The sequence below is a fragment of the Pantoea sp. MBLJ3 genome, assembly GCF_000816655.1.
Taxonomy (GTDB): Bacteria; Pseudomonadota; Gammaproteobacteria; order Enterobacterales; family Enterobacteriaceae; genus Pantoea; species Pantoea eucalypti.
On the sequence record NZ_JSUT01000005.1, the window covers coordinates 974,841 to 1,090,183 of the forward strand.

Sequence of the window (115,343 nt, forward strand, 5' to 3'; positions counted from 1 at the left end):
CTGGATAAAGACAGCACCATCGTACCGGTTTACTACTACGTAAATACGCGTCTGGTGAAGCCTTATGTCGGCGGTTATACCGGTAAAGATCCACTGGATAAAACCCTGGATAAAGACTTCTACATTATCAAACACTAATAGCATTCAGGCTATCAGCAGTGGCGGCGCGTCTGGCGCCGCCTTTTTTACTTATTTATATGTTGTGATGCAACAGCCTGGTAGGTACGGCAATGTTAAAATTCATCCTGCGTCGCTTGCTTGAAGCGCTTCCGACGCTGTTCGTCCTGATCACCATCTCCTTCTTTATGATGCGCCTGGCACCCGGCAGCCCGTTTACCGGCGAGCGCACCCTGGCCCCGGAAGTGATGGCCAATATTGAGGCGAAATATCACCTCAACGATCCCATCGGTAAGCAGTATGTTGATTACCTGCTGCAGCTGGCGCACGGCGATTTCGGCCCTTCGTTTAAATACAAAGATTATTCGGTCAACTATCTGGTCGCGCACGCGTTCCCGGTCTCAGCCAAACTCGGCCTGGCCGCGTTCCTGCTGGCGGTGATACTGGGCGTCACGGCGGGTGTGATCGCCGCGCTTAAACAGAACAGTATATGGGACTTCGTGGTGATGGGGGTGGCAATGACCGGCGTGGTGATACCGAGTTTCGTGGTCGCGCCGCTGCTGGTTCTGCTCTTCGCCATCACCCTGAAATGGCTGCCCGGCGGTGGCTGGAACGGTGGTCAGTGGAACTACATGCTGTTGCCGATGGTGGCGCTGTCGCTGGCGTATATCGCCAGTATTGCGCGTATCACTCGTGGTTCAATGATTGAAGTGATGCACTCCAATTTTATCCGCACCGCGCGCGCCAAAGGCTTGCCGCTGCGCCGCATTGTGTTGCGTCATGCGCTCAAGCCCGCATTGCTGCCCGTGATTTCCTACATGGGACCGGCGTTTGTCGGCATCATCACCGGTTCGATGGTGATTGAGTCGATCTACGGTCTGCCGGGTATCGGTCAGCTGTTTGTGAACGGCGCGCTGAACCGTGACTACTCTCTGGTGATGAGCCTGACCATCCTGGTCGGTTTGCTGACCATTCTGTTTAACGCGATTGTTGACGTGCTCTATGCCGTTATCGATCCCAAAATTCGTTACTGATTGCGGAGTTCGCCATGATGTTAAGTAAGAAAAACAGCGAAGCTCTTGATGCGTTCAGTGAAAAGCTGGAAGTAGAAGGGCGCAGTCTCTGGCAGGACGCGCGTCGTCGTTTTATCCATAACCGGGCAGCCTTAATCAGTCTGCTGGTGTTGTTAGTAATCACGCTGTTCGTGATTTTTGCGCCGATGCTGGCGCATTTCACCTACGACGATACCGACTGGTCCATGATGTCCTCACCGCCCGATACGACATCCGGTCACTGGTTTGGCACCGATTCATCGGGACGTGACATACTGGTCCGTGTGGCCATCGGTGGTCGTATCTCACTGATGGTGGGCGTAGCGTCTGCGCTGATTGCGGTGATCGTCGGCACGCTGTATGGCTCAATAGCCGGTTACCTGGGCGGCAAAACCGACTCGGTGATGATGCGTATTCTGGAAATTCTCAACTCCTTCCCGTTTATGTTCTTCGTGATCCTGCTGGTGACCTTCTTTGGTCGTAATATCCTGCTGATTTTTGCCGCTATCGGCATGGTTTCATGGCTGGATATGGCGCGTATTGTGCGCGGCCAGACGCTGAGCCTGAAGCGCAAAGAGTTCATCGAAGCGGCGCATGTCGGTGGGGTATCAACCTGGAAAATCGTGGTACGTCACATCGTGCCAAACGTGCTGGGCGTGGTGGTGGTTTACGCTTCGCTGCTGGTACCGAGCATGATCCTGTTTGAATCCTTCCTGAGCTTCCTGGGTCTGGGGACACAGGAGCCGCTGAGTAGCTGGGGCGCGCTGCTGAGCGACGGGGCTAACTCAATGGAGGTGTCGCCGTGGCTGTTGCTCTATCCGGCGGGCTTCCTGGTGGTCACGCTGTTCTGTTTCAACTTTATTGGCGATGGCCTGCGTGATGCCCTCGACCCGAAAGATCGTTAAGGAGTTTCCCGATGACTATTCATGAATTCCAGCCAGCGATGGCGGCCCGCGCGGGAAGCGAACAGCTACTTACGGTCAAAGATTTACGCGTGACCTTTGGCACGCACGATGGGGATGTTACCGCCGTCAACGACCTGAACTTCTCGCTGCGCGCCGGTGAAACGCTGGGCATTGTTGGCGAGTCTGGTTCTGGCAAGTCACAAACCGCCTTTGCCCTGATGGGGCTGCTGGCAAAAAATGGCCGCATTGGCGGCTCAGCAATGTTCAACGGTAAAGAGATCCTGAATCTGCCTGAGAACCAGCTCAATAAACTCCGCGCCGAACAGATTGCGATGATCTTCCAGGATCCGATGACCTCACTGAACCCCTATATGCGGGTAGGCGAGCAGCTGATGGAAGTGCTTAAGCTGCACAAAGGGATGAATAGCGCCCAGGCATTCGAAGAGTCCGTAAGGATGCTGGATGCGGTGAAAATGCCGGAAGCACGCAAACGCATGAAAATGTACCCGCATGAATTCTCCGGCGGAATGCGTCAGCGTGTGATGATCGCCATGGCGCTGCTGTGCCGCCCAAAATTGCTGATTGCCGATGAGCCAACTACCGCGCTGGATGTGACGGTGCAGGCGCAGATTATGACGCTGCTCAACGACCTGAAACGCGAGTTCAACACCGCCATTATCATGATCACCCATGATCTCGGCGTGGTGGCAGGCATCTGCGACAAAGTGCTGGTGATGTATGCCGGACGCACTATGGAGTATGGCAGCGCCCGTGATGTCTTCTACCAGCCAGCCCATCCTTACTCAATTGGCCTGCTTAATGCGGTGCCACGTCTGGATGCGATTGAAGGCGAAACCCTGGCCACCATTCCGGGCAATCCACCGAACCTGCTGCGTCTGCCGCAGGGCTGCCCGTTCCAGCCGCGTTGTCCGCACGCGATGGATATCTGCACCCAGGCACCGCCGCTGGAACCGTTTGGCAATGGCCGTCTGCGTGCCTGCTTTAAGCCGGTGGAGGAGTTAGTATGAGCACCGTAGCTGAAAAAAGAGTGTTACTGGAAATCGCCGATCTCAAGGTGCATTTCGACATTAAAGATGGCAAACAGTGGTTCTGGCAGCCATCAAAAACCCTGAAAGCGGTGGATGGTGTCAGCCTGCGTCTGTATGAAGGTGAAACCCTGGGCGTGGTGGGCGAGTCGGGTTGCGGTAAATCGACGCTGGCGCGCGCCATTATCGGCCTGGTTAAGGCAACCGAAGGTCGTGTCGCCTGGTTAGGCCGCGATCTGCTGGGTCAGAGCGAAGAGGAGTGGCGCAAAGCCCGCAGCGATATCCAGATGATATTCCAGGATCCCCTGGCGTCCCTGAACCCGCGCATGACCATCGGCGATATCATCGCAGAGCCGCTTCGTACTTATCATCCAAAAATGGCGCGTCAGGAAGTCAAAGACCGTGTCAAAAATATGATGATGAAAGTCGGGCTTCTGCCAAACCTGATTAACCGCTACCCGCATGAGTTCTCGGGTGGGCAGTGTCAGCGTATCGGTATCGCACGTGCGCTGATTCTGGAGCCGAAGCTGATTATCTGTGACGAGCCGGTGTCTGCACTGGATGTCTCGATTCAGGCGCAGGTGGTGAACCTGCTGCAGCAGTTGCAGCGGGAAATGGGCTTGTCGCTGATTTTCATTGCGCACGATCTGGCGGTGGTGAAACACATCTCTGACCGGGTGCTGGTGATGTATCTGGGGCATGCGGTGGAGCTGGGGACTTACAAAGAGGTCTACACCAATCCGCAGCATCCATACACCCGTGCGCTGATGTCTGCTGTACCGATTCCCGATCCGGATAAAGAGAAGAACAAGGAGATTCAGCTACTGGAAGGGGAGCTGCCGTCGCCGATTAATCCGCCATCCGGCTGCGTATTCCGCACCCGTTGTCCGATTGCCGGTCCGGAATGTGCGAAAACCCGTCCGCTTCTGGAAGGCAGTTTCCACCATGCGGTATCCTGTCTGAAAGTCGACCCGCTATAATGCAAAACGCCGGGCACTTGCCCGGCGTTTTCTTATCTGCTTTGACGCTTATTCACGCCACAGGATATGACAGAGCTTGTGGTCTTTTTCGCGACACAACAACACGCGAGCAAAGACGTCGGTAATCGGTTCACCGTCCGCTTCACCCAACCCAATCACCACCTCGGCGAAAAAGTCAGGGTTCAGATCGAAATCGACATGATCTTTCCAGTCTTCAGACGGATCAAACAGCTCTGCGCCACCGCGCTCTTCGAACTGCAGATTGAAGAGAATGACGTCTGCCGGGTCAAGATTGTCGACAGCCAGCTCAAGAAAGATATCGTAGGCTTGTTCCAGCGTTTCATCTTCGGTAAGGCGATTATTTAAATCCATAGTCTGTCCTGTCGGCCTGCGGCCATTTACACAATCTGGCTCGTTTTACAGTAAAGGGCTGAAGAAGTAAAACAGTCGTTCGACGATGCGCTGCCACCACGCACGTTTTGCCCAGCGCTTGCCATCCAGTAGGCGGGAACGGGCGATATAATCATCCTGCACACAGGCGAGATCGCTGCCAAAACCGGCATCATCGACCACCAGCGTCACTTCAAAATTGAGCCATAAACTGCGCATATCCAGGTTCACGGTGCCCACCAGGCTCAGCTGTCCATCGACCAGCACGCTTTTAGTGTGCAGCAGACCATCTTCAAACTGATAGATTTTCACGCCCGCTTCCAGCATCTCGCTGAAGAAGGAGCGGCTGGCCCAGCCGACCAGCAGCGAGTCGTTGTGACGCGGCACAATCACGCTGACATTAACGCCACGCTGTGCGGCCGTACAGATAGCATGCAGCAGGTCGTCGCTCGGCACTAAGTAAGGAGTCGTCATGATCAGCTGCTCACGCGCTGAATAGACCGCGGTCAGCAGCGCCTGATGAATCATATCTTCCGGGAAGCCAGGACCGGAGGCGATGACCTGCACCGTGTGGCCGCTCTCCTGTTCAAACGGCATGATGTTGCGATCGGGCGGCGGCGGCAGAATGCGCTTACCGGTCTCAATCTCCCAGTCGCAGCTGAAAACAATGCCCATCGCGGTCGCTACCGGACCTTCCATACGCGCCATCAGGTCAATCCACTGGCCTACGCCCGCGCTTTGTTTAAAGAAGCGCGGATCGACCAGGTTCATGCTGCCGGTATAGGCGATGTAATTATCAATCAGAACGATTTTACGATGCTGGCGGAGATCCATTCGTCGCAGGAAGACGCGCAGCAGGCTAACCTGCAACGCCTCTACGACATCGATCCCGGCATTGCGCATCATGCCCACCCAGGGACTGCGGAAAAAGTCGACGCTGCCCGCTGAGTCGAGCAGCAGTCGGCAGTGAACGCCACGGCGCGAGGCCGCCATCAGCGATTCTGCGACTTCATCTGCCAGCCCACCGGGATGCCAGATATAAAAAACCATCTCTATGTTGTGGCGTGCCAGTTGAATATCACGAATCAGCGCCTGCATAACATCGTCAGAGCTGGTAAGCAGCTGAAGCTGGTTTCCCTTGACCCCGGCAATGCCCTGGCGATGGTAACAAAGCTCGAAGAGCGAGCGAGCAACGTCACTGTGTTCAGTGGCAAAAATTTCACGGCACTGTTTCAGGTCACTGAGCCAGCGGGCGGTAGACGGCCACATGGTGCGCGCACGCTCCGCACGACGTTTACCCAGATGCAGTTCGCCAAACGAAAGATAAGCGATTATGCCTACCAGTGGCAGAATATAGATAACCAGAAGCCATGCCATGGCGGATGTTACCGCACGTCTTTTCATTAATACGCGCAGCGTCACCCCGGCGATGAGCAGCCAGTAACCAAATACCAGTAACCAGCTGATCAGGGTGTAAAAAGTGGTCATAAAGTGGACGTCCCGTTCGCGCTTTCGTCCGGCAAGTTTACGTGCAGAAGCCGGTTAACGAAACCCTTAATCCAGGACATCATCGATGAAGGATCCGATTTGGCATTGCCGCAAAGATCTCTATAATGCCCCGGCATAGATGACGTCAGTGAGGAAGTGATGAAACGAAGCAGAAATGAAGTGGCGCGCTGGAGAATGTTACGTCAGGTGCATCGCCGTCGTTCACGCTGGCTGGAAGGGCAGTCGCGACGCTATAAACGCATCCACTGCATCCGCCATCAACTGGCCCAGCAGCAGCGTCGCTCGATTCTGTTTATTACGCAGATAATATAATCAGGCTTCCAGAAACCCTAATTCATCCATCACTCGTCGCGCCATGGAATGTTCCTGTCGTGACGCTCCCCGATCGGTGACTTCACGCATCAGACAATCCACTACGCTGCCCAGCGATGTGGGTCTGCGATAACCCACACGGTCATACCATTCAAAAGACCATTTATCAGACTTACGCTGATAATAAACGGTCAGCCACGCTGAGCAGTTGGCCGGATAACCACTCAGAACTTCAATTTTTGGATCGGCAATAGCCTGAATCCGTGATAACAGCGGATCAAACAGCGTAATAGTCTGGCGAGTGTAGGTTTTATTCATAATGAGCCCGCGACGATACTGCGCATCCCTTCGAGGTCAGAGGTGTAATCAATCAGTAATAAATGTAGACAGCCCTTCTGAATAATTCCTCTTTAAAGCTAAAAAAATGATGTTCAGATCATAATTAGCCGAACAACAGCGCGTAGCGGTCAGGATACCAGAACAGGAGGTGATGAATGACAGGAAACCTGTACAACTTTACATTTAGTCAAACTACTGAAATTTATGATTTTATTTTTTTAAATGTACAAATCAGCGATTTTTTAACCTAAATACCTGTACAACTAAGGCCTGGTTGTATAGCTTTACCGCATCGGTTAGTAACTTTTAATGAATCCTATGAGGGCCAACCATGCAGACTAACGTTCGTATTCCCGCTTCAGTATCTGATATCTCAGCTTATTTGCACAGTGCTGCGCAGCCTTCCCAGCAGGCCATTCTTGGATCTGTTGTGACAGAAATTATCAGTTCTGGCCGTAGCCTGAATCGTAAAGCTATCTGCTCAAAACTTATCAGCCGTTTACAACATGTCGACAACCCGGAAGAAGAGCAGCACTACCATGCATTAATTGGCCTGATCCTGGACCGGAGTTAATCGCGCGCCGATATTGTGTCAGCAAGAGATGTGTAAAGCAGAGTGCAGGCGAATCTCACTACGCGATCGAATTCAGTCAGTCAGGGGCAACGCCTTTATTAATTGTGGTCCTGCATAAACGCCACGGTATTAAATTGGGTTGCCTTATGATTATCTCGCAACACAGTTAAGGTTAAAGCGTTAATCAATTATTCTGTGAACCAGATGCATTGCTAAGTGAACATTATCCCGGAAGACGCTGCGCCGTCATCATCAGCGTAACGTTGACCAGTTGCAGGGCGGCCGCCAGCACAATCAGCATGACAATCCACTGTTTTTTATTACGCCACCCCTGGGTGCGCCAGAGATAAACTGCACCGCCAATCAGCAGCGTGATAATTGCCAGCAGTCCCATAATGATCATCTGCATCTTTCCTCCTTCAATGATAAAAACAAAAATGGCTTCTGTGCCAGGCACAGAAGCCATTTTGACTGCATGTTCTCTATCAGAAGACGCGTTTGAATGGTTTAACCGAGACCTGTTTGTAGACGCCTGCGGCAAAATAAGGGTCATCCTGCGCCCAGGATTGTGCGGCTTCTAATGATGGAAACTCAGCAATCACCGTTGAGCCGGTAAAGCCCGCCACGCCCGGATCGTTACTGTCAACTGCAGGCATCGGCCCTGCAATGATCAGGCGTCCCTCTTCCTGCAGCAGTTTAAGCCGCGCCAGATGGGCGGGGCGAACGGCGTTACGTTTTTCCAGTGACTCTGCAGTATCTTCTGCATAAATGACGTAAAGCACTAAGGAACTCCTGATTATCCGAATTTTGCAACACGTTAAGGGATTGACGATTAGAGTGCAAACGAAACCTGTAGAGGGTGAATCGCTCAGCATAAAGGGCTAAAAAGCGCTTTTCTTCAGAGAGGATGGCGGGAGTTATTGAAACTGATTGCTATTTGCATTTAAAATCGCTGCTTCATTCAATCGCCGCGACTGTTATGACCACGCTGACTATGCCATTACCTAAACGCACGCCTGTCTCCATGTTGTTGTCTGTAGCTTTGCATGGCGCTGTGATTGCCGGAATTCTGTATATGTCATTCCAGCAGGTGAGTGAGGTGCCTAAGGCGTCGCAGCCTATCAGCGTGACGATGGTCGCGCCGGAGGTCCAGCCCGAGCCTGCACCGGCCATCGTGCAGCCGCCTGCGCCGCAGCCAGAACCCCAGCCAGAACCCGAACCGCAGCCTGTACCGGAGCCGCCGAAAGCAGAGCCGGTGCCGATCCCCAAACCTGAACCAAAGCCCAAACCTAAACCCAAACCGGAGCACAAGCGGGAGCAGCCCAAACGCGAGGTGAAGCCGCGTCGGGAGACCAAACCGCAGGCTGACCCCTTTAAGCAGGATGTTCCGGCGACCCAGAACAAACCTGCTGCAGCGCCAAAAGCAACGCCGTCACCCACGGCATCGGCCTCAACCGGTCCCAAAGCCCTGGCCGTTACCAAGCCAGGTTATCCGCCGCGTGCTCTGGCACTGCGGATAGAAGGGCGCGTTCGGGTAAAATTCGATGTGGACAGCGACGGACGGGTGGATAATATCCAGATCCTCTCTGCACAGCCGAGCAATATGTTTGAGCGGACCGTCAAACAGGCGATGAAAAACTGGCGCTACGAGAAAGAGAAGCCAGGACAGGGGCTGACGATGAATATCGTTTTCAAAATCAATGGCGGTGCCAGTATTGAGTAAGGCGCCGGGTCAGGCTCAGATTGCCTGACCCGTCAGTTATCCTGCAGGCTGCTGATTGGCGCGGCCGGCTGGCAGAGGACGTGAATTCCCCTCATTGTCGACTGCCACATAGATAAATACCGCTTCCGTTGCACAGTAGGTTTGACCAATCGGCTCAGATGACACTTTTTTGATCCACACTTCCACGTTAATCGTCATGGAACTGTTACCGGTACGGAGACAGCTCGCATGGCAACTCACCACATCGCCCACCGCGACAGGCTTCATGAATGACATACCGTCAACGCGCACGGTAACCACACGTCCTTCAGCGATCTCTTTTGCCAGGATAGCGCCGCCCATATCCATCTGTGACATCAGCCAGCCACCAAAAATATCGCCGTTGGCGTTGGTGTCTGCCGGCATGGCGAGCGTTCGCAGCACCATTTCGCCTTGCGGTAATTTATGTTTTTCGCCCATTGCTTCCACTTTTTATGCAGGTAAATGCTAAAAAAATGCCCGGCGAGCCGGGCAGATGATTATTTTTGTTCCTGCTGCGGCATCTGTCGCCAGATGTAAAGCCCGCTAAGCAGGGTAAACAGTAAGGTCAGACCCGAGAGACCGAACACTTTAAAGTTAACCCAAAACGCCTGAGATAACCAAAAGGCAACATAGATGTTGACCAGGCCGCAGATCAGGAAGAACAGCGCCCAGGCGATATTGAGCCTGCGCCAGACCGCATCAGGCAGTTGCAGTTCTTTACCCAGCATGCGCTGAATCAGCGTCTGCTCCATAAACCACTGACTGTAGAGCAGGGCGGCGGCAAACAGGCTGTAGATCACCGTGACTTTCCACTTAATGAACTCATCGTTGTGGAACACCAGCGTCAGGGTGCCAAAAACGGCCACCAGCACAAAGGTGAAAATCGTCATCTTTTCCAGCTTGCGATAAAGCACCCAGCTGACCACCAGGGCCAGACCGGTTGCCACAATCAGGGCGCCCGAGGCGACAAAAATGTCATAAAGCTTATAAAAGATGAAAAAGACCACCAGGGGGAGAAAGTCGAGTAGCTGCTTCATAGTTTTTCCATTCAGAGTTGGCTTCAAATGCGCCCGAAGGCACACCGTCAATCAACGTAACAGCATATAGAGCCGATAGAGGTAGATAATCAACATTGCTGAAACCACATTGCCTGCTGCAGTGAAAATCACCGAGGAAACATTCAGCGGGAGTACCGTCAGCGAAGAGAAAAACAGCATCACGATCACTTTGGCCAGCAGCCAGAGCAGTATTGCGGGGGCAATCAGCTTCACATTCTTCCAGGCCATCCGCATACTGGCGCGCATCGCGGCAAAGACACCCATCTTCTCACTGGCGACCATCACGGGCGCCAGCGACAGCAGAATCGTCAGCAGAATGCCTGGCACCACCAGCACCATAAAGCCCAGTTGCGCCACCAGCGTCATCAGGAAGGTCAGGAGCAGCAGCTTTGGCAACAGCGGCGCTGACGCACCAATCGCCCGCAGCGCACTGACACGCTGGCCTGAGGAGACCATCGGGATCAGATAGAGCATGCCGCCAAGCAGCAGCGTATTCCCCATCAGCGCCGCAAAGGTGCTGGCCGCCGAGGCACGCAGCAGCACCTGCTGCTGTTCCGGTGACATATTCTGCACCATCTCAAACAACGAACTGGCACTGTCATCGCCCTGTTGCAGGATGGCCATCTGATCGGCACCGGGTGTCAGCACATGCACCAGCATGACAGTGACAAAAGCGGCCAGCAGCGACATCAACAACACTGTAGAGAGTTGATGCCGCGCAAAATTTCCTGTGTCACGGTATAACGAGCTTGCCGTGATAGACATGTACACTCCTTGAAGGAACCGGGTTAATTAACCCGGCGATTGTACATGTTCTGGCAGCTCCGGGGCACCCGGCAGGGCATAACTTTCTGTCATAACAGGTAAAGATGGCGAAAAAAGGGCAGGAAGACCATAACGGGCGCGGGCACGATCGCAGGCTTCATTATGAATACCTCCTTCACCGGACAAAGTGAACTCCCGACAGGGCGCAGGACGCTGTTCATAGATGCCGCAAGAGACACAGCCGCCAATTTCGCCCTGTAAAGCAACGCAGCGGGGTGCTGCACGGTTAGTGCCACGCATATTACGCATGAACAGGTTAAGCGGTTCGGTTAATTCGGTCGGCACCAGGCCGCCCGCATCATCGGCTTCAGCCCAGTAAAATGAGACACGGAAATGGGCGCAGCAGGCGCCACAGCTGACACAAGGGTTGGAAAGCTCACTCATTTGATCATCCGCCCCTCCCAGGGCATCGAACCAAAATCAACAATGAAGATAAGCAACATAGAGCGGGCAAAATTATTCAGCAAGGGGAATTTGGCTGTGGCCGCCGCAGTTGAAATTGATCTAAATCAATCCATTGTTTTTTAAACACTTTATCTGAATGTTACAGAGTGCAATTTTCTCTGAATCACGTTAAATAATTGCAGCTAAAAAGCGATGACAGTCGCTACATTCACATTAAGCAAAGGAGTGATGATGAAACTGGCAAAATGCGCGATGCTGCTGGCGCTGGCTCTTCCCCAGCTGGCAATGGCACATGAAGCGGGCGACTTCTTTATGCGGGCCGGCAGTGCCACCGTCCGTCCTACCGAAGGTTCCGATAATGTGTTGGGGATGGGGTCTTTCAGCGCTTCCAACGACACCCAACTGGGTCTGACCTTTACCTATATGGCAACGGATAACATTGGCGTCGAGCTACTGGCGGCCACGCCATTCCGCCATAAAGTGGGTCTTGGTCCGACCGGCACGCTGGCTACCGTGCGCCAGTTACCCCCCACGCTGATGGCGCAGTACTACTTTTTTGACAGCAAAAGTAAAGTGCGTCCTTATATCGGCGTAGGTATCAACTACACCACCTTCTACGATGCCGATTTCAATCAGACGGGCCGCGATGCGGGACTGACCGATCTCAGCGTAAAAGATTCCTGGGGTATGGCAGGTCAGGTTGGTCTGGATTATCAGATTAACCGTGACTGGATGCTGAACGCGTCGTTGTGGTACATGGATATTGATACGGAAGTGAAGTTTAAAGCCGGTGGCGAACAGCAGAACATCAATATGCGCATCGATCCCTGGGTCTTCTTCTTCGGAGCGGGTTACCGTTTCTGATGAGAAAAAGGCCGCTGAATCAGCGGCCTTTTTGTGTCTGTTAAGACGTTATTTGATCTGCATGTTGTTGACGACTGACTTCACGCCCGGCACGCTGCGCGTGACCTGTACGGCACGATTAGCCATCTGTGGTGATGAAACAAAGCCGCTCAGCTGAACTTTACCTTTAAAGGTTTCTACGTTGATTTCAGTTGATTTCAGCGAATCATCTTTCAGCAGCTCACCTTTAACTTTCGTGGTCACCACGGTGTCATCAATATAGCCACCGGTTCCCTCTTTGGTTGCGGTTGGCGCACAGGCGCTCAGTGTCAGCGCAACCACGCCCGCCAGTACAGCACCTGTCAGCAGTTTAACGAATTTCATTGCCTTCTCTCCCTGTCACAAAATGGATGCGACGTTACCGTAACGGCGCATTGTCATTGTGGTGCAGATTTTGCAAAAAGGGCAAATAGCGAGATGAAAAAAAGGAAACAAATCATGCCTTATCGTGGGATAAGGCATGCTGGCAGGATTAACGGCTGGCGGCTTTGAGGCGGCTGACGAAATTTTTCAGTTCGCTCAGCATCACTTCAGGTTCTGCATGATGCTTTTCAATGATTTTGACAATCGCAGAACCGGAGATCGCACCTGCGGCGCCGGAAGCAATCGCTTCTTTCACCTGTTCAGGCTCTGAAATCCCAAAGCCCTGCAGCGGTGGCGCCGCGTGGTATTCGCGCAGCTTGTCGATAAGATGCTTCAGCGGCAGGCTGGCGCGATTTTCCGCCCCCGTGACACCTGCGCGTGATAACAGGTAGGTATAACCCCGACCGTGCGACGCAATCTCGCGCAGCAGGTCATCGCTGGCGTTAGGCGGACAAATAAAGATAGGGGCAACGCCGTGACGCAGAGCCGCCTGGCGGAAAGGCGCTGACTCTTCAACCGGGACATCCGCCACCAGAACCGAATCGACACCCGCTTCAGCACAACGGGCATAAAACGCATCCACGCCGTTAGTGAAGACCAGATTGGCGTACATGAGTAATCCAATCGGCAAATCCGGGTATTTCCGGCGGATAGTCGCCAGCATTTCAAAACACTGGCTGGTGTTGGTGCCCGCCGCAAAGGCGCGCAATGTTGCGTTCTGAATGGTCGGCCCATCCGCCAGCGGATCGGAGAAGGGTATGCCCAGCTCCAGCGCATCCGCGCCACCTTCAACGAGGGTGTCAATCACGCGCAGTGAAAGCTCAGGAGAAGGGTCGCCCAGCGTCACAAAAGGAACGAAAGCCCCTTCGTTGTTCGCTGACAGACGGGTAAAAAGTTGATTGTAACGTTCCATCAGATTTCTCCCTGCGCTGTCAAAATATCATGAACGGTGAAAATATCTTTGTCGCCACGGCCAGAGAGGTTAACGACAATCAACTGCTCTTTTTCCGGTTCGGCGTGAATCATCTTCATAGCGTGCGCCAGGGCGTGAGAGGATTCCAGCGCCGGAATGATACCTTCCGCACGACACAGCTGTTTAAACGCGTCCATTGCTTCGTTATCGGTAATGGAGACATATTCTGCACGACCGATGCTGTTCAGGTGCGCATGCTGCGGACCAACTGAAGGGAAGTCGAGACCGGCAGAAATCGAGTAAGACTCTTCAATCTGGCCATCATGCGTTTGCATCATCGGTGATTTCATTCCGAAGTAGATACCGACGCGGCCGTGCTTAAGCGGTGCGCCATGCTCGCCGGTCTCAATGCCGTGGCCGGCAGGCTCAACGCCAATCAGCTTCACGCCGGGTTCGTCGATAAAGTCGGCAAACATCCCGATAGCGTTGGAGCCGCCACCCACACAGGCGAGGATGGCGTCTGGCAGACGGCCCTCTCTTTCCAGAATCTGCTTTTTAGTCTCTTCGCCGATCATGCGCTGGAACTCACGCACAATGGTCGGGAAGGGATGCGGACCCGCCGCGGTGCCGAGCATGTAGTGAGAGGTCTCGTAGCTGCCAGACCAGTCGCGCAGCGCTTCGTTACAGGCATCTTTGAGCGTGGCGGAGCCGCTGTGAACCGGGATCACTTCTGCGCCCATCAGACGCATACGGAACACGTTAGGTGACTGACGCTCGACATCTTTCGCACCCATATAGATGCGGCATTTCATGCCCAGCAGCGCACAGGCTAGCGCGGAAGCCACGCCGTGCTGACCGGCCCCGGTTTCGGCAATGATTTCGTTTTTGCCCATGCGTTTGGCTAACAGCGCCTGACCCAGCACCTGGTTGGTTTTGTGCGCGCCACCATGCAGCAGATCTTCACGCTTCAGGTAGAGGCGGGTTTTCGTGCCTTTTGTCAGGTTTTTGCACAGCGTCAGGGCAGTAGGACGACCCGCATAGTTCTTTAGCAGGTCGGTAAATTCGGCCTGAAACTCAGGATCTTTCTGGGCGTCGACAAACGCCTGTTCCAGCTGCTGCAGAGCGGGCATCAGGATCTGCGGAACATACATTCCGCCAAACTCGCCAAAATAGGGATTCAGTAACGTCATTTTTATCTTCCTTTCTCGGGCCCGCTGTGGAGCAGGCCAGGCAAATCAGTAGGCACGCAGTGTCTGAAACACAGCGGCAATTTTACGGGCATCTTTGATGCCAGGCGCACTTTCCACGCCAGAGTTGAAGTCCAGTCCGGCACAGCCCAGCTGCGCGGCTTCAACACAGTTATCTGCGCTCAGGCCACCGGCCAGCAGCACATCGTTCAGCGTCTGACCCTGCAACAGCGACCAGTCGAAACGCTGTCCGGTGCCGCCATCGCCATTATCAAAGACATAGCGGTCAACATGGGGCCAGTCGCGCGCCGGTAACGTGCCTTCAATGCGCAGCGCCTTCCAGATCTGAATCTCTGCGGGCAGCACCGCACGCAGTTCGGCCACAAATTCCGGTGTCTCATTGCCATGTAACTGCACTGCGGACAGTGAAAGTTCGGTGGTATGCGTGACAATGTCACTAACTGAGTTGTTGCGGAATACGCCGACATAGCGCAGCGGCGCGGCAGCAATCACGGTATGTGCAGTGGCGGTGTCGATCTGGCGCGGTGAACCTTCAGCGAAAATCAGACCACCGTAGATCGCGCCAGCTTCATACGCAGCACGTGCATCTTCGTCACGGGTTAAGCCGCACACTTTATTGCTGCCCAGCGTGACGCGACGCACCGCGCCCGTCAGGTCAGCTTCTTCCATCAGGGCTGAGCCAATCAGGAAGCCATTCGCAAAGTGACTCAGCTCGCGAATATCAGCGTAGCTGTTAATACCCGATTCACTGATGACCGTAACGCCGTGCGACAGGCGTGGCGCCAGTTGGCGGGTACGGTTGAGATCAATAGAGAGGTCACGCAGATCGCGGTTATTAATTCCCACGACTTTAGCCTGCAGCGCGATAGCCCGCTCAAGCTCCTCTTCATTACTCACTTCCGTCAGAATGCCCATCTTCAGGCTGTGCGCCACGGCGGCCAGTTGACGATACTGCTCATCGTCAAGTACCGACAGCATCAGCAGGATCGCATCCGCCTGGTAGTAGCGGGCAAGATAGATCTGATAAGGGTCGATGATAAAATCTTTGCACAGCACAGGCTGGGTGATGGCAGCGCTGACAATCGGCAGAAAGGCGAAGTCGCCCTGAAAATATTTCTCATCAGTCAGCACGGACACCGCGGAAGCGTAATGGCGGTAAACCCCGGCAATGGCGGCCGGATCGAAATCCTCGCGAATCACGCCTTTTGAGGGTGACGCTTTTTTACACTCCAGGATAAACGCGGTTCTTGCGCCCTGCAGCGCGTCGTAGAAATGACGGCTGGCAGGTTCAATGCTGTTCTGAAAGGTGGAAAGAGGCTGCTGCTGCTGGCGGGCTTCAACCCAAATCGCTTTGTCCTGAACAATTTTTTCTAACACGGTGCCTTTCATGATTATCCTCTTGCTGCCAGTGCGACGACACGCTCATAAGCCTGTCCGCTGCGGATGGCGTTAAGCGCCTGCTGTGCGTTTTCACGCAGATCTTCCTGACCAAATACTTTAAGCAACATCGCCACGTTGACGGCGACCGCCTCCTCATGGGCCTGCTGGCCATTACCCTGGAGTAAAGCCGTCAGAATGTCACGATTTTCTTCCGGCGTGCCGCCCGCCAGCGCTTCTTTGGGATGGAAGCCAAAACCAAAGTCTTCTGGCGAAAGCTGATAGCGGGTGATTTCCCCTTCACGGAGTTCAGCCACGTGTGTCACATCGTGCAGCGCCACTTCATCCATGCCGCCACCGTGAACCACTGCGGCGCGCTGATAACCCAGCACTTTCAGCGTCTGGGCAATCGGCATCACCAGGTCCGGGCTATAAACACCGATTACTGCCAGTGGAGGGCGCGCCGGGTTGATCAGCGGACCTAACACATTAAATAGCGTACGGGTCTTCAGCTGCTGACGGACCGGCATCGCGTGGCGAAAGCCGGTGTGGTACTGGGGCGCAAACAGGAAGCAGACGTTCAGATCGTCCAGCGCCTGGCGCGCACGGTCAGCGGGCATATCAAGATTAATACCAAAAGCGGCCAGCAGATCCGACGAACCCGATTTACTGGAGACGCTGCGGTTGCCGTGCTTCGCGACTTTCAGACCGCAGGTCGCGGCCACAAAGGCGCTGGCTGTCGAGATATTAATGCTGTTACTGCCATCTCCACCGGTGCCCACGATATCGGCAAACGCGTAATCCGGGCGGGGAAACGGTTTGGCATCTTCCAGCAGCGCCGTGGCGGCTCCGGCGATCTCTTCCGGCGTTTCACCGCGTACTTTCATGGCAACCAGCGCGGCAGCAAGCTGCGTGGGCTCCAGCTGTCCGGTAATAATGGCGCTGAAAAGCGCATGACTTTCAGCCTGATTCAGCGTCTGCGCCTGGTAAAGTTTTTCCAGTGTCTGTTGCATCGTTATTCTCCCTGTTACTTCGCCAGCGCCCAGGCCAGCGTCTGTTCAAGCAGACGCGCGCCCTGAGAAGTCAAAATCGATTCTGGATGGAACTGGAAACCGCAGACGCGATCGGCTTCATGGCGAACGGCCATGACCATCCCGTTGTAACTGGCGTTGACCGTCAGCTCATCCGGCGTGTTGCTGCCCACCAGCGAGTGATAGCGCGCCACCGGCAGTGGATTACTCAGGCCGTTAAACATGGCTTCGCCGTCATGCACGATGGAAGAGGCTTTGCCGTGCAGGATCTCGCCTGCCTGACCCACATGGCCGCCATAGGCTTCGACAATTGCCTGATGTCCCAGACAGATACCGATAATTGGCAGACGACCGCGCAGCACCCGCAGCAGCGCCGGCATACAGCCAGCATCTTTTGGTGCACCGGGGCCGGGGGAGAGCATCAGCACCGGATTTTCCATCCGCTGCAGCTGTTCAATTAACAGTTCAGCGGGAAGATTGTTGCGATAAATCACCACGTTGTGACCAAAGGTCCGCAGCTGATCAACCAGGTTATAGGTAAATGAGTCGATGTTATCGAGCAGCAGAATATCGGCCATCAGAAGATCTCCTTGCAGTGATGGGCAGTTGCAATAGCGCGCAGTACGGCGCGGGCTTTATTGCGGCTTTCATCCGCTTCAGCCTGCGGATTAGAGTCCAGCACCACACCGGCGCCCGCCTGCACGGTGGCAACGCCGTCTTCGACATAGGCCGAACGAATAACGATACAGGTATCGAGATCGCCCTGGGCAGTGAAGTAACCCACCGCGCCGCCATAGCTGCCGCGACGCGTGCGTTCAGCACCGGCAATCAGCTGCATGGCACGAACCTTCGGTGCACCACTTAGCGTGCCCATGTTCATACAGGCGCGATAGGCATGCAGGACGTCGAGGTCGGCGCGCAGCGTGCCCACGACGCGGGAAACCAGATGCATCACAAAGGAATAGCGGTCGACTTTGGTCAGATCAGCGACATAACGGCTGCCGGGCACGCAGATACGCGCCAGATCGTTACGCGCCAGATCCACCAGCATCAGATGTTCAGCCAGCTCTTTATGGTCGGTGCGCATCTCCAGTTCAATGCGGCTGTCGAGATCGCGGTCCAGTGAACCATCTGCATGGCGGCCACGTGGACGGGTACCGGCAATCGGGTAGATCTCAATCTGACGCGAGGTGGCGTCATACTTCAGCGAGCTTTCAGGCGACGCGCCAAACAGGGAGAAATCCTGATCCTGCATGAAAAACATGTACGGGCTTGGGTTGCTGTTTTTCAGCGTGTCGTAGGCGGCCAGCGGTGACGGGCACGGCAGCGAGAAGCGGCGCGACGGCACGACCTGGAAAATTTCGCCGATGCGAATCGCCTGCTGCATGGTGCGAACCACGTCGCAGTACTCTTCATCACTCTGGCTGGTTGTCAGCGACATCTGCTCTACCGTCTGAACCGGCAGGGCCGGAGCAGGCTGCAGCATCTGACCATGGAGCTGCTCAATGCGACGTTGCAGGCGCTGGAATTCGCTGGTGGACGGGCAGAACAGGCTGGCCTGCAGACGCGCGCTGCGGGTCTGGTGATCGATCACCAGTAAGGTCTCTGCCAGGTAAAAACAGTAGTCGGGGCAGCGTTGCTGATTATCCAGCTCCGGCAGGGTTTCAAAACCTGCCACCAGATCATAAGCGAACAAGCCTCCCAGCAGCACGGCTTCACGTTCGTCGGCAGAGGAGTTAACCAGCTGTGGAATCAGACGCAGTGCATCAAACACCGACAGGGCCTTAAGGCGGGAATCTTCATCCTGCTGATGATCGGTGCTCTGCGGGAAAGTCAGCTCGCGTCCATCGGGACGGACCTGATTGCTGACGGAGGCGGGCAGCGCCTCATCCAGCAGTGGCAGCACGGCGCGGCCATTTTCTGACAGCGCCTGAACAGTAACCGTATTACCCATGGCGCTGATACGCAGCGCGCTGTCGACAATCAGCAGGCTTTTCAAATTGCGCTTGCTGTCGATGTCAGCAGATTCGAGCAGCAGGGTTGCCGGACGTGCGCCGCACAGCTGATGAAACACTGCGGCCGGATCTTCGCGGTAGGGCGCGTTGCCGGTAATCAACTTCACTGTAGGTTTCGCATTTGGCATGATGATTTCTCTGAATTTAGCTCAAAAAAAAGCCCGCTCGGTGGCGGGCTCAGGTATTAGCACAGCGTTTACGCAAAGTGTGCACGACCCAGTCGCCCGTATTCGGGAACATCGCGCCAACCGTTTAAATGCGTGATTACAACAGCCATGATTCAATACCCGTTACGTGTGAACTTGTGTACTAGTTAACGGGTTCAGCGCGGAAAAGTCAATAGCCTTTTTCACTGAGCATTAAAATCGTTATCATGCTGGCCGGTTTAGTATTAGCAGGAGTTCTTTTGAGCGATATCGCCCGTTTCCCGGTTTACGATTTACACAGTCACACGCGTGCCTCCGATGGCTTTCTGACGCCAGCTGCGCTGGTGCAGCGAGCTGTAGAGATGCGCGTCGGCGTACTGGCGATCACCGATCACGACAGCGTTGCAGGTGTAGAAGAAGCGCAGCAAACGGCACTCGACCAGGATTTACCGATAAAGGTGCTGGCAGGTGCAGAGATCTCCACACTCTGGGAGAACCATGAGATTCACATCGTGGGCCTGAACATTGATATCCACCATCCGGCGATGGTGACCTTTCTGGCCGGACAACATGCGTGCCGTCGGATACGGGCCGAAGAGATCGGTGAACGACTGGCCAGGGCGCGTATTCCGGATGCGCTGGCGGGAGCGATGCGACTGGCAGATGGCGGCATCATTACCCGTGGTCACTTTGCCCGCTTCCTGATTGAGCAGGGTAAAGCTGAGAACATGGTGCAGGTGTTCAAAAATTATCTGGCGCGTGGCAAAACCGGCTACGTGCCGCCACAATGGTGTACAATTAAACAAGCTATTGATGCGATTCATCATTCTGGTGGTTGTGCCGTGCTGGCGCATCCTGGCCGTTACGGTTTATCGGCAAAGTGGCTTAAACGACTGGTCGCCCATTTCCGCGAAGCGGGCGGCGATGCGATGGAAGTCGCACAGTGCCAGCAGCCACCTAATGAGCGCACGACACTGGCGCAATACGCCAGAGATAATGAACTGGCCGCATCACAAGGTTCTGATTTTCATCAACCCTGCCCGTGGATTGAGTTGGGCCGCAAACTTTGGCTGCCCGCGGCGGTTGAGCCGGTCTGGGAACGCTTCCCGGATCTCGCTCCCAGCCTGGCAATCACGGAAAGGTGACACGAGGTTTTTATGAGTCAATTGTTTCACATTCATCCGGATAACCCACAGCCGCGCCTGATTAATCAGGCGGTCGACTACCTGAACAAAGGCAGCGTCATCGTCTATCCGACCGATTCCGGCTATGCGCTGGGCTGTCGGCTGGAAGAGAAGGGCGCGATGGAGCGCATTTGCCGTATCCGTCAGCTCGATGGGCACCACAACTTCACCCTGATGTGCCGGGACCTCTCAGAACTGTCGGTTTATTCGCAGGTGGGCAACTCCGCCTTTCGTCTGCTGAAAAACAACACGCCGGGTAACTACACCTTTATTCTTAAGGCGACCAAAGAAGTGCCGCGTCGCCTGATGAATGAGAAGCGTAAGACCATTGGTCTGCGCGTGCCTTCCAATCCAGTCGCACTGGCGCTGCTGGAAGCCCTGAATCAGCCGATGATGTCGACCTCATTAATCCTGCCGGGCAACGATTTCACCGAGTCCGATCCGGAAGAGATTCAGCACAGCATTGGTAAGCTGGTCGATCTGATCATTGACGGCGGCACGCTGGGACAGCAGCCGACCACGGTGGTCGATCTGACCACCGATGCACCGGAAATTGTGCGTGAAGGGGTGGGCGATACCCGCCCGTTCCTGTAATTAAGTCGGGCTTCAGACACCGCGGGTCGGTGTCTGAGCCAGATTCGACTCTAGCCAGCTCTTAAACTGGCCGTAAGGAATATAAAGTGACACATCTTTCAGGATCACTTTGTTATTACGACCATTCTTAATCGAATCAGAATAGCCAACAATAACGCCGCTTAGCGTATCATCACGGTTGTAAACGCCGCCGCCCGACATTCCCTGAACCACGCCTGCGTTAGACGCCATGGCGATACAGGGGCTTTTATTCCAGTTATTCCTGATAGCCGTGCGGGCTAAATTAACCCCTGTCGATTCAACGGGCATCGCGGAAATAAAGCTGTAGCCATACATTTTAACGGGATCGCCGATGTCACCGCTGCGGAATTTAGCCAGCGTGTTAGCATCATTCTTGTGATAAATAATCGCAAGGTCGCAATAAGGGTGATATGACTTCACGCGCTGTACGGCAGTTTTAGCAACGTGCGCAGCGGTGAGGCTATATTCAGGCGTCAGAGGTATGCTGGTGCCCAGTGTGCCGAGACCGAGGATCGTCGGAATGCCCGTCACGCTCATATCTACGTGCTGCATCGCCGTGCGACTGTACTCAGTATGGCCCACAGAGCAACCGCTCAGGACCAGTGCAGCAAGCACCGGGCACAGAAACAGGTTTCTCATAATGGTTTTCTTTATTCAGGCATGTCGGAAAATCCCTGGTGAAGATTTGTGACATGCAAGCAAGGTTCATCACTGAACCGTATTAACGCAACAACTCCGTATGCGCCGGTTTATTGGATTAATTAAAAAACGCTATTTTTATTAACGTATGGCATAACCACACGCTGATGTTGCAAAAACGCTTTATCGCGTTTTTATGTTTTTTTATTGTACTGCTGAGATTAAGTGTACCATCTTAATAGTATCGTACAATTTATTAAAGTTAATAAAAAACAAATATCACGGAAAATAAGGTTTTAAATAAATCTCCCTTAGGAATCAACTGCCTTTTTTATATCGACCGATCGCTTGTTATGGATAAAATCAAACAGGCAGTTTTTTACACTAGCACTGGCGCTTTTTGCAGAGCATCAAAAGCACGAGCCCAGCAAAAGAAGCTTAAGGTAGTGTTAAGGTTTTTATCATCAGAACATGGTTTTGCCTGGAAATGAATGCTTAAGAAATTTAATTACGCTCAGCTATAAAGTTTTTGATGTCTGCGTTTTATTAAACATATTTTCTTATGATAAAGGGTGATGTTATTTAAATGTAAATTAAAGATTATCAGATATAAAACAATCAGAAACCAAACTATTATTAAGCCATTGCTCTGCTCATAAAGCACGTTACATCAGCGTTAAATGCCTGTATAATGGGGCCAACCTGCTAAGTTAACCTGTTGATTTAGAAAGGATTATCACCCAATCATGACGCCTGGGAAGGCGACAAAGAGGAAGCTCAATGAGCGAAAAGTTACAGAAAGTCTTAGCGCGTGCCGGTCATGGCTCGCGTCGTGAAATCGAATCAATGATAGCTGCTGGCCGTGTCAGCGTTGACGGCAAGATCGCCACACTGGGCGACCGCGTCGAAAGCAGCAAATCCCTGAAAATCCGTATTGATGGCCATCTGGTATCGATTGCTGAATCCGCAACCGAAGTATGCCGTGTGCTGGCTTACTACAAACCGGAAGGCGAACTCTGTACCCGCAGCGATCCTGAAGGCCGCCCAACGGTGTTTGACCGCCTGCCTCGTCTGCGTGGTTCACGCTGGATTGCCGTTGGCCGTCTGGATGTGAACACCTGTGGTCTGATGCTCTTCACCACCGACGGTGAACTGGCGAACCGCCTGATGCATCCGAGCCGTGAAGTGGAACGTGAATATGCAGTGCGCGTCTTTGGCCAGGTCGACGATGATAAAATTCGTCAGTTGAGTAAAGGTGTTCAGCTGGAAGATGGCCCGGCTGCGTTTAAAACGCTTAAGTTTGGCGGCGGGGAAGGGATCAACCAGTGGTATAACGTCACCCTCACCGAAGGACGTAATCGTGAAGTACGTCGTTTGTGGGAAGCGGTCGGCGTGCAGGTCAGTCGTCTGATGCGTGTCCGCTACGGCGATATCACCTTACCAAAAGGCCTGCCACGTGGTGGCTGGACTGAACTGGATCTGCCAGCGGTAAACTACCTGCGTAACCTGGTTGAGCTGGATGATGAAACCGTCACTAAGCTGGTGGTCGAAAAAGATCGTCGTCGTACCAAGGCGAACCAGATTCGTCGTGCCGTGAAACGGCACACTAAAGTGAGCAGCACACCTCGTGCGCCACGCCGCAATCCGGGCAGCAAACGTAACTCCGGTTAATAGCGTTGCCTGAATGCTAAAAACGCAGCCCCGTGGCTGCGTTTTCTTTTTCTGTTACCAGTCAATTCCCTGCTGAGCCTGTATACCGGCATCAAATGCGTGTTTCACTGGCCGCATCTCCGTTACCGTATCTGCCATCTCCGTCAGGCTGCGATGACAGCCTCGTCCGGTAATAATCACGCTCTGATGTGCCGGGCGCTGTTGCAGGGTGGTGATCAGATCGTCCAGCGGCAGATAATCCATGCTGACCATATAGGTGATTTCATCGAGCACCACCAGATCGATCTGCTCATCGGCCAGCATCCGCTTTGCATGCTGCCACACAGCCAGACAGGCGGCGGTATCCGTTTCGCGGTTCTGCGTGTCCCACGTAAACCCGGTTGCCATCACCTGAAACTCCACACCGTGCTGTTCCAGCAGGTTTCGCTCGCCATTCGGCCAGTCACCTTTAATAAACTGGATCGCTGCTGCTCGCTTGCCATGTCCGGTGGCGCGAAGTGCTGTGCCAAAGGCTGCCGTGGTTTTGCCTTTGCCATTGCCGGTGAACACCATCAGGATGCCACGAACCTCGGTGGCCGCTGCAATGCGCGCATCGACCTGCTCTTTTAAACGTTGCTGACGTTGTTGATGACGATCGTCAGCCATTATTCCGCGGCTCCCGGTTTTCTGCCCGGCTGTGCATCAAAGCTGATACCGGTTTTGCGTCGGCTGTCATCACCCATCAGATAAAGGTAGAGCGGCATCAGATCGGCAGGGGTTTTCAGCTTATTAGCATCTTCCTGCGGGAAAGCACTGGCGCGCATTTTGGTGCGCGTGCCGCCCGGGTTGATACAGTTTACCCGCAGCGAGTGCGTCTTATATTCATCAGCCAGTACCTGCATCATCCCTTCGGTAGCAAATTTAGAGACGGCATAAGCGCCCCAGCCCGCGCGACCCGTACGGCCAACGCTGGAGGTGGTAAAGACCAGTGAACCGGCATCCGATTTTAACAGCAGCGGTAACAGTGCCTGGGTCAGGAAGAAGGTCGCATCCAGATTGATATTCATCACCTCCTGCCAGATCTGTGGGTCCAGTTCCGCCAGCGGCACAATCTCACCCAGGATACCGGCGTTGTGCAGCACGCCGTCAAGACGCGGAAACTGCTGAGCCAGTTGCTCTCCAATCTGATGGCAACGTTCCGGCGTCGCATCGGCCAGATCGAACACCACAGTGTGAGCAGGGCATTGATTAAGTTGATTGATAGCCTGTGCGACCTGCTGAAGCTTATCAGCGTTACGGCCCATCAGGATCACTTCAGCGCCATAACGGGCGTAAGTCAGCGCCGCCTCCCGGCCAATACCATCGGAAGCACCCGTGACCAGGATAATACGGTGATTGAGCAGGTCGCTTTTCGGTTGATAGTGCACAGCGGGATCCTCCAGCGAAAACAGCATGATTCCGCTTTATGCCTGAATTTACGAATGGGCGCAATCGCCAACCTGCGCATTCTGTGCCGGCTGCTGGCATTTCAGGCGACGGAGCAGGGCAAAACGGCTAAACTGGCGAACTGTTTTTGATTCTCTGTAACTAAGGCGACCTGATGGATTTTATTTCAACGTATGGACTGTTTTTAGCGAAAGCGGTGACACTGGTGGTTGCCGTCGCCGCGATCGTCATGATTATTATGAATGCTGCGCTGCGCAAGCGGGCACAAAATGGTCAGCTTCGCCTGACGCATCTGGGTGATGACTATCAGCAGATGAAAGAGGATTTGCAGCTGGCAAAAATGAAACCCCAGGCGCAAAAAGTCTGGCTGAAAAACCATAAAAAAAGCGAAAAGCTGAAAGCGAAAGCGGAAAAACAGGCGGCGAAGCAGGGGCAGACTGACAGCGTCAAACCCACCCTTTATGTGCTCGATTTTAAAGGCAGCATGGATGCCGGTGAGGTGACCTCACTGCGTGAAGAGATATCAGCAGTACTGGCCGTAAAACAGCCCGGCGATGAAGTGCTGTTGCGTCTTGAAAGTCCGGGCGGCGTGGTACATGGCTATGGCCTGGCGGCTTCGCAGCTGCAGCGTCTGCGCGATCAGGGACTGCGTATTACGGCAGCCGTGGATAAAGTGGCGGCCTCCGGCGGATACATGATGGCCTGCGTAGCTGACCGCATCGTGGCAGCACCGTTCTCAATCATTGGCTCAATTGGTGTGGTTGCGCAAATTCCTAACTTCAACCGCCTGCTGAAACGTAACGATATCGATGTTGAGCTGCATACCGCCGGACAATATAAGCGTACGCTGACGCTCTTCGGTGAAAACACCGAAGAAGGGCGTGAGAAGTTCCAGGAAGATCTTGACGAAACACACCTGTTATTTAAACAGTTCGTTCACCAGATGCGCCCGTCACTCGATATCAATAAGGTTGCAACCGGTGAACACTGGTATGGCCGTCAGGCGCTGAATCTGGGGCTGATTGACGAAATTGGCACCAGCGATGATTTGATCATTCGTCAGATGGATCAGTTCAACGTTCTTGGCGTGCATTATGCCCGTCGCCGTAAAATGATGGACCGCTTTACCCAGAGTGCCGGTTCGGTGGCCGAGCGGCTGTTGCTGAAACTCTGGCAGCGTGGTGAAAAGCCATTGCTCTGATGCGAAACCCGGCCTGTGCCGGGTTTTTTATTTCAGGTGCGGGTGTTTTATTCCAGGTGATAGCGCGGCGACAGCACCACTGCAAGGTGTTTAAAGACGTTAAACACGGCGGTGGTTTTCGCGGTCGGCAGTCCGTCCGCGTCAAGAAAAAACGGTCCGCGAAAGACCAGTACATCGGCCTGCTGAGTCACCTCGTCCGCCTGCATGCCTGCTAAATAATCGTCATGCTCTTTGATCAGCGTATTGGCCTTTTCCAGCAACGCCTGGCGGGAAATAGCCTGTGTCGTTCTCTCCATTTATTCGTTCCTTTTTGACAGCACCCAAATCCTTTCTATATTACTGGCGTGCCAGACGGTATGACAAATCGGTCTGAACGATGAAATCTGGCGTAAGTTCAGGCTGAGTGCTAATTAGGTTGCGTAACAGATTTTATCAGGTAGAGTGTGGGCGATTCCGATTTCAGGGATTTTGCACCGGGATGTGTGAAGAGTTCAGATGGAAAAAGTATGCCTTATCATGCAGTTGCATTACACCGCATCATCTGTTCTGAGATTGACCCCTCCGCCTTGAAATGTTAAACAGGCGCAGCAATATTGAACCCGATGGGTTTTTGGGCATCCAATCCTCTCCCGTTAAGCAGGATGTTTTCATTAGGTAAAGGTAAATATGGGTAAAGCGCTCGTTATTGTTGAGTCCCCGGCAAAGGCTAAAACAATCAATAAATATCTGGGCAATGACTACGTGGTTAAATCCAGCGTCGGTCATATCCGGGATCTGCCGACCAGTGGTTCAACCGCAAAGAAGAGTGCTGACGCCTCGACTGAAAAGAAAGCCAAAGACGCTGCGACTGACAAGAAAGTCAAAAAAGTAAAAAAAGATGAGAAAGCCGCACTCGTCAGCCGCATGGGTGTTGACCCCTATCACGGCTGGGAAGCGGATTATCAGATTCTGCCCGGCAAAGAGAAAGTGGTTGCGGAACTGAAGGCATTAGCCGCCAATGCTGACCACATCTATCTCGCAACCGACCTTGACCGCGAAGGGGAAGCTATTGCCTGGCACCTGCGGGAAGTGATCGGGGGTGATGACTCACGCTTTAGCCGCGTGGTATTTAACGAAATTACGAAGAATGCGATTCGTCAGGCGTTTGAAAAGCCGGGCGAACTGAATATTGACAGGGTTAATGCTCAACAGGCGCGTCGTTTCATGGACCGCGTGGTGGGTTATATGGTCTCACCACTGCTGTGGAAAAAGATCGCCCGTGGTCTTTCTGCCGGACGTGTTCAATCCGTTGCCGTGCGTCTGGTCGTGGAGCGTGAGCGAGAAATTAAAGCCTTTGTGCCTGAAGAGTACTGGGAAGTTAATGCCGCGCTAAGCACGCCGAAAGGTGATGAGCTGTCGATGGATGTGACGCACAAAGGCGATAAAGCCTTCCGTCCGGTCAATCGCGATGAAACCTACGCCGCCGTCGCGCTGCTCGAAAAAGCGCGTTATGAGATCGTCGATCGTGAAGATAAGCCGACCAGCAGTAAGCCGGGCGCGCCCTATATCACCTCAACGCTGCAGCAGGCTGCCAGTACCCGTCTTGGCTTTGGTGTTAAGAAAACCATGATGATGGCCCAGCGCCTGTACGAAGCGGGTCACATTACTTACATGCGTACCGATTCAACCAACCTGAGTCAGGATGCGGTCGCCATGGCACGGGGTTATATCGAAAGCAATTTCGGTAAAAAATATCTGCCTGACAATCCTGTGACTTACGCCAGCAAAGAAAACTCCCAGGAAGCGCATGAAGCGATTCGTCCTTCTGATGTGGACGTGGTGGCGGAACAGCTGAAAGATATGGAAGCGGATGCACAGAAACTCTATCAGCTTATCTGGCGTCAGTTTGTTGCCTGTCAGATGACACCGGCAAAATATGATTCCAGCACCATCACCGCCGCCGCGGGTGAGTTCAGACTCAAAGCAAAAGGGCGTATTCTGCGTTTCGACGGCTGGACCAAAGTGATGCCAGCGCTGCGCAAGAATGATGAAGATCGTACGTTGCCTGCGGTCAGTGTGGGGGATGTTCTGGACCTTAAAGCACTGCAGCCGGGTCAACACTTCACCAAGCCACCGGCGCGCTTCAGCGAAGCATCCCTGGTGCGCGAGCTTGAGAAACGCGGAATTGGCCGTCCATCAACCTACGCAGCCATTACCTCGACCATTCAGGATCGTGGCTATGTGAGGGTGGAAAATCGCCGTTTCTATGCGGAAAAAATGGGTGAAATCGTTACCGATCGTCTGGAAGAGAACTTCCGCGAACTGATGAATTACGATTTCACCGCCCGCATGGAGAGCAACCTTGACCAGGTTGCCAATAACGAGGCGCAATGGAAAGCGGTGCTCGACCACTTCTTCAGCGACTTTACTCAGCAGCTTGAACTGGCTGAGAAAGATCCTGAAGAGGGTGGCATGCAGCCAAACCAGATGGTGCTGACCTCAATCGAGTGTCCGACCTGTAGCCGTCAGATGGGAATTCGCACCGCCAGTACCGGCGTCTTCCTGGGCTGTTCTGGCTACGCGCTGCCGCCTAAAGAACGCTGCAAACAGACCATCAACCTGATTCCGGAAAATGAAGTTCTCAATATTCTGGAAGGGGATGATGCTGAAACCAACGCACTGCGTGCCCGTCGCCGCTGCCAGAAGTGTGGCACAGCCATGGACAGCTATCTGATCGATAACGAACGTAAACTGCATGTCTGTGGTAATAACCCGGAGTGTGATGGTTACGAAATCGAGAAGGGTGAGTTCCGCATCAAAGGCTATGACGGCCCGATAGTGGAGTGTGAGAAGTGTGGTTCTGAGATGCACCTGAAGATGGGACGCTTTGGGAAGTACATGGCGTGTACCAATGAAGAGTGCAAAAACACCCGTAAGATTTTGCGTAGTGGTGAGGTTGCTCCACCGAAAGAAGATCCGGTTCCACTGCCAGAGCTGGCGTGTGAGAAGTCCGATGCTTACTTCGTGTTGCGAGACGGCGCAGCGGGCGTTTTCCTTGCAGCCAACACCTTCCCGAAATCACGCGAAACGCGTGCGCCGCTGGTGGAAGAGCTTCAGCGCTTTAAAGATCGTCTGCCTGAAAAGCTGAAATATCTGGCCGACGCGCCAGCAGCCGATCCGGAAGGTAACAAAGCGATGGTGCGCTTTAGCCGTAAAACCAAACAGCAGTATGTTTCCTCTGAAAAAGAGGGCAAAGCAACAGGCTGGTCCGCCTTCTATATAGACGGTAAATGGCAGGTCGCGAAGAAGTAATCCACTCAGGCCAGCGCTCGCTGGCCTTTTTCTGAGCCTTATATCAATCCGTTCTACTCTTTAACGTAAACTGATATAGTTGTTATAGCATTTCCGACCTTTCCTGATGCATAGCATTTTCTACCCTAGCGACTATACGTCAACCGGGGATGCGACTCTGTAACTTACCGGACGGAACAGATATGAAATTACAGCAGTTGCGCTATATCGTCGAAGTGGTAAACCATAATCTCAATGTCTCTTCGACAGCGGAAGGCCTCTACACCTCTCAGCCTGGCATCAGCAAACAGGTTCGCATGCTGGAAGATGAACTGGGCGTGCAAATCTTTGCCCGCAGCGGGAAACATCTCACCCAGGTCACGCCGGCAGGTGAAGAGATCATTCGTATAGCGCGTGAAGTGCTCTCAAAAGTGGATGCGATCAAATCGGTGGCGGGTGAGCATACCTGGCCGGATAAAGGCTCGCTCTATGTGGCGACCACGCACACTCAGGCTCGCTATGCGCTGCCTGGCGTGATCAAAGGCTTTATTGAGCGTTATCCGCGTGTCTCACTCCACATGCATCAGGGTTCCCCGACTCAGATTGCCGAAGCGGTCTCCAAGGGCAATGCGGATTTTGCGATTGCCACCGAGGCACTGCATCTCTATGACGACTTAATCATGCTGCCTTGCTACCACTGGAACCGGGCGATTGTCGTCACCGCTGACCATCCGCTGGCGGGGAAAGGCCAGGTGACCATTGAGGAGCTGGCTGAGTATCCTCTGGTCACTTACACCTTCGGCTTTACCGGGCGTTCTGAACTGGATACGGCCTTTAATCGCGCAGGATTAACGCCACGCATTGTTTTCACCGCCACTGACGCAGACGTCATCAAAACTTATGTTCGCCTGGGCCTGGGCGTAGGGGTTATTGCCAGCATGGCGGTAGACCCGGTGGCCGATCCTGACCTTATTCGTATTGAAGCCGCTGACATCTTTACCAACAGCACCACAAAAATTGGCTTCCGCCGAAGTACCTTCCTGCGTAGTTATATGTATGATTTTATACAACGTTTTGCGCCACATTTGACGCGCGACGTGGTGGACACAGCGGTAGCCTTACGCTCAAACGAGGATATTGAGGCGATGTTTAAAGATATCAAACTGCCGTTTAAATAGAGTTTACGCGCTTCACTTAAACTTAAGGCTGCCAGGTGCAGCCTTTTTTGTTTCCAGGCTTTAGCGCCAAATGAGAATCAAAATTTTTATGATTTTTTTGTAAATGAAACATTGATCACATGTTTTCCCATCGGGCTTTCTTAAATGCGAATTACCACACATTTTTAACTATGTCACTTTGCGACTTGCCAGGATTATTCCCATACTCCAGTTAAGAGTTAATGCAGGAAGCCAGTAAACATAAGGGTCTTTAGCGATCTCTTTAGTTTTAAATGGACCTGTTTTTAAATTAACTCAAATTTATTAGCTCTCTGTTTAATTAAATATTTGTTCCGAAGTTAATGGTTTCTTACGTTACTGGCTCCTATTGATTAATACCGTTAATCGTTTTACTCAATAAAAATAACTGGATTTTTGGCCTTAACGCGTTTAGGATTCCTCCTAAATCTTAATCGATGTTATCAATCATTTTGTTGAGAGTGATTATCAAAAACTATGAATACACGACTGACTGTACAACCGGGTTTCCCGGCAAAAAGCACCAAGGTTGAGCGTACCGGCAACACCCGTCGCAACGCCTGGTTAACCGTATTCGCTGCCTCTGCGCTGTTCTGGGTGGTAGTAGCGTTAATGATTTGGCGTATCTGGGGCTAAAGCCATGTGGGCAAACACACTCAGCCATAAACGTTCCCTGACTTCACGTCAGCACAAGCCGGTTGCCTGCAAAGGAAAAGAACCACTTGCAAAGGACGAGAAAGTGTCTATCCCCGAATCGTGGGATTTGAGTGATAACCAGAGACTTTTTATTGAGTCATTCCTGGACCCTAAGAGTAAATAACGTTTTCAGACCATTTATTAGTCGCAGTTTTTATTACCGGAGTTTCCGGCGGGCTTGTTAATTGCCCTTTACCACATTGCGTACGACCAAAGGGTGTCGCCTTGATGAGGTGACCGCAAAAACTTTTACGCCAGATTCCGGCGAAGGAGTGAACCAAATGAATATGATTAAAATGTCCTGGCTCAGCGCGTATGCCTTCTCCTTTGCGTTCTGGTCTGCGGCGGTGTGGATAACGCTGTAATTTGAATTAAATCACCTTTTTTATGATGCCTCGTGATCTCACGGGGCATTTTCGTTTGTGAGCGATTGTGGCAATTTGTGTTGTAATCAAATCGTTAACGAATTTTGGTCTATCTTTAACATAAACCTTTGTCTCTCTAAGGTTTAAGACCATGAATGAAAAAGGAGGAGCTATGTCGTCTACCCTACGCGAGCAGAGTCAGGAAATACTGCAGGTCGACACCAAAAAATATCACATCTTCAGTCTTCCCCGCGCTGCTCAACATCTCGGCAATATAGACAGTCTGCCCAAATCTCTGAAGGTCCTGCTGGAAAATTTACTGCGCTGGCAGGATGGTGATTCTGTTACGGCAGAAGATATTCAGGCGCTGGTTGACTGGCAAAAAGATGCCCACGCCGATCGTGAAATCGCCTATCGTCCCGCCCGTGTATTAATGCAGGACTTTACCGGCGTACCTGCCGTAGTTGACCTGGCGGCGATGCGCGAAGCGGTAAATCGCCTGGGTGGCGATGTGGCGAAAGTGAATCCGTTATCGCCAGTGGATCTGGTCATTGACCACTCAGTTACAGTGGATCACTTTGGCGATGATGACGCTTTCGAAGAGAACGTCCGGCTGGAGATGGAGCGCAACCATGAGCGTTATGTCTTCCTGCGCTGGGGACAGAAAGCATTTGATAAGTTCCGGGTTGTACCGCCGGGCACCGGTATCTGCCATCAGGTGAACCTGGAGTATCTGGGTAAGGCGATCTGGCATGAAACGCTCAACGGCGAAGAGTATGCCTGGCCCGATACACTGGTCGGCACTGACTCCCACACCACCATGATCAACGCGCTGGGCGTGCTGGGATGGGGAGTAGGGGGAATCGAGGCAGAAGCTGCCATGCTTGGCCAGCCCGTCTCCATGCTGATTCCGGATGTAGTGGGTTTCAAACTCACCGGCAAACTCAAGCCAGGCATCACCGCGACTGACCTGGTGCTTACCGTTACCCAAATGCTTCGTAAGCATGGCGTCGTGGGCAAATTTGTCGAGTTTTACGGTGATGGTCTGGCCGATCTGCCGCTGGCTGATCGCGCCACTATTGCCAACATGGCCCCGGAATATGGCGCGACCTGCGGTTTCTTCCCGGTCGATGATGTCACGCTCAGTTACATGACGCTCACCGGACGCGATGCCGACCAGGTCGCCCTGGTGGAAGCTTATGCCAAAGCGCAGGGCCTGTGGCGTAACGCCGGCGATGAGCCGCGCTTTACCAGCACCCTGTCACTGGACATGAACGAAGTGGAATCGAGCCTTGCCGGACCAAAACGTCCGCAGGATCGGGTTTCGCTGGGTGATGTGCCTGCCGCGTTTGACGCCAGCAACGAGCTGGAAGTGAATCAGGCACAGAAACCGCATAAAAATGTCGAATACACCGACAGTGACACCGGCCTGACGCATACACTGACCGACGGTGCCGTTGTAATCAGTGCGATTACCTCCTGTACTAACACCTCTAATCCCAGCGTGCTGATGGCGGCTGGCTTACTGGCGAAGAAAGCGGTCGAGCGTGGCCTGAAACGTCAGCCGTGGGTTAAAGCTTCACTGGCACCCGGTTCTAAAGTGGTTTCAGACTATCTCGCCGTCGCGCAACTCACCCCTTATCTTGATGAGCTGGGCTTTAATCTGGTCGGTTATGGCTGCACCACCTGTATCGGTAACTCTGGTCCGCTAAAAGATGAGATTGAGTCTGCCATCAAAGCGGGCGATCTGACGGTCGGTGCAGTGCTGTCCGGCAACCGCAATTTTGAAGGTCGTATTCATCCGCTGATTAAAACCAACTGGCTCGCGTCGCCACCGCTGGTGGTAGCCTATGCGCTGGCGGGTAATATGAAAATCAACCTGCAGACTGAGCCACTGGGCCACGATCGTCAGGGCCAGCCGGTCTATCTGAAAGATATCTGGCCAACGCCGGAAGAGATCGCCACAGCCGTGCAGCAGGTTACCAGCGACATGTTCCATAAAGAGTACGCTGAAGTCTTCGACGGCACGCCCGAGTGGCAGGAGATCAAGGTCAGTGAAGCGGCGACGTATGACTGGGATGAAGGCTCGACCTATATTCGTCTGTCGCCGTTCTTTGATGATATGGAGAAAGAGCCTAAGCCGGTGCAGGATATTCGCGGTGCGCGGGTCCTTGCTATGCTGGGCGACTCCGTTACCACGGACCATATCTCACCGGCGGGCAGCATTAAAGCTGAGAGTCCGGCCGGACGCTATCTGCTGTCGCACGGCGTTGAGCGAACCGACTTTAACTCCTACGGTTCCCGTCGCGGTAACCATGAAGTGATGATGCGCGGCACGTTCGCCAACATCCGAATCCGCAATGAGATGGTGCCAGGCGTGGAGGGCGGTTATACCCGTCATTATCCGAGTGGCGAGCAGTTGGCTATCTATGACGCGGCGATGAAATATCAGGCGGAAGGTATACCGCTGGCCGTGATTGCCGGCCTTGAGTATGGATCCGGTTCAAGCCGCGACTGGGCGGCGAAAGGCCCACGTTTGCAGGGTGTGAGAGTTGTCATTGCTGAATCTTTTGAGCGTATTCACCGCTCAAACCTGATCGGCATGGGCATTCTGCCGCTGGAATTCCCGCAGGGCGTGACCCGCAAAACCCTGGGCCTGACCGGTGAGGAGCGTATTGACGTGGAGAATCTTCAGGCACTGACGCCAGGCTGCAGCGTGAAAGTGACGCTGACCCGTGCTGACGGCAGTAAAGAGGAGCTGGACACCCGCTGTCGCATTGATACCGGTAATGAGCTGACCTATTACCGTAACGACGGCATCCTGCACTACGTTATCCGCAATATGCTGGACTGACAAAAAAAGCCGGGGCGACCCGGCTTTTTCATTCAGGATTTCGGCAGCAGATGCCCCATCTTCGCCGCTTTGGTATCCAGATAGTGCGCATTCTTCGGGTTACGTCCCACGACCAGCGGCACACGCTCAACGATGTTGATCCCGGCTTCGCTGAGGATCTCAACTTTACGCGGGTTATTGGTCAGCAGGCGCACTTCATTTACGCCCAGCAGTTTGAACATATCGGCGCACAGGGTGAAGTCGCGTTCATCAGCGGCAAAGCCTAGCTGATGGTTCGCTTCTACGGTGTCATAGCCTTTGTCCTGCAACGCATAGGCGCGGATCTTATTCAGCAGACCGATATTACGGCCTTCCTGGCGGTGATACAGCAGCACACCACGACCTTCTTCTGCGATGGCATTAAGGGCGGCTTCAAGCTGAAAGCCGCAGTCGCAACGCAGGCTGAAGAGCGCATCGCCGGTCAGGCATTCGGAGTGAACGCGCGCCAGTACCGGCTCGTTATCATTAATATCGCCAAAGACCAGTGCAACGTGGTCATGTCCGGTTGCCAGTTCTTCAAAACCAACCATCAGGAAATCTCCCCATGGCGTGGGCAGTTTGGCTTCTGCCACCCGTTTAAGCTGCATGTGACTCTCCAGAACCTTCAGAGGATGCACTATCATCATGATAGTGCACAGGCCAGTGTGGCCCGACAAACGTGCAATATTGTGCCACAACCCGCAAGCGGGCTGGTAATCTCTGATACCAATTGCAGTGATAAAGCACAATTATCCAATCGGCAACGGTTATGTTATTCTTTTTTAAGCTAAAGTTATGCAATTGTTGTCTTTTAACACCGGGATAAGGGAAGAGGATGTTTAAGATTTCGCGTCGAACCACCTTCGGTATGCTGCTGCTGTTGATCATGCCGGTTGCCGTCTGGCTTACCGGCTGGCGCTGGCAGCCAGGTGAAAGCAATGCGGTGCTGAAAGGTCTGTTCTGGATGACCGAAACCGTTACCAATCCGTGGGGCATTGTCACCAGCGTGCTGCTGAGTGCATGGATGCTTTGGTGCCTGCGCTTTCGCCTGAAGCCCGCCATTCTGCTTCTGTTGATCATGAACGCGACGATTCTGGCCGGGCAATACACCAAATCCTTTATTAAAGAGCAGATACAGGAGCCGCGTCCCTATGTGATCTGGCTGGAACAGCATCATGGTCTGGACGAAAAGACCTTTTACGAACTTAAACGTAAACAGCGTGGGGAGATGGTGACCTCGCTGATAGCCGATGAGACGCAGATCCCGGGCTGGCTGAAACGTCACTGGGCGTTTGAAACCGGTTTCGCTTTTCCCTCTGGTCACACCATGTTTGCCGCCAGCTGGGCGCTACTGGCATTGGGCCTGCTCTGGCCGCGTCGTCACTATAAAACCGTGGTGGTGATCTTCCTGTGGGCCACGGGCGTGATGGCGAGCCGTCTGTTGCTGGGCATGCACTGGCCGCGCGATCTGGCAATGGCAACGGTACTTTCCTGGATACTGGTCACCGTTGCTACCTGGCTGGCACAGCGATTCTGTGGACCACTGACGCTGCCGCCGGAAGAGCAAAAAGAGGTGGCGCAGCGGGAGCCCTGATTGTAATTCACCCTTAAGACCCCATATTATTAGTCCGGCCTGCGCAAAAGTGACCTGGCCGATGCTGCTGGGAGCAGCATTTTTGCTGGAGTTTTGGCATAATTCTACCCGACAACCTCACAACAGGATGCACTGTGAAATATTTGCTGATTTTTTTAGTGGTACTGGTCATTTTTATTATTTCCGTCACTTTGGGTGCGCATAACGATCAGGTCATTACTTTTAACTATCTGCTGGCGCAGGGTGAGTTCAGCATCTCGACCTTACTGGCATCGCTGTTTGGCGCAGGTTTCGTGCTTGGCTGGATTATCTGTGGGCTGTTCTGGTTACGGACCCGCGTCGCACTGGCAAATGCCAACCGGAAAATCAAGCGTATGCAGACGCAAATCGAGCAGAGTACTGCTCTGGCGACCACGCCAGCTTCGCCGGCTGGCCGGGAATAATCCCCGATGCATGAATTGCTGTTTCTGTTACTGCCGGTGGCGGCTGCGTATGGCTGGTATATGGGCCGCCGCAGTGCACATCAGGACAAGCAACAGGAAGCCAACCGACTGTCGCGTGAATATGTCGCTGGCGTAAACTTTCTGCTCTCAAATCAGCAGGACAAAGCGGTCGATCTGTTCCTTGATATGCTCAAAGAGGACAGCGGCACGGTAGAAGCCCACCTGACGCTGGGTAATCTCTTCCGATCGCGTGGCGAAGTTGATCGCGCTATCCGTATTCATCAGGCTCTCATGGAAAGCGCTTCCCTGAGCTACGAGCAGCGTCTGCTCGCCGTTCAGCAACTGGGGCGTGATTATATGGCGGCGGGCTTTTATGACCGCGCTGAAGATATGTTTAAGCAGCTCACCGATGAAACGGACTTCCGGGTGGGCGCGCTGCAGCAGCTGCTGCTGATCCATCAGGCAACCAGCGACTGGCAGCAGGCGATTGAGGTGGCAGAACGTCTGGTTAAGCTCGGTAAAGATAAGCAGAAGGGCGAAATTGCCCACTTCTACTGTGAACTGGCGTTACAGGCCATGAGCAGCGACGACCTGGATCGCGCAATGAGCCTGCTGAAGAAAGGGGAGGCGGCCGATCGCAACAGCGCGCGCATCTCTATCATGATGGGCCGTATTTTCATGGAGAAAGAGGATTTCACCAAAGCGGTGGGCCATCTGCAGCGGGTGCTGGATCAGGATAAAGAGCTGGTCAGTGAAACGCTGGGGATGCTGGAGACCTGTTTCCAGCGGCTTAATCAGCCCGAAGCCTGGGCTGATTTCCTGCAGCGTTGTGTGGAAGAGAATACGGGAGCCGCAGCGGAACTCTATCTCTCGGATATCCTGGAGCAGCAGCAGGGTGCTGAAGCGGCGCAAAACTACATCAGTCGACAGCTGCAACGCCATCCAACAATGCGTGTGTTCCATCGCCTGATGGATTTGAACCTGCATGAGGCGGAAGATGGCCGTGCCAAAGAAAGCCTGATGGTGCTGCGTGACATGGTGGGCGAACAGATTCGCACCAAGCCGCGCTATCGCTGCCAGAAGTGTGGTTTCACCGCGCATGCACTTTACTGGCACTGCCCATCCTGCCGTACCTGGTCTTCCGTTAAACCTATTCGTGGGCTCGACGGCCAGTAAAACTGGCCGCCGTGAACAGAACACGCCTTATTGTAGTTACAACATACTATTGGGTTGTCACCTCCCTGTCTTCCGCCATCGTGCATAAAACGCCGGGCAGAGGGGCAAAGGCGATTGTGATGATCAGATACCGCAGGTAGAATGCTTGCCGTTTGTCTAATGCGCCTGCGGGCGCCTGTTGCAGAGGAAATGCCATGCCTTCACCCCACAATGTGACCGCTTCGCCGATTCTGGTCGCGCTGGATTACCATGACCTCGACAGCGCGCTGCGTTTCGTAGACCAGATTGATCCCCGCAGTTGCCGACTGAAAGTGGGCAAAGAGATGTTTACGCTGTTCGGACCCTCGCTGGTTAACACCCTGCAGCAGCGCGGTTTTGAGCTCTTTCTCGATCTGAAATTCCACGATATTCCTAACACCACTGCCCATGCCGTGGCTGCTGCTGCCGATCTCGGCGTCTGGATGGTCAACGTCCATGCCAGCGGTGGCGCGCGGATGATGAACGCAGCGCGCGAGGCGCTGCTTCCTTTTGGCAAAGATGCGCCTCTGCTAATTGCGGTGACCGTACTGACCAGCATGGATGCAGACGATCTTAAAGAGCTGGGCATTACACTTTCGCCTGCCGAACAGGCAGAGCGACTGGCGAAGCTGACGCAATCATGCGGGCTGGATGGCGTGGTCTGTTCTGCACATGAAGCGGTTCGCTTCAAACAGGTTCTGGGTCAGGATTTTGCGCTGATCACGCCGGGGATTCGCCCGGCAGGCAGCGATGCAGGCGATCAGCGTCGCATCATGACACCCCAGCAGGCGAAGCAGGCGGGCGCAGACTACATGGTGATAGGGCGTCCGATCACCCAATCCGCCGATCCCGCCGCCACCCTGCAGGCGATCCTGCACAGTCTGGAGACACCATAATGGCAGATGATAATCGACTGGTTTACTCCACCGACAGCGGGCGCATTACCCAGCCTGAGACTAAAGCAGAGCGGCCAAAAGGGGATGGCATTGTACGCATCCAGCGCCAGACCAGCGGACGCAAAGGCAAAGGCGTCTGTCTGATCACCGGCATTGATCTGGATGATGCAGCACTGACGCTGCTGGCCGCTGAACTGAAAAAGAAGTGTGGCTGTGGTGGATCGGTAAAAGAGGGTGTTATCGAGATTCAGGGTGACAAACGCGATTTACTGAAAAGCCTGCTGGAAGCTAAAGGGATGAAAGTCAAACTGGCGGGCGGCTGAATTAAAAAAATCGGGCTACCGAAGTAGCCCGATGGTCATGTAGATGCTTAGCGTAGCCGTTTATTCTTTTAATAAGGTCCTTAGTGGACCTGATGACCGATAATACCACCAACTGCGGCGCCACCGACTGTGCCGAGCGCGCTACCATTGGTCAATACTGAACCCCCAATCGCACCTGCGCCCGCGCCAATGGCGGTGTTGCGGTCACGCTTAGACCAGTTAGAACAGCCGCTCAGGGCAACAGCTAACGTGGTAGCCAGTACAACGGCAGTGATTCGTTTCATTGTTGTAGTCATACACTTCTCCTTTGATGTGCTCACAGAGGCAACACTCTTAGTATAGCTCCGATATTTCCTCAGCCCGCTTGTGTCGCATTATTGCCTCATCCCTGACGGCATAGAAATGTGATCACCATGGACAAACCGTTTGTAGCGGGTGAGTCACAATGCGACAGGCCAACAGGTCCACGCATTGTCTGAGAGGATTCTAAGCGTTCTGCAATAATTCCGAAGATGGAAAATTCTGAAATCACGACACATTTTTTCATTCACAGCCATTCCTTCTGCGTTTATAGCCATTTGCTCCATAACTCTTTCGCGTCCGACTCCGCAAAATTCAGGGACGATTGTCAGCAGGAGAAAAGAGATGCTGGAACACCTTAAACAACAGGTTCTGGAAGCGAATCTGGATCTACCCAAATACAACCTGGTGACCTTTACCTGGGGGAATGTCAGCGCGATTGATCGCGAGCAGGGTTTGCTGGTGATTAAACCTTCCGGCGTGCGCTATGAAGTGATGAAGCGCGACGACATGGTTGTGGTCGATCTGGCGAGTGGCAATGTAGTAGAAGGGGATAAACGCCCTTCATCGGACACGGCGACGCATCGTGCGCTCTATCTCGCCTGGCCGGAAGTCGGTGGCATTGTCCATACGCATTCGCGTCATGCGACCATCTGGGCGCAGGCAGGACGACCCATTCCGGCCTGGGGAACAACCCACGCCGACGATTTCTATGGCGAGATCCCCTGCACCCGCGCGATGCGTAACGAAGAGATTCAGCACGAGTACGAGTGGAACACGGGCGAAGTGATTATTGAGACGTTCGCGCAGCGCGGATTATCGCCTTCGGCGATCCCGGGGGTACTGGTCAACTCCCACGGCCCATTTGCCTGGGGTAAAGACGCCCATGCCGCTGTACACAGCGCGGTTGTCCTGGAGGAGGTGGCCTATATGGGGCTCTTTAGCCAGCAGCTTACTGCTAACCTGCCGCCCATTAATCAGACGCTGCTCGATCTGCACTACCTGCGGAAGCACGGTGAGAATGCCTGGTACGGGCAAAAATAACGAACGGGACGCGACGGCGTCCCTTTTTTTTTGTCGCCATTGCCGCTGGTATGGCGATCTCCATCATAGTTATCAAAACATCCATCCTGAAAAAATAAAACAGCGTTTCATTTATATCGGGGCGATCACTGTTTTAATAACCTCAAATCACTACTTTGCTTTCATCGCCTTCGGGCACTTCCTGCTCCAACACTGGCAAAGCAAAGGTGAAACCTGTATGCACATCAAACGGGCAATAGACAAAATTCCGGGCGGCATGATGCTTATTCCGCTGTTTATCGGCGCACTCTGCCATACATTCTCTCCCGGCGCCGGGAAATACTTCGGCTCTTTCACCAACGGTCTGATGACGGGGACGGTGCCGATTCTGGCCGTCTGGTTCTTCTGTATGGGAGCATCGATAAAGCTCAGCGCTACCGGCACGGTACTGCGTAAATCAGGCACGCTGGTGTTAACGAAAATTGCCGTTGCCTGGGTTGTGGCGGCTATCGCCTCACGCGTGATGCCGGAGAATGGGGTAGAAGTGGGGATGTTCGCGGGCTTATCCACGCTGGCGCTGGTGGCTGCAATGGACATGACGAATGGCGGCCTTTATGCCTCGATCATGCAGCAATACGGTTCCAAAGAGGAGGCTGGCGCGTTTGTGCTGATGTCACTGGAGTCCGGGCCATTAATGACCATGGTTATTCTGGGTACTGCGGGTATCGCCTCATTCGAGCCACACGTGTTTGTGGGCGCTGTCCTGCCGTTTGTGGTCGGATTTGCATTAGGAAATCTTGATCCGGAGTTGCGTGACTTCTTCGGAAAAGCGGTACATACGCTGATTCCTTTTTTCGCTTTTGCGCTGGGTAACACCATTAACCTGGGCGTGATTGCGGAAACCGGGCTGCTGGGCATCATGCTGGGCATCGCCGTGATCATCATTACAGGTATCCCGCTTATTCTGGCCGACCGGCTGATTGGCGGCGGGGATGGCACGGCCGGTATAGCCGCATCCAGTACGGCAGGCGCCGCAGTGGCGACACCCGTACTGATTGCCGAGATGTTGCCGCAGTTTAAACCGGTTGCGCCTGCCGCAACGGCGCTGGTTGCTACATCTGTCATTGTGACCTCAGTGCTGGTGCCCATTATCACCGCTATCTATTCAAAACGCCTTAAGCGTCTCCATGTTGCCGTCGGGCAGCGTGCCGCTATTAAGTAACCTGCCTAATCAATCCCCGGCGCGCCAGTCGGGGATCACTCTGGATTTTGTGTTGTAAATCAATCTCTCATTTGGTCTGGCCTCACTCTGCATTACGCTGATGTGGCGTATTTAACGCATCAAAATATAAACAGAGGATGAGACAATGACAGTTATTAACCAAGCAACGTGCAGATTATTTACCGAAGTCGGCAATACCACGCAGTTAGTCGCCTATTACGAAGAAGGGCGTCGTACCATGTGGATGATGCTGCGTGCACAGCCCCGTCCGAGTTTCAACCATGAACTGATTGAAGAGATCATGAACCTGAGCTACGCCGCTCAGCGTTCCGGCCTGCCAATCGATTTCTGGGTCACCGGGTCACTGGTTCCGCAAATGTTCAACGCCGGTGGCGATCTGCGCTTCTTTGTTGAGTGCATTCGCAACAACCGCCGCGAGGCGCTCCGGGCTTATGCGCGTGCCTGCGTGGACTGCATCCATTCTGCAGCACGCGGTTTTGATACAGGCGCGGTGACGCTGGCGATGATTGAGGGCAGTGCGTTAGGCGGCGGATTCGAAGCGGCGCTGGCGCATCACTTCATTCTGGCGCAAAACAATGCGCGGATGGGCTTCCCGGAAATTGCTTTTAACCTGTTCCCAGGTATGGGCGGCTACTCACTGGTGGCGCGTCGTTCCGGCATGAAACTGGCCGAAGAGCTTATTTGTGAAGGGGAGTCTCACAGCGCTGAGTGGTATGAGACGCGTGGACTGGTCGATAAGGTCTTCCAGCCAGGCGACAGCTATCGTGCCACCCGAACCTTTATCGACACGTTACGGCCTAAACTCAATGGCGTGCGGGCGATGCTGAAAGCGCGCCAGCGCGTGCTGCAATTGTCACGCGCTGAGCTCATGGATATCACAGAAGATTGGGTCGATTACGCGTTTACTATCGAACCTAAAGATATTGCTTACATGGAACGCCTGGTACAGTTACAAAACCGCCACAGCGCATCACTGCGTAAAGCGGGTTAATCCGGACCAGCATTAAACGCGGGCAGGATGCTTAGCCAGCCAATGCCCAAATTGTTCCGCGGGCATTGGTTTTGCGTAATAGTAACCCTGACGCCCATCAACACCACTTTTAAGCACGAACTTCTCTTCATCCGGCGTCTCAATACCTTCTGCAATCACCTGCAAATCAAGCGCCTTCGCGACGGCGACGATTGCACGCACCAGCGATTGTGATACCGGCTGTTTATTGATGTCGCGGATAAAGCTTTGATCGAGCTTAATCGCATTGATCGGCACACGTGCGAGCTGAGAAAGCGAAGAGTAACCGGTGCCAAAATCATCCAGATGAACCTGTGCGCCCAGCTCCTGAAACTGTTTCATCAGCTTCAGCGCTTCAGTTTCATTCTCAATCAGACAACTTTCTGTGAGCTCAATATCAATCGGACAATCAGTGATATTCGCCTCATGCAGTGCCTGTTTTAGATCGGTGTAGATACTTTGGTCGAGCAGCTGACGGGCAGACACATTGACAGCGATGCGCAGGAAAATACCCTGTTGACGCCAGACGATAATCTGCTGAAGCACGTTGAGCATTACCCAGCGTCCCAGCGGCACAATCAGCCCTGACTCTTCGGCATAGGGAATAAAATCTGCGGGCGAAACCATACCACGCTCTGGTGAGTTCCAGCGTACTAATGCCTCGGCGCTGCGAACCTGTCCATCGCTATCAATCTTAGGCTGGTAATGTACCAGCAGATGATCGAGTTCAAGCGCCTTGCGCAGGTTGGTGTCCAGCCACAGATACTCAAAGACCCGCTGGTTCATCTCGGCGGCAAAGACACAGAACTTGCCGCGACCATTCTCTTTAGCGTGATACATCGCGGTGTCCGCGTTACGAATCAGGCTCTCTCTATCTTCGCCATGCAGCGGTGCGAAAGCGATACCGATGGAACAGCCACTGTAAACTTCAATCAGTCCGATACGGAAAGGCTGTCGCAGGCGCTCAAGAATGCGGGAGGACATCGCCTCCAGCGCAGCCTGGCTGGTGTGTTCAGCCAGCACCACAAACTCATCGCCACCCAGACGACCCAGCGTCTGGTCCTTACCCAGACAGCTAAGAATCGCGAGAGAGACTGCCTGCAGTAATTGATCGCCGAACATATGACCGTAGGCGTCGTTCACTTTTTTGAAATTATCGAGATCGAGATAGACGACACCGGTCTCATCATGCCCGGCGCGCTCCAGCGCCAGGCTAATCTGCTGATGAATGGCGTTGCGATTAGGTAAACCGGTGACCGTATCGGTGTTTGCCAGCACCCGGAGGCGTTCCTGGGCACGTCGCTCCTCGGTAATGTCTGTACCAGAACAGATGAGGAAAATTTCATTTTTGCCGCTGCCGCTGTGAACAAACTTATTACGAAACAGAAACAGTCGCTGGCCCTTTTTGGTTTTGACCCAGCGCTCCACCTCGTACGAGTTACCGTCACGGAAGAAGCCTGCAATGTTGCGCCGCGACTGTGAGGCTTCCTGCCGGGTCATAAACAACTGAAAGACATTTCGACCTATAACTTCATGTTCATTCAGACCGGTATATTCTTCACTCAGGCGGTTAAAACGCTGAATATTGCCCCGCTGATCGAGGATAACAATCACTGAATTAGCTTCAGAAACCACTTGTTCGGCGAATGAAAGGCCCAGGGTCAGGTCACGGGCGACCGCAGACGTATCTCCCCAGGCAGAAGCGGTTCCGGCCCAGGAGGCCTGGTTCACTTTACGTCCGACAAAATGCATTGGCACATCAATGCCTTGCAGGGACATGGTCAGATTGATACTTGAAGTAATGACGGGCATTGCGCGGATCATTGCAGCCTGGCCGGGTGTCAGCGGCAGGGCGATATTAGTTTGTGACGACTCATCTTCGGCAAAATGCAATGCATCGCTGTCCGCGGTCAGACGCCAATGAGGGCTGGTTGTACCAAAAAGGGTGTACAACAACGTTTGCCCTTGTTCATCGGTCATGGAAACTTCCTCCGGGAAGTGCTCTGCAGGCGTTATCTCATTATTTTAGCAACAGTATTCATCATCTGAGGCAAGCACAAGGTGCAAACCAAATATATTTTCCCATCCAGATAAGAATGGCACAAAAAAGCCCCGACGGTGCGGGGCTATTCAGTGCATTCAGCAGGGACATTTGCCCAGTTTACCGGCCTGGCTGGGGAAGCGGGCATCCAGGCAATAACGGTGAAAATCGCGCTCGCTCATCGGCGCCTGTCCGGGATGATGCCGTCGCATATGCTGCAGATATTTTTGATAATCCTGCACCCCGACCATTAAGCGAAAACATTGTTGCAGGCCGCGCCAGAATCCCCGCCAGCTAAACCTCTGCGGCGGAGAAGCAGCAATCACATTACAGTGCAGAATCTGCCAGTCACCGTGTGGACGGTGGACCTGATGAATAGCATCAGACATGGCGCACCTCCTTGTTGCGCATTGCTACCGGCGTCTCGCGGGTGGTCGGCACCGAGCTGTTCAGTGCACGACGAATGACAAAGAATGCCGAGATCAGCATGGTGACCGCCACCAGCATAAAGAAAGCACACAGCGCGGCGTTAATCTGATTGCTGAACACGATGGTCTGCATATCCGCCACGCTTTTTGCTGGCGCGATGATCACGCCTTCATCCAGCCCTTTGCGGAATTTATTCGCCTGCGCCAGGAAACCGATAGAAGGTTTCTCATGGAAGATTTTCTGCCAGCCCGCGGTCATTGAGGTGATAAACAACCAGACGGTCGGCAGAATCGTCACCCAGGCGTAACGCTGCTTTTTCATTTTGAAGAGCACCACAGTACCGAGAATCAGCGCCATCGAGGCCAGCATCTGATTGCCGATACCAAAAAGTGGCCACAGGGTATTAATGCCGCCCAGCGGGTCGACCACGCCCTGATAAACAAAGAAACCCCAGCCTGCAACGGCGACTGTCGTGCCCGCCATATTACCCAGCCAGGAACGGTTGTTCGCCATAGAAGGCACCACTGTTCCCACCAGATCCTGCACCATAAAGCGGCAGGCGCGGGTACCGGCATCGACCGCGGTCAGGATAAATAGCGCTTCAAACAGAATGGCGAAGTGATACCAGAATGCCATCATCGCCCGACTGTTGAAGATCTCGGTAATAATATGGGCCATTCCCACTGCGAAGGTAGGTGCGCCGCCTGCGCGAGAGAGAATGGAACCTTCACCGACATCGCGGGCGATGCCACTCAGCATTTCTGGCGTGACCACAAAGCCCCAGCCATTAATGACCTGAGAGGCGCTCTCAACGGTGGTACCAATCAGCGCGGCAGGGGAGTTCATGGCAAAATAGACGCCGGGATCCAGCACCGAAGCACAAATCAGCGCCATGATCGCCACAAAAGACTCCATCAGCATCGCGCCATAGCCAATAAAGCGGATATGACTCTCCCTCTCCACCAGTTTTGGTGTAGTGCCGCTGGAGACCAGCGCATGGAAGCCTGAGATTGCTCCGCAGGCAATGGTAATGAACAGGAACGGGAACATCGCGCCGGAGAATACCGGACCGGTACCGTCGATAAATTTGGTCACTGCTGGCATTTTCATCTCTGGCATGGCAAAGACGATGCCCACCGCCAGGCCGACAATCACGCCAATTTTAAGAAAAGTGGAGAGGTAGTCGCGCGGTGCCAGCAGTAGCCAGACCGGCAGCACAGAAGCAATAAAGCCATAGATGACGAGAACCCAGGTCAGCGAGGTGCCTTTCAGGGTAAAGAAGGGGCCCCAGAACGGATGTTGTGCCACGTCGCCGCCATAAATAATCGCCGCCATCATCAGCACAAAGCCAATCAATGACACTTCGGCGATTTTACCGGGGCGGATAAAGCGCATGTAGACGCCCATAAACAGCGCAATCGGAATGGTGGCCGCGATAGTGAACAACCCCCACGGGCTGTTCGCCAGTGCCTTCACGACGACCAGCGCCAGCGCCGACAGGATGATGATCATCACGCCCAGCGCGCCGAGCATTGTCACGACACCGGCGAATGCGCCCAGCTCCTGCCGCGCCATTTCACCCAGCGAACGGCCATCACGGCGGGTCGAGATAAACAGGATCAGGAAATCCTGAACCGCGCCTGCCAGCATCACCCCGACCAGAATCCAGATAGTGCCCGGCAGAAACCCCATCTGCGCGGCCAGAATCGGACCGACCAGAGGACCGGCGCCCGCAATGGCCGCGAAATGGTGGCCAAACAGCACCCATTTATTGGTGGGAACATAATCAAGCCCGTCGCTCAGCCGCTCGGCAGGCGTCATCCGGCGGTCGTCCAGTTCAAAAATATTGCGGGCGATAAACAGGCTGTAGAAGCGGTAAGCGATGCTGTAACAGGCGACAGCGGCGATCACCAGCCAGACTGCATTGACGTGTTCGCCGCGGCTGAGGGCCAGCATGGCGAAAGCGCCCGCGCCGATTAACGCCACCACTAACCAGATCACACTGGTTTTGACGTTCTTCATGACTAACTCCTTGTGAGGACCGAGAGGAAAGCGATCGAAAACAACGAGTTAAACTTAATGTAATGGAATGTAAGTGAAAGTTAATCAGTGGAGAAGTGTGAAGCGGGGTACAAATTTAACTTTTTTGCAATCAGAACGGGGCGGGAAAGGGCGGGATAACCAGCGTTATCCCGCTTGTGTCAGCGCTTAAATACGCGACATTCAGACGGCGGGCCGGGCCACGACGCTGCGAGTTTCCATGCGGACTTCGGCGATGGTGACATCAATCACGTCGGTCACACGGTAAACCACGTCACCTTTGATCTGTACGCTGCCATTCTCCTGACTTAAGACCAGCTCATCACGCACCGCGTGAATGAACGGTGCCGGGATAAAGGCAACCGCACCAAACTCGACCAGGCGAACACGCATGCCGCCACGCGACACGTCGATAATCTCGGCGCTGAAACGACGATCGGTAGCCGCAAAGGGTGCAAGATAACGGGCGTAGAGCCAGTCACCAACGTCACGTTCCGCCATCCGGTTCAGGCGACGGCGTTCACTCATCGTTACCGTCACCGCATCATCCGGACGTGCGATCGACTCACCGCGAATAATTGCTTTAAGCAGACGATGGTTGATCATGTCGCCGAACTTACGAATCGGTGAGGTCCAGGTGGCGTAAGCCTCCAGACCCAGACCGAAGTGCGGGCCGGGCTCGGTGCTGATCTCAGCGAAAGTCTGGAAACGACGGATACGGCTATCAAGAAACTGGGTCGGCAGGGCGTCCAGCTCACGACGCAGCACACGGAAACCTTCCAGTGTGGTGATCGCCTGTGCATCCACGTTAATACCATGATTCGCCAGTACCGCCGCAGCCTGTTCAGCATTGGTGGCATCGAAACCGGCATGCACGTTGTAAATACCAAAGCCCAGACGATCACGCAGCACTTTTGCCGCGCAGACGTTGGCCAGAATCATGGACTCTTCAACGATACGGTTAGCGATGCGGCGAGGTTCAGCCACAATTTCCAGCACTTCGCCTTTATCACCGAGCAGGAAGCGGTAATCCGGGCGGTCCTTAAACACCAGCGCGTGGGTCTGACGCCACTCGCTGCGCGCCAGGCAAAGGCGGTGCAACAAACGAATCTGTTCAGCAATCGCCTCGCTTTCTGGCTGCCAGGTGCCGCTGTTTTCCAGCCAGTCAGAGACATCGTCATAAGCCAGCTTGGCTTTAGACTCGATCCAGGCCGCAAAGAACTCGACGTCATCACCCAGGGTGCCATCGGCAGCTACCGTGACGCGGCAGGCCAGCGCCGGACGACGCACATTCGGACGCAGCGAGCAGACATCATCAGAGAGTTCGCGCGGCAGCATCGGGATATTAAAGCCCGGCAGGTAGTTGGTAAACGCACGCTGTGCCGCCAGCTTATCAAGCTGACTGCCCTCTGCCACATAGGCGGTCGGATCGGCGATAGCGATAGTCAGACGCAGGGTGCCGTCGTCCTGTGCTTCTGCATAGAGCGCATCATCCATATCCTGGGTGCTGGCGCTGTCGATGGTGACGAAATCCAGCGCGGTCAGATCTTCACGCGTCAGGTTTTCATCCATCATCTCGCCAAAGCTGACATCAGGTGCTTCACGCTCAAGGTTGTGACGCGACAGCGTCACCCACCACGGAGCAAGATGATCATCAGCTTTGACAATAAAATCGGTAAGTTCGGCATAGAAGCCGCGATCGCCTTTTAACGGATGGCGACGCATTTCTGCTACTGCCCAGTCGCCATTCTCAAACTCATGGCTGACATCGCGTGCGGGGCGACACTGAATCGCATCTTTCAGCAGGGGATGGTCCGGCACAATCGACAGGCGCTCGTCTTTCTTCTGCACCCGACCAACAAAGCGGGTCAGGAACGGCTCAACCAGCGTTTCCGGCTCAGCGCTTTCGCGATCTTTCTCGCTATGGATCACAGCGGTAATACGGTCGCCATGCATCACTTTCTTCATCTGCGGGGGCGGAATGAAGTAACTTTTCTGCGCATCGACTTCCAGAAAGCCGAAGCCTTTTTCGGTGCCTTTAACGACGCCTTCAGCTCGAGGCGTTTGCGAATGGAGCTTCTGTTTCAGCTGCGCGAGCAGCGGGTTATCCTGGAACATAATTTTTACGTTTCGTGGCCTGATTGCGGCTGACAGTTTTACGCGATTCGGCGGCGCGCGGCAAGGCAAAAAGCCGGACGAACCGGCTTTTCAGAGAGGAGTGAAAGGGAGGTCAGGCAATGCGCTGTTCAGGCAGTGCCGCTGACAGTTCCAGCTTCACCGGCACCGACTTAGAGGTCGGTGTGCCACTGCCATCACCAAAGCTGTTCAGCGGCACCAGCGGGTTGGTTTCCGGGTAATAAGCCGCCAGATTACCGCGCGGAATATTATAGGGAACCAGTTTGAAGCCGCTGACGCGACGGGTAATGCCATCATTCCAGAGTGTCTCGATATCGACATTCTGACCTTCGGTGAAACCAAGGTCTGTCATATCATCCGGGTTGATGAACACCACTTCGCGCTGACCAAACACGCCACGGTAACGGTCATCAAGGCCGTAAATCGTGGTGTTGTACTGGTCATGTGAACGCAGCGTCTGAAGAGTGAAAGGGACCTCTTGATCCAGATTCGGGAACAGCGAGGTCGGCAGCGCCGCGGCATTGAACTCTGCTTTCTGGCTCGGCGTATTGAAGCGCAACTCGGCAGCGGCATTACCCAGGTAGAAACCGCCGGGGATATCACATTTCGCATTGAAGTCGGCAAAGCCCGGAATCGTTGCCGCGATATGCTCACGAATCAGGTTGTAATCACCGGCCAGCTCGCGCCATTTCACTTTCTCATCACCCAGCACCGCCTGCGCGATACCGGCAACAATCCAGGTCTCAGAACGCTGTGTTTCCGCCAGCGGAATACCAATCCCTTCAGAGGCGTGCACCATGCTAAAGGAGTCTTCCACGGTAATAAACTGATTGCCGGTCGCCTGCAGATCGCGTTCGGTGCGGCCCAGCGTCGGCAGAATCAGCCCTTCATGACCCGGCACCAGATGGCTGCGATTCAGTTTGGTACTGATATGCACAGTCAGACCACAGCGTGACATCGCTTCTTCGGTGCGCGGTGAATCTGGTGCAGCCGCAGCCAGGTTGCCACCCAGCGCGATCAGCACTTTGACTTCATCACGCAGCATCGCGTTCAGCGCTTCAACGGTGTTATGGCCCGCGGCACGCGGTGGCTCGAAATTGAAATGATTACCCAGCGCGTCCAGGAACGCTTTAGCCGGTTTCTCATCAATCCCCATGGTGCGGTTACCCTGCACGTTGCTGTGACCGCGAACCGGGCAGAGGCCTGCGCCTTTTTTGCCCAGTTGACCAAACAGCAACTGCAGGTTGGTGATTTCGCGAACCGTGTCTACCGAGTGTTTGTGCTGGGTGATGCCCATTGCCCAGGTACAAATCACCCGGTCAGCGCTCTGGTAAATCGCCGCCGCTTCACGGATCTGCGCCTGCGTCAGGCCAGACTGCGCCACAATCTGCATCCAGCTGGTGTTATCCACCGCATCCAGATAGGCCTCAATGCCATTGGTTTTAGCATTGATAAAGGTCTGGTCAAACAGGCCACTTTCACCGGCTGCCAGACGCGCGCGATGGGTCTCCAGCAGGGATTTCACCATGCCGCGCACCGCCGCCATATCACCACCCAGATTGGGCTGATAATAAGACGAGCTGATGTTACCCGCTTTTGAGGTGACGACTTCCAGCGGCTTCTGCGGATCTGCAAAACGTTCCAGACCGCGCTCGCGCAGGGTATTAAAGGTGACGATTTTCGCACCATGATCGGCAGCATGACGCAGGCTGTGCAGCATACGCGGATGGTTGGTGCCGGGATTCTGACCGAAGACGAAAATCGCATCGGCGTGATCGAAATCATCCAGACGAATCGTGCCTTTACCGACGCCAATACTGCGCTTCAGACCGGTGCCGCTGGCTTCGTGGCACATATTCGAGCAGTCAGGGAAGTTATTGGTTCCCATCAGGCGACCAAACAGCTGATAGAGCCAGGAGGCTTCGTTGCTGGCGCGACCGGAGGTGTAAAGCTCCATCTGATTCGGATGATCCATCGCCTTGATGTGCTGCGCGATCAGCGCAAACGCATCTTCCCAGCTGATCGGCTCATAGTGGTCAGTTTCCGCGTTATAGCGCAGCGGATGAGTCAGACGCCCCTGATACTCCAAGAAGTAATCACTCTGGGTATAGAGCGTGGTTACGCTGTGTTTAGCAAAAAAGTCGGTGTCGACCATGCGGCGCGTCGCTTCCCAGGTGACCGCTTTGGCCCCGTTTTCGCAGAAGCTGAAGGTACTTTTGTTGTCATCACCCCAGGCGCAGCCCGGACAGTCAAAACCGCGTGCTTTATTCATGCGCATCAGGTTGCGCATATTTTTCAGGGCCGCTTTGCTGTCAAGCACGAAACGCGTGGTGGCTTCCAGAGAACCCCAGCCGCCCGCAGCCGCGCGATAGGGTTTGATTTGGCGTTTAAATTTCATAGTGAGTGCAGGCTTTTATAGTAGGCATTATTGTTTGGTGTTTGTTATCAGGTTATAGCCTGATGGTGAAAGGAAGTCTGCAGCTATCGTTATACCTTGTCTAATTGATTGACATAATGGTGCGATAGCTGGCGTTTATCGTGCACAGGCCTGAAATGTGATGGTGCTCAGATTTTACCCGCCTTAAACCGGCTGATAACGGGAGTTCTCCTCACAACAGGCTAATACTTGCTGTTCACTATCAGAGAGAGCGTGACGCCATGAAACAGCTGACCAGCCAGATCCATGCGTTTGGCAAAGCGTTGATGATGCCCATCTCAGTCATCGCGGCCGCCGGTATTTTTCTCGGTCTGGCGGCAGCGATGCAGAACCCTGCGGTGACCGGCGATGCTTTTGCGCAGATGCAGGTGCCCCAGATAATCATTGGCTTTATTCGCAAAGTGGCGGGCGCGCTCTTTGCTAATCTGCCCGTCTTCTTTGCGGTAGCAAGTGCCATCGGTCTGGCAAAAGCAGAAAAACCCACGGCCGCCTTTGCCGCAGTGATTGGCTACATCGTGATGAATGTCGGCATCAGCGCCACGCTGGCGGCGAAAGGGATTACGGCGGCGACGACCACACCGGCAGCCCTGCAGCAGGCGGGAATGGATCAGACCACCGCCATGATGACCTCGGCGGAGTACATCAACATGCTGGGTGTCTTCACTTACAACATGAGCGTGCTGGGTGGGGTCATTGCCGGACTGATCACGGTGGCGCTGCACAATCGTTTTTACACGCAGCAACTGCCCACGGCGATCAGCTTTTTTGGCGGACGGCGTTTTGTGCCGATCATTACCGTGGTCTGTCTGCCGCTGATTGGCGTGTTACTGGCGCTGATCTGGCCGACCATTGGCAATGGCATCGCCTGGATTGGACAGATGATTGGTAAAAGCGGCCAGTATGGTGCTTTTCTGTTGGGGGCTTTTGAGCGCATCCTGATCCCCACCGGCCTGCATCATATTCTCAATGAAACCGTGCGCTTTACACCCATTGGCGGCATGGCCGTGGTCGATGGCCAGACGGTTGTCGGCGCGCTGAACATTTTCAACGCCTCGCTGACCCTTCCGGGGTCGATCCCCGATGAGACGTTGCGCACCGCCACGCAGTTTCTGGCGCAGGGCAAGATTCCGGTCATGATGTTTGGCCTGCCCGCGGCGGCGTTGGCGATCTATCACACCGCGCGGCCTGAACATAAACAGCGGGTCAAAGCGCTGGTGATGGCGGGTGCACTGACTTCTTTCACCACCGGCATTACGGAACCGCTGGAGTTCTGCTTTATCTTTGTCTCGCCAGTGCTCTACCTGCTGCATGCTTTCCTGACCGGCCTGTCGTTTATGCTGATGTCGATGCTGCATCTGATGATCGGCAACGTGCAGGGCGGCGTCATCGACCTGGTGGTGTTCGGCATGCTGGGCGGGGCGAAAACCCACTGGTGGTGGACGCTGGCGCTGGGCGTAATCTATGCGCCGATCTACTACTACGCTTTCCGGCTGGTGATTACCCGAATGAATGTGGAAACACCGGGCCGGGAGTCGGAGGATGAAAAACCGCAACAGGTGACCGCGGATGAACGCACGCAGGTGATTATTAGCGGACTGGGTGGGCAGGCCAACATTGAGGATGTCGATTGCTGCTTTACCCGTCTGCGGGTTCGGGTTAAAGAGATGAATCAGGTGGTCGATCAGACGCTGATGAGCACCGGTGCGAACGGTGTTAATCGTGTCAGCGAGCACGATATTCAGGTGATCTATGGCCCGCAGGTTGAGAAGATCGCAAATGAGGTGAAAATGGCGTTGGGTGTTGCATAACCCCAGCCCATTTCAGGCGTGAGCATCACGTTATCCGCCCGGTGCAGCGGGCGGTTTGCACCGTTCCTGGTGGAGACACTGATCACTGCCCACCCGCCTATTGTAACTAAAAAAATCCATTACCCTAATGGGGCACCTCTTTTTGCCGATATAGCGATTAATCCCCTCATTACTGGAACACCGCAATGTCGTTAAAAAAATCTTCCCTGATGATATTTTCCTTCCTGCTGGCCTTGTTTCTGACCAGCGTGGCAATCAGTACCTGGCTCCTGATTCAGAGCAATCACTCCCTGAATGCGGTTAACAAAGAGATCCGTGTGGTGCTCTCAGTGATTGACCCGATCAACCACAGCCGAACGCTGCGTGTCCGTCTGATGGAATATATGAAGGAGATTGAGGGCAGCGACGCAAACAATCCCGCCACGCTGGACAGTGTGCGGACCGTAGCCGGTAAAGCGGATGCCGCATTTCAGGCCTACATGAATGCGCCGCGTCTGCCGGGCGAAGAAGCCGAAGCTGACGCCTATAGTCAGGCTTATCTGGCCTATCGTCAGCAGGGACTACAACCCTTAATTGATGCCGCTGAGGCGCATGATCAGGTGCGCTTTAAAAGTCAGATCCCTAACGTGGTTCGCCTTGATCGCCAGTACGAAATCATTCTGGATCGGGTGCTGGCCCAGCATGAAACGTATGCTAAAAAGCTGAACAGCGATGCCCAGAGTCACTTCACCGCCGGCATTACGCTGCTTGGGCTGTTTGGCGTCCTGTTTTTTGCCATTATTATTGCCATTTACATCTTCATGAAGCGCTACGTACTTTCACCGCTTAATGACGCGCAGGAACACTGCAAACTGATTGCGGCGGGTGTGCTGGATACCACGGTACCGGCCAGGTCAGGTTCACGCAGCGAAATTCAGCTGCTGATGGGCTCACTGGAGCAGATGCGCAGTGCGCTGACCACCATTATTCTGCAGGTGCGTGATTCAACCCGCTCCGTTTCCACCGCCTCGCAGGAGATTGCAGCGGGTAACATCGATCTTGCCTCGCGTACCGAACAGCAGGCCGCCGCACTGACTGAAACGGCGGCCAGCATGGAGCAACTGGGCGCCACGGTGAAACAGAATACCGAAAACGTCTTTGAAGCCTGCCGTCTGACCAGTGAAGCGGTGAAGAATGCGGAGAGCGGTGAAAAAGTCTCGCAGGAAGTGGTGACATCAATGGCGTTGATTAATGCCAGCTCGAAGAAGATTGAAGAGATCACGACCGTTATCGACAGCATCGCTTTCCAGACCAATATTCTGGCGCTGAACGCAGCCGTTGAAGCCGCCCGTGCAGGTGAGCAGGGACGTGGCTTTGCGGTAGTGGCAGGGGAAGTGCGTAATCTTGCCCAGCGCAGCGCCACCGCTGCCAAAGAGATTGAAGGGCTGATTGCCGAATCGGTTTCGATCATTCATGCCGGTTCTGATCAGGTCAGCCGGACCGGTGATGCCATGAGCGCGATTATCTCCTCGGTCAGCCGCGTCAATCTGCTGATGGAGCATATCTCCACGGCCTCTGATGAACAGAGTCGCGGCATCGGTCAGATTGAGCAGGCCGTCACCGAGATGGATAGCGTTACTCAGCAGAACTCGGCGCTGGTGCAGGAGTCTGCGGCGGCCTCTGCCTCGCTGGAAGAGCAGGTGCAGTACCTGACGCAGTCGGTCTCCACCTTCCGGCTGGCAACGCATTAATCAGCCCACTCTGCGCTGAGTGTATGCAGCGCAGCGTGCTAAGCAAAGCATGGCAGAGAGGCGCGAGTTTGACGCAGCGCCTTGTCGCGGGCAGAGATTCGGCGGATTATAAGGCTTTCCATTGAACACAGGGTCGTCATGCTAACCAGCACCCATGGCCGCAGCAATAGCGCCGATACCCGACTCGCCTGCACGCTTGCCGCTGCTGCAGGCGCGCTGAATACCGCAGCCTTTGAGATCGTCGGTTTTTTTTCAGCCAACATGACAGGGAATGTCTCGCTGTTGTCCGATCATCTGGCAAAAGCGAATCTGGGGCCCGGCCTGTTTTTTCTGTCGATCGTCCTGTTATTTATTGTCGGTTCCCTGTTTTCGACCCTCGTCATTAATGCCGGGCACCGCAGAAACATCCGCACTATCTATGCGTTTGTCATCCTGCTGGAGGGCACCGCGCTGATTGCGCTGGGCGTGATCGAGAATCACTTTCCGCCGCTGTCACCTGGCGTGGTGTTAATCATGAGCCTGAGCTTCCTGATGGGGTTGCAAAATGCGGTTGTTACGCGGATCTCTAATGCACGTGTTCGTACAACCCATATTTCTGGCACAGCGACCGACATCGGCATTGAAATGGCGATGCTGTTTGAGGTGCTGCGGCGTAAAACCTCGCCGAAAGATGCGCCGCTTTATCTGGACCGGCTGCGACTACACACGCTGACATTGCTGGCTTTCCTCGCAGGAGGAATAGCCGGAATCGGGCTTTACCGGGTGCTAGGCTACGATTTTTTGCTACCGGTGGGGTTCGGCTTAATCTGTCTGGCGCTGAATGCCATATTCACTAAACCCGCGAAAACAGCGGTCGTGAAGATGTAGAGGGGCATACGCTCTGCCGCTTTTTCAGGGCACATCGGTTGCTGATTCATCGTTCCCCTTGCGCCAATGAACCGTGCGGTTAAAACCGCCATGGTTAAGCAGGGTAACATCTCACTCTTAACTCGGGTTGACTCTGACAGCGAGACAGTGACGAAAACACGCTTTAACCTGCAGATGGATAAATAACATCGACATTAAACAACTGATCTACCTATGTAATCTGGAGCGTGAACGCCATTTCGGGCGGGCCGCGGAAGCCAGTTTTGTTACACAGCCAACCCTCTCAATGCGCCTGAAAAACCTGGAGCGCGAGCTGGGCCTGCCGCTGATTAACCGCAGCAATAACTTTGCCGGATTTACGCCAGAGGGCGATCGCGTGCTGGCCTGGGCGCGGGAAATCGTGTCGGTGTATCAGGGGCTGAAGCTGGAAGTTGAATCACTGAAACATGGGGTAAACGGCACGCTGCGGGTTGGCGTGGTGCCGCAGTGCAGCATGGCGCTGCCGTTGCTGCTGAAAGCGGTGCAGGCGCGTTATCCTCAGCTTGATTACCGCATTGCGGTGCTGAGTGCTGATCAGCTGCTGGAAGCGCTCAATAGCCACACCGTGGATGTCGGTATCGGTTTTTTTGAGATGGCGACGCTACGGGAACTCCATTTTCAGACCGAGATGCTGGCAGACCGGGGCGCTGAAGCTGTATTCCATCCCGACCATTTCCCCGAGCTGGTGGGGGAAACCCCGCTGACGCTGGATGAACTGGCTCAACAGCCACTTTGTCTGGCGGAGCCCACGCGCTATTTCCGCCGCTACATTGATATGGCGTTTCGCGAGGCGGCACTGGTGCCGCGAGTGATCGTTGAGAGTGCCTCTATTATGCAACTGATGCAGTGTGCGCAGGTCGGGCTGGGGTTGCTGGTGTCGCCGGTTGGTCACCTGCTGCCCGCTTCACTGCAGGGACTGCAGCAGCGCGCCATTACGCTGCCGCCGATGGCACGTCAGGCGGCACTGGTGATAGCCGAACCTGGCCGTGCCACACCGCTGGCACAGCACTTTTTCGACGAAGCGCGTGGTCTGCTGCCGGTATAACGCAGTTACTTCGCCTCGCCCAGCGCGTAAAACAGGCGGCTGTTCCAGTTGCCTAGCGCAACACGCTGTATTAGCGCGAACAACGCTTCAGCCTCCCAGCCTGCCTCCATCAGCGGTTGCAGGTGGGCGGCGCTGAATCGCTCAGGTGACCGGGTCAGCTGTACCGACAGCGCAATAATCAGCTGTTCTTCACCTTTTGAAGCCGTCTCCTCCACACCCTCAATCAGGATGTCGTTCCCGTCCAGCAGCCGGAACGCCCAGCGACTGCCCAGAATACGCGCGGCGGTTGCCTCGGCCAGCGTATCCTCCTGAGAAAGATGCTGACACAGCTGCGCCCAGCCATAGAGCGCCGAGGGATCATGGGCCAGCAGCCATACCGCCTCCTGCATGCCGGGCAGAGACTGACAGCGGGTAACGGCAGCGAGCTGCTCAGCACTGGCATAGCGCAACTCCAGCGGTTTCAGCACGGGCTGCCAGCGGGCAGGCTGGTCAAAACCGGTGGAATCAGCATCAGGGGGCAGGGAGCTGCCCGGCAGCCAGCGTACCGGCTGACCCTGCAGCGCCTGCAATCCGGCAACCACGCGTGCCTGGTAACTGACAAACCCGATCACCTGATTCAGCGTGACAATATCGGGTTCAGTCAGGCCGACCGCATCGAGGGCGGTGATCGCGCTCGCGTTGATGAGCTCAGGCTGCATCGCCAGCTGGCGGGCATACTGTGTGATCTGGGTCAGGCGATTATTACTCTCGCGTGAGGAGTCGGGCCCGGGCAATGGATTTAATCGGGCAGAGTAGTGATTACACAACCGCTGCACGCCCGCGACCTGCGCGACGGTTAGCGCAGTGCTGAGGCGATCGTAGAGCGTTAGTGTATGGGTGAGTGAGTTGTTAACGCGATCAGGAAAAAGCAGTTGTGCCAGATCGCGCGCGGCCAGCAGGGCCGGCTGATGCGTGCTCAGCAGTGACTGCACTACGGTGTTATCGGCGTAGCATCCCAGCAGAAAACGGTCATCAATGTGGGCAGCCTCTGGCACCAGCGGTGCGGCCTGAGCAATACGTGGACTGGTCTGGCTTTCATAAAACCAGTGGTTATGGCCCGGATAGCGGCGTTGTTCCATGATCAATCCTTTTGCAAAATCGGGTTCGGCATGCAGGCGGCAAAATCTGAAAATGTGCATAAACCGAAGGTCAGGCTTATCGTCGCTGATGGGCAGGCCGGGGCAAAAGAATGATCGGTGATAATTAATAGCGTTACGGTATAACGGGAGTGAAATCAGGCAGGAAGAGCGAGGCGGGGATAAAGAGAAGGGCGAGCCAGGCTCGCCCTTGCAGAACTTATTTCAGTTCCAGCTCGTTCATTGCAGCGATGCTAAAGCCGCCATCAACGTGTACCACTTCACCGGTGATGCCGCCAGCCAGATCAGAGCAGAGGAATGCTGCTGAGTTGCCGACATCTTCAATGGTGACAGTACGGCGAATCGGGGTGACCGCTTCGCAATGCGCCAGCATCTTACGGAAATCTTTGATGCCTGAAGCTGCCAGGGTGCGGATTGGACCCGCAGAAACGGCGTTAACACGCACGCCTTCCGGCCCCATGGCGTTCGCCATATAACGCACGTTAGCTTCCAGCGACGCTTTCGCCAGACCCATCACGTTGTAGTTCGGGATTGCGCGCTCAGCACCCAGGTATGAGAGGGTCAGCAGCGCAGACTGTGGATTCAGCATCTCGCGGCACTCTTTGGCCATCGCGACGAAGCTGTAAGCACTGATATCATGCGCGATTTTAAAGCCTTCACGAGTCACGGCGTTCACGTAGTCGCCTACCAGCTGGTCGCCAGGCGCGAAACCGATAGAGTGAACGAAACCGTCAAATTTTGGCCAGGTTTTTGCCAGTTCAGTGAACAGAAATTTGATGCTCTCATCTTCAGCTACGTCACATGGCAGCACGATGTCTGAACCCAACTCTTTGGCAAACTCTTCCACACGACCTTTTAACTTGTCGTTCTGGTAGGTGAAAGCCAGTTCTGCGCCCTGTTTGTGCATCGCCTGTGCAATACCGTAGGCGATGGAAAGTTTACTGGCAACGCCAGTAATCAGAATGCGCTTACCGGAAAGAAAACCCATAGCTGTAATCCTTATGGTCATTGTAGTTGGCGGCCGCATGATTAAAAAGTAAGCGACCGACGTTAATCGACGTGCGGATTCTAGCACGTCTCTCATAAATCAGGTAAATCGCCCCGCAATTTCCGCGATATGCAGCAAAAATCAGCGCTCACGCCGCCAGGCTTCGGCACTCAGTGCTTCGCCAAAGTGGCTGCTGATCAGCCGTCGTGTCAGATCATGCAGCGGGGAGGCCAGCACGTCCGCCGTGCCGCCGCGCTCGACCACTTCGCCCTGATGCATCACCAGCACTTTATCGCTGATGTGCTTCATCATGCCCAGATGCTGCGTGACATAAATGTAGGCGATCCCGTGCTTCTCCTGCAGTTCCAGCATCAGATTCACCAGCTGAGATCGCATAGTCATATCCAGCGAGGCCAGCGCTTCGTCGGCCACAATGACTTTAGGCTGGAGGATCAATGCACGCGCCAGACCCAGACGCTGTTTCTGACCGGGCGCCAGCATGTGAGGATAGTACCCGGCATGATCGCGCAGTAAGCCAACCTGACGTAGCGTAGCAATGATGCGTTTCTCGCGCTCCTCCGCATTCAGCTCGGTATTGAGCCGCAATGGAAACTCCAGGATCTGACTGATGCGCTGTCGCGGATTCAGTGAGGTTGAGGGATCCTGAAAAATCATGCGTATGCGCTGACTGCGATAGCCATAATCGCCGAAGGTCAGCGGATGATCGTCAATCAGAATCTCACCTTCAGTGGGGGCGACCATGCCGCTGAGCATCTTCGCCAGGGTGGATTTACCCGAGCCGTTTTCGCCGATAATCGCCAGCGTCTGTTTCTCACGCAGGGTAAAGCTTACCGATTTCACTGCTTCAACGTGCTGACGGCGAAACAGGCCCGTACGGTAGCGAAAGGTTTTGCTCAGGTTGCGCACTTCCAGCAGGGTCTCCATGCTACTGGCCCTCCATATTCAGCGGGAAATGACAGGCGTAGAGATGAGTTTTGCTGCCGGTGAGCCGTGGCGTTTCGATACATTTACGCTGGGCATAGGGACAGCGAGGCCCCAGACGACAGCCAATCGGTAAACTCTCCAGCGACGGAATCGCGCCCGACAGGGTATTAAGACGGCTTTTGTGCGGCAGGGCGCGCCCAAAATCGGGCATGGCCCGAATCAGCGCCTGGGTATAAGGGTGATGCGGCGTACTCATCAAATCTTCGCTCTGGGCGGTTTCCACCGTCTGACCGCAGTACATCACGTTGATTCGATCTGCCCACTGACTCATTGTGCGCAGGTCATGGCTGATCAGCAGAATAGTGGTGTTGTTATTCTGGTTGAGACGGCTCAGCAGGCGGAAAATCTGCGCCTGGGTGGTCGGTTCCATGGCATTTGTTGGTTCATCCGCAATCAGCAGGCGCGGCTGGTTAGCCAGCGCAATGGCGATCATCACTTTCTGGCACTCACCTTCAGTCAGCTCATAAGGGAAGCTGCGCATAATATCTTTGTGATCTTTGATGCCGACGCGATGCAGCAGTTCGATAGCGCGGGTTTTGCGCCAGAACCAGAAGCGTTTCAGCCATGGCCCTTTGTACGTCCAGCGCGGGATCACCTGCATCAACTGGCGACCAATGCTCTCTGAGGGATCCAGACAGGATTGCGGCTCCTGAAAAATCATTGAGACGTTGTGTCCGATAATGCGACGACGCTCGCGCGGCGATAAGCGTAGCAGGTCCACATCATCAAACACCATGCGGTCAGCGGTAACACGCCAGTTATCGTTGGTGACGCCGCAGATAGCTTTGGCGACCAGACTCTTGCCGGAGCCGGATTCTCCGACCAGTCCCCGGACTTCGCCTTCGCCCAGCGTCAGATTAACGCGGTCAACGGCTTTGACCGGCCCGTCAGCGGTCATAAATTCAATGGTGAGATTACGGATATCGAGTAACGGCATTTATTCCACTCCCGCTTCGACGGCGCGACGGATGCCGTCACCGAGCAGGTTAACAATTAATACGCTCACCATCAGCGCCACGCCGGGCAGCATAACGGTCCAGGGTGCGACGTAGATCAGCTCCAGTGAATCGCCGAGCATCGCGCCCCATTCCGGCGAAGGCAACTGCGCGCCAAGGTCGAGAAAGCCAAGTGCGGCAATGTCCAGAATGGCCATCGACAGCGCGCGGGTTATTTCGGTAATCAGCAGCGGCAGAATATTGGGCAATATGGCATAGCGCAGAATGTTGCGACCGCGAGCGCCATCAAGGCGAGCAGCCACCACATACTCCTTTTCCAGCTCATCATGCACGGCGCTGTATATTTCGCGGACCAGACGTGGCATCAATGCCAGCCAGACGGCCAGCAGCGCATGTTCGAGTCGTGGCCCGAGAAACGCCACCACGATAATCGCCAGCAACAGCGACGGAATCGAGAGCAGGGTGTCCAGGACATGGTTCATGACGGCCGAGCGGATACCGTGCGTCATGCCCGCCAGCACGCCCAACACCAGCGCCCCGAGGGTGGCGGAGAGCGTCACAAGAATCGCAGAACCCACTGTGGGGCCTGCGCCACTCAGCAGGCGGCTCAGTACGTCGCGACCCAGATCGTCAGTCCCGAGAAAGAACGAGACATCGCCATAGCGTGACCAGGAGGGCGGCAGCAGCTGATAGCCCAGGAACTGCTGGTCAATACCGTAGGGTGCTATCAGACCGCCAAACAGGCAGAGCAATAATAGTGCGCCAAAGCCATACAGTCCGACCATTGAAATCGGGTTGCCGTAGAAATGATGCCAGCTTTGACGAAATGCGCTGGGCAGGCGTTTTTCGGCGTAGATATTATCGGACGGCATACCATTCCTTATGTTTCAGCGGATTCATGGCCGCGCCAATAATGTCAGAAATCACATTCACCAGGATCACCAGTCCGCCAATAACCATGACACCGGCTGAGATCGCCGCATAATCCTGCTGGCGAATCGCGTTAATCAGCCAGCGTCCAAGACCCGGCCAGTTAAAGACCATCTCCGTAATCATCGCCAGCGTCAGCATGGTGGAAAATTGCAAGCCAAGACGTGGGATCACCGGCGGCAGGGCGTTATGCAGCACGTGGCGGCGGATGACGGTAAAGCGTGAAAGACCGCGCGTGGCGGCCGCTTTGACATAATTTTTGTCCATCACGTCGCTGGTGCTGTTGCGCAGCAGACGTATCACCTCTGTTGTCGGTGCCATCGCCAGCACCAGCACCGGCAAAATAAGGTGCGAGAGGACACTAATAATCATCTCATGTCGCCACGGCGAACGACTCAGCCAGGCGTCAATCAGCGCAAAACCAGAGACGTTCTGAACCGGATAAAGCAGATCGTGGCGACCTGACACCGGCAGCCAGCCCAACGTCAGCGAGAAAAAGAGCGTCAGAATCAGCGCCAGCCAGAAGATCGGCGCAGAAAAGCCAATCAGCGCCAGCGCACTGATGGTTTTATCCTGCCATTTGTTGCGCATCACACCGGCACAGATTCCCAGCGGAATGCCCACCAGCAGCGCAAACAGAAACGCCAGGATACAGAGCTCCATGGTGGCCGGGAACACCTCGCGCAGCTGTAAACCAATCTCCTGACCGTTAGTGCTGGAGACGCCGAAATCAAACTGCAGCATCCCTTTAAACCAGAACCACCAGGCGTCCGAGAGTGCAGCGCCTTCCAGCGGCGCATTAGGGGTAAAATAGCTCAGGCTGAAGCTGACCAGCGACAGCAGAAACAGGGTGATGAGCAGCAGTAGCAGGCGCCGCAAAATATAGATAATCATTTACTCCCCTCATCAGCTTCACGATAAACCCCGGCAAACGAGGCGTTGCCAAACGGACTCAGCACCAGCCCCTTGATATCATGACGAAACGCCTGGAGCCGCAGAGAGGATGCCAGCGGCAGTACCGGTAACTCCTTTGCCAGAATCTGTTGCGCTTTGTCATAGCTGTCGATGCGGCCCGAAAGTTGTTGTGATAACAGGGCGTTCTGCAGTGTTTCGTCAAAGGCCGGCGAGCACCAGTGCGCGTAATTGGTCTGTGAGCGAATCGCCGCACAGCTGAGCAGAGGACGGAAGAAGCTGTCAGGATCGTTACTGTCAGTGGCCCAGCCTGACAGCGTCAGATCATGATTCATCGCCATCAGCTGCGCCTCCTGGAAACGGCCTTCTACCGGTACAATCGTCAGCCGCACACCAACCTGTGCCAGATCTGCCTGTAACAATTCGGCGGTTTTAAGCGGGCTGGGATTCCAGGACTGCGATGCCACTGGCACCACCAGTCGCAGATGCAAATCGCTGATGCCCAATGCCGCCAGCGCGGCCCGGGATTTATCCGGATCATAGCTGGTAATACGCGCATCATTGTCATAGGCCCAGGACGCGCGCGGTAATATGGAGGCAGCCGTTTCGGCGGTGCCGTAATAAATCGACTCCATCAGCCGCTCATTGTTGATTGCCAGCGCCAGCGCGTGACGCACTTCAGGACGGTCGAGCGGCGGCTTGCGGGTATTAAAAGCCAGATAGGCGATATTCATGCCGGGACGCAGGGTCATCCGCAGGCGCGGATCATCGCGCAGAATGCTGAGCTGGCTGGCCGCTGGATAGGCCAGTACATCGCATTCGCCGGTTAACAGTTTGGAGAGCCGTCCGGTACCGCCAGACCCCAGATCGATTACCGCCTGTTGCAGACGCGGAACACCCTTCCAGTAGTGAGGATTGCGCGCCAGACGGATGTACTGACCGGTGCGATATTCGCTGAGCAGATAAGGGCCGGTGCCAACGGGTTGCCTGTCCATCTCTTCCTGGCGTCCCTGCGCCGTCAGCTGGTCGGCATACTCCTTCGACAGCACCGGCGCATAGTGGGTCGCCATGTGCCACAGGAACGACGCATCCGGGCTGTTGAGTCTGAACTCAACCGTCCTGCTGTCGATTTTCTTCACGCTCTGCACTGAGTCGGAAAATTGCAGGCTATCAAAATAGGGATAATTACCGCCGTTGACGTTATGCCAGGGGTGATTACGGTCAAACATCCGCTCGAAGCTGAAAACAACGTCGTCTGCGTTCAGCGGTCGGGTAGGGTGGAACTGATTGGTCTGCTGAAACTGCACGCCGCTCCGCAGATGAAAGCGATACGTTGCGCCGTTGTCGCGCACTTCCCAGCTGGACGCAAGATCGGGTTTGAGACGATAAGTGTAGGGATCAACATCCAGCAGGCGGTCATAAAGTTGTGCCGCCAGGGTATCGACAGTCAGCCCGCTGCTGGCCATCTGCGGGTTAAAGGTATTCAGCGTGCCGCTGACGCAATAGACAAAGCCGGTCTGGCGGATATCACCCGCAGGCGCTGACCACGCAGGGGTACTCAACACGCTGAGGCTGAGCAACAGCGAACATAGTAGTTTTGACATAGAACTCAACGATTTTGAGGCATTAGGCAGAGTGTATCTCAAAGCGGGCATTGTCCCAAAACCTGCAGCGGCTACCAGGCTGTTTTTCATCCTGCATCAGGAAAAAGAGCGCACAGAAGGTGTGGTAATGAGAAAAATTCTCAACGGGTGCTTTACAAATGATAATAGGAATGATTATTATTCATATGCACTTCGACGGTGGCTCTGCCGAAGAAGAGCACGACATTGCTCACATTGCTTCCAGTATTGTTGCCCGCCTCATGGCGGGCTTTTTTTTGTCGGGTGCATAGCTCTGAAGAGCAGGATCACCGCTGACTGAACAGGTGCACTGATTGCGGTTTTGCATGAAAGCATGGGGATGGAAAAAGAGTAAAACAGAATGATATCTGTAATGGCCTGGCATTTACCTGAGCAAGACCGGCTTAAAACCGGACTTAACTATTACAGAAACGCCGTTACTATAAGCACAACCTCTGCCCAACCAACGCCGGACAATGACTAAATTCCAGAAAAGCGCTCAGGCTTTCCACTATCCCTCCTTTCGTTATCTGTTTTTCGGACGTTTGTTTACCGTGCTGGGCAATGGAATCGCGCCCATCGCGCTGGCCTTTGCAGTTCTGGATATGGATGGATCTGCCTCTGATTTAGGCGTCGTGGTGGCATCCCGCTCCCTGTTCAACGTGCTGTTTCTGCTGGTGGGCGGTGTGGTTGCCGACCGTTACTCACGTAGTCGGGTATTAGTTGTATCGGCGCTGATAGCTGCTGTTTCTCAGGCTTTCGTTGCGTGGACTGTGCTTGAGGGTTCAGCCACAGTAATCAGCCTCACCTTGCTGGGCGCGCTGAATGGCGCGGCATCGGGGATTGCTCTGCCAGCTTCCTCTGCGCTGGTTCCGCAGGTCGTGCCTGCACAGCACCTGCGTCAGGCCAATGCTTTCATTCAGCTCAGTGTTTATGGCGGCACGGTACTGGGAGCGTCGCTGGGAGGCGTGATGACCAGTGCTGTCGGGCCGGGCTGGGGGCTGGCGATAGATGCGCTGGGATTTGCGGTCTCCGCGCCGCTTTATTTCCTTATGCGTGTGAGCCCGAATAAGGGCGGGACGATGCAAGGCAATATCCTGCGCGATATTAAAGAAGGCTGGGCAGAATTTGCCGGGCGAAGCTGGATTTGGTCGATAGTCCTTCAGTTCGCCATTATCAACGTCGCGTTTAATGGCATTGTAGAAGTCTATGGCCCGATAATTGCTGACGCCTCTTTCGGGCGGGCGCAGTGGGGGATGATTGTGGCCGCCCAGAGCGCAGGTTTAATTGCTGGATCATTTCTGGCTATGAAATGGCATCCACGTCGTGATCTGCTGATTGGCGCTATGCTGGCAGGTCTCTGTGCACTCCCGATAATGATGCTAGGCCTGAATGCATCAGCAGCATGGCTGATTGCAGGGTTCTTTATCGCTGGCGTTTCATTAGGCCTGTTTGGCGTAACCTGGGCGCATTCATTACAGACTCATATCCCAGCCGATAAACTGGCTCGCGTGTACGCGTATGATGCGATGGGTTCCTTTATCTCCATTCCTATTGGTCAACTGGTTGCGGGGCCGCTGGCGGCACAATATGGCACAGACAATGTTTTGCTGATGTCAGCACTGGCCGTGGTCATGGTGACAGCTGCTGTCCTGCTGGTTCCGACCCTCAGGCAACCTGACAAAATGGGCACTAAGCCGCATAACACGTAATTGCTGTTTTTGTTCCTGCTAAAGCAGCCAGGACGTTACCAGACAGTTTTGACAGCGATTAACCAGAAAACAAAACGAAGAGACAAAGATGTCATCGTCGACCTGTTTAGTTTTCGGCTTTTATGTCGTGCTTTTTCATCATCGCGCGCAGCTGATGATAGGTAACACCTAGCAACCCGGCGGCGCGACGCTGGTTATAGCGTGCCTGTTGCAGGCTGGCTTCAACCAGATTCCGCTCCTGTTGATTCTGCCACTGGCGCAGATCCAGCGGCAGGGCGGGCAGGTCGTTACTCTCCGCGTTCTGACTGGCACGGATGAGCGCAACCGGTTCAGGACGTGAAGCAAACGGGTTGATAATGACGTTATCCAGCAACTGCTCGCTGCTGTTATGGCGATAGACTGAGCGTTCCACGACGTTCTTAAGCTCACGGACGTTGCCGGGCCAGTGGTAATCAAGCAGAGCCTGCTGCGCCTGAGCGGTAAAACCAGGAAAAAGTAACAGGCCGAGTTCGCGGCACATCTGGATGGCAAAATGATCGGCCATCACCAGAATATCGCTGCGGCGTTCGCGCAGGGGCGGTAACTGCACCACATCAAAGGCCAGACGATCCAGCAGGTCGGCTCGGAATTTCCCCTCTGCCGCCAGCGCAGGGAGATCCTCGTTAGTGGCGCAGACCAGCCGCACATTCACCTGCAGGGAGTGATTGCCGCCGACACGCTCCAGCTGCCCATATTCAATTACCCTGAGCAGCTTTTCCTGCACCAGCATCGGCGCGGTTGCCAGCTCATCCAGAAACAGCGTGCCACCATCAGCCCGCTCAAAACGTCCGAGATGGCGCTTCTGCGCACCGGTAAAGGCACCGGCCTCATGACCAAAGAGTTCAGAATCGAGCAGGTTCTCATTCAGCGCGGCGCAGTTCAGCGAGATAAACGGTCCCTGCCAGCGGTCAGAGAGATAGTGCAGACGGCTGGCGATCAGCTCTTTACCCGTTCCGCGCTCGCCAATCACCAGAACCGGCTTTTCCAGCGGAGCCAGTCTGGAGACCTGCTCAAGAACCTCCAGAAAATTGTTCGACTCACCTAAAAGATTATCGTTAGTGCCTGTCATGATGAATTTCGCCATCCCTTAATCATTTTGACTATCTTAAAATATGCGGACGAGGCTGTAAAATATCAAATTCCTTAAAAATCAATGCGATAAAAATTGGCACGCATCTTGTATTAACTAAGCAGGGCAACACGTTTTAAAACATTAAAAGAGGAACATCATTATGGGTATTTTTTCTCGTTTCGCTGACATCGTAAATGCCAACATTAATTCCCTGCTGGAGCGTGCTGAAGATCCGCAGAAACTGGTCCGTCTGATGATTCAGGAAATGGAAGACACCTTAGTCGAAGTGCGTTCCACCTCTGCGCGGGCGCTGGCTGAAAAGAAACAGCTGTCACGCCGTATTGAGCAGGCAGAGATCCAGCAGGCCGAATGGCAGGAAAAAGCGGAACTGGCGCTTCGCAAGGATAAAGATGATCTGGCGCGGTCAGCACTGATCGAAAAACAGAAACTCACTGACCTTATCGCTTCACTGAAACAGGAAGTGGGCCAGGTTGAAGAGACGCTGGAACGTATGAAAGGCGAAATCAGTGAGCTGGAGAAAAAGCTGACTGAAACACGTGCCCGCCAGCAGGCGTTAACACTGCGTCACCAGGCGGCCTCTTCATCACGCGATGTTCGTCGTCAGCTGGACAGCGGTAAAATCGACGAGGCGATGGCCCGGTTTGAATCTTTTGAACGACGCATTGACCACATGGAAGCGGAAGCAGAAAGCCACGGTTTCGGTAAGCCAAAAACCCTGGACCAGCAGTTTACTGACCTGAAAGCGGATGATGAAATCAGCCAGCAGCTTAATGCGCTGAAAGCCAAAATGAACCGCAGTGAGTAATCATCGACGTTGCAATAAGTGATTAAGGAGAGTCAATGAGCGCACTTTTTCTTGCCATACCCTTAACGATCTTCGTGCTGTTTGTCGCACCGATCTGGTTATGGTTGCATTACAACAACAAACGCAACGGCGGTTCGGAACTGTCGCAAAGCGAAATCCAGCGCCTGCAGCGTGTTACGCAGGATGCACAGCGGATGCGTGAACGCATTGACGCGCTGGAAGCGATTCTGGATGCCGAACACCCTAACTGGAGGCAGCCATGATGAAAGGCCGTAAGTTGTGGCGCAAGCCTGACGAAGGAAAGTTGATGGGCGTCTGTGCGGGTCTGGCGGAGTATCTCGATATTCCGGTGCGTCTGCTTCGGGTCATTGTGGTCTTATCACTGTTCTTTGGTCTGTTTATGTTTACGGTGGTCGCCTATTTCGTGCTGGGTTTTGTGCTGGATGTGAAACCCGCCAATGTCACGGAGGACGAACGTCAGCTCAGCGCCAGCGAGCTGCTGGACCAGCTGGAGAGTGCGCTGCAGCGCGATGAGCGCAGCGTGCGCGACGTGGAGCGTTATGTGACGTCTGAAACTTTCAGCGTACGCAGCCGCTTCCGCCAGATTTGATTATATTATTGCCGGGCCGTTACGGGCCCGTCCGCTCTCTCAATGGAGGTGTTGATGTCTTTTTCGCGATCCACTGCTTTTCGCCACCGCGCGGCACCTGCATTGAAGTCGGCGGCTAAATTTATCATTATCAATGCTGTTACCTACGGTCCCGCCGGTGTCACTGGCTGGGCGGTGAAATCGGTAGCGCGACGCCCGTTACGTCTTCTGCTGGCTGTGGCACTTGAGCCATTGCTGAAACGCGTGATGAATCGGGTGGCATCGCGCTTCATCAGGGAGAACGATGAAAAGACTGCAAAGTGAATTAATGGCATTAATGAACCGTGGCGTTGATCGCCACCTTCGGCTGGCGGTCACCGGATTAAGCCGCAGCGGTAAAACCGCCTTTATTACCTCACTGGTCAATCAGCTTTTAACGGTTCACAGCGGCGCACGTTTGCCGCTGTTTTCCGTTGTGCGGGACGAGCGACTGTTGGGCGTCAAACGGGTGCCGCAGCGGGACATGGGAACCGCGCGCTTTACCTACGACGAAGGCCTGGCACAACTCTACAGCACGCCGCCCGCCTGGCCGACGCCCACCCGTGGCGTCAGCGAAATGCGTCTGGCGCTGCGTTACCGTCCAAATGATTCGCTGCTGCGTCATCTGAAAGAGACGGCAACACTCTATCTGGAAATTGTCGACTATCCCGGAGAATGGCTACTGGATCTGCCGATGCTGGCGCAGGATTATCTCGCCTGGTCACGGCAGATGAACGGTCTGCTGCAGGGCGATCGTGCGGAGTGGGCAAAACCCTGGCGCACGCTCTGCGAAAAACTCGATCCGCTTGCTCCCGCCGATGAAACCCAGCTGGCAGAGATTGCTGCGGCCTGGACTGACTACCTGCATCGCTGTAAATCTGAAGGCCTGCATTTTATTCAGCCTGGCCGGTTCGTGCTGCCTGGCGATATGGCAGGCGCGCCTGCGCTGCAGTTTTTCCCCTGGCCAACCGCTGATGAGTCGCAACTCACTAAGCTGGCGCAGGCGGATAAGGGGAGTAACTTCAGCATGCTGCAGCAGCGCTTCAACTACTACTGCCAGCATGTGGTGAAGGGCTTTTACAAAAATCACTTCCTGCGTTTTGACCGCCAGATCGTGCTGGTTGACTGCCTCCAGCCCCTGAATAGTGGTCCTCAGGCGTTTAATGATATGCGGCTGGCGCTGACTCAGCTGATGCAGAGCTTTCATTACGGCCAGCGCACCCTGTTTCGCCGGCTTTTCTCACCGGTGATCGACAAATTACTGTTTGCGGCGACTAAAGCGGATCACATCACCAGCGATCAGCACGGCAACATGGTCTCGCTGTTGCAGCAACTGGTGCAGGATGCCTGGCAGAACGCCGCGTTTGAGGGGATTAGCATGGACTGCATCGGACTGGCATCAGTGCAGGCGACACAGAGCGGCCTGGTCGACCACCGTGGCGAGAAGATCCCGGCCCTGCGCGGTCACCGGCTGGATGATGGTGAACCGCTTACCGTCTATCCGGGTGAAGTCCCGCCGCGCCTGCCTGGCAATGCCTTCTGGCAGCAGCAGGGTTTTCAGTTTGAACAGTTCCGGCCGCAGCAGCTCGACGTCGACCGTCCACTGCCGCATATCCGCATGGATGCCGCGCTGGAATTTTTATTGGGAGATAAATTGCGATGAGTGATCCGCTGAAGCCGCGTATCGATTTTGCTCGTCCGCTGGATGAGAGCACCACCACGCCGCTGCGTCCGGCGCAGACCTTTGAAGCGGACGCGCAGGCTGCGTTTCTGGCAGTGCAGGATGAAGATGTTGCCGTAGAAGAAGAAGGTGCAGGGGAGCGCGCAGTGGAAGCGGCTCTGAAACCTAAACGCAGTCTGTGGCGCAAAATGGTGACCGCAGGCGCACTGCTGTTTGGCGTTAGCGTGATTGCGCAGGGGGTGCAGTGGACGCATGACGCCTGGCTGGCACGCGACTGGTTTTCACTGGGGAGCGGCGTAGCAGGCGGACTTATTGTGCTGGCGGGTGTCGGCGCGCTGACCACTGAGTGGCGTCGGCTCTACCAGCTGCGTCAGCGTGCCGAAGAGCGGGATGTGGGCCGGGAGCTATTGCACAGTCATGGTATCGGTAAAGGTCGGGCATTCTGCGAAAAGCTGGCCCAGCAGGCTGAACTGGATCAGGCGCATCCGGCCCTGCAGCGCTGGCATGCCTCGCTGCACGAAACCCACAATGACAGCGAAATCGTGCGCTTGTATGCGCAGCTGGTGCAGCCCGTTCTGGACAGGCAGGCGCGGCGTGAAATCAGTCGTCATGCTGCGGAAGCAACACTGATGATTGCGGTCAGTCCGCTGGCACTGGTGGATATGGCGTTTATCGCCTGGCGTAATCTGCGGCTGGTCAATCGCATCGCGGCGATATACGGCATCGAACTGGGCTACTTCAGCCGTATCCGGCTGTTCCGCCTGGTGCTGCTCAATATGGCTTTTGCCGGCGCGTCCGAACTGGTGCGGGAAGTGGGAATGGACTGGATGTCGCAGGATATCGCTGCCCGGCTTTCCACGCGCGCTGCCCAGGGCATTGGTGCAGGCCTGCTGACTGCAAGGCTGGGCATCAAAGCGATGGAGCTTTGTCGTCCACTGCCGTGGCTGGAGCAGGATAAGCCACGGCTTGGCGATTTTCGGCGCGAACTGCTGGGCCAGCTGAAAGAGGCACTGCAGAAGGGCGGTAACAAATCAGCCTGAATCTCGCGTGACACATTAAAGGCGGCATAGCCGCCTTTAATGATCAGTGAGGCTGGCGCAGCACCTGCCGTGAATCGATAATCAGACACTCACCCGGACAGGCGGATTCATCTGTATTCACCGGATTTGCAGGCAGCGTAAAGGCCATGCCATTTTTCTCCCTGATAAAATGCGCCATCCCGGCAAATATCTTCCAGTCGGCCAGAGTTACCTTCGACAGAACAAAACACCATCACACGCGCTGTGCCTGTCAACTTTTCCTGACAGATCCCTTTCTACCGGCGCATCACTTAGCGTAATATTCATTTATCTGAACCTGATTAAGGCGAACGCAATGCGTCTGGAAGTGTTCTGTCAGGACCGCATCGGTCTGACGCGTGAACTGCTCGATCTGCTGGTGGCACGCAACATTGATTTACGCGGTATTGAAATTACGGCGCTGGGCCGCATCTATCTGAATTTTTCGGCACTGGAATTTGACGCTTTCAGTAATCTGATGGCAGAAATCCGGCGTACACCGGGCGTAACAGATGTGCGCACGGTAACGTACATGCCTTCGGAGCGTGAACATCGCGCGCTGAGTGCCTTACTGGTGGCCATGCCAGATCCGGTTTTCTCCATCGATCTGAAAAGCAAGGTGGAACTGGCTAATCCGGCGGCACAAAACCTGTTTAATCTTGATGAAGAGAAAATGCGCAATTTCAGCGCCGGCAACCTGATTAATGGCTTTAACTTCATGCGCTGGCTGGAAAGCGATCGGGTTGAGGCGCAGGCGCAGCATGTCGTCATTGAAGGGCGCGATTTTCTGATGGAAGCGCGTCCTATTTATCTGCCGGGTGAAGAGGGCCAGAACGACAGGCCGGTCGGGGCGATGGTGATGCTGAAGTCAACCGCTCGCATGGGCCGTCAGTTACAGAATCTGGTGGTCACCGACGAATCCGAGTTTGACCATATCATTGCCGTCACGCCGAAGATGCGTCAGGTGGTCGATCAGGCGCGCAAACTGGCGATGCTGGATGCGCCGTTACTGATTGTCGGCGATACCGGCACCGGGAAAGATATGCTGGCACGCGCCTGCCATCTGCGCAGCGCCCGTGGGAAAAATCCTTTCCTGGCGCTGAACTGTGCCTCATTACCCGACGACGTTGCGGAAAGCGAGCTGTTTGGTCATGCCGCCGGTGCCTATCCGAATGCGCTGGAAGGCAAGAAGGGCTTTTTTGAGCAGGCCAATGGTGGCTCGGTATTGCTGGATGAGATTGGCGAGATGTCGCCGAGAATGCAGACCAAGCTGCTGCGTTTTCTCAATGATGGCACCTTCCGCCGCGTCGGTGAAGAGCATGAAGTCCATGTTAATGTGCGCGTAATCTGCGCTACGCAGAAGAACCTGATTGAACTGGTGCAACGCGGTGAGTTTCGCGAAGATCTTTTTTACCGGCTCAATGTGCTGACGCTGCAACTGCCCCCGCTGCGCGATCGACCGCAGGATATCCTGCCACTGACCGAGATGTTTGTGGCCCGCTTTGCGGATGAGCAGGGGATGGCCCGGCCGCGACTCTCGCCACAGCTCATTGCATTTCTGACGCGCTACGCCTGGCCTGGCAATGTGCGCCAGTTAAAAAATGCGTTGTATCGCGCGTTAACCCAGCTGGAAGGATATGAACTGCGACCGCAGGATATTGTGTTGCCTGAACAGACACTGGATGTATCGCTGGGCGATGAAGCACTGGAAGGAACGCTGGATCAGATTACCAGCCGTTTTGAGCGGTCAATACTGACGCGGCTTTATCTCTCCTATCCCAGCACCCGAAAACTGGCAAAACGTCTGGGTGTTTCCCATACCGCGATTGCCAACAAGCTGCGTGAATATGGTCTGGGACAGAAGCGCACCGAAAGCGAATGATCGGTAAGCAGAGAGCAGGAAGCGGATAACCAGGTTATCCGCTTTTTTTATTACTTCAGCGCGGCCAGGGCAGCGTCGTAATCAGGCTCAGTGGTGATTTCATCAACCAGCTGGCTGTAAATCACTTTATCGTTCTCATCCAGAACGATCACCGCACGTGCGGTCAGGCCTTCCAGCGCACCATCAGCAATTTCTACACCATACTCATACTTGAATTCTGAGCCGCGCAGCGTCGACAGCGTCACCACATTGCTCAGGTTTTCCGCGCCACAGAAACGCGACTGGGCAAAAGGCAGATCGGCAGAGATGCATAACACCACGGCGTTATTCAGCTCGCTTGCCGCCTGGTTGAATTTGCGCACTGATGAGGCACAGACACCGGTATCAACGCTTGGGAAAATGTTCAGAATTTTGCGTTTTCCTGCATACTCAGAGAGCGCAACGTTAACCAGGTTCTTTGCTACCAGCGTGAAAGGCTTAGCTTTATCGCCAGCCTGTGGAAACTGACCTGCAACCGGAACGGCATTACCCTGAAAATGAACAGTCTGAGACATAGTGATTCCTTTTGATGATAAAAAAGATCTGACACAAAACGGCTAAAGATAGCCGTTGTTTATGACATAAATGTTAAGGGTTTACGAGTTCAATTGTGGAATTTAACGTGGCGGTCTGCCACTGCGTCACACTTTGTGGAGTGTAAATGAGAACGGTAAAAAGTTATCCCGAAGCCTGGCCGTTGCATACGCCGTTTGTCATTGCCCGTGGAACCCGGACCGAAGTCAAAGTGGTGGTGGTTGAAATTGAGGAAGATGGCGTAAAAGGCGTCGGTGAAGCGACGCCCTATGCGCGCTATGGTGAAAGCGAAGCATCGGTGCTGGCGCAGATCGCCACGTTGCTGCCCGCGCTGCAAGAGGGCATGACGCGCGAGGCATTACAACAGGCGCTGCCTGCCGGGGCGGCGCGAAACGCCATCGACAGTGCACTGTGGGATCTCGCCGCACATCAGCAGCAGCGCAGCCTCTGGGCGCTTAGCGGTGTGACTGCGCCTGCTGATGTCGTGACCGCGCAGACCGTCAGCATTGATACCCCTGAGGCGATGGCCAGCAGCGCACTCGCACTGTGGCAGCATGGTGCAACACTGCTGAAAATTAAGCTGGATAACAATTTTATTACTGAACGGCTGATGGCCATCCGCGCCGCCGTACCGGAGGCAACCCTGATTGTGGATGCAAATGAGTCCTGGCACGCTGAAGGCCTGGCGGCACGCTGTCAGCTGCTGGCAGACATTGATGTGGCGATGCTGGAACAGCCTTTACCTGCAGGTGAAGATGCGGCACTGGAGAACTTTATTCACCCGTTGCCAATTTGTGCCGATGAGAGCTGTCATACACGTGAAAGCCTGGCCGCGCTGCGAGGCCGTTATGAGATGGTCAACATCAAGCTGGATAAAGCGGGCGGTCTGACAGAGGCGCTGGCGCTTGCCGATGCCGCGCAGCAGCAGGGCTTTGCGGTAATGCTGGGCTGCATGCTCTGCACCTCGCGGGCGATACGTGCTGCGCTACCGCTGGTGCCGCAGACCCGTTTCGCCGATCTTGATGGGCCGACCTGGCTGGCGGTGGATGCAGAACCGGCGATCACCGTGCGCAGCGGTCGGCTGATTATTGCTGCCAGCGCAGCAAACTAACCATCATCTTAAGATAGGTCTCCGTGGCTTCATCCACGGAAATCACCGGCATCTCAGCGGTCACGCAGGGCAGACTGAGATCGTAACACCAGCTGCCGAATGAGCCAGGCGTGTCATATCCCACGCTGCTGACGCGAGGAAGGCCGGTTTGGCTGGCCAGCCAGCCGCCAATCTCCACCTGATGCGGGTCGTCAATACAGCCCAGCGGCTCATGCCAGGAAACGATCCAGGCTGGCTTAAGTTGATGTATCAGGGCACAGAGCGCCAGTGTTTCCGGTTCAGAACCCGGATGCGTGCCGGTTGAGAGCGTGACATCCCGCGCATCGGCAGCGCTGTTCCAGCGATAAACGGTCTCTCCGGGCTGCCAGTTCGCTGCCGGGAAGTTGCGGTTGAGATCGACGCCATTTGCGTTAGCGCGCAGGCCAAGCTGACAGCCATCAGGATTGACTGCCAGCACCACGTGGTGCCGACGCATGCCATCGGGCAGTGTCCGTAACGCAGCAGAAAGGGTGGCGATGGCCGCATTTTCATCACCGTGTGTGCCAGCCAGAATCAGACCGCTGTCGGGGTCACCCAGTGGCGCTGGAAACCACAGCAGCGGCGCGCCCAGCACGGAGCGGCCATACTGCTGATACGAAACGTCAAGTTTGCCGCGAAGGGGACGCGGATGAAGTGGCGACATACAGATTTCCTCAAAGGGTTTTACTCAAAGTAGCGGAAAAGCCGTGTGCGGAAAATAGCTATTTATCTGTCAGCCATTTGCGATAAAGTGCCCTGCACAAGCTACATCGGCAACAGACTGATGCAGCACTTCTTTGGGGTAAAGGAGTGATAATGGTTAAGACCTTTCGTATGACGCTGGCAGCAATCAGTCTGAGCAGCATCCTCACACCCGCCATTGCGGCGAATCCACCCGCTGGCGCGCAGCTGGCCGAACAGCAGCAGATCGTCCGCCATATTAAAGATGAACCCGCTTCACTTGATCCGCTTAAAGCGGTAGGGCTGCCTGAAATTCAGGTTATTCGCGATCTGTTTGAAGGTCTGACAAATCAGGATGCTCAGGGCAAAATCGTGCCGGGCGTGGCACAGAGCTGGAGCAGCAGCGACAACAAAACCTGGGTCTTCACCCTGCGTAATAACGCGCGCTGGTCAAACGGCGAACCGGTCACGGCGCAGGATTTTGTCTACAGCTGGCAGCGGCTGGTCGATCCCAAAAACAGCTCAGGCTCAGCCGGGTTTGCGGGGTTAAGCGGTATTGAAAATGCGGCAGCGATTACCAAAGGCGAAATGACCCCCGATAAACTGGGAGTGACTGCCCAGAGCAAAACCCAGCTGAAAGTGACGCTGGATCGTCCTGTGCCGTGGTTCCCGGCGCTGGTGGCTAACGTGGCGCTCTTCCCGGTGCCGCAAAAAGTGATTGCCCAGCAAGGTGACAGCTGGACGGCACCCGGCAAACTGGTCGGTAACGGTGCCTATCAGCTCAGCGAGCGGGTAGTGAACGAGAAGATTGTCCTGACCCGTAATCCTCATTACTGGGATGATGCACATTCGGTGCTGACGAAAGTGACCTTTGTGCCAATCAATGAAGAGTCGAGCGCGACTAAACGTTATCGTGCCAACGACATTGATATCACCGAATCTTTCCCTAAGAACATGTATGCGCTATTAAAGAAAACGTTGCCGGGAGAGGTCTACACACCTGACCAGTTAGGCACCTATTACTATGCGTTTAACACGCAGAAAGGACCAACTGCCGATGTGCGGGTTCGCAAAGCACTGTCCTGGTCTATCGACCGAAACGTCATTGCTGACAAAGTGCTGGGCACCGGTGAGAAACCGGCGTGGCACTTTACGCCAGATGTGACAGCAGGCTTTAAGCCACTGCCCACGTTCATGCAACAGCACGATCAGAACGCCCTGAATGCGCAGGCCAAATCGCTGCTTGCCGCCGCCGGTTACGGTCCGGGTAAACCGCTGAAGCTCAAACTGCTCTACAACACCTCTGAGAGCCATCAGAAGATTGCGATTGCCGTGGCCTCTATGTGGAAAAAGAACCTCGGTGTGGATGTCACACTGGAGAATCAGGAGTGGAAAACCTACATCGACAGTCGTAACAGCGGGAACTTCGATGTGATTCGCGCCTCGTGGGTGGGAGACTACAATGAGCCCTCCACCTTCCTGAATCTGCTGACCTCGGGCAGCAGCAGCAATATCGCGCGCTTTAACAACGCGGATTATGATGCAGTTGTCGCTAAAGCCAGCCGTGAAACCAGCGAGCAGGCACGTAACAGCGATTACAACCGTGCCGAGCAGATCCTCGCTGAACAGGCCCCGATTGCGCCCATCTATCAGTACACGAATGGCCGACTGATTAAACCCTGGGTTAAAGGCTATCCCATCACCAACCCTGAAGATGTCGCCTACAGCCGTGAACTGTGGATTGAAAAGCACTAAGCCTGTGGTGGCCGGTTTCCCGGCCACCTGCTGACATCTTTCTTCACAGCCCGGAGATTGCAACTCAACGCCGTCACGTTAGACTGTATCGTATTGATATTAATGGTGAGGGAATGTTGTGGACGTCATTGAAGGAAAAGCATTACAGGTTTCAGATGCCATCATTTCATGCCAGCTGGATGGCAAGGGTGGGATGATCCCGATAGCTGAAGATGAAGTTATCGAGTGTGAGCAGCCCTGCTGGCTGCATCTGAACTATACCCACAGCAAAAGCGCAGAATGGCTGCAGTCAACGCCGCAGATTCCCGATGCCGTGCGTGACGCCTTAGCGGGTGACAGCATGCGTCCCCGCGTCAGCCGGCTGGGCGACGGATTTATGATCGTGCTGCGCAGCGTTAACCACAACACCGATGCGCGTCGCGACCAGCTGGTGGTGATGCGCGTGTTCATCAACGATAAGCTCATCGTCTCGACCCGGCGGCGTAAAGTCTCTGCCGTCGATGAAGTGCTCACCGATTTACAAAACGGTAATGGTCCGATTGACTGCGGCAGCTGGCTGGTCGATGTCTGTGATGCCCTGACCGATCACACCAGCGAATTTATCGAAGAGTTGCATGACAAAATCATCGAGCTGGAAGATGCACTGCTTGACCAGCAGATGCCCGCGCGCGGCGAACTCGGCCTGCTGCGCAAACAGCTGATTGTGATGCGGCGTTATATGGCACCGCAGAGGGATGTCTATGCCCGGCTCGCCAGTGAAAAACTGGCCTGGATGGATGACAGCGAACGGCGCCGGATGCAGGAGATCGCCGATCGTCTGGGACGCGGGCTGGATGATCTGGATGCAGGCGTGGCGCGCACCGCGATCCTGGCTGACGAGGTCGCCTCTGCGATGGCGGAGTCGATGAACCGCCGCACCTATACTATGTCACTGATGGCGATGATCTTCCTGCCCGCTACGTTCCTGACCGGTCTGTTTGGGGTTAATCTGGGTGGCATTCCGGGCGGTGGATGGGAGTACGGCTTCTCTATCTTCTGTCTGCTGCTCGTGGCACTGGCGGTGGGCGTCGCGGGTTATCTGCGTAAACGGCGCTGGCTGTAACGCGGAAAGGTCACATCGGCGGGGGCGTCTGATTTGAGGACGAAAATCCCGCCGGGTGGGATAAAAATCATAATAAGAAAGCAAAAGCTGATCGACATCAAGAACCCAATGCCGCTGCTGACGCAAACTCTCTCCCGCAGGTGAATGCAACGTCAAGCGATGGGCGTTGCGCTCCATATTGTCTTACTTCCATATTTAGAATTATTGCATAGCACAATTAATTCAAAACATGCCGGCCCGTGTGCCGGCTTTTTTTTTGCCCGCCTGGCTGGAACGCCAATCCTTTTCTAAACTTAAAGTCCATTCGCAAGAAAAGGAGTACGGCATGAGCGCGATTTACAACAGCGAGCCGATCCCTACGGATCCAGTCCCGATTCCTGAACCGATTCCTCATCCGCAACCCCAGCCTGATCAGCCGACCGATCCGGAATATCCGCCGATAATGGATCCACCGCCGCACCGCAACATATAAAAAAAGGGCGTGCTGCCAGCAGCACGCCCTTAACTTATCAGGTACTTACTTAATCTGAAGCACATCCAGACGTGCGCTGAGGTCCGGTGCATCGTCTTCATCAGCTCGCCAGCCCACAGGCTGCAACGGCAGGGTTTCGCGGTCAAAAGCGAGATCGCCGCCATCAACGACCGCATCGCCATGCTTAATCCCTTTAAAATCGAACAGATTGATATCTGCCAGGTGCGACGGCACGACGTTTTGCATTGCGCTGAACATAGTTTCAATGCGGCCAGGATAGCGCTTATCCCAGTCACGCAGCATATCGGCTACCACCTGCCGCTGCAGGTTTGGCTGAGAACCGCAGAGATTGCACGGGATAATCGGGAACTGACGCGCGTCTGAGAAACGAATGATATCTTTCTCGCGGCAGTAGGCCAGCGGACGAATCACAATCTGCTTGCCATCATCACTCATCAGTTTTGGCGGCATACCTTTCAGTTTTCCGCCGTAAAACATGTTCAGGAACAGCGTCTGCAGGATGTCATCGCGATGGTGGCCGAGCGCGATTTTAGTACAACCCAGTTCAGTCGCGACGCGATAGAGAATGCCACGGCGCAGGCGCGAGCAGAGTGAGCAGGTGGTTTTACCTTCCGGCACTTTCTCTTTGACGATGGAGTAGGTGTCTTCTTCGATAATCCGGTACTCAACGCCCTGTGCCTCAAGATATTGCGGCAGGATGTGCTCCGGGAAGCCAGGCTGTTTCTGGTCGAGGTTAACGGCAATCAGGCTGAAGTTGACCGGCGCACTTTTTTGCAGGCTGCGCAAAATTTCCAGCATGGTGTAGCTGTCTTTACCGCCCGACAGACAGACCATGATGCGGTCGCCTTCTTCAATCATATTAAAATCTGCAATGGCTTCGCCGACGTTACGACGCAGACGTTTCTGCAGCTTATTGAGGTTGTACTGTTCTTTCTTGTCAACCGTTTGATTATCTTGCATTTTTACCTATCTCAAAAACCAGAGAGCGTAGCCGAAGGGCAAATTGCTGTGCGCGTCCAGCCAGACACTTCACTGCGGTGTCACGAATATGCAGCGTATGGTACGGATTGTTGTCGCGAATGCCAGCACTGGAGTGAAGTAATCAGCGGAAAATCGCTGCCGGAGGCATCCGGCAGCGTCTCTCTTTTAAAGCAGATATTGCCGAAAAGGAATGCCGCGAGGAAGATGCTGGTGAGAGCGCGCCTTTACATCCCCAGGAAGACAGCCTGCTGGATGAGACGATGCCACGCGGGAGAATAGTGCGAGGTCAGCTGGCAGGAACATTTTTCCACTGACAATCAATTTCATCACTGTGTGTTGAGCAGGAAGGGGGGGAGGCCTGGTAAGCATCAGCACGCACATGATCTTTTTTTGCTGTACAACCGGCGATCATAAAATTGACAGAGAGAATGAATAGCGTTTTTATCGGGTCGATTTAATGAGTAAAAAAAGCAGCTTACGCAGTTATTAATCAATACTGATTAAACGGCGTGTTGTCTGTACTTGCCAGATTTGATACGCATCAAATTAAGTCGGATACGAAACCTCACAGGGTTTATTTTGTGACCCGGAATGACTTTTACAATGTCAAAATCTGAAAATCATACTTTGTTGAATATACGTTTGACCAATCAGATAGAGACTGATCCTTATATTGCCGCTGAAGCCTGTGAAACGTTAAATTCAGATTGTTTTTCTTACACACCGCGCCGTTGCTTAAGCCATTGCTGCTCAAGGTGAATATGTATCCATCAGGTTACAATGATCAGTAAATTGTCAGGATGCGGGAAAGGTATTTTGCGTTTGATTTTTTTATTGCAACGTCCTGCGTGGATGCCGTTCGTTTCGCACATTTCGGCAATACAGCATTCCGATGAAGCCCTTTAATGACCGGGTATAAAATTAAAAAATGAATCAACATTTAACGTCTATGAAATATTCGGATAAAACAGACAAAATAAAGAAGTACGGCATCAGATTTATTATGACGCTGCTACTCTTTTTACTTTGCTATGTTGCCGTCATGTATTGCGGGGTTTTGTTGCTGGTTAACCGACACGGTTTGCTGCATTTTCTGCTGCACTAAACGCATTACCGTCAGCCACAGGCTTTAAAAATCCAGCGGTAGGCATGATGCAGAAAATGCCTGAGCACTTCCATTAAATCCTCAGCCCCTTCTTCTGCCAGACATTGTCCGGTCTCCAGCGCATTATTCACTGAATCCCGATGTTCCAGGAGCATCATGATGGCTGCGGCGCCCGCTATCAGCGTAAAAATCAGCATGCTGACTGCGAACCGATATTTAGGCGAAGTACTGGAAAGGGCGTCTTCTGGATGGTCAGAGTTCTGAGGCATTAGTTTCCGGGTAAAATGATTACGTAAATTAACAATAACGGATTATGCCATTACTTCCCGGCAGGCACTACTTTTAAGGTCAGACTCTGCGCATTTTTGATTTTTCAGAAATGGCAGGAGAAGGAGGGCGGTGACTGCCGCTCACCGCCTTCTGCAAGGTTCTTATGTGTTTGTCGCCATGTGTAGTGACGGGGTTGTTCAGCAAACGTTTACATCATCTCCAGCGACTGAACGCCTTTTATCTCAATGACCTTATCGTAGAGGTGCGCATCATTTGACTTGCGGGACAACGTTACCTGTATGCTGAGTTCGCACAGGCCGCTCTCCTCATCTCGATTAATCACCGTCACATTGCCATAACGAATACCTTCCCGCTGCATAACCAGTAGCACCAGCGGCACGCTTTTAGGCTTAAGGAAAACCAGTAACGTATGGTGCTTGCCGATTAAAACATGGCTCAGGCGGCGGAACACTTCCAGCACCACCAGCGCCAGCACTGTGCCATAAATGCCGATCTCATACATGCCGCTGCCGATCACCAGACCAATCGCTGCCGTTACCCATAATCCCGCTGCCGTGGTCAGGCCTTTCACCACCTGCTTCTGAATCATGATGGTGCCTGCGCCCAGGAAGCCCATACCGCTGACGACCTGGGCTGCAATACGACTGGGGTCCAGTGCCACATGGTCGCTGGTGAGCATATCGGCGAAACCATACTTCGACACCAGCATGAACATCGCACTGCCGATACCGACCAGAATATGGGTACGCAGTCCCGCTTCTTTGGCCCGCATCTGACGCTCCAGACCAATCAGGCCGCCAAGAATACCGGCCAGGGCGATGCGAATTAACATATCCATTAACATGGCTTTACTCCGAAATAATAGGAACCGAAAAAGGGTGACAGTTCAGCGATAGCAGGTAAACAAGATAATTCTGCTTGCAAATCACGGTGGAGAATTTTGTAAAAAGCTGTTTCACCTCTCGACCCCTTGTGCTGCCTGACATATGCTGAGCCAGCCTATTATCCCCATTCCCGGAGTCCGATTGATGAAAGCAGCCACCTTTTTGCTGGCCGGTGCCGCATTATTACTCTCTGCCTGCAGTAGCAACAGTGATGATAACGAGCCACCGCAACAAGCCACCGCCGCGCACATCCAGCCTCGTGTGGTGATGTCTTCCCTGGCAGAAAGCACCTGTTCGAACGCAGGCGGAACGCTGGCGTTTTCACATCAGCTGGATGGATCACGTGTGGGCATGTGTCAGTTAGTGAATGGCCGTCGCTGCGATGAGCAGGCGTTAATTGGCGGGAACTGCGCGCGCTGATGAACAGGCCGGATAGCACCGGCCCGCATCATTAGCAGAGAATCGTCAGGCTGAGAGTCGGTTCGGGCACTCTTCACCCCGATCGAGCTGGCTAAGATTATTCAGTGTCGTCTCGGAAATGGCCGTCAGCGCTTCAGCCGTTAAAAATGCCTGATGACCGGTAAACAGTACGTTATGGCACGCTGAAAGACGACGGAACACATCGTCCTGAATCACATCATTCGACTTATCTTCAAAGAACAGGCCACGTTCATTCTCATACACATCCATGCCGAGCGCGCCGATTTTCTGCTGTTTCAGCGCATCAATCGCTGCCTGTGAATCAATCAGCCCGCCACGACTGGTGTTGATGATCATCACCCCATCGCGCATCTGACGAAACGCGTCGGCATTCAACAGATGATGGTTCTCCGGGGTCAGCGGACAGTGCAGCGTAATGACGTGGGATTCTGTAAACAGGGTCTTTAAATCAACATATTCTGCGCCCAGCTCACGCGCCTGCTCACTTGGGTAGGGATCAAACGCCAGCAGCCGCATACCAAACCCTTTCAGAATCCGCATGGTCGCAATGCCGATCTTACCCGTGCCGATAACGCCCGCCGTTTTGTTGTACATGTTGAAGCCGGTCAGTCCGTCGAGCGAAAAGTTCGCATCACGGGTACGCTGATACGCGCGATGAATACGGCGGTTAAGGGTCATCATCAGGCCGATAGTATGTTCAGCCACCGCTTCCGGTGAGTAGGCCGGCACCCGTACGACTTCCAGACCCAGCTCTTTCGCTGCAGCCAGATCGACATTATTGAAGCCAGCGCAACGCAGCGCGATATATTTCACACCCAGTCCGGCCAGCTCTTCCAGCACCGGGCGACTGCCGTCATCATTAACAAAAATGCAGACAGCATCGCAATCCACTGCGGTTTTGGCCGTGCTCTCTGAGAGTAAAAAGTCAAAAAATACCAGTTCGAAACCAAACTGCTGGTTAACCTGCTCAAGGTATTTCTGATCGTAATGTTTGGTGCTGTAAACCGCGATTTTCATCGTTGTGCTCCTGCAGAGGTGATAAACCAAGGATAACGTTTTCTGACCGACTTTGCTGAAACTGCGTATTTGCGTCCCGTGCACACCTTCACCTCTGGCAGATTACATGCCATCATCGTTGTCAGGATACTGTAAGGAAAAGGATTATGGCTTTTATGCCACGGATGTTCCGGCGACGGCTGGCGGCCGTACTTGCGCTGATTCTCCTGCTGCTCGGCCTGATGTTGACTGTGACGCAATGGCTGCCAAGGCTGGTCGGCATCTGGCTGCCTGAGGATACCCGTATTGAACTGACGGGCGCACCGCGCTGGCGGCAGGGTGGCCTGTGGCTGCCTCAGATTCGTTACCTCGCAGGCGATTGCTCACTGGCAACCGTAAAGGCAGTGTCACTGGGCTGGCATCAGTCGCGCTGGAAGCTGGATGCGGACGAGCTGGTGGTGGAGAGCACCTGCCTGCAAAAATTACCCGCCAGTGACGAGAGATCGACAGCCCCCAAAACGCTGGCCGAATGGCAGGCAATGCTACCTGGTGCCGATGTTCATCTGAACAAACTTGTCGTGGCACCCTGGCAGGCCTATGCGGGCGCGCTGGACCTGACGCTGGAAAAAGATCGCCAGCAACTTAATTATCAGGGCGACAACCTGCAACTGGCGGCGACGCTGACCGGTCAGCAGCTCGCGATCAGTCGCCTGACACTTACCCATCCTGCGCTGCCTGAACCCATTACGCTAAGTGGTCATCTTGAGTTACCTGCTTTCGCCACCGATCTGCCGGTGAATGGTGAGGTGGACGGACAACTGGCGCTGGATGCATTACCGCATCCGCTGCAGTTAACGCTCAGCTGGAAGCAGCAGCAGGGCGAGTTACGCGTGGGGATGATGGATGAGAAAAGGCCGCTTCTCAGACTGCCGTGGCAAATCAGCCGCGATCAGATTCGGATCGAAAAGGGCGAGTATTTCTGGCCTCTGGCGGCTCAGCCACTGTCTGGATTTATTAACCTGACGCTGGATAACTGGCAGTCAGGTCTTGAAAACAGCCAGATCACGGGGCGCGTTAACCTGCTGACTCAGGGACGTGGCGGTAAAGGTAACGTGGTACTGGGCGTCGGTCCCGGCAACCTGAGTCTGACCAATAGCCACCTGCCGTTTCAGCTGACCGGTGAAAGCAAGCTGGCCGATCTGCAACTTTTCGGCTCTATTCCCGGCGTGCTCAACGGCTCGCTGCTCGATCCTCAGTTAGTTTTGCAACCTAAATCGCTGCTGCGCCTGCGGGGGCGACTGCTCTCCACGCTGGAAGTGGACGAAGCGCGCTGGCCGCTGGCCGGCGTGCGACTCTCCTCGCAGGGTATTGATGGCCGCCTGCAGGCCATTCTCAACGCGCACGATGCCAGCTTTGGCCGCTTCCGGCTGCATCTTGATGGTCGCGCCACAAATTTCTGGCCCGATAAGGGCGAGTGGGACTGGCGCTACTGGGGCGGGGGCGAGATGCTGCCGCTGCAGGCACGCTGGGATGTCAAAGGCACCGGCGGCTGGCACGACACGCTGATCCACCTTGATACGCTCTCCACCGGATTTAATCAGCTGGCTTATGGCAGCGTTAGCGTCGCAAAACCGCGCCTGACACTGACCGAACCCGTTAAGTGGCAGCGCGATGTGGCGCAACCTTCCTTCAATGGCCATTTCAGACTGCAGGCGGGCCCGACCCACTTCACCTATGGCGGCCGTCTGGCTGATTCCACGCTGGACTTTGAGGCGAAAGGCCGTGATCCCGGCTATTTCCTCTGGCGGGGCGAGTTAAAAGCGGGGAGGGTTGGCCCGCTGCGGGTGAATGGCCGCTGGGACGGTGAACGGTTACGCGGTCAGGCCTGGTGGCCGGCACAGTCGCTGACTGTGTTTCAGCCGCTGCTCAGCCCCGACATGAAAATGCAGATTCAGGGCGGCAGTTTGCAGGCACAGGTCGCATTCTCCGCTGCCAGTAAACAGGGCTTCCAGGCGGGAGGCCACTGGACGGTCAAACAGGGCAGTGTCTGGACGCCGGACAGTCAGGTGAACGGTATCGACTTCGCGCTGCCGTTCAGGTTTCATGAGCAGCAATGGCAGTTTGGTCAGCATGGCCCGGTATCACTCCGCATTGCCGAGGTGAAGAACCAGTTTGCCATGCAGAATATTCGGGCCGATCTGCAGGGTAACTGGCCGTGGTCTGAACAATCCCCCCTGACTTTACAGGATGTCAGTCTTGACCTGCTTGGCGGACAGATTACGCTGCCAGCCCTGCGTATGCCGCAACATGATCCCGCCCGGGTGTCGCTGCGTAATATCAGCCTCAGCGAGCTGGTGACGGCGCTGAAGCCTAAACAGTTTGCCATGTCGGGTAAGGTTAACGGTGAGTTGCCGCTGTGGTTGAATAATCCACGCTGGCTGGTGGAAAAAGGGTGGATTGCCAACAGCGGTCCGCTGACTTTCCGGCTGGATAAAGATATGGCGGATGCAATTACCCGCAACAACGTAGCGACCGGCGCAGCGCTTGACTGGTTACGCTATATGGAAGTCTCCCGCAGCTGGGCGACAATCAATCTGAATAACCTCGGCGACCTCACTATGGAAGCGCAGGTACAGGGCGTCAGCCAGTTCAGTAACCGTCGTCAGACGGTCAATCTTAACTATCGTCATCAGGAAAACCTGTTTCAGCTCTGGCGCAGCCTGCGCTTTGGCGATAATTTGCAATCCTGGTTAGAGCAACATGCGACTTTGCCATCGAACAAGGACACTTCACCATGAGCCTGAGGCCATTACTGGTTCTGGCAGCCGGACTGCTGAGCATCGGATGCGTGCCACGCATTGAAGTCACGGCACCCAAAGACCCTATCACCATCAATATGAATGTAAAAATCGAGCATGAGATCCACATCAAAGTTGATAAAGACGTGGAAGCGTTACTGAAAAACCAGAGCGGACTGTTCTGAGGAGAGCCATGATGAAACGCATAAGCGCGGCGCTGTTACTTGCCCTGACGATGGCGCACCCTGCCTGGGCACTGACGCTCGACGAGGCAAGGCAATCAGGCCGTGCAGGTGAAACGCTCTCCGGCTATCTGGCGGCACGTTCGCAGGACAGCGAAACGCTGGCGCTGGTGCAGCGGATTAATGCCGGGCGTCAGCAGGAGTATCAGCGGCTGGCCGGGCAGAACAATCTCTCCACGGCCGATGTGGCCAGCATTGCCGGACAGAAGCTGGTGAGCCGTGCTGCAGCGGGAGAGTACGTGCGTGGCATTAATGGTCAATGGCTGAGAAAAGAGGCAGACAGCAGCAACTAACCGGCGAAAAAAAACCGGGCACAGGCCCGGTCTTTGACAGCGTCATCCTGAGATGGCTGAGAATTATGCGGTCACGATCTGCGTGATAGCATCTTTCGCTTCAGCGGTCGCTTTGCTGGCCACTTCCGGACCGTAGGCGATGCCTTCAGCAAACACGAACTCAACATCAGTGATGCCGATGAAGCCCAGGAACAGCTTGACGTAAGGGGTCAGCAGGTCAGTTGGGGTATCTTTGTGAATGCCACCACGGCTTGAGATAACCACTGCGGTTTTGCCTTTAACCAGACCTTCCGGGCCTGCTTCGGTGTAGCGGAACGTCACGCCAGCACGGGCAATCAGGTCGAAATAGTTTTTCAGCTGCGTAGGGATGTTGAAGTTGTACATTGGCGCGGCAATGACGATTTCATCATGAGCCTGCAGTTCTGCAATCAGTTCATCGGACAGATCCAGTGCTTCCTGCTGACGCGGGGAGAGTGGCGTATCAGAAGGACGCATTGCACCCACTAACTCACCATCCAGAACCGGAATCGGGTTAGCCGCCAGGTCACGTACAGTAACTTCTTTACCCTGTGCCTTTGCCTGTTCAATGTAGAAGTCAGCGAGCTGGCTTGATTGTGAGTAGCCTGCAAGGATGCTTGATTTCAGAACTAAAACTGTGCTCATGGTGGTTTCCTGTCTGTTACGCGGAAGACTTTCCGCTCAATGGTTTACACTCTACGGTTATCGATGGCGCGGTGAAAGCGCAATATTTCGAGACCCATGTTCGAATTTATTGAATAAGCGTAACCGGGAGCTGCCGCCTGAACAGTTCAGAATGTGCTATGATACGCGCAATTATTTTATTGAATCAGCTGGTTACCCCGGCTTCAGGGCGCTGCTTTACGTAGCGACACCGTCTGAGTAAGGTACGTCACAATTATGTCATCACCCGATACTTCCCCACTGGCAGCGCTCTGGTCACGGCTCGACGGTTTAATGCTGCGCGATCGCCAGCGGCTACAGCGCCGCCTGCAGGGAGCCAGAAAAACCAAAAATCCTGAGGCGCAGCAGGGCATTGCCAGCGAGCTGGCGCTGGAGTTCGTCGCCGCCGAACAGCGCGTGGCCCAGCGCCGCGCGGCTACCCCAGCGATTACGTTCCCGGACAATCTGCCGGTGAGTCAGAAGCAGCAGGATATTGCTGAGGCGATTCGCGATCATCAGGTGGTGATTGTCGCTGGTGAAACCGGTTCAGGTAAAACCACCCAGTTGCCGAAAATTTGTCTGGCACTGGGACGCGGTGTTACCGGGCTGATTGGCCATACTCAGCCGCGCCGTCTGGCCGCGCGGACCGTGGCGAACCGCATTGCCGATGAGCTCAGCACCTCACTGGGCGGCTGTGTCGGCTACAAAGTGCGGTTCAACGACCAGGTCAGCGATCTGACGCAGATTAAACTGATGACTGACGGGATTCTGCTGGCGGAAATCCAGCAGGATCGCCTGCTGATGCAATATGACACCATCATCATTGATGAAGCCCATGAACGCAGCCTGAATATCGACTTCCTGCTCGGTTATCTGCGTGAGCTGTTGCCACGCCGCCCCGATCTGAAAGTTATCATCACTTCCGCTACCATCGATCCTCAGCGCTTCTCCCGTCATTTCAATAATGCGCCGGTGATTGAAGTTTCTGGCCGCACGTATCCTGTTGAAGTGCGCTATCGTCCGGTGGTCGAAGAGGCGGATGATGGCGACCGTGATCAGCTGCAGGCGATTTTTGATGCGGTGGATGAAGTGGGACGGGAAAGCCGTGGCGATATCCTGATCTTTATGAGCGGCGAGCGCGAAATACGCGATACCGCCGACGCGCTCAACAAACGCGATCTTCCGCACACCGAAGTGCTGCCACTCTATGCCCGGCTGTCCAATGCTGAGCAGAATCGGGTGTTTCAGTCGCACAGCGGTCGTCGCATCGTGCTGGCGACCAACGTTGCGGAAACCTCGCTGACGGTGCCTGGAATTAAATATGTGATCGATCCCGGCACGGCGCGTATCAGCCGTTACAGCTTCCGCACCAAAGTGCAGCGTCTGCCGATTGAGCCCATATCCCAGGCGTCTGCCAATCAGCGTAAAGGGCGCTGCGGGCGTGTGTCAGACGGTATCTGTATTCGCCTCTACGCAGAAGATGACTTCCTGAGTCGTCCGGCCTTTACCGATCCTGAAATCCTGCGCACCAACCTGGCGTCGGTTATCCTGCAGATGACCTCGCTGGGTCTGGGCGATATTGCCGCCTTCCCGTTTGTGGAAGCACCCGATAAACGCAATATTCAGGATGGTGTCCGTCTGCTGGAAGAGCTGGGGGCGCTGACGCTGAATGAAGAGAACGGCCACTACAAGCTGACCGGATCCGGGCGTCAGCTGGCGCAGCTGCCCGTGGATCCTCGCCTGGCGCGGATGGTGCTGGAAGCGCAGAAATTTGGCTGCGTGCGCGAAGTGATGATTATCACCGCAGGCCTGTCGATTCAGGATCCCCGTGAGCGTCCGGCAGATAAAAAGCAGGCTTCGGATGAGAAGCATCGACGCTTTGCTGATAAAGACTCCGACTTTCTTGCCTACGTGAATCTCTGGAACTATCTGGCGGAGCAGCAGAAAGCGCTGTCCGGCAATGTTTTCCGTCGTCAGTGCAAAACCGACTTCCTTAACTATCTGCGCGTGCGGGAATGGCAGGATATCTATACCCAGCTGCGGCAGGTGGTGCGGGAACTGGGGATTCCGGTGAACAGCGAACCGGCTGAGCTGCAGCCCGTTCACTGCGCGCTGTTAAGCGGTCTGCTGTCGCATATCGGTCAGAAAGATGCCGATAAGCAGGAGTATACCGGGGCACGCAACACCCGCTTCGCCATCTTCCCTGGCTCCGGGCTGTTTAAGAAGCCGCCGAAGTGGGCCATGGTCGCGGAGCTGGTTGAGACCAGCCGCCTGTGGGGCCGCACGGCGGGGCGCATTGAGCCAGAGTGGATTGAGCCGCTGGCGCAGCATCTGATTAAGCGCAGCTACAGCGAACCGCACTGGGAGAAATCGCAGGGCGCGGTGATGGCCGCTGAAAAAGTCACGCTCTATGGTCTGCCGATTGTGGCCGCTCGCAAAGTGAACTATGGCAGCATCGATCCTACACTGAGCCGTGAGCTGTTTATCCGCCACGCGCTGGTGGAAGGCGACTGGCAGACGCGTCATGCTTTCTTCCGGGCTAACCAGAAGCTGCGTAGTGAAGTCGAGGATCTGGAACACAAATCCCGTCGCCGCGACATCCTGGTGGATGACGAAACGCTGTTTGCTTTTTATGACCAGCGCATTGGCAAAGAGGTGGTGTCGGCGAAGCATTTTGACAGCTGGTGGAAGCAGGCCAGCCGTGAAAACGCCGAGCTGCTGAACTTCGACAAGCAGATGCTGATCAAAGAGGGCGCGGATAAAGTCAGCCAGCTCGACTACCCCAATTTCTGGCATCAGGGCAACCTCAAACTCAGGCTGAGTTATCAGTTCGAGCCAGGTGCCGATGCGGATGGCGTCACGGTGCATATTCCGCTGCCGCTGCTGAATCAGGTTGAGGATAGCGGCTTTGAATGGCAGATCCCAGGCGTGCGTCGTGAGCTGATCATCGCGCTGATTAAGTCGCTGCCCAAACCGCTGCGCCGTAACCTGGTGCCAGCTCCCAACTACGCTGAAGCGTTTCTGGGACGCGTGAAGGCGATGGAGATGCCACTGCTTGATGCGCTGTCGCGTGAGTTTCGCCGCATGACCGGTGTCACGCTGGAACGTGAAAACTGGCAGTGGGAACAGGTGCCCGATCATCTGAAAATGACGTTCCGCGTGGTAGACGAGCACAACCGTAAACTGCTGGAAGGTAAAGATCTCACCGCGCTCAAGGCGCAGCTGAAAGATAAAGTGCAGGAAACGCTATCGAAAGTGGCGGATGACGGGCTGGAGCAGAGCGGACTGCACATCTGGAGCTTCGGCGATCTGCCGCGCAGCTATGAACAGAAGCGCGGCAGCTATCAGGTCAAAGCCTGGCCTGCGCTGGTCGATGAGAAAGAGAGCGTCGCCATTCGCCTGTTTGACAGCGAGCAGGAGCAGCAAAAAATGATGTGGCGCGGTCAGCGTCGCTTGCTGCTGCTGAATGTGCCGTCTCCGGTTAAATATCTGCACGAGAAATTGCCGAACAAAGCCAAGCTCGGACTCTACTTTAACCCTTATGGCAAAGTGCTGGAGCTCATCGACGACTGTATCGCCTGTGGTATTGATAAGCTGATAGGTGAAGCGGGCGGTCCGGCCTGGGACCAGGGCGCGTTTGAGCAGTTGCGTGACAAAGTGCGCGGTGAACTCAATGAGACCGTTGTGACGATCGCACAACAGGTTGAGCAGATCCTCACGGCCGTCTTCAACATCAATAAGCGTCTGAAAGGCCGGGTTGATATGACCATGGCGCTGGCATTATCGGATATCAAGGCGCAGGTAAATGGTCTGGTCTATCGCGGCTTTGTCACCGGCAATGGCTGGCAGCGACTGGCCGATACGCTGCGTTATCTGAATGGTATTGAACGGCGGCTCGAAAAGCTGCCTGCTGACCCGCACAGCGATCGGGCGCGCATGTTAAAAGTGCAGGCAGTGGAACAGGCGTATCAGGCGTGGCGTAATAAGTTGCCGCCGCAGCGTCAGGATGATGAAGAGGTTCAGAACATCCGCTGGATGATTGAAGAGCTACGTATCAGTTACTTTGCTCAGCAGTTAGGCACACCTTATCCCATTTCAGATAAGCGCATCCTGCAGACGATGGAACAGATAGCGGCTTAAAAAGCCAGGGTGCGCGTCTTAACAGGCGCGCACCCAATGGTAAAGCGTCAGTGCGGTTACTGCGCGAGGGATTCCAGCTTGTCTTTAAACGAGGTGACCGAAATTGCGCGGTTGTCAGCCAGATAGCGATCTTTCGCTGCGGGCGCAGAGCTTTGTACCGCGATTAACTGCCAGCCATTATCGCTTTTAAGCAGCAGCGGTGAACCACTGTCACCCGGCAGCGTGTCACACTGATGCGACAGCACCGCACGTTGCGCCCAGCCGGTAATCAGGCAATCGCTGTGGGAGTAGAGCGTATCCAGATGATCGGCCGGATAGCCTGCCTGCGTCACTTTACGTCCGGTCAGCTTCAGCGCCGCCGTGAGATCGCTGCGTGAGCCATCAAACAAGGGAATGGGCGTAATCGCTGAAGGCGGATTGCGTAATATCACGATGCCGTAATCATAGGGTGCTGCACTGCTCGGCACGATCCAGCCTTCGCCATCCGCTTTTAATTTTGACGCCAGCGAAGGTTCCACCCGCGCATCAATATCATGAAGCTCGTAGCGCCACCCTTTATCGCTGGCCATAAATCGCAGCGCAACCGGCTTATCGAAATTCCCGGGCGGGGAAAGCAGACAGTGTCCGGCGGTCAGGGCCAGATGGGGAGAGATGAGCGTGGCAGTACAGAGGTTACCACTTTCGGTTTCCAGCTGGCCAATGGCATCCCAGGGGGCAGCAGTAATATCGGTGATTGCCTGGCGATGATCCTTGCCGAAGAACAGCATCTTAATCTCAGCAGGAGTAGGCGAGTCATCGTCATCATCGGCATGAACCGTGGTGGCAAAGCTGAAGAGTCCAACCATTAACAAGGTAGCCAGGCGCATAGAAATCTCAATGGCGAGAAAAAATTAACGTTATTGTTATTACGTAAGTACGGTAACTATAGTCGGTGAGCGTTGAAAAAGGGAGTTTTATTGGTTAATCAGTACGCTACAGCATCTAAATAAAAAAGCTGGCTGCAACAATGCCACACAGGATCATAACAAGCAGAATAATTTCGAAGCGATAGCGACGCACTATTTCATCCACTCTCGTCATTTCATCCACTCCAGTAAAGAAACACCCGGCAGAACCGGGTGTTTTTATTCATCATCTCGTGGCCGTGCGCTGAAGGCGACCTTAGTTTTTAGCTGCTGGTTTCACAACTTTTTTGTGGTGCATTTTCTTAGCAGCCTGCGCTTTCTGGGCAGCTGGTTTAGTTACTTTTTTGTGGTGCATTTTTTTAGCAGCCTGAGCTTTCTGGGCAGCTGGTTTAGTTACTTTTTTGTGATGAACTTTTTTAGCAGCCTGCGCTTTCTGAGCGGCTGGTTTAGTTACTTTTTTGTGGTGAACTTTTTTAGCGGCCTGAGCTTTCTGTGCAGCAGGTTTTACCGCTTTTTTGTGGTGAACTTTTTTAGCAGCCTGCGCTTTCTGCGCTGCATCTTTTTTCACCGCTTTTTTGTGGTGTTTCTGAGCAGCCTGGGCTTTCTGAGCAGCTTTATGGTGTTTCTTGTGCGCAGTCTTGTGAACAGTTTTAGCCGGTGCTGCAGCGGCAGGAGTAGTAGTTGTTGCGGCTGGCGCAGCAGCTGGAGCAGCTGTGGTGTCAGCAGCGAAAGCAACAGAAGACATACCCATAGCAGCGGCGACAACCAGTGCAAATAATTTTTTCATCGCAAATCCCTCGGAGACTATTTTTTCATGTGTAGCCCACTGCGGGGCCGGTGAAGAGACTATAGGGAAATCAATGAACGGTGTCCGTGGGTGTTTGGTATCGGCGTGTAACCGATTGTACAAAGGCGGGAAAGGGCGGTCAGATGACCGCCCGAAAGCTTAGCTATTAAGGTAACGTTGTTCAAGGTGCTGGCGGAAGAAAGCCGGGTTCAGCGCTTCGCCAGTGGCGTTGATCAGCAACTGGTCGGTCTGGAAACGGCTGCCGTGCTGCCAGATATTCTGTTGCAGCCAGTCGAACACCGGCTGCAGCTCACCATGCTGAATCAGCTCACTGAGCTGAGGAATAGCCTTCTGTAACGACTGGAACAGCTGCGCGGCGTACATTGCGCCCAGCGTATAGGTGGGGAAGTAGCCGAAGGCGCCGTCGGTCCAGTGAATATCCTGCATACAGCCATCGCGGTAGTTACCCCGCGTATCCAGCCCCAGCGACTGCATCATCTTCTCATCCCACAGCGCCGGGATATCTTCAACCTCAATGTCCCCTTCGATCAACGCCTGCTCAATTTCGTAGCGTAAAATGACATGCGCCGGATAGCTGAGCTCGTCAGCGTCAACCCGGATCAGGCCAGGCAAAACCCGCTGGGTCAGGCGCACGAAATTATCCGCCAGCAGGGCGGGTTGATCGCCAAAGGTGGCGATCACCTGCGGCAGAATGCGCTGCAGGAATTCACGGCTGCGACCAAGCTGCATCTCCATAAACAGGCTTTGTGATTCGTGGATAGCCGTTGATCGCGCCAGTGCTACCGGCTGACCGCGCCACTGCTTCGGCAGATTCTGTTCATAGCGAGCATGGCCGGTTTCGTGAATCACGCCCATCATGGCACTGAGAAACTCATTCTCATTGTAACGGGTGGTAATGCGCACATCTTCCGGCACACCGCCACAGAAGGGATGTGCACTGATGTCCAGACGACCGTGGTTAAAGTCGAAACCCAGCGTCTCCATAATGCTCAGACCGAGCTGCCGCTGCGCAGGCACGGCGAATGGCCCCTGCGGCGTTATGACCTTCTGCTGTGCCTGTTTTTCCACGACCTGCTGTAAGAGGTCAGGTAGCCAGGTTTTCAGTTCGCCAAAGGTTTCATCCAGTCGGGCCCGGGTCATACCTGGTTCATAGAGATCCAGCAGCGCATCGTAACGGGAACAGCCACTGGCGTCGGCGCGGCGCTGGGCCTCTTCACGGCTCAGGCGGACCACCTCTTTGAGGTTGGCGGCAAAACCCTGCCAGTCATTGGCGGGACGCTGAGTGCGCCATGCATGTTCGCAGACCGAACCGGCGATCGATTTGGCTTCAACAAAATCATCAGGCAGCAGCGTTGCCTGCTGATATGCGCGCTGCATCTCGTTGAGATTGGCCCGCTCGACATCGTTCAGCGACTGCTGCTCAGCAGCCTTAAGCCACTCACCGACCTGAGGGGCAGTCAGAATCTGGTGTTGCAGCACGCTCATTTCAGCCAGTGCTTCACCGCGAGCCTGACTGCCGCCCGGCGGCATGGTGGTCTGCATGTCGCATCCGGCAATCGCCGTGACGTGACTGAAACGGGACAGGCGCTGGAAAGTTTTGGTCAGTTGTTGATACGCTGAGGTCACGTAAGACTCCTTGTGGTTTTAACGCTGCGCAATTTCGCGCAAGGTTAGATCAACCGGCCAGCAAAAGCGAACGCTGGTGCCGCCCAGCGGGCTGGACTCAATTGTCACCTTGCCGCTGAGCGCCTGAGCAATAGAGTAGACAATTGCCAGGCCTAATCCGCAGCCGCCTGTGGCGCGGTCGCGGCTCGGGTCAAGTCGGACAAAGGGTTCGAAAACCCGTTCACGCTCTTCCGGCGGAATGCCGGGACCATCATCTTCCACCTGCAGACACCCGATCGCGCCATCAAACCATAAACTGACACGCAGCCGCTGCTGAGCATAACGCAGCGCATTGTTCACCAGGTTATCCAGCACTCGTTCCATCAGGCGGGTATCAGAAACGCCGATGTTTTCACGCTGTGGCAGGTCAAGGTCGAGCCGTATGTCCGGGTTGATGGTGCGAAAATCGTCAAGCCGCTCGCTCAGCCAGCTGGCGAGATCCAGTGTTTTAAGATTGAGATCGACGCGCGGCCGATCAAGTCGTGCATAGGTCAGCAGTTCCTCTATCAGGCTTTCAAGCTGGCCGATATCGCGGTTCAGCGCCACCCGTTCGCCATCCGTCAGGTTGTCGCTCATCTCTAACCGGTAACGCAGGCGCACCAGCGGCGTTCGAAGCTCATGGGCGATGCCATCAATCAGCTGCTTTTTGCTGGCTACCAGCGTATTGATATTCTCGGCCATCTGGTTAAAGGCGATACCAAGCCGAAAGAGGCTGGAGGTACTGTCAAAATGGGTACGTACATCAAGCTCACCCCGGCCAAAACGCTGCGCTGCTTTTTCCAGTCGCTGCATCTCCTGCCAGTGGGGACGAAGCCAGATGAACACCGGCAGTGCCAGAGACATGCCAATAAACACCAGCAGGGCAATATCCAGCAGCCGCATCTGATGCAGGTAGAAAAGATAGGGAATTGGTCCGACTGACAGCACATAGTGGCTGCGCGGAATATGCTGTAAAAAGGTGTACTGGTCATCGAGCGCAACAATCTCTCCGGCACGCAACCGACGCATGTTGCCTTCATCAAGCTGATATTTGTTCATCGGCTCGATGTGCAGGTCGAATGAGAGACCAAGATCGAGACTCTTGATGGTCTTATTCCAGTCGCGCGGCGGGATCTCGCGCAGTTCGCTGCGGATCAGGTAGAGCGAGCTGGCCATCAGGTCATTCATCGACTGGCGGCCTGCCCGCTCAGCGGTGAACTTATAAACCAGCCCCACCAGTAAGGCCATCACCAGGAAGCAGACAAACAGCAGCAGATAGAACTGAATAAAAAGCTTTCTCATAGTCCGCGGGTATCCCAGGCCTGAGGTGCAAACAGATAGCCTTTGTTGCGGATAGTTTTGATGCGGAAGGGCTCGGTGGCGCTGTCGTGCAGCTTTTTACGCAGCCGCGAGATCGCCACGTCGATGCTACGGTCTAAACCATCATAGCTGACGCCACGCAATGTTTTCAGCAGCGCATCCCGGTTCAGTGTCTGGCCCGCATGACTGGCGAGCACCCAGAGCAGATCGAAATCTGCGGTAGAAAGGGCGATCTGCTCCTCAAACAGCGTGACCTGCCGGTTCAGGGCATCAATGGTCAGCGAGCCAAAACGCAGCATACGGTTGGCAGCAGGTGCGCTCGGTGTATCTTCCGGCTGTCCCTGATGGGACTGACGCAGGTGCAGGCGCAGGCGAGCCAGCAGCACCGCAGGCGGGGTGGTTTTCAGGATGTAATCCTGCGCACCCATCTCCAGGGCCAGAATATGATTCATGTCGCTGTCCAGTGACGTCAGTAACACAATCGGTCCCTGCCAGTTGGCCCGCAGGTCGCGGCAGATGGTCATGCCATCCTTGCCGGGTAACATGATATCCAGCATCACCAGATCCGGCTGCTGTTCCGCTATCACCGCTTCAGCACGATCACCGCGCGTCTCGACAATTACCTCAATATCATGACGACCAAGGTAAGCTGCAATCAGCGAACCCACTTCAGGTTCATCTTCAACATAAACAATTTTGTTCATAGTTCACAAAGCAGAAACAGACGTGAGAGAAATCATATCTTGTCCTGGTCCTGAGCTCTACGTTATCGCACGAAATATCCGTGGCTTGCTGGTATATAACCGTCAATATGTGCAATCATTAGCGCGGCATTTTTGCGCCAGGTTTGGGATATCGATGATTATCATGAGGAGCGTTAGTGTGTCTGATAAAGAGCTGGCATCAGCCATATACCCCGACCGCATCTGCTTCAATTACAGTGACTTTCTTTCCGCTTCCTGCAAAAAGCGCTGGAGCTTCGTTGATGCTATTTATGGTGTGATGCCGATCTTTGGCATGGTGACACGTAAATCAGCACACCGTTTACAGGGCAGTGACGACCCGTTAAAAGAATTAGCATTACAAATCATTTCTACTCAGGTCAGCGACGAAATTAACATCGCACGCCTGATTACGCTCGCAGAACAGCAGCAGATAAGCCGTTTTGATATTCAGCTCCCTTATCCGCTCTCTGCGGAGCAGCTGGACGCGATCCATCATGAATATTCAAAACCGCTGAATCTTACCCAGCAGGATGACCTGCTGTGTGTGTCGATCCCGGTGCAGTCACACTAAGCACCTCTCTCACCAGGCTAGTAAATCAGTCAGTCTGACACCGGGCAGCGCTCATTATCCTCATGTACGCCTGCGTGTCCTGCGCTACCCGTGTCCAGACTCTCTGCAACAATGACGCCCGATGGATCCGGCGCTATGTGGTCAGCTGCCACACAGCGGGCAGCGTCGCAGCAATCAGTAATCCCATTGCAATCCGCTCCAGCGAGGTCAGCGCAACATCAGCGCGGCCGCCGCGTCGGGCAAACAGAAACAACAGCAGGCCTGGGGAGTAGAGCACGACTGACGCCATCAGGTGCATTGGCCCCGACGCGTAGAGCAGCCAGATGCCATACAGACTGGCGCCGACACCCACCGCCATCGCCATGGGTTTATTCTGTCCGCGCACCACTTTGATCAGGTATAACCCCACCAGTAAATAGGGCACCAGAATCATCTCTGAGGCGATGGTCAGCAGGTTATTGTAGTTAGCACCGGTCAGGGCAATCAGGATCAGGCAGAGCTGAATGCTGCCGTTGGTCAGCCACAGCGAGGCGGCCGGCGCGTTGTGTCGGTTCTGTCGGGCGATAATGCGAGGAAACGCCCCCTGCTGCGCAGCAATCAGCGGCACTTCAGCAGCCATGATCGTCCAGCTCAGGTAGGCACCACAGACAGAGACGATCAGGCCAATCGCAATCACCGCATCGCCCCAGTTGCCCATCAGTCTTGTCATCAATCCCGCCATGGACGGATTGCGCATTTCAGCCAGTTCAGCGCGCGGAACCACGCCCAGCGACAGCAGGGTTACCAGCAAATAGACCAGTAAGGCAGCCAGAACGGCAAAAAGTGTTGCACGGCCCACATCCTTTTTCTGACGTGCACGCGCAGAAACCACCACCGCACCCTCAACCCCGATAAAGACCCAAAGAGTGATCAGCATGGTTTGCTTGATCTGCTCCCAGAGCGGTTGCCCCAGCGTGACGCCGGAAAAATCGAAGCGAAAGCGATCATAATTGAACGCCATCACCGCCAGCACAATGAACAGCAGTAAGGGCACCAGCTTGCCCAGCGTGGCCATCAGATTGATGCTGGCTGCTGTCTGCACACCGCGCAGCACCAGCCAGTGAACCAGCCACAGCAGCACGGATGCGCCCAGCATCGCCTGCCAGGTGTTGCCATCACCAAAAATAATCCGGTCCGGCGTATCGGTGAAGAAGCTCAGGGCCGAGAAGACAATTACCAGATAGGAGACATTGGCGATAACAGCACACAGCCAGTAGCCCCATGCAGAGCAGAACCCCATTAGTTCGCCGAATCCGGCGCGGGCGTAAGTAAAGATGCCGCCGTCAAGTTCGGGTTTAAGGCGGGTTAACAGCAACATCGCCAGCGAAAGAAAGATAATGCCGACACCGGTGATCAGCCAACCCAGCAGCAGAGCAGCCGGACCGGCCACTGCAGCCATGTTTTGCGGCAGACTGAACACACCTGCACCCAGCATTGAGCTGAGCACCAGTGCTGTCAGCGCACCGAGACCTAATTTTTTCTCCAAAACAACCTTCCCGCTAGCATATATGGCTGGGTAAATCGGATTATATCGCTGGGTTATGTCAGACCAATGGCACAATCCAGGGACAATATCCGGTAAAACAGGCGGGGGATTTTACGGAGTGTGGCAGGGGATGGCAATGCATAACTATGCAAAACAAAGCAGGTTTGCAAACAGCAGGGCGGCGGGTGCCGCCCTGTGAGGGATTACTTAAACAGGTCAGCCGTCACGGTCAGGTTACCGCCACTCTGGTTCTGCCACTGACGAGTCACGTGATAGAACTTGGCACCTTTATCTGAAGCACGCTTCGCCACTTCTTCTGAAACCTCAGTAGGTGAACCGAAGTGGCCCGTGAAAGTCACGGTATCAAACGGCTGCATCTGCGCGGCGGTAATCGCGTTAACTTCCTGCACCGATTTACCGTTAGGCAGATTCACCGTGTAGCGCTTACCGGTAGAGCTTTGTGTTTCGAAGAAACGGCCCACTTTGTTGCTTGGCGTTTCAGATGAGGCCACGCCAGGAATCTCTACGTTAGCGGCTGCCGCGCCACCGGTTGCCAGCGCAGCTTTACCTGCTTCTGAATCGGCTGGGATGGCGTTTGGTGTCTGCACTGTACGTTCTTTAGCATCCGCTTTGTAGACATAGGCGGTGACGTACTGGTTGCCACCGCTGTTAGCATCAATCTGGCGCACGATAAAGAATGATGCGGCACCTTTCTCTTTCGCGGCTTTTGAAATAGCGTCGTTAACATCCGGCTGGCTGGCAAAGAAGCCGCTGACCGAAACGGTATCAAACGGTTCAAGTCTGTAGGCTTCTGCTTTTGGCAGTTCATTAACGCCGTTAAAGCGACGATACGTTGTTGACGCTGAAGCTGCCGGCGCATCGGCTTTATAGAGGTCAGCCGTGACGCGCCAGTTACCGCTGTTGCCGTTACTGTCGTTGATTGCCTGGATGTAATAAGAGGCAGCGCCCATCTGATCTGCACGCTTAGAGACGGCATCGGCAGCGTCGCCGATCGCGTTGAAACGGCCGGTGATATTAATACGTTCGAATGGCTTCAACGCTGCCGCTTTTTCTGGCGTTAACTCCTGCGCAGCGAATGCGTTGGCTGCCAGCAGGGACAACAAAGTGGACGCCAGAATAGTGTTCTTCAGCTTCATAAAAATAATCCTTCGCCTTACGCAAAAATGAGTACGAAAACGTGCTGGACTCTTGATGTATAACAGATTAGCCGCTGATTATTGCATGTTATAAACAGACTGTCGCAGCGATTTTTTGTGTCAGATCGCGTTATTAAACCATCATTTTTTCATTTAATTGTCATCAAACGCAGTTATGGCCCGTTTTAGCCACGGTTATCACTAAAAGCGATAACTAATATCGGTTAAACAGTTAATGCATTGTTAATTATAGGTTTTTATTGATGCTTAATTCGCCCGCTCATAATTATCTCTGGCAGAATATTTGCCTGTCAGGCTGTTTTGCAGTGGGTTAACACCGATTTTTAAGCAGAACGCTGAATAATTGAGTGAATGTCATCACTCTGTACAGACGCTATAGATCGCTGGTCACATTTTCAGTAGGTTATAAACACTTTGAAATACATGCATTTCGTCTATAAGTAACCGAAACGGCGTTTCAGTTGCGCAGTCGTGGTGCAGATACGGGCCATCATCCTTAACCGATGAAAGGAAACACTATGTTAATTGGAATACCCAAGGAAAGGTTGCCAAACGAGTCGCGCGTGGCCGCCACGCCAAAGACCGTGGAACAACTTATCAGGCTGGGTTTTAGTGTCACCGTGGAGCGTGACGCAGGTAAACGCGCCAGCTTCGATAATGAAAGCTATATCGCCGCTGGCGCCACGCTCAGCGACAGAGATCAGGTCTGGCAGTCCGACATCGTGCTGAAAGTAAATGCACCCGATGACGAAGAGATTGCACTGACCCGCGCGGGTAGCACGCTGGTTAGCTTTATCTGGCCCGCGCAACATCCCGATCTGCTGTCAAAACTGGCCGCACGTCAGGTCACTGTCATGGCAATGGACTCGGTGCCGCGCATTTCACGGGCGCAGTCGCTGGATGCGCTGAGCTCCATGGCAAACATTGCCGGTTATCGTGCGATTGTGGAAGCTGCGCATGAATTTGGTCGCTTCTTTACCGGGCAGATCACGGCGGCGGGCAAAGTGCCACCGGCAAAAGTGATGGTGATTGGGGCAGGTGTGGCCGGGCTGGCAGCAATTGGTGCAGCGGGCAGTCTGGGCGCGATTGTCCGGGCGTTTGATACCCGTCCCGAAGTCAAAGAGCAGGTGCAGAGTATGGGCGCCGAATTCCTTGAACTCGACTTCAAAGAGGAAGCTGGCAGCGGTGATGGCTATGCCAAAGTGATGTCCGAGGCGTTCATTAAAGCGGAGATGGCCCTGTTTGCCAGTCAGGCCAGAGAAGTCGATATCATTGTCACCACGGCGCTGATCCCTGGCAAACCGGCACCGAAACTGATCACCGAAGAGATGGTTGCCAGCATGAAGCCCGGCAGTGTGATTGTGGATTTGGCCGCGCAGACTGGCGGCAACTGTGCGCTGACCGTCGCGGATCAGGTTACTGTGACACCTGACGGCGTCAAAATCATTGGCTACACCGACCTGCCGAGCCGTCTGGCAACGCAATCCTCCCAGCTTTATGGCACCAACCTGGTCAACCTGATGACGCTGCTGTGCAAAGAGAAGAATGGCGAAATCCAGGTCGACTTCGACGATGTAGTCGTACGGGGCGTGACTGTGGTGCGCGAGGGGGAAGTCACCTGGCCGGCACCGCCGATTCAGGTGTCCGCTGCACCTCAGGCTGCACCGGCAACCGCGAAACCGGCAGTGAAGATTGAGGTGAAACCTGTTTCACCGTGGCGAAAATATCTGCTTATTGCTCTGGCCATCGTGCTGTTTGGCAGCCTGGCCAACGTGGCGCCTGCCGATTTCCTCTCCCATTTTACCGTGTTCGCGCTCGCCTGTGTGGTGGGTTATTACGTGGTCTGGAACGTCAGTCATGCGCTGCATACGCCGCTGATGTCCGTGACCAATGCCATATCCGGCATCATCGTGATCGGGGCAGTCTTGCAGATGGGGCACGGTGGCTGGGTCACCTTTATCTCCTTTATTGCCGTGCTGATTGCCAGCATCAATATCTTTGGTGGCTTTACCGTCACCCAGCGCATGCTGAAAATGTTTCGTAAGGGGTAAGACATGTCTGGCGGATTAGTCACTGCAGCCTATATTGTTGCTGCAATTCTCTTCATCTGTAGCCTTGCCGGTCTCTCGCGTCACGAGACGTCTAAGCGGGGTAATAGTTTCGGTATCAGCGGCATGGCGATTGCGCTGGTCGCCACCATTTTTGGTCCGGACAGCGGTAACGTGGTCTGGATCCTGCTGGCGATGGTGATTGGCGGCGCTATTGGTATCCGCATGGCAAAGAAAGTCGAAATGACCGAAATGCCGGAACTGGTCGCGATTCTGCACAGCTTTGTCGGCCTGGCCGCGGTACTGGTCGGCATAAACAGCTATATCGACCATGCGCCTGGCCTGCCAGCAGTGATGGAAAATATCCATCTCAGTGAAGTGTTTATCGGTATTTTTATCGGTGCCGTCACCTTCACCGGCTCGCTGGTGGCGTTTGGCAAGCTGTGCGGCAAAATCTCCTCAAAACCGCTGGCGTTACCGCATCGTCACAAGCTCAATCTGCTGGCGCTGCTGGTCTCGTTCCTGCTGCTGCTGTGGTTTGTTAACACCAGCAGCAGCGCTGCGCAGGTCTTTGCGTTGCTGCTGATGACGGTGATTGCACTGGCGTTTGGCTGGCATCTGGTCGCGTCGATTGGCGGTGCCGATATGCCGGTCGTGGTGTCGATGCTGAACTCCTATTCAGGCTGGGCCGCCGCCGCCGCCGGTTTCATGCTCAGCAACGATCTGCTGATTGTGACCGGTGCACTGGTGGGTTCGTCCGGTGCGATTCTCTCCTATATCATGTGTAAAGCGATGAACCGTTCGTTCATCAGCGTGATCGCGGGTGGATTCGGTACTGAAGTCAGCAGTGGTGACGAAACGCAGGAAGCGGGCGAGCATCGTGAAATTACCGCTGAAGAGACCGCAGAGATGCTTAAAGCCTCCCGCTCGGTGATTATTACCCCAGGCTACGGCATGGCCGTGGCGCAGGCGCAGTATCCGGTAGCGGAAATCACGGCACGTCTGCGCGCGCTTGGCATCAAAGTGCGCTTCGGCATTCATCCGGTCGCGGGGCGTTTGCCGGGGCACATGAACGTGCTGCTGGCCGAGGCCAAAGTGCCTTATGACGTGGTGCTGGAGATGGATGAAATCAACGATGACTTCAGCGACACCGACACGGTGCTGGTGATTGGTGCTAACGATACCGTCAACCCGGCAGCGCAGGATGATCCCCGCAGCCCGATTGCGGGAATGCCGGTGCTGGAAGTGTGGAAGGCGCACAACGTGGTGGTGTTCAAACGCTCAATGAACACAGGCTATGCCGGCGTTCAGAATCCGCTGTTCTTTAAGGAGAACAGCCAGATGCTGTTTGGCGATGCCAAAGCCAGCGTGGAAGCGATTCTCAAAGCGCTGTAATAAAAAAATGGGCAGCTAATCAGCCGCCCATTTTCTTTACGAGGAGACGTTAATCCTCCTCGTCCTCTTCATCATCCAGATCAATCGGCGACTTGAAATCGTCAGGCTTAAGCGCCAGCAGATCGCAACGCAGATGATCGATCACCTGTTCCGCCGTATTGCCCAGGAACGCCGCTGATAGTCCGGTCCTTCCGATGGTGCCCAGCACGACTACGCCGGCACCGAGATGCGCGGCCAGATCGGGGATAACCTCTTCCGGCAAGCCTTTAGCCACGTGGGTGAACTCTTCACCAATTGAGAATTTCTGGCGCAGTGCTTTCATGGCCACCAGATGCTGACCCCGGATAGCATCGTTGTAGACGCTGGGATCAAAATCGGGCAGTTCGATAGCAATATTGATTGGGGTAATCGGGTAGGCACCGACAAGGTGGACTTCGGTCTGATTCACCTTTTCCGCCAGCTTCATCGTTTCACGAATCAGCTTCTGATTCAGGCCATCGTGATGCGGCTCTTCGCTGGCAAGATTGACGGCGACAATGGCTTTACCGCCTTCCGGCCACGGCTGATCTTTGACCATCCAGACCGGGCAAGGGCATTTACGCAGCAGATGCCAGTCGGTTGGGGTGAAAATCACGGACTCCAGGCGGTCATGCTGATGCGCCATTTTCAGCACCAGATCATGCTGATGAGCGAGCACTTCCTGAATGATGGCCTCAAAGGGGCGGTTATGCCAGATCACTTTGATATCAATGTCGACACCGGCATCAAGATAAGCGCGGGCCTGCTCGCGGATCCATTCGGTACGCTGGCTGATGACACCCTGGCGCATAGACGCGCGCTCATCCGGCGAAAGCAGGGTGGTCATTTCATATGAAAAATCATAGATAGGCAGGAAGGCTTTAATTCTTCCGCCGATACGTTGATTCAGATAGACCGCACGTCGCAGCGCGGGCTGATCGTCTTGCTGGGCATCAATGGCGACCAGAATATTTTGGTACTGGGACATGAGGCGTTCTCCTTAAACCAGAGCGACTGGAGTAAAGATAGCCTATGTTGTACAGCGGAAGAAGTGAAAAAGTTATTGCCGGATCAATAAAATAAGATTTATTGATCCGGCTTTGAATCAGGCGGCCTGGTGACTCTGGCCCGCTAACTCTTCCAGCAGGGCGTGGTTTTCAATTGTGATGTATTTGCCTTTCACCGCCAGCATACCGGACTTCTGAAAACGGCCCAGCAGGCGACTGATGGTTTCAACCGTCAGGCCCAGGTAATTACCAATGTCACCGCGCGTCATGGTGAGGCGAAATTCACGCTGTGAAAAGCCGCGCTGGCCGAAACGGCGTGAGAGGTTCCAGATAAACGCCGCCAGTCGCTCCTCAGCATTTTTCTTCGACAACAGCAGAATCATATCCTGGTCGCCTTTAATCTCACCGCTCATTAAACGCATCATCTGCTGACGCAGTGCCGGCATTTTACCTGACAGGTCATCCAGCGTTTCAAAAGGAATTTCACACACCATGGCCGTTTCCAGCGCCTGCGCAAAGCTGGGATGGCTGGCATTTAAAATGGCATCAAAGCCAACTAAATCACCCGCCAGATGGAAACCGGTAATTTGCTCATCACCCTGTTCGGTAATGGTATAGCTTTTAATACTGCCGGAACGAATGGCATACAGAGACCTGAGTTCGTCTCCCGCTTTAAAAAGCGTTTGCCCTTTCTGAATCGGTTTTTTACGCTCAATGATATTGTCGAGCTGATCCAGCTCATGTTCATTTAACGTGAAGGGGATGCAGAGCTGACTGATGCTGCAATCCTGGCAGTGAATGGCACAACCGCCCGACTGAATACGACGTATGCTGCGTTTTTCAGGGATCATAATGGTTTGCTCGACGATAAGTGACTGGGGTCAATTTTAACATTTTTTGTGCTGAAGGGAACTCATCCGAGCAGTTTTACACCCACAAACATTATGGAGGATATATACGGCGTCAAAGGCCGATGTAACGGGCATTTAAGTATGCGGGAAGAGACTACTGTCACGATAACTTTCCGCTTATGTGATCTGTTGCACGATTCTCTACGGCCCGTTAGGGTGGGAAAAGGCGGGTGGTCCGGTAATTCCAGCTTTTGCTACGCTAACTGTTAAAGCCTGTCTGACACATTCGATCAATTTAACCCGGTGTGAGAAAACCATGAACCTTGATGATAACGATCTTTTTCGGGATGCCATGGGCGATGTCACGCCATTGAAAGACACCACCACGACCCTGTGGCTGAAAGCCCCTTCAACCAAAGCACCACGCAAACCGCCGGGCGAATCTGAGCTGGAGAATTTCCTGACCCGGGGTGACCTGGAGATTATCCCACTTAATACGCAGCTGGAATATAAAGCCGACGGCATCCAGCAGGGTATTCTGGATAAACTGCGTCGGGGTGAATACAAGCTGGATGCCAGTCTCAACCTGTTACGGCAACCGGTAGAAACCTGCCGTCAGGCGCTGTTCAATTTTATGATGCAGGCACACAAACAGGGATTACGAAATTTGCTGATCATTCACGGCAAAGGACGTGATAACGAGTCACATGCCAATATCGTACGAAGCTATCTCGCGCGCTGGTTACAGCAGTTTGACGACGTACAGACTTTTTGCGTGGCACAGACCCGCCATGGCGGAGGCGGTGCGCTCTACGTGGGTTTACGTAAAACCGATAAAGCGCGCCTTGAAAACCGCGAGCGGCATGCGAAACGCAGCCGCTAGCTGTGAAATTTACGAATGGTAGACATCAGCACTTCGGCACTCAGGCTGAGCTCTGCGCCGGTGCGCGTAATGATGCCCACTGGCTCGCCCGGGCCGGATGAGTTGATCGGCAGCGCACAGACCGCGTTGTGGCTGAGATCCTCTTTAATCGCGCCGGAAGGAACGAACCAGATATAGTCGTAGCGGAGAGCCAGCTGGCGTGCCAGTGAGGTCGATGAGGTCTCAATACAGTGAGGTGGCAACGTACACCCCTGTTCATCCAGCATCTGTTGTGCAATCCGGCGCGGTGCAGTGCCTTCGGGCGAAATCACCACCGGCCACTGCATGGCGCGTGAAAGTGTGACGTTGTCACTTAAAAGCGGGTGTTCCGGCCTCACTACCAGCTTAAGCGACTCCAGAAAAAGCAGCTCATAGGTCAGACCGGTCATCATGTCGCTGTCCGCCATCCGTCCAATGCCGATATCAAACTCACCGCCGCGTAATCCTGCCAGCAGCACATTGTTGTGCAGCGTTGCCACCTGGATAGTGGTATTGGGTTGTAACTGATGAAAACGATCAAGAATGCGTGGCAGCATCCCCATTGCGGCGGTGGTCAGCGCACCCAGCCGGATAATCACCGGCGCATCGCCTGGCTGCTCATTAAAACTTTGACCGGCATGATTGAGCGCGTCGAGCACACGCACGGCATGTGTCAGAAATTGTTCCCCCATGGTGGTCAGTTGCGCGCCCAGACGGCCACGTTCAAACAGACGAACGCCGGTCAGTTCCTCCAGCTCATTCAGGGTTTTAGACAGGGCAGGCTGACTCAGGCTAAGCGTCTCAGCCGCCCGGCCCAGCGTACCTTGCTGCGCAACCGCAACAAAGGTGTGTAAGTGGCGCAAGCGAATGCGCTGATTGAAAAGGATATTTTTTTCCATATCCTAAACTTAATGAGAATGAAGGGCGTGAGGCAACTGTTAAAAATGAATTCTGTTAACTTTGCTGCAAATTTTTTTAACAAAAGCACGGGAATGACCGCTTCGCTGTTTAACGCCATGATTTTCAAGCATTCATCTTAAAACGGTTGTGACGCGTTCATTCTCTGGTCAAAGAGAAATCAACGACTTAATTGAATGAATATGAATGATTCTCACTATCAAACAAAAATCTGACCGCTTAAGGTTAACGATCAGCTATCATAAACGCCGTTTTTTTTACTTAAACTGATGCCAGATTTCTTTACTCAGGGAGTGTTCATTGACCAGCATCGAGGCGGTAGATGTCCGCCAGCTTATCAACCAGCAGCAGCTGAGCCCCTGGCAAAAGCGGCTCATTGCTCTCTGCTTTATCGTGGTAGCACTCGATGGCATGGACATTGCGATTATGGGTTTTATTGCGCCGACGCTTAAAGCCGCGTGGGGCGTAACAAATCATCAGCTTGGCGTTGTCATCAGCGCCGCCTTAATCGGTCTTGCGCTGGGTGCGATGGTGGCGGGGCCGCTGGCTGACCGCTATGGCCGTCGCATGATGATTATCTTAAGCGTTTTCTTTTTTGGTCTCTGGACGCTGGCAACCGCGCTGTCACAAAATATTGAACAGATGATGCTGTTCCGCTTCCTGACCGGGCTGGGCCTGGGTGCCGCAATGCCCAACGTCGGTACGCTGGTGGCGGAGTATGCGCCTGAACGGCGACGGGCGTTTCTTATCACCGTTGTGTTCTGCGGCTTCACCTTTGGCGCGGCCAGCGGGGGATTTGCCGCTTCATGGCTGCTCCCGCGCTATAACTGGCACTCTGTGCTGCTACTGGGCGGCATGCTGCCGCTGCTGGTGCTGCCATTACTGATTCGTGGCCTGCCGGAATCCGTGCGATTCCTCATCAGTCGTGGTGCACCGGCTGCCCGCATTCACGCCATCCTTGATCGGATGATGCCGGGCAAAACCCGACCAGACTGTGCGTTTCACGCGCCGGAAGTCAGCGTGCCGGCGGGTGGCGCGATCGGCACCGTCCTGTCACGCCGCTATCTGTTTGGCAGCACGATGCTGTGGGGTGGCTATTTTATGGGACTGTTCATGGTCTACCTGATTGGCAGCTGGCTGCCATCACTGGTCAACACGCTGGGCATGTCTGTCACCGAAGCGGCGATTATCACCGCGATGTATCAGGCTGGCGGGACGCTGGGATCGTTGTTTGCAGGCTGGATGATGGATCGCTTTAATGCCAATCTGGCGCTGGCAGCGATTTACGGCTGTGGCGGGCTGTTTATCGTGGCCCTTGGCTTTTCGCCAGCCGAAGTGGGCATGATGAGCGCAATCGCTTTTTGCAGTGGCTTCTGTTTCAACGGCGCTAACACCGGCATGAATGCCTTATCCGCCAGCTACTATCCCACGCACGCACGCGCCACTGGCTCCAGCTGGATGCATGGTGTGGGCCGCATTGGTGCGATTTTAAGCGCTTTCGTCGGTGCAGAGATGATGTCACTCGGCTGGTCTTTCAGCGTTATCTTTCTGCTGCTGGCAATACCGGCTGTGATCACTACCCTGATGCTGCTGTTAAAAAACCGCTATGGCTTTAAGCCGATCACAGATTCGTGATTTTTTCCACTGGCGCCAGCGCGTTGCATTACATTAGCAGCAACGATCATGGTGTCAGGTGGATAAGATGGACAACTTTATCAGTGCGGACCTCATCCGCACCCGTTTCTCTCAGGCAATGTCAGCCATGTATCAGCAGGAAGTGCCGCAATATGGCACGCTGATGCAGTTGGTCGCTACCGTTAATGAACGCGTACTGGAAGCGGATAGTGCGCTGAAAGATCGCCTTACGGCTGCTGATGAAATCGGCCGACTTAATGTTGAACGCCATGGCGCGATCCGTGTCGGCACCGCAGACGAACTCGCCACACTGCGACAGGTGTTTGCGGTGATGGGAATGCATCCGGTAGGCTATTACGATCTCTCTCAGGCAGGGGTGCCGGTGCACTCCACCGCGTTCCGGCCAGTAACTGATGCGGCACTGCGGCGCAACCCCTTCCGGGTCTTTACCTCGCTGTTACGCCCTGAACTGATCGACGATGCGGCGCTGCGCGAAAAAGCGGCGGAGATTCTCTCTGCGCGCAACATTTTCACTCCCCGTTGCCGGGCGTTGCTGCAACTGCATCAGCAGCAGGGCGGATTAACGGAGGAGCAGGCCGGTGAATTTGTGACTGAAGCGCTGGAAACCTTCCGCTGGCATGCTCACAGCAGTGTAGACAGCCAGACCTATCAGGCGCTGAACCAGCAGCACCGGCTGATTGCGGATGTAGTCTGCTTTCCCGGTTGTCACATCAACCATCTTACGCCGCGCACACTGGATATCGACCGTGTCCAGCAACTGATGCCTTCGCGCGGTATCGATCCGAAAACCCTGATCGAGGGACCGCCTCGTCGTCAGGTCCCCATCCTGTTACGTCAAACCAGCTTTAAAGCGCTGGAAGAGCCGATCATCTTTAAAGAAGGTCATCAGGGAACGCATACGGCGCGCTTCGGAGAAATTGAGCAGCGCGGGGCAGCGCTGACGCCCGCAGGACGCGCACTCTACGATCGATTACTGAGCGAGGCGGGCAGCGGTCAGGATAATCAGCAACACCAGCAACATCTGTCGACGATTTTCCGCGATTTCCCGGACGACGAAACCACGCTGCGCCAGCAGGGACTGGCGTGGTTTCATTATCGCCTGAGCGAAAAGGGTATTGCTACGCCGCCTGCCCAGGGGGAATCGCTGGAGACCCTTATCAAAGAAGGGCGTGTACTGGCTGACCCCATCACCTATGAGGATTTTCTTCCCGTGAGCGCGGCAGGCATTTTTCAGTCTAACCTTGGCGATCGGGCGCAGGTTCGTTCGGCGGGACAGGCGAGCCGGCAGGCGTTTGAAGCCGCATTGGGTACCCCTGTGCTGGATGAAATGGCGTTATATGAAGAGCGCCAGCAGCGCTCACTGGCGCAGTGCGGCCTGCGCGAGGCCTGACAGTGTCTACGGGCAACGTCTACGTTGCCCGCGTTGCTCTCTTCACCACAGCCCTGTTAAGCGGATGGTCCTGATGGAAGGTAATCGATCAGGACTGTTCAGTTCACCTGGAAAAAAAGACGCTTCACCATCCAGCGAAAATTTAGCGGCGTGAGTATCCTGATGTGTTAGAAAACTGACTAATTATTTGCAGTAAAAACGCGTGGGATGCGTGAGAAATGTGGATATCGTCGGCGCTGACAACGCATTCACGTGCTGGCGAAACGTAAACAACGTTAATCCCTGGTCATCACTGACGCTCTGAACCTGTTGATGGGCATGCTAGCCCCTGCATCTCTCGCTTCGGCATATTCTGCAAATCCCCTCCGTACCTGGACAATACTGGCGTGCCTGCAAATAATGGAGGAACGTTTAGACAGGGAAACAGGAATGAAAAACGAAACGGGTCTGAGGATCATGACTGCTGAGGGAGAGTTACGTGGAGGCATGGATGATGACCTTTTCGTATTTAAAGGCATACCTTATGCGGCGGCACCGCAGGGCGCACTACGCTGGCGCCCGCCTCAGCCAGTGATACCGTGGCAGCATGTGCGCGATGCCACGGCGTTCGGGTCATCCGCCTGGCAAAATCGCACGTATTGCCAGGCTGTGGGCGGCGGCGATCCCGGTGAGTTTAGTGAAGATTGTCTCTACCTGAATGTCTGGACACCCGATGTCGAACCGTCAACGCCGCTGCCGGTGATGGTGTGGCTGCACGGAGGAGGCTACACCATTGGTGCGGGCGGCCTGGCACCCTACAGCGGCAAACCGCTGGCGTCCCGGGGCGCAGTGGTGGTCACCCTTAACTACCGGCTGGGTCATCTCGGCTTCTTCTCACACCCGGCCCTGGACGCTGAGTATCCTGCCGCGGGCACGGTAAACAACTTTGGTCTGCTTGACCAGATTGCCGCACTGCAGTGGGTGCAGCGCAACATTCCTGCATTCGGCGGCGACCGCCGCAATGTGACGCTTTTCGGTGAATCCTCTGGTGCGCGCAGTGTGCTGTCACTCTGCTGTTCACCACTGGCCGAAGGGCTGTTTCACAAAGGCATTGTACAGAGCGCCTATAGCCTGCCGGACACGCCGCTGAAAAAAGCGCGTCAGCAGGGCGTCGCTGTAGCCCGCCATTTTGGACTGCCAGCCGATGTCAGCGCAGAGGCGTTGCGCGCACTGCCCGCTGACGCCTTCTGGTCGCTGGACGGCCCACTGGCGATTCCGCCGGTACCCATTGCCGGTGACGCCGTTTTGCCTGAGCCCATGTTGAAAACCTTTATGGCGGCAAAACAGCACCGTCTGCCGCTGATGGCCGGCAGTAACAGCGATGAAGCCAGCGTTCTGGAATATTTTGGTGTTGATGCTACTGCAGTGCTGCAGCAGTTACGCGACAAAAATCGACTCACTTACCGTACGCTTAAATGGATGTATGACATCCATGACGATCAGCTACTGGGACGCGCCGTGGCACGCGATATGGCTTTCACGCTGGTGCCATGGCTGGTGATGCGGGCGCAGCACAATGCTGGCATGCCGGGCTGGCGCTACTGGTTTGATTATGTTTCAGAGCATGCGCACGATCTCTATCCACACGGCACCTGGCACGGTAATGAAGTGCCCTATGTGCTGAATACCTTGAGCCAGATGCCCGATCCCAATGAAAATCGTCCGTTCAGTGATAGCGATCGGGCCTTTGCTGAGCAGGTCAGTGACTACTGGTTTACCTTCGCCCGTGATGCCACAGAATATAAGCACCAGCTGGAAGGCGAGGTCGTCTGGCCCGCCTGGCATCCGGGGCAGGATGTGACAATGTCACTTGGTCAGGAGCATAAAAGCGGATTGGTTCTGAAGCGAAACTTTATGCGCGCCCGAATGCGTCTCTTCAGATTATTAATGACGCATCTGGTCAGGCTGTAGGTGTGCCATTAAGATTAGCCTGCTAATCATTAAATTTTTCAAATGAAATTAATCTGCTTAATTAACTGTAAGGTATTAAAATTTAAGAATTTTACAGCGTTAAATCCTATTTGACGCTGTAAAATAATAGGTAACAAAACAGTTACATTTTCACCTTCCTGTGCCGATAAACCTCCTATGCCCGACGCTTGCGGGTCAACGTGTATAGGATTTTGGTATGGGAATGCTCAAAAATTTTACCATTCGCGCAGTGATGCTCACGATTCTGGGGCTGTTTTGCTTACTGTGGACCGGCGTCGGGCTATATAGCATCCACTCTCTTGGCGCGCTCAGCGAAGGCAACGAGGTTGACCGTCATCTGGTTGAGCAAATGACGGTGCTGAGCAAAGGAAACGATCAATATTTTCGTGTTGTCACGCGCTTGTCCCGTGTGATGGAAAGCAAAGCGGCAGGTAAAACCCTGACCGACGAATCGTACGCGCCGGTGCAACAGGCGCTGGATGGTATGACCCAGCAACTGGCACGCTTCAAACAGCTCGCCCCCGGTCCGATGAACCCGGAAGTCGTGGATGGTGTGATTCAGAGCTGGCAGAAGCTGCTGGATGAAGGCGTAACGCCACAATTTCAGCTGGCGCGTCAGCCAACACCTGATGCTTATCGCCAGCAGGCGAACAACGTCACTCCGGCATTAAGCCGCGCGTTTGGCGTCAGCGCAGAGAAATTCAGTCAGGGTGCAGCTCAAAAGCTGGATACCACCCGCGTTGAAGTTGATCACCTCACCGCGACGACGAAAACAATAATTACCATCACGGTCATCATTGGTCTGTTTATTCTGCTGTTTACCGACCGCTATCTGGTAACGATGCTGGTTCGTCCGCTGGAAAGCATTCGCACCCATTTCGCCGTGATTGCCACGGGTGACCTCAGCCAGCCGGTCAATGAATTCGGTCGCAACTGTGTGGGTAAACTGGTTCCGCTGCTGAGCGCCATGCAGGATAGCCTGCGTGAAGCGGTTAGCGCCATTCGCAGCGGTACTGAGAATATCTCGCGTGGGGCGGCAGAAATTTCTGCAGGTAACAATGATCTCTCATCACGCACTGAAGAGCAGGCCGCTGCGCTGGAGCAGACTGCAGCCAGCATGGAGCAGTTGACTGCTACGGTGAAATTCAACGCTGATAACGCCCGTCAGGCCAGCCTGCTGGCTGAAACCGCCACCACGACGGCACAGCGAGGCGGCCAGCTGGTCAGCGAAGTGGTCAGCACCATGGATGGCATTTCAGGCAGTTCGAAGAAAATTGCTGAGATCACCAACGTGATTAACGGTATCGCTTTCCAGACCAATATTCTGGCGCTGAACGCCGCCGTTGAAGCGGCTCGTGCCGGTGAACAGGGTCGGGGTTTTGCTGTAGTGGCGTCTGAAGTACGTAACCTTGCCCAGCGCAGTGCCAATGCGGCCAAAGAGATCGCGACTCTGATTGAAGAGTCCGTTCAGCGTGTGGGTAAAGGCGCCGAGCTGGTGAGCACCACCGGCGGCACCATGAATAATATTCTGAAATCGGTACAGGATGTGGATGCGATTATGAAACAGATCGCCTCCGCCTCAGAAGAGCAGAGCAAAGGCATTTCTCAGGTGGGAACAGCAGTCACAGAAATGGACAGTGTCACGCAGCAAAACGCCTCACTGGTTGAAGAGGTTTCCGCCGCCGCAAGCGCGCTGGCGCTGCAGACAGAAGCGCTGCAGGCCTCTGTGTCGAAGTTCCGTCTTTCCAGTGAACGCCAGAGCGCACCTGTCACCGGCAATAAACCGGCTGCGCCAAAAGCCCCGGTGCTAAGTGCGCCTCAGGCCAAACCTGCTGATAATGGCGACTGGGTCACCTTCTGATCCCGGCTAAGCCACGCCACCAGTTCCGCCAGGAACGGTGGCGCATCCTGCGCAGGCCGTTGCAGTAGACTGTAAACGGCGCCCGTTTTAACCTCGCCAGCGAACGGCTTAATCAGCCTGCCGCTGGCGATATCACTCTCCACCAGATTGCTGTCGGCAATCGCCACGCCAAATCCCTGAATCGCTGCACTGATCGCTAAATCCATCGTGGCAAAATGCTGGTTTCGCTTCATGCTGAGTGTGACCTGCTGCGCTTTCAGCCAGCACTGCCAGTCACGGGTGTCTGCGGTGGGATGCAAAAAGGTCATTGCAGTCAGCGCCGCCGGAGAGTCCGGGCAGGGCTGATTCGCTGCCATTACCGGTGTCAGTGACTCACAGAACAGGCAGACGCCTTCGGGATGCGGCTTGCCATAGACAATCGCGGCATCAAAATTTTCAAGCTGCGTAGCATGATCCAGCGTTGTCGTCAGGGCCACATGCAGTTCAGGGCGCTGTTGTTCCAGCGCCATCAGCCTGGGGACCAGCCAGCGCATCGCACAGGTCGGCGCTTTCAGGCGAATACTGACCTGACTGCGGCGGACCTTCTCGCTGGCCTTAACCATCAGTTCAAAACCCTGCTGCAATTCGGGTAGCAGCGCGGCGCCCTGTGGCGTGAGCCGCAGGCCGCGCGCGTGGC

Annotated in this window: 105 protein-coding genes, 1 pseudogene and 1 other annotated feature (2 of these 107 cut by a window edge); of the genes and pseudogenes, 54 read left to right on the top strand and 52 right to left on the bottom strand. The window is 54.6% G+C overall.

What is annotated here, in order from left to right; genetic code table 11:
* The 5 genes from oppA to oppF all read left to right on the top strand — a co-directional run.
* Positions 1-138: the final stretch of an oligopeptide ABC transporter substrate-binding protein OppA gene (gene oppA, locus NP77_RS10900; RefSeq protein WP_008925291.1), read on the top strand. Its footprint begins 1,503 nt before the window's first position; the window shows 138 of its 1,641 coding nt (coding positions 1,504-1,641); the start codon falls outside the window, past its left edge; its stop codon occupies positions 136-138.
* A 92-nt stretch (positions 139-230) separates the two neighbouring features.
* The gene (gene oppB / locus NP77_RS10905; protein WP_003853929.1) at positions 231-1,151 is read left to right on the top strand and encodes an oligopeptide ABC transporter permease OppB; all 921 of its coding nucleotides are present in this window, start codon (positions 231-233) and stop codon (positions 1,149-1,151) included.
* Between the two features lie 14 nt (positions 1,152-1,165).
* Positions 1,166-2,074 (top strand): oligopeptide ABC transporter permease OppC, encoded by a 909-nt coding sequence (gene oppC / locus NP77_RS10910; protein WP_003853926.1) that lies wholly within the window; start codon positions 1,166-1,168, stop codon positions 2,072-2,074.
* Between the two features lie 11 nt (positions 2,075-2,085).
* On the top strand, positions 2,086-3,102 hold the full coding sequence (locus NP77_RS10915) for an ABC transporter ATP-binding protein (protein ID WP_003853924.1): 1,017 nt from the start codon (positions 2,086-2,088) through the stop codon (positions 3,100-3,102).
* The gene (oppF, locus tag NP77_RS10920) at positions 3,099-4,100 is read left to right on the top strand and encodes a murein tripeptide/oligopeptide ABC transporter ATP binding protein OppF (protein WP_003853922.1); all 1,002 of its coding nucleotides are present in this window, start codon (positions 3,099-3,101) and stop codon (positions 4,098-4,100) included. The genes NP77_RS10915 and oppF overlap by 4 nt, the downstream gene beginning before the upstream one ends.
* A gap of 48 nt (positions 4,101-4,148) precedes the next feature.
* Here the strand turns inward: oppF and NP77_RS10925 are convergent, their stop codons facing one another.
* Both NP77_RS10925 and cls read right to left on the bottom strand, forming a co-directional pair.
* Positions 4,149-4,472 (bottom strand): HI1450 family dsDNA-mimic protein, encoded by a 324-nt coding sequence (locus NP77_RS10925; protein WP_003853921.1) that lies wholly within the window; start codon positions 4,470-4,472, stop codon positions 4,149-4,151.
* Positions 4,473-4,517: 45 nt separating this feature from the next.
* Complete coding sequence (cls, locus tag NP77_RS10930; protein WP_003853919.1) at positions 4,518-5,978, bottom strand: cardiolipin synthase; 1,461 nt, start codon at positions 5,976-5,978, stop codon at positions 4,518-4,520.
* A gap of 159 nt (positions 5,979-6,137) precedes the next feature.
* Between cls and NP77_RS23440 the strand changes: the two genes are divergently transcribed.
* Positions 6,138-6,311, top strand: coding sequence for a YciY family protein (locus NP77_RS23440; protein WP_003853917.1), 174 nt, complete (start codon positions 6,138-6,140; stop codon positions 6,309-6,311).
* Here NP77_RS23440 and NP77_RS10935 read toward each other — a convergent pair whose 3' ends face one another.
* Positions 6,312-6,629 (bottom strand): hypothetical protein, encoded by a 318-nt coding sequence (locus NP77_RS10935; RefSeq protein ID WP_003853915.1) that lies wholly within the window; start codon positions 6,627-6,629, stop codon positions 6,312-6,314.
* Between the two features lie 352 nt (positions 6,630-6,981).
* Between NP77_RS10935 and ycgZ the strand changes: the two genes are divergently transcribed.
* A complete protein-coding gene (gene ycgZ / locus NP77_RS10940) occupies positions 6,982-7,224 on the top strand; it encodes a regulatory protein YcgZ (protein WP_003853913.1) in 243 nt (80 codons plus the stop codon).
* Positions 7,225-7,447: 223 nt separating this feature from the next.
* On the opposite strand, the gene NP77_RS10945 is transcribed toward ycgZ, so the two are convergent.
* Both NP77_RS10945 and NP77_RS10950 read right to left on the bottom strand, forming a co-directional pair.
* Positions 7,448-7,633, bottom strand: coding sequence for a hypothetical protein (locus NP77_RS10945; protein WP_039660486.1), 186 nt, complete (start codon positions 7,631-7,633; stop codon positions 7,448-7,450).
* A 76-nt stretch (positions 7,634-7,709) separates the two neighbouring features.
* On the bottom strand, positions 7,710-8,006 hold the full coding sequence (locus tag NP77_RS10950) for a YciI family protein (protein WP_003853909.1): 297 nt from the start codon (positions 8,004-8,006) through the stop codon (positions 7,710-7,712).
* 197 nt (positions 8,007-8,203) lie between these two features.
* Between NP77_RS10950 and tonB the strand changes: the two genes are divergently transcribed.
* Positions 8,204-8,947 carry a TonB system transport protein TonB gene (gene tonB, locus NP77_RS10955; protein WP_008925290.1) on the top strand — a complete coding sequence of 248 codons (744 nt, stop codon included), beginning with the start codon at positions 8,204-8,206 and terminating at the stop codon, positions 8,945-8,947.
* Positions 8,948-8,983: 36 nt separating this feature from the next.
* Here the strand turns inward: tonB and yciA are convergent, their stop codons facing one another.
* From yciA to NP77_RS10975, 4 genes are read right to left on the bottom strand one after another with little or no spacing between them, the layout of a single operon-like run.
* Positions 8,984-9,406, bottom strand: coding sequence for an acyl-CoA thioester hydrolase YciA (yciA, locus tag NP77_RS10960; protein WP_003853906.1), 423 nt, complete (start codon positions 9,404-9,406; stop codon positions 8,984-8,986).
* A gap of 59 nt (positions 9,407-9,465) precedes the next feature.
* On the bottom strand, positions 9,466-10,005 hold the full coding sequence (locus NP77_RS10965; RefSeq protein ID WP_039660127.1) for a septation protein A: 540 nt from the start codon (positions 10,003-10,005) through the stop codon (positions 9,466-9,468).
* Between the two features lie 51 nt (positions 10,006-10,056).
* A complete protein-coding gene (locus tag NP77_RS10970; protein WP_003853901.1) occupies positions 10,057-10,791 on the bottom strand; it encodes a YciC family protein in 735 nt (244 codons plus the stop codon).
* A gap of 27 nt (positions 10,792-10,818) precedes the next feature.
* A complete protein-coding gene (locus NP77_RS10975; RefSeq protein WP_003853899.1) occupies positions 10,819-11,235 on the bottom strand; it encodes a YkgJ family cysteine cluster protein in 417 nt (138 codons plus the stop codon).
* A 249-nt stretch (positions 11,236-11,484) separates the two neighbouring features.
* On the opposite strand from NP77_RS10975, the gene ompW reads away from it, so the two are divergent.
* A complete protein-coding gene (gene ompW / locus NP77_RS10980) occupies positions 11,485-12,120 on the top strand; it encodes an outer membrane protein OmpW (protein ID WP_181162201.1) in 636 nt (211 codons plus the stop codon).
* Positions 12,121-12,168: 48 nt separating this feature from the next.
* Here ompW and NP77_RS10985 read toward each other — a convergent pair whose 3' ends face one another.
* From NP77_RS10985 to NP77_RS11015, 6 genes and pseudogenes are all read right to left on the bottom strand, one after another.
* Positions 12,169-12,483, bottom strand: coding sequence for a BON domain-containing protein (locus tag NP77_RS10985; protein ID WP_009089937.1), 315 nt, complete (start codon positions 12,481-12,483; stop codon positions 12,169-12,171).
* A 148-nt stretch (positions 12,484-12,631) separates the two neighbouring features.
* Entirely contained in the window at positions 12,632-13,435 is an 804-nt protein-coding gene (gene trpA / locus NP77_RS10990; protein ID WP_039660130.1) for a tryptophan synthase subunit alpha, read from the bottom strand.
* Positions 13,435-14,625, bottom strand: a complete 1,191-nt coding sequence (gene trpB, locus NP77_RS10995) for a tryptophan synthase subunit beta (RefSeq protein ID WP_003853891.1) — start codon at positions 14,623-14,625, stop codon at positions 13,435-13,437. The genes trpA and trpB overlap by 1 nt, the downstream gene beginning before the upstream one ends.
* A gap of 45 nt (positions 14,626-14,670) precedes the next feature.
* A complete protein-coding gene (gene trpCF, locus NP77_RS11000) occupies positions 14,671-16,032 on the bottom strand; it encodes a bifunctional indole-3-glycerol-phosphate synthase TrpC/phosphoribosylanthranilate isomerase TrpF (RefSeq protein WP_039660131.1) in 1,362 nt (453 codons plus the stop codon).
* 2 nt (positions 16,033-16,034) lie between these two features.
* Positions 16,035-17,629, bottom strand: a pseudogene (trpD, locus tag NP77_RS23840) (bifunctional anthranilate synthase glutamate amidotransferase component TrpG/anthranilate phosphoribosyltransferase TrpD).
* A complete protein-coding gene (locus tag NP77_RS11015) occupies positions 17,629-19,194 on the bottom strand; it encodes an anthranilate synthase component 1 (RefSeq protein WP_003853887.1) in 1,566 nt (521 codons plus the stop codon). Before NP77_RS11015 ends, trpD begins: the two are co-directional and overlap by 1 nt.
* A 23-nt stretch (positions 19,195-19,217) precedes the next feature.
* Positions 19,218-19,319, bottom strand: a sequence feature (Trp leader region).
* Between the two features lie 120 nt (positions 19,320-19,439).
* Here NP77_RS11015 and NP77_RS11020 point away from each other — a divergent pair.
* Together NP77_RS11020 and NP77_RS11025 are read left to right on the top strand one after the other, a co-directional pair.
* The gene (locus NP77_RS11020) at positions 19,440-20,357 is read left to right on the top strand and encodes a PHP domain-containing protein (RefSeq protein ID WP_167518470.1); all 918 of its coding nucleotides are present in this window, start codon (positions 19,440-19,442) and stop codon (positions 20,355-20,357) included.
* 12 nt (positions 20,358-20,369) lie between these two features.
* Positions 20,370-20,990 carry an L-threonylcarbamoyladenylate synthase gene (locus tag NP77_RS11025; RefSeq protein WP_003853883.1) on the top strand — a complete coding sequence of 207 codons (621 nt, stop codon included), beginning with the start codon at positions 20,370-20,372 and terminating at the stop codon, positions 20,988-20,990.
* Positions 20,991-21,002: 12 nt separating this feature from the next.
* Here NP77_RS11025 and NP77_RS11030 read toward each other — a convergent pair whose 3' ends face one another.
* A complete protein-coding gene (locus NP77_RS11030) occupies positions 21,003-21,650 on the bottom strand; it encodes a hypothetical protein (RefSeq protein ID WP_008925283.1) in 648 nt (215 codons plus the stop codon).
* Positions 21,651-22,430: 780 nt separating this feature from the next.
* On the opposite strand from NP77_RS11030, the gene rluB reads away from it, so the two are divergent.
* Positions 22,431-23,321, top strand: coding sequence for a 23S rRNA pseudouridine(2605) synthase RluB (gene rluB, locus NP77_RS11035; protein WP_003853880.1), 891 nt, complete (start codon positions 22,431-22,433; stop codon positions 23,319-23,321).
* A gap of 54 nt (positions 23,322-23,375) precedes the next feature.
* Here rluB and cobO read toward each other — a convergent pair whose 3' ends face one another.
* Positions 23,376-23,966, bottom strand: coding sequence for a cob(I)yrinic acid a,c-diamide adenosyltransferase (gene cobO / locus NP77_RS11040; protein WP_003853878.1), 591 nt, complete (start codon positions 23,964-23,966; stop codon positions 23,376-23,378).
* Positions 23,966-24,727, bottom strand: a complete 762-nt coding sequence (locus NP77_RS11045; protein ID WP_003853876.1) for a YciK family oxidoreductase — start codon at positions 24,725-24,727, stop codon at positions 23,966-23,968. The genes cobO and NP77_RS11045 overlap by 1 nt, the downstream gene beginning before the upstream one ends.
* Positions 24,728-24,900: 173 nt before the next feature.
* Between NP77_RS11045 and sohB the strand changes: the two genes are divergently transcribed.
* Complete coding sequence (sohB, locus tag NP77_RS11050; protein ID WP_008925280.1) at positions 24,901-25,947, top strand: protease SohB; 1,047 nt, start codon at positions 24,901-24,903, stop codon at positions 25,945-25,947.
* Between the two features lie 47 nt (positions 25,948-25,994).
* Here sohB and NP77_RS11055 read toward each other — a convergent pair whose 3' ends face one another.
* Complete coding sequence (locus NP77_RS11055; RefSeq protein ID WP_003853871.1) at positions 25,995-26,243, bottom strand: YciN family protein; 249 nt, start codon at positions 26,241-26,243, stop codon at positions 25,995-25,997.
* A gap of 370 nt (positions 26,244-26,613) precedes the next feature.
* Between NP77_RS11055 and topA the strand changes: the two genes are divergently transcribed.
* The 4 genes from topA to acnA all read left to right on the top strand — a co-directional run bounded on the left by topA (position 26,614) and on the right by acnA (position 34,328).
* Positions 26,614-29,238: a type I DNA topoisomerase gene (gene topA, locus NP77_RS11060; protein WP_003853868.1), complete on the top strand. Its 2,625-nt coding sequence runs from the start codon at positions 26,614-26,616 to the stop codon at positions 29,236-29,238.
* A 182-nt stretch (positions 29,239-29,420) separates the two neighbouring features.
* Positions 29,421-30,395 (top strand): HTH-type transcriptional regulator CysB, encoded by a 975-nt coding sequence (gene cysB, locus NP77_RS11065; protein WP_003853865.1) that lies wholly within the window; start codon positions 29,421-29,423, stop codon positions 30,393-30,395.
* A 495-nt stretch (positions 30,396-30,890) separates the two neighbouring features.
* Positions 30,891-31,049, top strand: coding sequence for a YmiA family putative membrane protein (locus NP77_RS22955; RefSeq protein ID WP_003853864.1), 159 nt, complete (start codon positions 30,891-30,893; stop codon positions 31,047-31,049).
* A gap of 597 nt (positions 31,050-31,646) precedes the next feature.
* The gene (gene acnA / locus NP77_RS11070; RefSeq protein WP_039660135.1) at positions 31,647-34,328 is read left to right on the top strand and encodes an aconitate hydratase AcnA; all 2,682 of its coding nucleotides are present in this window, start codon (positions 31,647-31,649) and stop codon (positions 34,326-34,328) included.
* A gap of 32 nt (positions 34,329-34,360) precedes the next feature.
* Here the strand turns inward: acnA and ribA are convergent, their stop codons facing one another.
* Entirely contained in the window at positions 34,361-34,954 is a 594-nt protein-coding gene (ribA, locus tag NP77_RS11075) for a GTP cyclohydrolase II (RefSeq protein WP_003853859.1), read from the bottom strand.
* Positions 34,955-35,181: 227 nt separating this feature from the next.
* On the opposite strand from ribA, the gene pgpB reads away from it, so the two are divergent.
* From pgpB to yciH, 5 genes are all read left to right on the top strand, one after another.
* Positions 35,182-35,940: a phosphatidylglycerophosphatase B gene (gene pgpB / locus NP77_RS11080; RefSeq protein ID WP_008925278.1), complete on the top strand. Its 759-nt coding sequence runs from the start codon at positions 35,182-35,184 to the stop codon at positions 35,938-35,940.
* A 134-nt stretch (positions 35,941-36,074) separates the two neighbouring features.
* A complete protein-coding gene (locus NP77_RS11085) occupies positions 36,075-36,383 on the top strand; it encodes a LapA family protein (RefSeq protein WP_003853856.1) in 309 nt (102 codons plus the stop codon).
* Between the two features lie 6 nt (positions 36,384-36,389).
* Positions 36,390-37,559: a lipopolysaccharide assembly protein LapB gene (gene lapB, locus NP77_RS11090; RefSeq protein ID WP_008925277.1), complete on the top strand. Its 1,170-nt coding sequence runs from the start codon at positions 36,390-36,392 to the stop codon at positions 37,557-37,559.
* Positions 37,560-37,753: 194 nt separating this feature from the next.
* Positions 37,754-38,473, top strand: coding sequence for an orotidine-5'-phosphate decarboxylase (gene pyrF / locus NP77_RS11095; RefSeq protein WP_181405290.1), 720 nt, complete (start codon positions 37,754-37,756; stop codon positions 38,471-38,473).
* A complete protein-coding gene (gene yciH, locus NP77_RS11100; RefSeq protein WP_039660138.1) occupies positions 38,473-38,796 on the top strand; it encodes a stress response translation initiation inhibitor YciH in 324 nt (107 codons plus the stop codon). Before pyrF ends, yciH begins: the two co-directional genes overlap by 1 nt.
* A gap of 80 nt (positions 38,797-38,876) precedes the next feature.
* On the opposite strand, the gene osmB is transcribed toward yciH, so the two are convergent.
* Positions 38,877-39,092 carry an osmotically-inducible lipoprotein OsmB gene (osmB, locus tag NP77_RS11105; RefSeq protein ID WP_003853848.1) on the bottom strand — a complete coding sequence of 72 codons (216 nt, stop codon included), beginning with the start codon at positions 39,090-39,092 and terminating at the stop codon, positions 38,877-38,879.
* Positions 39,093-39,441: 349 nt separating this feature from the next.
* Between osmB and araD the strand changes: the two genes are divergently transcribed.
* From araD to NP77_RS11120, 3 genes are all read left to right on the top strand, one after another.
* Positions 39,442-40,140 carry an L-ribulose-5-phosphate 4-epimerase gene (araD, locus tag NP77_RS11110; protein ID WP_039660139.1) on the top strand — a complete coding sequence of 233 codons (699 nt, stop codon included), beginning with the start codon at positions 39,442-39,444 and terminating at the stop codon, positions 40,138-40,140.
* Positions 40,141-40,357: 217 nt separating this feature from the next.
* The gene (gene kdgT / locus NP77_RS11115) at positions 40,358-41,341 is read left to right on the top strand and encodes a 2-keto-3-deoxygluconate transporter (RefSeq protein ID WP_008925272.1); all 984 of its coding nucleotides are present in this window, start codon (positions 40,358-40,360) and stop codon (positions 41,339-41,341) included.
* A 145-nt stretch (positions 41,342-41,486) separates the two neighbouring features.
* Positions 41,487-42,353: a crotonase/enoyl-CoA hydratase family protein gene (locus NP77_RS11120; RefSeq protein WP_003853843.1), complete on the top strand. Its 867-nt coding sequence runs from the start codon at positions 41,487-41,489 to the stop codon at positions 42,351-42,353.
* A 12-nt stretch (positions 42,354-42,365) separates the two neighbouring features.
* Here NP77_RS11120 and pdeR read toward each other — a convergent pair whose 3' ends face one another.
* The 5 genes from pdeR to NP77_RS11145 all read right to left on the bottom strand — a co-directional run bounded on the left by pdeR (position 42,366) and on the right by NP77_RS11145 (position 51,415).
* The gene (gene pdeR, locus NP77_RS11125) at positions 42,366-44,351 is read right to left on the bottom strand and encodes a cyclic di-GMP phosphodiesterase (RefSeq protein ID WP_008925271.1); all 1,986 of its coding nucleotides are present in this window, start codon (positions 44,349-44,351) and stop codon (positions 42,366-42,368) included.
* A gap of 159 nt (positions 44,352-44,510) precedes the next feature.
* Entirely contained in the window at positions 44,511-44,801 is a 291-nt protein-coding gene (locus tag NP77_RS11130) for a YbdD/YjiX family protein (protein ID WP_003853839.1), read from the bottom strand.
* Positions 44,794-46,863 (bottom strand): carbon starvation CstA family protein, encoded by a 2,070-nt coding sequence (locus NP77_RS11135; protein ID WP_039660141.1) that lies wholly within the window; start codon positions 46,861-46,863, stop codon positions 44,794-44,796. The genes NP77_RS11130 and NP77_RS11135 overlap by 8 nt, the downstream gene beginning before the upstream one ends.
* Before the next feature lie 201 nt (positions 46,864-47,064).
* Positions 47,065-48,999 (bottom strand): exoribonuclease II, encoded by a 1,935-nt coding sequence (locus NP77_RS11140; RefSeq protein WP_039660144.1) that lies wholly within the window; start codon positions 48,997-48,999, stop codon positions 47,065-47,067.
* Positions 49,000-49,111: 112 nt separating this feature from the next.
* The gene (locus NP77_RS11145) at positions 49,112-51,415 is read right to left on the bottom strand and encodes an FdhF/YdeP family oxidoreductase (RefSeq protein WP_039660145.1); all 2,304 of its coding nucleotides are present in this window, start codon (positions 51,413-51,415) and stop codon (positions 49,112-49,114) included.
* A 260-nt stretch (positions 51,416-51,675) separates the two neighbouring features.
* Between NP77_RS11145 and NP77_RS11150 the strand changes: the two genes are divergently transcribed.
* The 4 genes from NP77_RS11150 to NP77_RS11165 all read left to right on the top strand — a co-directional run bounded on the left by NP77_RS11150 (position 51,676) and on the right by NP77_RS11165 (position 56,943).
* Positions 51,676-53,262: a PTS transporter subunit EIIC gene (locus tag NP77_RS11150; protein WP_039660147.1), complete on the top strand. Its 1,587-nt coding sequence runs from the start codon at positions 51,676-51,678 to the stop codon at positions 53,260-53,262.
* Between the two features lie 185 nt (positions 53,263-53,447).
* On the top strand, positions 53,448-54,992 hold the full coding sequence (locus tag NP77_RS11155) for a methyl-accepting chemotaxis protein (protein ID WP_003853826.1): 1,545 nt from the start codon (positions 53,448-53,450) through the stop codon (positions 54,990-54,992).
* A 138-nt stretch (positions 54,993-55,130) separates the two neighbouring features.
* On the top strand, positions 55,131-55,859 hold the full coding sequence (locus NP77_RS11160; protein WP_039660150.1) for a YoaK family protein: 729 nt from the start codon (positions 55,131-55,133) through the stop codon (positions 55,857-55,859).
* A gap of 187 nt (positions 55,860-56,046) precedes the next feature.
* Positions 56,047-56,943 (top strand): LysR family transcriptional regulator, encoded by an 897-nt coding sequence (locus NP77_RS11165; protein WP_033763007.1) that lies wholly within the window; start codon positions 56,047-56,049, stop codon positions 56,941-56,943.
* A gap of 5 nt (positions 56,944-56,948) precedes the next feature.
* On the opposite strand, the gene NP77_RS11170 is transcribed toward NP77_RS11165, so the two are convergent.
* From NP77_RS11170 to sapA, 7 genes are all read right to left on the bottom strand, one after another.
* The gene (locus tag NP77_RS11170) at positions 56,949-58,061 is read right to left on the bottom strand and encodes an oxidoreductase (RefSeq protein ID WP_039660152.1); all 1,113 of its coding nucleotides are present in this window, start codon (positions 58,059-58,061) and stop codon (positions 56,949-56,951) included.
* 217 nt (positions 58,062-58,278) lie between these two features.
* Positions 58,279-59,067 (bottom strand): enoyl-ACP reductase FabI, encoded by a 789-nt coding sequence (gene fabI, locus NP77_RS11175; protein WP_039660154.1) that lies wholly within the window; start codon positions 59,065-59,067, stop codon positions 58,279-58,281.
* A gap of 141 nt (positions 59,068-59,208) precedes the next feature.
* On the bottom strand, positions 59,209-60,012 hold the full coding sequence (gene sapF, locus NP77_RS11180) for a putrescine export ABC transporter ATP-binding protein SapF (protein ID WP_003853814.1): 804 nt from the start codon (positions 60,010-60,012) through the stop codon (positions 59,209-59,211).
* A 1-nt stretch (position 60,013) separates the two neighbouring features.
* A complete protein-coding gene (gene sapD, locus NP77_RS11185; protein ID WP_003853811.1) occupies positions 60,014-61,009 on the bottom strand; it encodes a putrescine export ABC transporter ATP-binding protein SapD in 996 nt (331 codons plus the stop codon).
* Positions 61,010-61,900: a putrescine export ABC transporter permease SapC gene (gene sapC, locus NP77_RS11190; RefSeq protein ID WP_039660156.1), complete on the bottom strand. Its 891-nt coding sequence runs from the start codon at positions 61,898-61,900 to the stop codon at positions 61,010-61,012. It abuts the gene before it with no gap.
* A complete protein-coding gene (sapB, locus tag NP77_RS11195; protein WP_039660158.1) occupies positions 61,887-62,852 on the bottom strand; it encodes a putrescine export ABC transporter permease SapB in 966 nt (321 codons plus the stop codon). Before sapB ends, sapC begins: the two co-directional genes overlap by 14 nt.
* Complete coding sequence (gene sapA, locus NP77_RS11200) at positions 62,849-64,474, bottom strand: ABC transporter substrate-binding protein SapA (protein WP_039660160.1); 1,626 nt, start codon at positions 64,472-64,474, stop codon at positions 62,849-62,851. The genes sapB and sapA overlap by 4 nt, the downstream gene beginning before the upstream one ends.
* A gap of 494 nt (positions 64,475-64,968) precedes the next feature.
* Between sapA and NP77_RS11205 the strand changes: the two genes are divergently transcribed.
* A complete protein-coding gene (locus tag NP77_RS11205; protein WP_039660161.1) occupies positions 64,969-66,204 on the top strand; it encodes an MFS transporter in 1,236 nt (411 codons plus the stop codon).
* 106 nt (positions 66,205-66,310) lie between these two features.
* Here NP77_RS11205 and pspF read toward each other — a convergent pair whose 3' ends face one another.
* Positions 66,311-67,312: a phage shock protein operon transcriptional activator gene (pspF, locus tag NP77_RS11210; protein ID WP_039660487.1), complete on the bottom strand. Its 1,002-nt coding sequence runs from the start codon at positions 67,310-67,312 to the stop codon at positions 66,311-66,313.
* A 163-nt stretch (positions 67,313-67,475) separates the two neighbouring features.
* Here pspF and pspA point away from each other — a divergent pair, with 163 nt between their 5' ends.
* From pspA to tyrR, 7 genes are all read left to right on the top strand, one after another.
* A complete protein-coding gene (gene pspA / locus NP77_RS11215) occupies positions 67,476-68,141 on the top strand; it encodes a phage shock protein PspA (RefSeq protein WP_008925259.1) in 666 nt (221 codons plus the stop codon).
* A 35-nt stretch (positions 68,142-68,176) separates the two neighbouring features.
* On the top strand, positions 68,177-68,404 hold the full coding sequence (pspB, locus tag NP77_RS11220) for an envelope stress response membrane protein PspB (protein WP_003853799.1): 228 nt from the start codon (positions 68,177-68,179) through the stop codon (positions 68,402-68,404).
* Positions 68,401-68,751, top strand: a complete 351-nt coding sequence (pspC, locus tag NP77_RS11225; protein ID WP_039660164.1) for an envelope stress response membrane protein PspC — start codon at positions 68,401-68,403, stop codon at positions 68,749-68,751. Before pspB ends, pspC begins: the two co-directional genes overlap by 4 nt.
* A 54-nt stretch (positions 68,752-68,805) precedes the next feature.
* Positions 68,806-69,054, top strand: a complete 249-nt coding sequence (gene pspD / locus NP77_RS11230) for a phage shock protein PspD (RefSeq protein ID WP_039660166.1) — start codon at positions 68,806-68,808, stop codon at positions 69,052-69,054.
* Entirely contained in the window at positions 69,035-70,432 is a 1,398-nt protein-coding gene (locus NP77_RS11235) for a YcjX family protein (RefSeq protein ID WP_039660168.1), read from the top strand. The genes pspD and NP77_RS11235 overlap by 20 nt, the downstream gene beginning before the upstream one ends.
* Positions 70,429-71,490 carry a YcjF family protein gene (locus tag NP77_RS11240; protein WP_003853794.1) on the top strand — a complete coding sequence of 354 codons (1,062 nt, stop codon included), beginning with the start codon at positions 70,429-70,431 and terminating at the stop codon, positions 71,488-71,490. Before NP77_RS11235 ends, NP77_RS11240 begins: the two co-directional genes overlap by 4 nt.
* Positions 71,491-71,824: 334 nt before the next feature.
* A complete protein-coding gene (gene tyrR / locus NP77_RS11245) occupies positions 71,825-73,390 on the top strand; it encodes a transcriptional regulator TyrR (protein WP_003853785.1) in 1,566 nt (521 codons plus the stop codon).
* A gap of 50 nt (positions 73,391-73,440) precedes the next feature.
* Here tyrR and tpx read toward each other — a convergent pair whose 3' ends face one another.
* On the bottom strand, positions 73,441-73,944 hold the full coding sequence (gene tpx / locus NP77_RS11250) for a thiol peroxidase (protein ID WP_003853783.1): 504 nt from the start codon (positions 73,942-73,944) through the stop codon (positions 73,441-73,443).
* A gap of 146 nt (positions 73,945-74,090) precedes the next feature.
* On the opposite strand from tpx, the gene ycjG reads away from it, so the two are divergent.
* Positions 74,091-75,074: an L-Ala-D/L-Glu epimerase gene (gene ycjG / locus NP77_RS11255; protein ID WP_039660170.1), complete on the top strand. Its 984-nt coding sequence runs from the start codon at positions 74,091-74,093 to the stop codon at positions 75,072-75,074.
* Here the strand turns inward: ycjG and mpaA are convergent.
* On the bottom strand, positions 75,049-75,756 hold the full coding sequence (mpaA, locus tag NP77_RS11260; protein ID WP_039660171.1) for a murein tripeptide amidase MpaA: 708 nt from the start codon (positions 75,754-75,756) through the stop codon (positions 75,049-75,051). The two genes, ycjG and mpaA, sit on opposite strands and share 26 nt — an antisense overlap.
* 152 nt (positions 75,757-75,908) lie before the next feature.
* Between mpaA and NP77_RS11265 the strand changes: the two genes are divergently transcribed.
* From NP77_RS11265 to NP77_RS23690, 3 genes are all read left to right on the top strand, one after another.
* Positions 75,909-77,528 (top strand): ABC transporter substrate-binding protein, encoded by a 1,620-nt coding sequence (locus tag NP77_RS11265; protein WP_039660173.1) that lies wholly within the window; start codon positions 75,909-75,911, stop codon positions 77,526-77,528.
* Positions 77,529-77,646: 118 nt separating this feature from the next.
* Entirely contained in the window at positions 77,647-78,630 is a 984-nt protein-coding gene (gene zntB, locus NP77_RS11270) for a zinc transporter ZntB (RefSeq protein WP_039660175.1), read from the top strand.
* Between the two features lie 325 nt (positions 78,631-78,955).
* The gene (locus tag NP77_RS23690) at positions 78,956-79,102 is read left to right on the top strand and encodes a hypothetical protein (protein WP_003853775.1); all 147 of its coding nucleotides are present in this window, start codon (positions 78,956-78,958) and stop codon (positions 79,100-79,102) included.
* A 45-nt stretch (positions 79,103-79,147) separates the two neighbouring features.
* Here the strand turns inward: NP77_RS23690 and ttcA are convergent, their stop codons facing one another.
* The 3 genes from ttcA to NP77_RS11285 form a co-directional block, all read right to left on the bottom strand.
* The gene (gene ttcA / locus NP77_RS11275) at positions 79,148-80,083 is read right to left on the bottom strand and encodes a tRNA 2-thiocytidine(32) synthetase TtcA (RefSeq protein ID WP_003853774.1); all 936 of its coding nucleotides are present in this window, start codon (positions 80,081-80,083) and stop codon (positions 79,148-79,150) included.
* Between the two features lie 1,137 nt (positions 80,084-81,220).
* Positions 81,221-81,478, bottom strand: coding sequence for a hypothetical protein (locus tag NP77_RS11280; protein ID WP_008925248.1), 258 nt, complete (start codon positions 81,476-81,478; stop codon positions 81,221-81,223).
* A gap of 209 nt (positions 81,479-81,687) precedes the next feature.
* On the bottom strand, positions 81,688-82,344 hold the full coding sequence (locus NP77_RS11285; RefSeq protein ID WP_003853765.1) for an MgtC/SapB family protein: 657 nt from the start codon (positions 82,342-82,344) through the stop codon (positions 81,688-81,690).
* A gap of 184 nt (positions 82,345-82,528) precedes the next feature.
* Between NP77_RS11285 and NP77_RS11290 the strand changes: the two genes are divergently transcribed.
* A complete protein-coding gene (locus NP77_RS11290; protein WP_003853763.1) occupies positions 82,529-82,804 on the top strand; it encodes a DUF333 domain-containing protein in 276 nt (91 codons plus the stop codon).
* 45 nt (positions 82,805-82,849) lie between these two features.
* Here the strand turns inward: NP77_RS11290 and NP77_RS11295 are convergent, their stop codons facing one another.
* Positions 82,850-83,842 (bottom strand): 2-hydroxyacid dehydrogenase, encoded by a 993-nt coding sequence (locus tag NP77_RS11295; protein WP_003853762.1) that lies wholly within the window; start codon positions 83,840-83,842, stop codon positions 82,850-82,852.
* Positions 83,843-83,988: 146 nt separating this feature from the next.
* Between NP77_RS11295 and NP77_RS11300 the strand changes: the two genes are divergently transcribed.
* From NP77_RS11300 to NP77_RS11310, 3 genes are read left to right on the top strand one after another with little or no spacing between them, the layout of a single operon-like run.
* A complete protein-coding gene (locus NP77_RS11300) occupies positions 83,989-86,619 on the top strand; it encodes a YdbH family protein (RefSeq protein WP_039660178.1) in 2,631 nt (876 codons plus the stop codon).
* Complete coding sequence (locus NP77_RS11305; protein WP_003853757.1) at positions 86,616-86,804, top strand: YnbE family lipoprotein; 189 nt, start codon at positions 86,616-86,618, stop codon at positions 86,802-86,804. The genes NP77_RS11300 and NP77_RS11305 overlap by 4 nt, the downstream gene beginning before the upstream one ends.
* An 11-nt stretch (positions 86,805-86,815) precedes the next feature.
* Positions 86,816-87,154: a YdbL family protein gene (locus NP77_RS11310; RefSeq protein WP_039660490.1), complete on the top strand. Its 339-nt coding sequence runs from the start codon at positions 86,816-86,818 to the stop codon at positions 87,152-87,154.
* 63 nt (positions 87,155-87,217) lie between these two features.
* Here NP77_RS11310 and azoR read toward each other — a convergent pair whose 3' ends face one another.
* Entirely contained in the window at positions 87,218-87,817 is a 600-nt protein-coding gene (gene azoR, locus NP77_RS11315; RefSeq protein WP_039660180.1) for an FMN-dependent NADH-azoreductase, read from the bottom strand.
* 255 nt (positions 87,818-88,072) lie between these two features.
* Here azoR and hrpA point away from each other — a divergent pair, with 255 nt between their 5' ends.
* Entirely contained in the window at positions 88,073-91,975 is a 3,903-nt protein-coding gene (gene hrpA, locus NP77_RS11320) for an ATP-dependent RNA helicase HrpA (RefSeq protein WP_039660182.1), read from the top strand.
* A 56-nt stretch (positions 91,976-92,031) separates the two neighbouring features.
* On the opposite strand, the gene NP77_RS11325 is transcribed toward hrpA, so the two are convergent.
* The 5 genes from NP77_RS11325 to rstA all read right to left on the bottom strand — a co-directional run bounded on the left by NP77_RS11325 (position 92,032) and on the right by rstA (position 97,356).
* Positions 92,032-92,841 carry a serine protease gene (locus NP77_RS11325; RefSeq protein ID WP_003853749.1) on the bottom strand — a complete coding sequence of 270 codons (810 nt, stop codon included), beginning with the start codon at positions 92,839-92,841 and terminating at the stop codon, positions 92,032-92,034.
* Between the two features lie 295 nt (positions 92,842-93,136).
* On the bottom strand, positions 93,137-93,667 hold the full coding sequence (gene asr / locus NP77_RS11330; RefSeq protein WP_033743054.1) for an acid resistance repetitive basic protein Asr: 531 nt from the start codon (positions 93,665-93,667) through the stop codon (positions 93,137-93,139).
* 159 nt (positions 93,668-93,826) lie between these two features.
* Positions 93,827-95,314 carry a carboxypeptidase M32 gene (locus NP77_RS11335; RefSeq protein ID WP_039660183.1) on the bottom strand — a complete coding sequence of 496 codons (1,488 nt, stop codon included), beginning with the start codon at positions 95,312-95,314 and terminating at the stop codon, positions 93,827-93,829.
* Between the two features lie 18 nt (positions 95,315-95,332).
* The gene (gene rstB / locus NP77_RS11340) at positions 95,333-96,634 is read right to left on the bottom strand and encodes a two-component system sensor histidine kinase RstB (RefSeq protein ID WP_039660184.1); all 1,302 of its coding nucleotides are present in this window, start codon (positions 96,632-96,634) and stop codon (positions 95,333-95,335) included.
* Positions 96,631-97,356 carry a two-component system response regulator RstA gene (rstA, locus tag NP77_RS11345; RefSeq protein ID WP_003853741.1) on the bottom strand — a complete coding sequence of 242 codons (726 nt, stop codon included), beginning with the start codon at positions 97,354-97,356 and terminating at the stop codon, positions 96,631-96,633. The genes rstB and rstA overlap by 4 nt, the downstream gene beginning before the upstream one ends.
* A 178-nt stretch (positions 97,357-97,534) precedes the next feature.
* On the opposite strand from rstA, the gene NP77_RS11350 reads away from it, so the two are divergent.
* A complete protein-coding gene (locus NP77_RS11350) occupies positions 97,535-97,948 on the top strand; it encodes a hypothetical protein (RefSeq protein ID WP_003853740.1) in 414 nt (137 codons plus the stop codon).
* Between the two features lie 133 nt (positions 97,949-98,081).
* Here the strand turns inward: NP77_RS11350 and NP77_RS11355 are convergent, their stop codons facing one another.
* Together NP77_RS11355 and ydgH are read right to left on the bottom strand one after the other, a co-directional pair.
* Positions 98,082-99,473 carry a basic amino acid/polyamine antiporter gene (locus NP77_RS11355; RefSeq protein WP_003853738.1) on the bottom strand — a complete coding sequence of 464 codons (1,392 nt, stop codon included), beginning with the start codon at positions 99,471-99,473 and terminating at the stop codon, positions 98,082-98,084.
* Between the two features lie 203 nt (positions 99,474-99,676).
* Positions 99,677-100,630, bottom strand: a complete 954-nt coding sequence (gene ydgH, locus NP77_RS11360; RefSeq protein WP_003853736.1) for a DUF1471 family protein YdgH — start codon at positions 100,628-100,630, stop codon at positions 99,677-99,679.
* Between the two features lie 539 nt (positions 100,631-101,169).
* Here ydgH and pntA point away from each other — a divergent pair.
* Positions 101,170-102,702, top strand: coding sequence for a Re/Si-specific NAD(P)(+) transhydrogenase subunit alpha (pntA, locus tag NP77_RS11365; RefSeq protein ID WP_008925238.1), 1,533 nt, complete (start codon positions 101,170-101,172; stop codon positions 102,700-102,702).
* Between the two features lie 3 nt (positions 102,703-102,705).
* Positions 102,706-104,094, top strand: a complete 1,389-nt coding sequence (gene pntB, locus NP77_RS11370; RefSeq protein WP_039660187.1) for a Re/Si-specific NAD(P)(+) transhydrogenase subunit beta — start codon at positions 102,706-102,708, stop codon at positions 104,092-104,094.
* Positions 104,095-104,143: 49 nt separating this feature from the next.
* Here the strand turns inward: pntB and uspE are convergent, their stop codons facing one another.
* The gene (gene uspE / locus NP77_RS11375) at positions 104,144-105,100 is read right to left on the bottom strand and encodes a universal stress protein UspE (RefSeq protein ID WP_003853729.1); all 957 of its coding nucleotides are present in this window, start codon (positions 105,098-105,100) and stop codon (positions 104,144-104,146) included.
* A gap of 117 nt (positions 105,101-105,217) precedes the next feature.
* Positions 105,218-105,970, bottom strand: a complete 753-nt coding sequence (locus NP77_RS11380) for an FNR family transcription factor (RefSeq protein ID WP_003853727.1) — start codon at positions 105,968-105,970, stop codon at positions 105,218-105,220.
* 316 nt (positions 105,971-106,286) lie between these two features.
* Here NP77_RS11380 and smrA point away from each other — a divergent pair, with 316 nt between their 5' ends.
* Positions 106,287-106,853, top strand: coding sequence for a DNA endonuclease SmrA (gene smrA, locus NP77_RS11385; protein ID WP_003853725.1), 567 nt, complete (start codon positions 106,287-106,289; stop codon positions 106,851-106,853).
* On the opposite strand, the gene NP77_RS11390 is transcribed toward smrA, so the two are convergent.
* A complete protein-coding gene (locus NP77_RS11390; protein WP_003853723.1) occupies positions 106,850-107,770 on the bottom strand; it encodes a LysR substrate-binding domain-containing protein in 921 nt (306 codons plus the stop codon). The genes smrA and NP77_RS11390 overlap by 4 nt on opposite strands.
* Positions 107,771-108,089: 319 nt before the next feature.
* Between NP77_RS11390 and NP77_RS11395 the strand changes: the two genes are divergently transcribed.
* From NP77_RS11395 to NP77_RS11410, 4 genes are all read left to right on the top strand, one after another.
* On the top strand, positions 108,090-109,424 hold the full coding sequence (locus tag NP77_RS11395; RefSeq protein ID WP_039660189.1) for an aromatic acid/H+ symport family MFS transporter: 1,335 nt from the start codon (positions 108,090-108,092) through the stop codon (positions 109,422-109,424).
* A 67-nt stretch (positions 109,425-109,491) separates the two neighbouring features.
* Positions 109,492-110,835, top strand: a complete 1,344-nt coding sequence (locus NP77_RS11400; protein WP_039660191.1) for a VOC family protein — start codon at positions 109,492-109,494, stop codon at positions 110,833-110,835.
* A gap of 429 nt (positions 110,836-111,264) precedes the next feature.
* Complete coding sequence (locus NP77_RS11405; protein ID WP_039660193.1) at positions 111,265-112,785, top strand: carboxylesterase/lipase family protein; 1,521 nt, start codon at positions 111,265-111,267, stop codon at positions 112,783-112,785.
* A gap of 217 nt (positions 112,786-113,002) precedes the next feature.
* Positions 113,003-114,667 carry a methyl-accepting chemotaxis protein gene (locus tag NP77_RS11410; RefSeq protein WP_008925235.1) on the top strand — a complete coding sequence of 555 codons (1,665 nt, stop codon included), beginning with the start codon at positions 113,003-113,005 and terminating at the stop codon, positions 114,665-114,667.
* On the opposite strand, the gene NP77_RS11415 is transcribed toward NP77_RS11410, so the two are convergent.
* Positions 114,625-115,343, bottom strand: partial view of a LysR family transcriptional regulator gene (locus NP77_RS11415; protein WP_039660196.1) — the 3' portion only. 163 nt of this gene lie beyond the right edge of the window; 719 of the gene's 882 nt are visible here — the last part of the coding sequence; its start codon lies off the right edge, out of view — the gene reads right to left on this strand; it ends in the stop codon at positions 114,625-114,627. The two genes, NP77_RS11410 and NP77_RS11415, sit on opposite strands and share 43 nt — an antisense overlap.

What these genes read in the sequence shown, in the direction of transcription:
- NP77_RS11155 (WP_003853826.1), top strand. Translation starts at nt 53,448, where the DNA reads ATGTCGTTAAAAAAATCTTCCCTGATGATATTTTCCTTCCTGCTGGCC.
- sapD (WP_003853811.1), bottom strand. Translation starts at nt 61,009, where the DNA reads ATGCCGTTACTCGATATCCGTAATCTCACCATTGAATTTATGACCGCT.
- oppB (WP_003853929.1), top strand. Translation starts at nt 231, where the DNA reads ATGTTAAAATTCATCCTGCGTCGCTTGCTTGAAGCGCTTCCGACGCTG.
- pspA (WP_008925259.1), top strand. Translation starts at nt 67,476, where the DNA reads ATGGGTATTTTTTCTCGTTTCGCTGACATCGTAAATGCCAACATTAAT.
- ttcA (WP_003853774.1), bottom strand. Translation starts at nt 80,083, where the DNA reads ATGCAAGATAATCAAACGGTTGACAAGAAAGAACAGTACAACCTCAAT.
- NP77_RS10915 (WP_003853924.1), top strand. Translation starts at nt 2,086, where the DNA reads ATGACTATTCATGAATTCCAGCCAGCGATGGCGGCCCGCGCGGGAAGC.
- pdeR (WP_008925271.1), bottom strand. Translation starts at nt 44,351, where the DNA reads ATGACCGATGAACAAGGGCAAACGTTGTTGTACACCCTTTTTGGTACA.
- pntB (WP_039660187.1), top strand. Translation starts at nt 102,706, where the DNA reads ATGTCTGGCGGATTAGTCACTGCAGCCTATATTGTTGCTGCAATTCTC.
- uspE (WP_003853729.1), bottom strand. Translation starts at nt 105,100, where the DNA reads ATGTCCCAGTACCAAAATATTCTGGTCGCCATTGATGCCCAGCAAGAC.
- azoR (WP_039660180.1), bottom strand. Translation starts at nt 87,817, where the DNA reads ATGAGCACAGTTTTAGTTCTGAAATCAAGCATCCTTGCAGGCTACTCA.
- NP77_RS11150 (WP_039660147.1), top strand. Translation starts at nt 51,676, where the DNA reads ATGAAACAGCTGACCAGCCAGATCCATGCGTTTGGCAAAGCGTTGATG.
- sapC (WP_039660156.1), bottom strand. Translation starts at nt 61,900, where the DNA reads ATGCCGTCCGATAATATCTACGCCGAAAAACGCCTGCCCAGCGCATTT.
- mpaA (WP_039660171.1), bottom strand. Translation starts at nt 75,756, where the DNA reads ATGTCGCCACTTCATCCGCGTCCCCTTCGCGGCAAACTTGACGTTTCG.
- pspD (WP_039660166.1), top strand. Translation starts at nt 68,806, where the DNA reads ATGTCTTTTTCGCGATCCACTGCTTTTCGCCACCGCGCGGCACCTGCA.
- ydgH (WP_003853736.1), bottom strand. Translation starts at nt 100,630, where the DNA reads ATGAAGCTGAAGAACACTATTCTGGCGTCCACTTTGTTGTCCCTGCTG.
- NP77_RS11145 (WP_039660145.1), bottom strand. Translation starts at nt 51,415, where the DNA reads ATGAAATTTAAACGCCAAATCAAACCCTATCGCGCGGCTGCGGGCGGC.
- sapA (WP_039660160.1), bottom strand. Translation starts at nt 64,474, where the DNA reads ATGTCAAAACTACTATGTTCGCTGTTGCTCAGCCTCAGCGTGTTGAGT.
- pspC (WP_039660164.1), top strand. Translation starts at nt 68,401, where the DNA reads ATGATGAAAGGCCGTAAGTTGTGGCGCAAGCCTGACGAAGGAAAGTTG.
- NP77_RS10970 (WP_003853901.1), bottom strand. Translation starts at nt 10,791, where the DNA reads ATGTCTATCACGGCAAGCTCGTTATACCGTGACACAGGAAATTTTGCG.
- NP77_RS11020 (WP_167518470.1), top strand. Translation starts at nt 19,440, where the DNA reads ATGCTGGCCGGTTTAGTATTAGCAGGAGTTCTTTTGAGCGATATCGCC.
- sapF (WP_003853814.1), bottom strand. Translation starts at nt 60,012, where the DNA reads ATGGAGACCCTGCTGGAAGTGCGCAACCTGAGCAAAACCTTTCGCTAC.
- trpCF (WP_039660131.1), bottom strand. Translation starts at nt 16,032, where the DNA reads ATGAAAGGCACCGTGTTAGAAAAAATTGTTCAGGACAAAGCGATTTGG.
- pyrF (WP_181405290.1), top strand. Translation starts at nt 37,754, where the DNA reads ATGCCTTCACCCCACAATGTGACCGCTTCGCCGATTCTGGTCGCGCTG.
- pntA (WP_008925238.1), top strand. Translation starts at nt 101,170, where the DNA reads ATGTTAATTGGAATACCCAAGGAAAGGTTGCCAAACGAGTCGCGCGTG.
- NP77_RS11300 (WP_039660178.1), top strand. Translation starts at nt 83,989, where the DNA reads ATGGCTTTTATGCCACGGATGTTCCGGCGACGGCTGGCGGCCGTACTT.
- NP77_RS11140 (WP_039660144.1), bottom strand. Translation starts at nt 48,999, where the DNA reads ATGTTCCAGGATAACCCGCTGCTCGCGCAGCTGAAACAGAAGCTCCAT.
- NP77_RS11280 (WP_008925248.1), bottom strand. Translation starts at nt 81,478, where the DNA reads ATGCCTCAGAACTCTGACCATCCAGAAGACGCCCTTTCCAGTACTTCG.
- ycjG (WP_039660170.1), top strand. Translation starts at nt 74,091, where the DNA reads ATGAGAACGGTAAAAAGTTATCCCGAAGCCTGGCCGTTGCATACGCCG.
- NP77_RS11160 (WP_039660150.1), top strand. Translation starts at nt 55,131, where the DNA reads ATGCTAACCAGCACCCATGGCCGCAGCAATAGCGCCGATACCCGACTC.
- rluB (WP_003853880.1), top strand. Translation starts at nt 22,431, where the DNA reads ATGAGCGAAAAGTTACAGAAAGTCTTAGCGCGTGCCGGTCATGGCTCG.
- tpx (WP_003853783.1), bottom strand. Translation starts at nt 73,944, where the DNA reads ATGTCTCAGACTGTTCATTTTCAGGGTAATGCCGTTCCGGTTGCAGGT.
- cls (WP_003853919.1), bottom strand. Translation starts at nt 5,978, where the DNA reads ATGACCACTTTTTACACCCTGATCAGCTGGTTACTGGTATTTGGTTAC.
- yciH (WP_039660138.1), top strand. Translation starts at nt 38,473, where the DNA reads ATGGCAGATGATAATCGACTGGTTTACTCCACCGACAGCGGGCGCATT.
- NP77_RS11265 (WP_039660173.1), top strand. Translation starts at nt 75,909, where the DNA reads ATGGTTAAGACCTTTCGTATGACGCTGGCAGCAATCAGTCTGAGCAGC.
- acnA (WP_039660135.1), top strand. Translation starts at nt 31,647, where the DNA reads ATGTCGTCTACCCTACGCGAGCAGAGTCAGGAAATACTGCAGGTCGAC.
- sohB (WP_008925280.1), top strand. Translation starts at nt 24,901, where the DNA reads ATGGATTTTATTTCAACGTATGGACTGTTTTTAGCGAAAGCGGTGACA.
- NP77_RS11205 (WP_039660161.1), top strand. Translation starts at nt 64,969, where the DNA reads ATGACTAAATTCCAGAAAAGCGCTCAGGCTTTCCACTATCCCTCCTTT.
- NP77_RS11405 (WP_039660193.1), top strand. Translation starts at nt 111,265, where the DNA reads ATGAAAAACGAAACGGGTCTGAGGATCATGACTGCTGAGGGAGAGTTA.
- NP77_RS22955 (WP_003853864.1), top strand. Translation starts at nt 30,891, where the DNA reads ATGAATACACGACTGACTGTACAACCGGGTTTCCCGGCAAAAAGCACC.
- tonB (WP_008925290.1), top strand. Translation starts at nt 8,204, where the DNA reads ATGACCACGCTGACTATGCCATTACCTAAACGCACGCCTGTCTCCATG.
- osmB (WP_003853848.1), bottom strand. Translation starts at nt 39,092, where the DNA reads ATGACTACAACAATGAAACGAATCACTGCCGTTGTACTGGCTACCACG.
- NP77_RS10965 (WP_039660127.1), bottom strand. Translation starts at nt 10,005, where the DNA reads ATGAAGCAGCTACTCGACTTTCTCCCCCTGGTGGTCTTTTTCATCTTT.
- NP77_RS11285 (WP_003853765.1), bottom strand. Translation starts at nt 82,344, where the DNA reads ATGTTAATGGATATGTTAATTCGCATCGCCCTGGCCGGTATTCTTGGC.
- NP77_RS11235 (WP_039660168.1), top strand. Translation starts at nt 69,035, where the DNA reads ATGAAAAGACTGCAAAGTGAATTAATGGCATTAATGAACCGTGGCGTT.
- NP77_RS11120 (WP_003853843.1), top strand. Translation starts at nt 41,487, where the DNA reads ATGACAGTTATTAACCAAGCAACGTGCAGATTATTTACCGAAGTCGGC.
- NP77_RS11310 (WP_039660490.1), top strand. Translation starts at nt 86,816, where the DNA reads ATGAAACGCATAAGCGCGGCGCTGTTACTTGCCCTGACGATGGCGCAC.
- tyrR (WP_003853785.1), top strand. Translation starts at nt 71,825, where the DNA reads ATGCGTCTGGAAGTGTTCTGTCAGGACCGCATCGGTCTGACGCGTGAA.
- oppC (WP_003853926.1), top strand. Translation starts at nt 1,166, where the DNA reads ATGATGTTAAGTAAGAAAAACAGCGAAGCTCTTGATGCGTTCAGTGAA.
- NP77_RS11240 (WP_003853794.1), top strand. Translation starts at nt 70,429, where the DNA reads ATGAGTGATCCGCTGAAGCCGCGTATCGATTTTGCTCGTCCGCTGGAT.
- NP77_RS11380 (WP_003853727.1), bottom strand. Translation starts at nt 105,970, where the DNA reads ATGATCCCTGAAAAACGCAGCATACGTCGTATTCAGTCGGGCGGTTGT.
- sapB (WP_039660158.1), bottom strand. Translation starts at nt 62,852, where the DNA reads ATGATTATCTATATTTTGCGGCGCCTGCTACTGCTGCTCATCACCCTG.
- NP77_RS11015 (WP_003853887.1), bottom strand. Translation starts at nt 19,194, where the DNA reads ATGCCAAATGCGAAACCTACAGTGAAGTTGATTACCGGCAACGCGCCC.
- fabI (WP_039660154.1), bottom strand. Translation starts at nt 59,067, where the DNA reads ATGGGTTTTCTTTCCGGTAAGCGCATTCTGATTACTGGCGTTGCCAGT.
- ribA (WP_003853859.1), bottom strand. Translation starts at nt 34,954, where the DNA reads ATGCAGCTTAAACGGGTGGCAGAAGCCAAACTGCCCACGCCATGGGGA.
- smrA (WP_003853725.1), top strand. Translation starts at nt 106,287, where the DNA reads ATGAACCTTGATGATAACGATCTTTTTCGGGATGCCATGGGCGATGTC.
- NP77_RS11410 (WP_008925235.1), top strand. Translation starts at nt 113,003, where the DNA reads ATGGGAATGCTCAAAAATTTTACCATTCGCGCAGTGATGCTCACGATT.
- rstB (WP_039660184.1), bottom strand. Translation starts at nt 96,634, where the DNA reads ATGAGAAAGCTTTTTATTCAGTTCTATCTGCTGCTGTTTGTCTGCTTC.
- NP77_RS23440 (WP_003853917.1), top strand. Translation starts at nt 6,138, where the DNA reads ATGAAACGAAGCAGAAATGAAGTGGCGCGCTGGAGAATGTTACGTCAG.
- oppF (WP_003853922.1), top strand. Translation starts at nt 3,099, where the DNA reads ATGAGCACCGTAGCTGAAAAAAGAGTGTTACTGGAAATCGCCGATCTC.
- NP77_RS10985 (WP_009089937.1), bottom strand. Translation starts at nt 12,483, where the DNA reads ATGAAATTCGTTAAACTGCTGACAGGTGCTGTACTGGCGGGCGTGGTT.
- ompW (WP_181162201.1), top strand. Translation starts at nt 11,485, where the DNA reads ATGATGAAACTGGCAAAATGCGCGATGCTGCTGGCGCTGGCTCTTCCC.
- NP77_RS11325 (WP_003853749.1), bottom strand. Translation starts at nt 92,841, where the DNA reads ATGCGCCTGGCTACCTTGTTAATGGTTGGACTCTTCAGCTTTGCCACC.
- NP77_RS11025 (WP_003853883.1), top strand. Translation starts at nt 20,370, where the DNA reads ATGAGTCAATTGTTTCACATTCATCCGGATAACCCACAGCCGCGCCTG.
- NP77_RS11400 (WP_039660191.1), top strand. Translation starts at nt 109,492, where the DNA reads ATGGACAACTTTATCAGTGCGGACCTCATCCGCACCCGTTTCTCTCAG.
- NP77_RS10975 (WP_003853899.1), bottom strand. Translation starts at nt 11,235, where the DNA reads ATGAGTGAGCTTTCCAACCCTTGTGTCAGCTGTGGCGCCTGCTGCGCC.
- yciA (WP_003853906.1), bottom strand. Translation starts at nt 9,406, where the DNA reads ATGGGCGAAAAACATAAATTACCGCAAGGCGAAATGGTGCTGCGAACG.
- hrpA (WP_039660182.1), top strand. Translation starts at nt 88,073, where the DNA reads ATGTCATCACCCGATACTTCCCCACTGGCAGCGCTCTGGTCACGGCTC.
- NP77_RS11305 (WP_003853757.1), top strand. Translation starts at nt 86,616, where the DNA reads ATGAGCCTGAGGCCATTACTGGTTCTGGCAGCCGGACTGCTGAGCATC.
- cobO (WP_003853878.1), bottom strand. Translation starts at nt 23,966, where the DNA reads ATGGCTGACGATCGTCATCAACAACGTCAGCAACGTTTAAAAGAGCAG.
- rstA (WP_003853741.1), bottom strand. Translation starts at nt 97,356, where the DNA reads ATGAACAAAATTGTTTATGTTGAAGATGAACCTGAAGTGGGTTCGCTG.
- NP77_RS11030 (WP_008925283.1), bottom strand. Translation starts at nt 21,650, where the DNA reads ATGAGAAACCTGTTTCTGTGCCCGGTGCTTGCTGCACTGGTCCTGAGC.
- NP77_RS23690 (WP_003853775.1), top strand. Translation starts at nt 78,956, where the DNA reads ATGAGCGCGATTTACAACAGCGAGCCGATCCCTACGGATCCAGTCCCG.
- NP77_RS10925 (WP_003853921.1), bottom strand. Translation starts at nt 4,472, where the DNA reads ATGGATTTAAATAATCGCCTTACCGAAGATGAAACGCTGGAACAAGCC.
- trpB (WP_003853891.1), bottom strand. Translation starts at nt 14,625, where the DNA reads ATGACGTTACTGAATCCCTATTTTGGCGAGTTTGGCGGAATGTATGTT.
- NP77_RS11130 (WP_003853839.1), bottom strand. Translation starts at nt 44,801, where the DNA reads ATGTCTGATGCTATTCATCAGGTCCACCGTCCACACGGTGACTGGCAG.
- kdgT (WP_008925272.1), top strand. Translation starts at nt 40,358, where the DNA reads ATGCACATCAAACGGGCAATAGACAAAATTCCGGGCGGCATGATGCTT.
- araD (WP_039660139.1), top strand. Translation starts at nt 39,442, where the DNA reads ATGCTGGAACACCTTAAACAACAGGTTCTGGAAGCGAATCTGGATCTA.
- pspB (WP_003853799.1), top strand. Translation starts at nt 68,177, where the DNA reads ATGAGCGCACTTTTTCTTGCCATACCCTTAACGATCTTCGTGCTGTTT.
- NP77_RS10935 (WP_003853915.1), bottom strand. Translation starts at nt 6,629, where the DNA reads ATGAATAAAACCTACACTCGCCAGACTATTACGCTGTTTGATCCGCTG.
- ycgZ (WP_003853913.1), top strand. Translation starts at nt 6,982, where the DNA reads ATGCAGACTAACGTTCGTATTCCCGCTTCAGTATCTGATATCTCAGCT.
- pspF (WP_039660487.1), bottom strand. Translation starts at nt 67,312, where the DNA reads ATGACAGGCACTAACGATAATCTTTTAGGTGAGTCGAACAATTTTCTG.
- NP77_RS11295 (WP_003853762.1), bottom strand. Translation starts at nt 83,842, where the DNA reads ATGAAAATCGCGGTTTACAGCACCAAACATTACGATCAGAAATACCTT.
- NP77_RS11290 (WP_003853763.1), top strand. Translation starts at nt 82,529, where the DNA reads ATGAAAGCAGCCACCTTTTTGCTGGCCGGTGCCGCATTATTACTCTCT.
- asr (WP_033743054.1), bottom strand. Translation starts at nt 93,667, where the DNA reads ATGAAAAAATTATTTGCACTGGTTGTCGCCGCTGCTATGGGTATGTCT.
- NP77_RS11170 (WP_039660152.1), bottom strand. Translation starts at nt 58,061, where the DNA reads ATGGAACAACGCCGCTATCCGGGCCATAACCACTGGTTTTATGAAAGC.
- topA (WP_003853868.1), top strand. Translation starts at nt 26,614, where the DNA reads ATGGGTAAAGCGCTCGTTATTGTTGAGTCCCCGGCAAAGGCTAAAACA.
- NP77_RS10945 (WP_039660486.1), bottom strand. Translation starts at nt 7,633, where the DNA reads ATGCAGATGATCATTATGGGACTGCTGGCAATTATCACGCTGCTGATT.
- cysB (WP_003853865.1), top strand. Translation starts at nt 29,421, where the DNA reads ATGAAATTACAGCAGTTGCGCTATATCGTCGAAGTGGTAAACCATAAT.
- NP77_RS11135 (WP_039660141.1), bottom strand. Translation starts at nt 46,863, where the DNA reads ATGAAGAACGTCAAAACCAGTGTGATCTGGTTAGTGGTGGCGTTAATC.
- lapB (WP_008925277.1), top strand. Translation starts at nt 36,390, where the DNA reads ATGCATGAATTGCTGTTTCTGTTACTGCCGGTGGCGGCTGCGTATGGC.
- pgpB (WP_008925278.1), top strand. Translation starts at nt 35,182, where the DNA reads ATGTTTAAGATTTCGCGTCGAACCACCTTCGGTATGCTGCTGCTGTTG.
- NP77_RS11390 (WP_003853723.1), bottom strand. Translation starts at nt 107,770, where the DNA reads ATGGAAAAAAATATCCTTTTCAATCAGCGCATTCGCTTGCGCCACTTA.
- trpA (WP_039660130.1), bottom strand. Translation starts at nt 13,435, where the DNA reads ATGGAACGTTACAATCAACTTTTTACCCGTCTGTCAGCGAACAACGAA.
- NP77_RS11055 (WP_003853871.1), bottom strand. Translation starts at nt 26,243, where the DNA reads ATGGAGAGAACGACACAGGCTATTTCCCGCCAGGCGTTGCTGGAAAAG.